This window comes from Dactylosporangium sp. CA-139066, assembly GCF_050936175.1.
GTDB lineage: Bacteria > Actinomycetota > Actinomycetes > Mycobacteriales > Micromonosporaceae > Dactylosporangium.
Genome location: NZ_JBNJNH010000001.1, coordinates 9,590,449 through 9,674,813, shown reverse-complemented (window position 1 = coordinate 9,674,813; position 84,365 = coordinate 9,590,449). Strand labels below are relative to the sequence as shown.

109 protein-coding genes, 1 tRNA gene and 1 riboswitch (1 of these 111 running past the window's edge) are annotated in these 84,365 nt (G+C 72.4%); of the genes, 32 read left to right on the top strand and 78 right to left on the bottom strand.

The window, feature by feature from the left end:
* Positions 1-119: 119 nt before the first annotated feature.
* From ACQEVU_RS44370 to ACQEVU_RS44115, 52 genes are all read right to left on the bottom strand, one after another.
* A complete protein-coding gene (locus ACQEVU_RS44370) occupies positions 120-305 on the bottom strand; it encodes a hypothetical protein (protein WP_433334722.1) in 186 nt (61 codons plus the stop codon).
* Positions 302-562 carry a hypothetical protein gene (locus ACQEVU_RS44365; RefSeq protein ID WP_433334720.1) on the bottom strand — a complete coding sequence of 87 codons (261 nt, stop codon included), beginning with the start codon at positions 560-562 and terminating at the stop codon, positions 302-304. The genes ACQEVU_RS44370 and ACQEVU_RS44365 overlap by 4 nt, the downstream gene beginning before the upstream one ends.
* Positions 549-740 (bottom strand): hypothetical protein, encoded by a 192-nt coding sequence (locus tag ACQEVU_RS44360; RefSeq protein ID WP_433334718.1) that lies wholly within the window; start codon positions 738-740, stop codon positions 549-551. Before ACQEVU_RS44360 ends, ACQEVU_RS44365 begins: the two co-directional genes overlap by 14 nt.
* Positions 737-946: a hypothetical protein gene (locus ACQEVU_RS44355; RefSeq protein WP_433334716.1), complete on the bottom strand. Its 210-nt coding sequence runs from the start codon at positions 944-946 to the stop codon at positions 737-739. Before ACQEVU_RS44355 ends, ACQEVU_RS44360 begins: the two co-directional genes overlap by 4 nt.
* Entirely contained in the window at positions 943-1,221 is a 279-nt protein-coding gene (locus ACQEVU_RS44350; RefSeq protein ID WP_433334714.1) for a hypothetical protein, read from the bottom strand. The genes ACQEVU_RS44355 and ACQEVU_RS44350 overlap by 4 nt, the downstream gene beginning before the upstream one ends.
* The gene (locus tag ACQEVU_RS44345; RefSeq protein WP_433334712.1) at positions 1,214-1,522 is read right to left on the bottom strand and encodes a hypothetical protein; all 309 of its coding nucleotides are present in this window, start codon (positions 1,520-1,522) and stop codon (positions 1,214-1,216) included. The genes ACQEVU_RS44350 and ACQEVU_RS44345 overlap by 8 nt, the downstream gene beginning before the upstream one ends.
* Positions 1,519-1,791, bottom strand: coding sequence for a hypothetical protein (locus tag ACQEVU_RS44340; protein ID WP_433334710.1), 273 nt, complete (start codon positions 1,789-1,791; stop codon positions 1,519-1,521). Before ACQEVU_RS44340 ends, ACQEVU_RS44345 begins: the two co-directional genes overlap by 4 nt.
* A gap of 244 nt (positions 1,792-2,035) precedes the next feature.
* Positions 2,036-2,602 (bottom strand): hypothetical protein, encoded by a 567-nt coding sequence (locus ACQEVU_RS44335; RefSeq protein ID WP_433334708.1) that lies wholly within the window; start codon positions 2,600-2,602, stop codon positions 2,036-2,038.
* A 203-nt stretch (positions 2,603-2,805) separates the two neighbouring features.
* Positions 2,806-3,183, bottom strand: coding sequence for a hypothetical protein (locus ACQEVU_RS44330; protein ID WP_433334706.1), 378 nt, complete (start codon positions 3,181-3,183; stop codon positions 2,806-2,808).
* On the bottom strand, positions 3,180-3,419 hold the full coding sequence (locus ACQEVU_RS44325) for a hypothetical protein (RefSeq protein WP_433334704.1): 240 nt from the start codon (positions 3,417-3,419) through the stop codon (positions 3,180-3,182). Before ACQEVU_RS44325 ends, ACQEVU_RS44330 begins: the two co-directional genes overlap by 4 nt.
* Before the next feature lie 39 nt (positions 3,420-3,458).
* Positions 3,459-3,803 (bottom strand): hypothetical protein, encoded by a 345-nt coding sequence (locus ACQEVU_RS44320; protein ID WP_433334702.1) that lies wholly within the window; start codon positions 3,801-3,803, stop codon positions 3,459-3,461.
* Entirely contained in the window at positions 3,800-4,150 is a 351-nt protein-coding gene (locus ACQEVU_RS44315; protein ID WP_433334700.1) for a hypothetical protein, read from the bottom strand. Before ACQEVU_RS44315 ends, ACQEVU_RS44320 begins: the two co-directional genes overlap by 4 nt.
* Before the next feature lie 401 nt (positions 4,151-4,551).
* Positions 4,552-6,198: a DUF3987 domain-containing protein gene (locus ACQEVU_RS44310; RefSeq protein WP_433334698.1), complete on the bottom strand. Its 1,647-nt coding sequence runs from the start codon at positions 6,196-6,198 to the stop codon at positions 4,552-4,554.
* Positions 6,195-7,298, bottom strand: coding sequence for a hypothetical protein (locus ACQEVU_RS44305; protein ID WP_433334696.1), 1,104 nt, complete (start codon positions 7,296-7,298; stop codon positions 6,195-6,197). Before ACQEVU_RS44305 ends, ACQEVU_RS44310 begins: the two co-directional genes overlap by 4 nt.
* A complete protein-coding gene (locus tag ACQEVU_RS44300) occupies positions 7,295-7,915 on the bottom strand; it encodes a hypothetical protein (protein WP_433334694.1) in 621 nt (206 codons plus the stop codon). The genes ACQEVU_RS44305 and ACQEVU_RS44300 overlap by 4 nt, the downstream gene beginning before the upstream one ends.
* Entirely contained in the window at positions 7,915-8,793 is an 879-nt protein-coding gene (locus tag ACQEVU_RS44295; RefSeq protein WP_433334692.1) for a DUF7221 family queuine tRNA-ribosyltransferase-like protein, read from the bottom strand. Before ACQEVU_RS44295 ends, ACQEVU_RS44300 begins: the two co-directional genes overlap by 1 nt.
* Positions 8,790-9,140, bottom strand: coding sequence for a hypothetical protein (locus tag ACQEVU_RS44290; RefSeq protein ID WP_433334690.1), 351 nt, complete (start codon positions 9,138-9,140; stop codon positions 8,790-8,792). The genes ACQEVU_RS44295 and ACQEVU_RS44290 overlap by 4 nt, the downstream gene beginning before the upstream one ends.
* Positions 9,140-9,727, bottom strand: coding sequence for an HNH endonuclease signature motif containing protein (locus ACQEVU_RS44285; RefSeq protein ID WP_433334688.1), 588 nt, complete (start codon positions 9,725-9,727; stop codon positions 9,140-9,142). The genes ACQEVU_RS44290 and ACQEVU_RS44285 overlap by 1 nt, the downstream gene beginning before the upstream one ends.
* Positions 9,724-9,912 carry a hypothetical protein gene (locus ACQEVU_RS44280; RefSeq protein WP_433334686.1) on the bottom strand — a complete coding sequence of 63 codons (189 nt, stop codon included), beginning with the start codon at positions 9,910-9,912 and terminating at the stop codon, positions 9,724-9,726. The genes ACQEVU_RS44285 and ACQEVU_RS44280 overlap by 4 nt, the downstream gene beginning before the upstream one ends.
* Positions 9,909-10,172 (bottom strand): hypothetical protein, encoded by a 264-nt coding sequence (locus ACQEVU_RS44275; RefSeq protein WP_433334684.1) that lies wholly within the window; start codon positions 10,170-10,172, stop codon positions 9,909-9,911. The genes ACQEVU_RS44280 and ACQEVU_RS44275 overlap by 4 nt, the downstream gene beginning before the upstream one ends.
* Positions 10,169-11,053 (bottom strand): hypothetical protein, encoded by an 885-nt coding sequence (locus ACQEVU_RS44270; RefSeq protein WP_433334682.1) that lies wholly within the window; start codon positions 11,051-11,053, stop codon positions 10,169-10,171. Before ACQEVU_RS44270 ends, ACQEVU_RS44275 begins: the two co-directional genes overlap by 4 nt.
* A 143-nt stretch (positions 11,054-11,196) precedes the next feature.
* Positions 11,197-11,397 (bottom strand): hypothetical protein, encoded by a 201-nt coding sequence (locus ACQEVU_RS44265; protein WP_433334680.1) that lies wholly within the window; start codon positions 11,395-11,397, stop codon positions 11,197-11,199.
* 256 nt (positions 11,398-11,653) lie between these two features.
* Entirely contained in the window at positions 11,654-11,914 is a 261-nt protein-coding gene (locus ACQEVU_RS44260; protein ID WP_433334678.1) for a hypothetical protein, read from the bottom strand.
* A complete protein-coding gene (locus tag ACQEVU_RS44255) occupies positions 11,914-12,150 on the bottom strand; it encodes a hypothetical protein (RefSeq protein WP_433334676.1) in 237 nt (78 codons plus the stop codon). The genes ACQEVU_RS44260 and ACQEVU_RS44255 overlap by 1 nt, the downstream gene beginning before the upstream one ends.
* On the bottom strand, positions 12,147-12,911 hold the full coding sequence (thyX, locus tag ACQEVU_RS44250; protein WP_433334674.1) for an FAD-dependent thymidylate synthase: 765 nt from the start codon (positions 12,909-12,911) through the stop codon (positions 12,147-12,149). Before thyX ends, ACQEVU_RS44255 begins: the two co-directional genes overlap by 4 nt.
* Positions 12,908-13,534: a dTMP kinase gene (tmk, locus tag ACQEVU_RS44245; RefSeq protein WP_433334673.1), complete on the bottom strand. Its 627-nt coding sequence runs from the start codon at positions 13,532-13,534 to the stop codon at positions 12,908-12,910. Before tmk ends, thyX begins: the two co-directional genes overlap by 4 nt.
* Positions 13,531-13,896, bottom strand: a complete 366-nt coding sequence (locus ACQEVU_RS44240; protein WP_433334671.1) for a WhiB family transcriptional regulator — start codon at positions 13,894-13,896, stop codon at positions 13,531-13,533. The genes tmk and ACQEVU_RS44240 overlap by 4 nt, the downstream gene beginning before the upstream one ends.
* Positions 13,893-14,327: a hypothetical protein gene (locus tag ACQEVU_RS44235; protein ID WP_433334669.1), complete on the bottom strand. Its 435-nt coding sequence runs from the start codon at positions 14,325-14,327 to the stop codon at positions 13,893-13,895. The genes ACQEVU_RS44240 and ACQEVU_RS44235 overlap by 4 nt, the downstream gene beginning before the upstream one ends.
* Positions 14,328-14,484: 157 nt before the next feature.
* Positions 14,485-14,628: a hypothetical protein gene (locus tag ACQEVU_RS44230; RefSeq protein ID WP_433334667.1), complete on the bottom strand. Its 144-nt coding sequence runs from the start codon at positions 14,626-14,628 to the stop codon at positions 14,485-14,487.
* A complete protein-coding gene (locus ACQEVU_RS44225) occupies positions 14,625-15,107 on the bottom strand; it encodes a YkgJ family cysteine cluster protein (RefSeq protein ID WP_433334665.1) in 483 nt (160 codons plus the stop codon). Before ACQEVU_RS44225 ends, ACQEVU_RS44230 begins: the two co-directional genes overlap by 4 nt.
* Complete coding sequence (locus ACQEVU_RS44220; RefSeq protein WP_433334663.1) at positions 15,104-15,487, bottom strand: hypothetical protein; 384 nt, start codon at positions 15,485-15,487, stop codon at positions 15,104-15,106. Before ACQEVU_RS44220 ends, ACQEVU_RS44225 begins: the two co-directional genes overlap by 4 nt.
* Positions 15,484-15,834 carry a hypothetical protein gene (locus tag ACQEVU_RS44215; protein WP_433334661.1) on the bottom strand — a complete coding sequence of 117 codons (351 nt, stop codon included), beginning with the start codon at positions 15,832-15,834 and terminating at the stop codon, positions 15,484-15,486. The genes ACQEVU_RS44220 and ACQEVU_RS44215 overlap by 4 nt, the downstream gene beginning before the upstream one ends.
* The gene (locus ACQEVU_RS44210) at positions 15,831-16,772 is read right to left on the bottom strand and encodes a DUF5131 family protein (RefSeq protein ID WP_433334659.1); all 942 of its coding nucleotides are present in this window, start codon (positions 16,770-16,772) and stop codon (positions 15,831-15,833) included. Before ACQEVU_RS44210 ends, ACQEVU_RS44215 begins: the two co-directional genes overlap by 4 nt.
* Before the next feature lie 172 nt (positions 16,773-16,944).
* Complete coding sequence (locus ACQEVU_RS44205; RefSeq protein WP_433334657.1) at positions 16,945-17,244, bottom strand: response regulator transcription factor; 300 nt, start codon at positions 17,242-17,244, stop codon at positions 16,945-16,947.
* A complete protein-coding gene (locus ACQEVU_RS44200) occupies positions 17,241-17,654 on the bottom strand; it encodes a hypothetical protein (protein ID WP_433334655.1) in 414 nt (137 codons plus the stop codon). The genes ACQEVU_RS44205 and ACQEVU_RS44200 overlap by 4 nt, the downstream gene beginning before the upstream one ends.
* An 11-nt stretch (positions 17,655-17,665) precedes the next feature.
* On the bottom strand, positions 17,666-17,872 hold the full coding sequence (locus ACQEVU_RS44195) for a hypothetical protein (protein WP_433334653.1): 207 nt from the start codon (positions 17,870-17,872) through the stop codon (positions 17,666-17,668).
* The gene (locus ACQEVU_RS44190; RefSeq protein WP_433334651.1) at positions 17,869-18,474 is read right to left on the bottom strand and encodes an Lsr2 family DNA-binding protein; all 606 of its coding nucleotides are present in this window, start codon (positions 18,472-18,474) and stop codon (positions 17,869-17,871) included. Before ACQEVU_RS44190 ends, ACQEVU_RS44195 begins: the two co-directional genes overlap by 4 nt.
* The gene (locus tag ACQEVU_RS44185) at positions 18,471-18,719 is read right to left on the bottom strand and encodes a hypothetical protein (RefSeq protein ID WP_433334649.1); all 249 of its coding nucleotides are present in this window, start codon (positions 18,717-18,719) and stop codon (positions 18,471-18,473) included. The genes ACQEVU_RS44190 and ACQEVU_RS44185 overlap by 4 nt, the downstream gene beginning before the upstream one ends.
* Entirely contained in the window at positions 18,716-19,642 is a 927-nt protein-coding gene (locus ACQEVU_RS44180; protein ID WP_433334647.1) for an exonuclease domain-containing protein, read from the bottom strand. Before ACQEVU_RS44180 ends, ACQEVU_RS44185 begins: the two co-directional genes overlap by 4 nt.
* The gene (locus ACQEVU_RS44175) at positions 19,639-20,034 is read right to left on the bottom strand and encodes a hypothetical protein (RefSeq protein WP_433334645.1); all 396 of its coding nucleotides are present in this window, start codon (positions 20,032-20,034) and stop codon (positions 19,639-19,641) included. Before ACQEVU_RS44175 ends, ACQEVU_RS44180 begins: the two co-directional genes overlap by 4 nt.
* Entirely contained in the window at positions 20,028-20,588 is a 561-nt protein-coding gene (locus ACQEVU_RS44170) for a hypothetical protein (protein ID WP_433334643.1), read from the bottom strand. Before ACQEVU_RS44170 ends, ACQEVU_RS44175 begins: the two co-directional genes overlap by 7 nt.
* Positions 20,585-21,535 carry a hypothetical protein gene (locus tag ACQEVU_RS44165; RefSeq protein ID WP_433334641.1) on the bottom strand — a complete coding sequence of 317 codons (951 nt, stop codon included), beginning with the start codon at positions 21,533-21,535 and terminating at the stop codon, positions 20,585-20,587. Before ACQEVU_RS44165 ends, ACQEVU_RS44170 begins: the two co-directional genes overlap by 4 nt.
* A gap of 26 nt (positions 21,536-21,561) precedes the next feature.
* Complete coding sequence (locus ACQEVU_RS44160; protein WP_433334639.1) at positions 21,562-22,446, bottom strand: PD-(D/E)XK nuclease-like domain-containing protein; 885 nt, start codon at positions 22,444-22,446, stop codon at positions 21,562-21,564.
* Positions 22,443-22,673: a hypothetical protein gene (locus ACQEVU_RS44155; protein ID WP_433334637.1), complete on the bottom strand. Its 231-nt coding sequence runs from the start codon at positions 22,671-22,673 to the stop codon at positions 22,443-22,445. Before ACQEVU_RS44155 ends, ACQEVU_RS44160 begins: the two co-directional genes overlap by 4 nt.
* The gene (locus ACQEVU_RS44150; protein ID WP_433334635.1) at positions 22,670-22,978 is read right to left on the bottom strand and encodes a hypothetical protein; all 309 of its coding nucleotides are present in this window, start codon (positions 22,976-22,978) and stop codon (positions 22,670-22,672) included. Before ACQEVU_RS44150 ends, ACQEVU_RS44155 begins: the two co-directional genes overlap by 4 nt.
* 5 nt (positions 22,979-22,983) lie before the next feature.
* Positions 22,984-23,361 carry a hypothetical protein gene (locus tag ACQEVU_RS44145; protein WP_433334633.1) on the bottom strand — a complete coding sequence of 126 codons (378 nt, stop codon included), beginning with the start codon at positions 23,359-23,361 and terminating at the stop codon, positions 22,984-22,986.
* Positions 23,361-23,501 (bottom strand): hypothetical protein, encoded by a 141-nt coding sequence (locus tag ACQEVU_RS44140; protein WP_433334631.1) that lies wholly within the window; start codon positions 23,499-23,501, stop codon positions 23,361-23,363. The genes ACQEVU_RS44145 and ACQEVU_RS44140 overlap by 1 nt, the downstream gene beginning before the upstream one ends.
* 110 nt (positions 23,502-23,611) lie before the next feature.
* Complete coding sequence (locus ACQEVU_RS44135; RefSeq protein ID WP_433334629.1) at positions 23,612-24,037, bottom strand: SsgA family sporulation/cell division regulator; 426 nt, start codon at positions 24,035-24,037, stop codon at positions 23,612-23,614.
* The gene (locus tag ACQEVU_RS44130; protein WP_433334627.1) at positions 24,034-24,264 is read right to left on the bottom strand and encodes a hypothetical protein; all 231 of its coding nucleotides are present in this window, start codon (positions 24,262-24,264) and stop codon (positions 24,034-24,036) included. The genes ACQEVU_RS44135 and ACQEVU_RS44130 overlap by 4 nt, the downstream gene beginning before the upstream one ends.
* Complete coding sequence (locus ACQEVU_RS44125; RefSeq protein ID WP_433334625.1) at positions 24,261-24,599, bottom strand: hypothetical protein; 339 nt, start codon at positions 24,597-24,599, stop codon at positions 24,261-24,263. Before ACQEVU_RS44125 ends, ACQEVU_RS44130 begins: the two co-directional genes overlap by 4 nt.
* A gap of 250 nt (positions 24,600-24,849) precedes the next feature.
* On the bottom strand, positions 24,850-24,993 hold the full coding sequence (locus tag ACQEVU_RS44120) for a hypothetical protein (RefSeq protein ID WP_433334624.1): 144 nt from the start codon (positions 24,991-24,993) through the stop codon (positions 24,850-24,852).
* On the bottom strand, positions 24,971-25,255 hold the full coding sequence (locus ACQEVU_RS44115) for a hypothetical protein (protein WP_433334622.1): 285 nt from the start codon (positions 25,253-25,255) through the stop codon (positions 24,971-24,973). Before ACQEVU_RS44115 ends, ACQEVU_RS44120 begins: the two co-directional genes overlap by 23 nt.
* Before the next feature lie 195 nt (positions 25,256-25,450).
* Here ACQEVU_RS44115 and ACQEVU_RS44110 point away from each other — a divergent pair, with 195 nt between their 5' ends.
* The 3 genes from ACQEVU_RS44110 (at position 25,451) to ACQEVU_RS44100 (ending at position 27,841) form a co-directional block, all read left to right on the top strand.
* Positions 25,451-25,897 (top strand): helix-turn-helix domain-containing protein, encoded by a 447-nt coding sequence (locus ACQEVU_RS44110; RefSeq protein WP_433334620.1) that lies wholly within the window; start codon positions 25,451-25,453, stop codon positions 25,895-25,897.
* A 148-nt stretch (positions 25,898-26,045) separates the two neighbouring features.
* Entirely contained in the window at positions 26,046-26,348 is a 303-nt protein-coding gene (locus ACQEVU_RS44105; protein ID WP_433334618.1) for a hypothetical protein, read from the top strand.
* Complete coding sequence (locus ACQEVU_RS44100) at positions 26,348-27,841, top strand: recombinase family protein (RefSeq protein ID WP_433334616.1); 1,494 nt, start codon at positions 26,348-26,350, stop codon at positions 27,839-27,841. The genes ACQEVU_RS44105 and ACQEVU_RS44100 overlap by 1 nt, the downstream gene beginning before the upstream one ends.
* A gap of 324 nt (positions 27,842-28,165) precedes the next feature.
* Here the strand turns inward: ACQEVU_RS44100 and ACQEVU_RS44095 are convergent, their stop codons facing one another.
* Positions 28,166-28,897 (bottom strand): hypothetical protein, encoded by a 732-nt coding sequence (locus ACQEVU_RS44095; protein ID WP_433334614.1) that lies wholly within the window; start codon positions 28,895-28,897, stop codon positions 28,166-28,168.
* 140 nt (positions 28,898-29,037) lie between these two features.
* On the opposite strand from ACQEVU_RS44095, the gene ACQEVU_RS44090 reads away from it, so the two are divergent.
* The 3 genes from ACQEVU_RS44090 (at position 29,038) to ACQEVU_RS44080 (ending at position 30,931) form a co-directional block, all read left to right on the top strand.
* Positions 29,038-29,110: transfer RNA gene (locus ACQEVU_RS44090), tRNA-Gly, on the top strand.
* A 27-nt stretch (positions 29,111-29,137) separates the two neighbouring features.
* Positions 29,138-30,118 (top strand): RNA polymerase subunit sigma-70, encoded by a 981-nt coding sequence (locus ACQEVU_RS44085; protein WP_433334612.1) that lies wholly within the window; start codon positions 29,138-29,140, stop codon positions 30,116-30,118.
* A gap of 63 nt (positions 30,119-30,181) precedes the next feature.
* On the top strand, positions 30,182-30,931 hold the full coding sequence (locus tag ACQEVU_RS44080; RefSeq protein WP_433334610.1) for an SDR family NAD(P)-dependent oxidoreductase: 750 nt from the start codon (positions 30,182-30,184) through the stop codon (positions 30,929-30,931).
* A 278-nt stretch (positions 30,932-31,209) separates the two neighbouring features.
* Here ACQEVU_RS44080 and ACQEVU_RS44075 read toward each other — a convergent pair whose 3' ends face one another.
* Positions 31,210-31,512 carry a DUF4287 domain-containing protein gene (locus tag ACQEVU_RS44075; RefSeq protein ID WP_433334608.1) on the bottom strand — a complete coding sequence of 101 codons (303 nt, stop codon included), beginning with the start codon at positions 31,510-31,512 and terminating at the stop codon, positions 31,210-31,212.
* A gap of 29 nt (positions 31,513-31,541) precedes the next feature.
* A complete protein-coding gene (locus ACQEVU_RS44070) occupies positions 31,542-32,861 on the bottom strand; it encodes a condensation domain-containing protein (RefSeq protein ID WP_433334606.1) in 1,320 nt (439 codons plus the stop codon).
* 128 nt (positions 32,862-32,989) lie between these two features.
* On the opposite strand from ACQEVU_RS44070, the gene ACQEVU_RS44065 reads away from it, so the two are divergent.
* Positions 32,990-33,247 (top strand): hypothetical protein, encoded by a 258-nt coding sequence (locus ACQEVU_RS44065; protein WP_433334604.1) that lies wholly within the window; start codon positions 32,990-32,992, stop codon positions 33,245-33,247.
* Here the strand turns inward: ACQEVU_RS44065 and ACQEVU_RS44060 are convergent.
* The 5 genes from ACQEVU_RS44060 to ACQEVU_RS44040 form a co-directional block, all read right to left on the bottom strand.
* A complete protein-coding gene (locus tag ACQEVU_RS44060; protein WP_433334602.1) occupies positions 33,240-33,893 on the bottom strand; it encodes a response regulator in 654 nt (217 codons plus the stop codon). The two genes, ACQEVU_RS44065 and ACQEVU_RS44060, sit on opposite strands and share 8 nt — an antisense overlap.
* Positions 33,890-34,942: a sensor histidine kinase gene (locus ACQEVU_RS44055; protein ID WP_433334600.1), complete on the bottom strand. Its 1,053-nt coding sequence runs from the start codon at positions 34,940-34,942 to the stop codon at positions 33,890-33,892. Before ACQEVU_RS44055 ends, ACQEVU_RS44060 begins: the two co-directional genes overlap by 4 nt.
* A 15-nt stretch (positions 34,943-34,957) precedes the next feature.
* The gene (locus tag ACQEVU_RS44050) at positions 34,958-35,413 is read right to left on the bottom strand and encodes a hypothetical protein (protein ID WP_433334598.1); all 456 of its coding nucleotides are present in this window, start codon (positions 35,411-35,413) and stop codon (positions 34,958-34,960) included.
* A gap of 256 nt (positions 35,414-35,669) precedes the next feature.
* Positions 35,670-36,218, bottom strand: a complete 549-nt coding sequence (locus ACQEVU_RS44045) for a hypothetical protein (RefSeq protein WP_433334596.1) — start codon at positions 36,216-36,218, stop codon at positions 35,670-35,672.
* 953 nt (positions 36,219-37,171) lie between these two features.
* Positions 37,172-38,140, bottom strand: a complete 969-nt coding sequence (locus ACQEVU_RS44040) for a cobalamin biosynthesis protein (protein ID WP_433334594.1) — start codon at positions 38,138-38,140, stop codon at positions 37,172-37,174.
* A gap of 121 nt (positions 38,141-38,261) precedes the next feature.
* On the opposite strand from ACQEVU_RS44040, the gene ACQEVU_RS44035 reads away from it, so the two are divergent.
* From ACQEVU_RS44035 to ACQEVU_RS44020, 4 genes are all read left to right on the top strand, one after another.
* Positions 38,262-39,809: a cobyric acid synthase gene (locus ACQEVU_RS44035; RefSeq protein WP_433334592.1), complete on the top strand. Its 1,548-nt coding sequence runs from the start codon at positions 38,262-38,264 to the stop codon at positions 39,807-39,809.
* Positions 39,810-39,848: 39 nt separating this feature from the next.
* Entirely contained in the window at positions 39,849-40,541 is a 693-nt protein-coding gene (locus ACQEVU_RS44030; protein WP_433334590.1) for a uridine kinase family protein, read from the top strand.
* Complete coding sequence (locus ACQEVU_RS44025; protein WP_433334588.1) at positions 40,538-41,623, top strand: M48 family metallopeptidase; 1,086 nt, start codon at positions 40,538-40,540, stop codon at positions 41,621-41,623. The genes ACQEVU_RS44030 and ACQEVU_RS44025 overlap by 4 nt, the downstream gene beginning before the upstream one ends.
* A gap of 611 nt (positions 41,624-42,234) precedes the next feature.
* The gene (locus ACQEVU_RS44020) at positions 42,235-43,590 is read left to right on the top strand and encodes a dipeptidase (RefSeq protein WP_433334586.1); all 1,356 of its coding nucleotides are present in this window, start codon (positions 42,235-42,237) and stop codon (positions 43,588-43,590) included.
* 360 nt (positions 43,591-43,950) lie between these two features.
* Here ACQEVU_RS44020 and ACQEVU_RS44015 read toward each other — a convergent pair whose 3' ends face one another.
* Genes ACQEVU_RS44015 through ACQEVU_RS44005 form a run of 3 tightly spaced genes read right to left on the bottom strand, consistent with a single transcriptional unit; the run spans position 43,951 to position 47,194 of the window.
* Positions 43,951-44,403, bottom strand: coding sequence for a response regulator (locus ACQEVU_RS44015; protein WP_433334584.1), 453 nt, complete (start codon positions 44,401-44,403; stop codon positions 43,951-43,953).
* Positions 44,400-45,968 carry a sensor histidine kinase gene (locus tag ACQEVU_RS44010; RefSeq protein ID WP_433334582.1) on the bottom strand — a complete coding sequence of 523 codons (1,569 nt, stop codon included), beginning with the start codon at positions 45,966-45,968 and terminating at the stop codon, positions 44,400-44,402. Before ACQEVU_RS44010 ends, ACQEVU_RS44015 begins: the two co-directional genes overlap by 4 nt.
* The gene (locus ACQEVU_RS44005; RefSeq protein ID WP_433334580.1) at positions 45,965-47,194 is read right to left on the bottom strand and encodes a PP2C family protein-serine/threonine phosphatase; all 1,230 of its coding nucleotides are present in this window, start codon (positions 47,192-47,194) and stop codon (positions 45,965-45,967) included. The genes ACQEVU_RS44010 and ACQEVU_RS44005 overlap by 4 nt, the downstream gene beginning before the upstream one ends.
* Before the next feature lie 191 nt (positions 47,195-47,385).
* Between ACQEVU_RS44005 and ACQEVU_RS44000 the strand changes: the two genes are divergently transcribed.
* The 3 genes from ACQEVU_RS44000 (at position 47,386) to ACQEVU_RS43990 (ending at position 50,129) form a co-directional block, all read left to right on the top strand.
* The gene (locus ACQEVU_RS44000) at positions 47,386-48,957 is read left to right on the top strand and encodes a Na+/H+ antiporter (RefSeq protein ID WP_433334578.1); all 1,572 of its coding nucleotides are present in this window, start codon (positions 47,386-47,388) and stop codon (positions 48,955-48,957) included.
* Positions 48,954-49,211 carry a UBP-type zinc finger domain-containing protein gene (locus ACQEVU_RS43995; protein WP_433334576.1) on the top strand — a complete coding sequence of 86 codons (258 nt, stop codon included), beginning with the start codon at positions 48,954-48,956 and terminating at the stop codon, positions 49,209-49,211. Before ACQEVU_RS44000 ends, ACQEVU_RS43995 begins: the two co-directional genes overlap by 4 nt.
* 159 nt (positions 49,212-49,370) lie before the next feature.
* Entirely contained in the window at positions 49,371-50,129 is a 759-nt protein-coding gene (locus tag ACQEVU_RS43990; protein WP_433334574.1) for a DedA family protein, read from the top strand.
* A 53-nt stretch (positions 50,130-50,182) separates the two neighbouring features.
* Here the strand turns inward: ACQEVU_RS43990 and ACQEVU_RS43985 are convergent, their stop codons facing one another.
* Entirely contained in the window at positions 50,183-50,461 is a 279-nt protein-coding gene (locus ACQEVU_RS43985; protein WP_433334572.1) for a YiaA/YiaB family inner membrane protein, read from the bottom strand.
* Between the two features lie 48 nt (positions 50,462-50,509).
* Positions 50,510-51,448, bottom strand: coding sequence for an AAA family ATPase (locus ACQEVU_RS43980; protein ID WP_433334570.1), 939 nt, complete (start codon positions 51,446-51,448; stop codon positions 50,510-50,512).
* 147 nt (positions 51,449-51,595) lie between these two features.
* Between ACQEVU_RS43980 and ACQEVU_RS43975 the strand changes: the two genes are divergently transcribed.
* The 10 genes from ACQEVU_RS43975 to ACQEVU_RS43930 all read left to right on the top strand — a co-directional run bounded on the left by ACQEVU_RS43975 (position 51,596) and on the right by ACQEVU_RS43930 (position 59,830).
* Complete coding sequence (locus tag ACQEVU_RS43975) at positions 51,596-51,898, top strand: urease subunit gamma (RefSeq protein WP_433334568.1); 303 nt, start codon at positions 51,596-51,598, stop codon at positions 51,896-51,898.
* The gene (locus ACQEVU_RS43970) at positions 51,895-52,188 is read left to right on the top strand and encodes an urease subunit beta (protein WP_433334566.1); all 294 of its coding nucleotides are present in this window, start codon (positions 51,895-51,897) and stop codon (positions 52,186-52,188) included. The genes ACQEVU_RS43975 and ACQEVU_RS43970 overlap by 4 nt, the downstream gene beginning before the upstream one ends.
* Positions 52,185-53,894 (top strand): urease subunit alpha, encoded by a 1,710-nt coding sequence (locus tag ACQEVU_RS43965; RefSeq protein WP_433334564.1) that lies wholly within the window; start codon positions 52,185-52,187, stop codon positions 53,892-53,894. Before ACQEVU_RS43970 ends, ACQEVU_RS43965 begins: the two co-directional genes overlap by 4 nt.
* Before the next feature lie 11 nt (positions 53,895-53,905).
* Positions 53,906-54,553: an urease accessory protein UreF gene (locus tag ACQEVU_RS43960; protein WP_433334562.1), complete on the top strand. Its 648-nt coding sequence runs from the start codon at positions 53,906-53,908 to the stop codon at positions 54,551-54,553.
* The gene (gene ureG, locus ACQEVU_RS43955; RefSeq protein ID WP_433334560.1) at positions 54,543-55,190 is read left to right on the top strand and encodes an urease accessory protein UreG; all 648 of its coding nucleotides are present in this window, start codon (positions 54,543-54,545) and stop codon (positions 55,188-55,190) included. The genes ACQEVU_RS43960 and ureG overlap by 11 nt, the downstream gene beginning before the upstream one ends.
* The gene (locus tag ACQEVU_RS43950) at positions 55,187-55,897 is read left to right on the top strand and encodes an urease accessory protein UreD (RefSeq protein WP_433334558.1); all 711 of its coding nucleotides are present in this window, start codon (positions 55,187-55,189) and stop codon (positions 55,895-55,897) included. The genes ureG and ACQEVU_RS43950 overlap by 4 nt, the downstream gene beginning before the upstream one ends.
* 55 nt (positions 55,898-55,952) lie before the next feature.
* A riboswitch (guanidine-I (ykkC/yxkD leader) is annotated at positions 55,953-56,062 on the top strand.
* A 57-nt stretch (positions 56,063-56,119) separates the two neighbouring features.
* Positions 56,120-57,232 carry an agmatinase family protein gene (locus tag ACQEVU_RS43945; RefSeq protein WP_433334556.1) on the top strand — a complete coding sequence of 371 codons (1,113 nt, stop codon included), beginning with the start codon at positions 56,120-56,122 and terminating at the stop codon, positions 57,230-57,232.
* Complete coding sequence (locus ACQEVU_RS43940) at positions 57,229-58,215, top strand: ABC transporter substrate-binding protein (protein ID WP_433334554.1); 987 nt, start codon at positions 57,229-57,231, stop codon at positions 58,213-58,215. The genes ACQEVU_RS43945 and ACQEVU_RS43940 overlap by 4 nt, the downstream gene beginning before the upstream one ends.
* On the top strand, positions 58,212-59,090 hold the full coding sequence (locus ACQEVU_RS43935) for an ABC transporter permease (RefSeq protein WP_433334552.1): 879 nt from the start codon (positions 58,212-58,214) through the stop codon (positions 59,088-59,090). Before ACQEVU_RS43940 ends, ACQEVU_RS43935 begins: the two co-directional genes overlap by 4 nt.
* Positions 59,081-59,830, top strand: a complete 750-nt coding sequence (locus tag ACQEVU_RS43930) for an ABC transporter ATP-binding protein (protein ID WP_433334550.1) — start codon at positions 59,081-59,083, stop codon at positions 59,828-59,830. The genes ACQEVU_RS43935 and ACQEVU_RS43930 overlap by 10 nt, the downstream gene beginning before the upstream one ends.
* Here ACQEVU_RS43930 and ACQEVU_RS43925 read toward each other — a convergent pair.
* Positions 59,823-60,359 carry a DUF4240 domain-containing protein gene (locus ACQEVU_RS43925; RefSeq protein ID WP_433334548.1) on the bottom strand — a complete coding sequence of 179 codons (537 nt, stop codon included), beginning with the start codon at positions 60,357-60,359 and terminating at the stop codon, positions 59,823-59,825. The genes ACQEVU_RS43930 and ACQEVU_RS43925 overlap by 8 nt on opposite strands.
* Positions 60,360-60,423: 64 nt before the next feature.
* On the opposite strand from ACQEVU_RS43925, the gene pepN reads away from it, so the two are divergent.
* Positions 60,424-62,832, top strand: a complete 2,409-nt coding sequence (pepN, locus tag ACQEVU_RS43920; RefSeq protein ID WP_433334546.1) for an aminopeptidase N — start codon at positions 60,424-60,426, stop codon at positions 62,830-62,832.
* A 69-nt stretch (positions 62,833-62,901) separates the two neighbouring features.
* On the opposite strand, the gene ACQEVU_RS43915 is transcribed toward pepN, so the two are convergent.
* Positions 62,902-63,087: a hypothetical protein gene (locus ACQEVU_RS43915; RefSeq protein ID WP_433334544.1), complete on the bottom strand. Its 186-nt coding sequence runs from the start codon at positions 63,085-63,087 to the stop codon at positions 62,902-62,904.
* 435 nt (positions 63,088-63,522) lie between these two features.
* Between ACQEVU_RS43915 and ACQEVU_RS43910 the strand changes: the two genes are divergently transcribed.
* Positions 63,523-66,639 carry a helix-turn-helix transcriptional regulator gene (locus tag ACQEVU_RS43910; protein ID WP_433334542.1) on the top strand — a complete coding sequence of 1,039 codons (3,117 nt, stop codon included), beginning with the start codon at positions 63,523-63,525 and terminating at the stop codon, positions 66,637-66,639.
* Between the two features lie 44 nt (positions 66,640-66,683).
* Here the strand turns inward: ACQEVU_RS43910 and ACQEVU_RS43905 are convergent, their stop codons facing one another.
* Together ACQEVU_RS43905 and ACQEVU_RS43900 are read right to left on the bottom strand one after the other, a co-directional pair.
* On the bottom strand, positions 66,684-67,346 hold the full coding sequence (locus tag ACQEVU_RS43905; RefSeq protein ID WP_433334540.1) for a response regulator: 663 nt from the start codon (positions 67,344-67,346) through the stop codon (positions 66,684-66,686).
* On the bottom strand, positions 67,318-68,673 hold the full coding sequence (locus ACQEVU_RS43900; RefSeq protein ID WP_433334538.1) for an MFS transporter: 1,356 nt from the start codon (positions 68,671-68,673) through the stop codon (positions 67,318-67,320). The genes ACQEVU_RS43905 and ACQEVU_RS43900 overlap by 29 nt, the downstream gene beginning before the upstream one ends.
* Before the next feature lie 133 nt (positions 68,674-68,806).
* Between ACQEVU_RS43900 and ACQEVU_RS43895 the strand changes: the two genes are divergently transcribed.
* Positions 68,807-70,171: an FAD-dependent monooxygenase gene (locus ACQEVU_RS43895; RefSeq protein ID WP_433334536.1), complete on the top strand. Its 1,365-nt coding sequence runs from the start codon at positions 68,807-68,809 to the stop codon at positions 70,169-70,171.
* A gap of 264 nt (positions 70,172-70,435) precedes the next feature.
* Here ACQEVU_RS43895 and ACQEVU_RS43890 read toward each other — a convergent pair whose 3' ends face one another.
* Complete coding sequence (locus ACQEVU_RS43890; protein ID WP_433334534.1) at positions 70,436-71,902, bottom strand: multicopper oxidase family protein; 1,467 nt, start codon at positions 71,900-71,902, stop codon at positions 70,436-70,438.
* Positions 71,903-72,045: 143 nt separating this feature from the next.
* Here ACQEVU_RS43890 and ACQEVU_RS43885 point away from each other — a divergent pair, with 143 nt between their 5' ends.
* Complete coding sequence (locus tag ACQEVU_RS43885; protein ID WP_433334532.1) at positions 72,046-72,711, top strand: permease prefix domain 1-containing protein; 666 nt, start codon at positions 72,046-72,048, stop codon at positions 72,709-72,711.
* Here the strand turns inward: ACQEVU_RS43885 and yidD are convergent.
* Both yidD and ACQEVU_RS43875 read right to left on the bottom strand, forming a co-directional pair.
* Entirely contained in the window at positions 72,708-73,118 is a 411-nt protein-coding gene (gene yidD / locus ACQEVU_RS43880) for a membrane protein insertion efficiency factor YidD (RefSeq protein ID WP_433334530.1), read from the bottom strand. The two genes, ACQEVU_RS43885 and yidD, sit on opposite strands and share 4 nt — an antisense overlap.
* 32 nt (positions 73,119-73,150) lie before the next feature.
* Positions 73,151-73,732: a TetR/AcrR family transcriptional regulator gene (locus tag ACQEVU_RS43875; protein ID WP_433334528.1), complete on the bottom strand. Its 582-nt coding sequence runs from the start codon at positions 73,730-73,732 to the stop codon at positions 73,151-73,153.
* A 122-nt stretch (positions 73,733-73,854) separates the two neighbouring features.
* Here ACQEVU_RS43875 and ACQEVU_RS43870 point away from each other — a divergent pair, with 122 nt between their 5' ends.
* Positions 73,855-75,282 carry an MFS transporter gene (locus tag ACQEVU_RS43870; protein WP_433334526.1) on the top strand — a complete coding sequence of 476 codons (1,428 nt, stop codon included), beginning with the start codon at positions 73,855-73,857 and terminating at the stop codon, positions 75,280-75,282.
* A 77-nt stretch (positions 75,283-75,359) separates the two neighbouring features.
* Here ACQEVU_RS43870 and ACQEVU_RS43865 read toward each other — a convergent pair whose 3' ends face one another.
* The 5 genes from ACQEVU_RS43865 to ACQEVU_RS43845 all read right to left on the bottom strand — a co-directional run bounded on the left by ACQEVU_RS43865 (position 75,360) and on the right by ACQEVU_RS43845 (position 81,558).
* Entirely contained in the window at positions 75,360-75,779 is a 420-nt protein-coding gene (locus ACQEVU_RS43865; RefSeq protein ID WP_433334524.1) for a hypothetical protein, read from the bottom strand.
* A gap of 108 nt (positions 75,780-75,887) precedes the next feature.
* Complete coding sequence (locus tag ACQEVU_RS43860) at positions 75,888-77,684, bottom strand: CHAT domain-containing protein (protein WP_433334522.1); 1,797 nt, start codon at positions 77,682-77,684, stop codon at positions 75,888-75,890.
* A 14-nt stretch (positions 77,685-77,698) separates the two neighbouring features.
* Positions 77,699-78,688 (bottom strand): adhesin, encoded by a 990-nt coding sequence (locus ACQEVU_RS43855; protein WP_433334520.1) that lies wholly within the window; start codon positions 78,686-78,688, stop codon positions 77,699-77,701.
* A 16-nt stretch (positions 78,689-78,704) separates the two neighbouring features.
* Positions 78,705-79,766 carry a hypothetical protein gene (locus ACQEVU_RS43850; protein ID WP_433334518.1) on the bottom strand — a complete coding sequence of 354 codons (1,062 nt, stop codon included), beginning with the start codon at positions 79,764-79,766 and terminating at the stop codon, positions 78,705-78,707.
* 706 nt (positions 79,767-80,472) lie between these two features.
* Positions 80,473-81,558 carry a glycosyltransferase gene (locus ACQEVU_RS43845; protein ID WP_433334516.1) on the bottom strand — a complete coding sequence of 362 codons (1,086 nt, stop codon included), beginning with the start codon at positions 81,556-81,558 and terminating at the stop codon, positions 80,473-80,475.
* A 99-nt stretch (positions 81,559-81,657) separates the two neighbouring features.
* Here ACQEVU_RS43845 and ACQEVU_RS43840 point away from each other — a divergent pair, with 99 nt between their 5' ends.
* From ACQEVU_RS43840 to ACQEVU_RS43830, 3 genes are all read left to right on the top strand, one after another.
* A complete protein-coding gene (locus ACQEVU_RS43840; protein WP_433334514.1) occupies positions 81,658-82,008 on the top strand; it encodes a YciI family protein in 351 nt (116 codons plus the stop codon).
* 21 nt (positions 82,009-82,029) lie between these two features.
* Positions 82,030-83,277 carry an RNA polymerase sigma factor gene (locus tag ACQEVU_RS43835; protein WP_433334512.1) on the top strand — a complete coding sequence of 416 codons (1,248 nt, stop codon included), beginning with the start codon at positions 82,030-82,032 and terminating at the stop codon, positions 83,275-83,277.
* A gap of 175 nt (positions 83,278-83,452) precedes the next feature.
* Positions 83,453-84,079, top strand: a complete 627-nt coding sequence (locus ACQEVU_RS43830; protein WP_433334510.1) for a hypothetical protein — start codon at positions 83,453-83,455, stop codon at positions 84,077-84,079.
* A 20-nt stretch (positions 84,080-84,099) separates the two neighbouring features.
* Here ACQEVU_RS43830 and ACQEVU_RS43825 read toward each other — a convergent pair whose 3' ends face one another.
* Positions 84,100-84,365, bottom strand: the 3' end of a protein-coding gene (locus tag ACQEVU_RS43825; protein ID WP_433334508.1) for an N-acetylglucosamine kinase. Its footprint extends 616 nt past the window's final position; 266 of the gene's 882 nt are visible here — the last part of the coding sequence; the start codon falls outside the window, past its right edge; it ends in the stop codon at positions 84,100-84,102.

Below are 84,365 nucleotides of genomic sequence, written 5' to 3'. Positions count from 1 at the left end.
CATCGCTGGGTCGACGGCCACGAACGGCCGTAGGTCCCGCCTGCCGGTCGACGGCGGGGGTGGGGGCGGCAGGACCGTCGCCGGCGGCGGGATTCGCGCCGCGCCGGCCTTGTCGATGCTCACAGCGCACTCGAAAAGGCCGAGACGGTCAGCAGCTCCCGCTCGGCGGGGTCGAATAGCCGCCTCATGACGCTGTCCAGCATCGACATGGTCTCCGGGTCGGGGTCGACCAGCGGCGTGTCGAGGCGGACGTAGGCGAGGTCGAGCATGCCGTCCTGGATCTCGCCGGCGGTGATGGTGGTCATCGGTCTCTCCTGTCGGTGCGGTGGACGATCCAGCCGCGCTCGGCGAGCGCGTCGCAGATGGCACGGGCGTCCCAGGCGTGGCCGGCCCGGTCAGCGGCGGCCACCTGCGGGTCGCCGGCGTAGTTCTCGTCGCCGCACGACTGCTCGTGCAGCACCCGGGCGATCAGGTGCTCGACGTCGGCGCGCGGCACCTCGCCCGGGCGGAGGTCGTCGGCGGCGGATCGGGGGCGGGGCACGAACGGCTCATCGCACGGCATCGGCGGCCTCCCGGCAGGTGTGGGCCCGGTGCTGCTCGCAGGCGTCATGGCCGCACGGGCAGACGAACCGGGCGCGGTCGTTGCGGAGACAGCCGCAGTTGAGCCGGGGAGGCTCCGGTTCGACGAGGTCGAAGAACTCGCCGAGCCAGCGGAGAGCGCGGCGCAGAATGGTGGTCATCGATGCCCCCTCGGCTCGATCCGGCGCGGGGCGCGCAGTGGGCGGGCGGGTCCGGACTGGCCCTTGACCGGCGCCCGGTGCGGCTTGGCGCCGAGGTCGGCACTGTGGTCGGTCGGGCAGCCGCCCGGCTCGTCGGCGAAGATCAGCCCGCAGCAGGCGAAGCCGTGCGACGTTCGGCCGCAGTGGCGGCACGGCTCGGCGTTCACCGGTCACCGCCGGATGCCTCGGAGGCCGGGTTCTCCCAGGTCGGCCGGGCATCCCCTTTGAGGGCGCCGTCGCCGCTGTCACCGCCCCCAAAGCCCGGGCCAAAGCCGGGCCGGGCTTCGACCTTCGGCGGCGGCCCGTCGACCGCCGCGAACACGCGGCGCAGGCCGGCCTCGAGCTGCGCGTCGGTCCACACGTCGGTGACGTTGACGCACTCGTCGTCGATCGGGTGCGGGTCCTGGCCGTACTGGCAGCGGACGATGCGGGGCTCAGTCACGGTCACCATCCCCGGTCGGCGGCCAGTGCCCCCAGATCTCGTACATCCGCTCGTCGCCGAGGGTGCAGCAGAGCTTGCCGACGCGCTGCATCTCGGCGTTGAGTCCGTCAGGGGTCTTCGCCGAGGCGACCTCCCGGAGAAAGACCGAGATCAGCTCCGTGGCGGCGCCGAGACCGTTCGCGCCGAGGATCGGGCAGGGCGCCCAGTGGCGAGCGCACCACTGGTCGTTGCCCTTGACGCCGGAGAGGGCGACCGGGAACTGGTCGAACCAGGCCGTCGGGCCGATGGGCTGCTCAGTCATGCCGCCTCGCCCTCGGCCGACCGGGTGCCCCACACCTCGTAGGCGCGGCCCGGGATCAGCACGAGGCCAACGTCAGCGGGCGGGTTGCAGCGTCCGCCACGCCGGTGCCGGTCGAAGGCCTCGACGCCGGTGCCCACGAAGTTGTGGCAGGTGCCGCAGTGCGTGGTGTTCGACCCGGACCAGCGGGTGCCGCAGCGGCACGAGTGCGGCAGGTCCTCGAATGCGCGGGTGCCGGCGGCGGTGAAGTTCGCGGGGGTCGTGGTCGTCATCGGGAGTCTCCTTCGGGCTGCGCGGGAATGGGGGTTGCTTGGCCGCGGACCACCGTGGCCGTTTCTCGCGTCCTGGCTCGGCGTGCGGGCCGGGAATCGCTATCTGAGGACCGGTGGTGGGCATGCCGCTGGGCCGGTTCGAGCGGGCGTGGCTTTGCGGGGTCCGTCAGCCGACCGCTTCGGCCCGAAAACGCGCCGGGCGTGGGTCGGGTCACCAAACGCGTCCCCGGGAGCGCTGAGGCCGTCACGCCGCCACCGTCCCGTCGACCGTCCGAGCCCCCGCGAAAGCTGCGATCCGCTCCACCGCGAGCGGACGGAACGAGGCGGCCAGCACACCCGCATCCGCCTCCGACAGACCCGCGAACCGGGCCGCCTCGGCCGCGCACGCCGCCATCAGCCCGTCGAGCAACGGACCGAGCTGCCCGGCAAGCCGGCCCGCCAGGTTCTGCGCCGCCGTCTCCAGGCCCACACGGATGATGTCCAGGCCCAGCTTCTCCGCCGCCGCCTGTGCCTTGTCGTACTGCTCCAAGATCGCGTTCGGCCCGGCTTTCGACTTCCGCTCGAACTCCGCCGCCGTCCCCGTGCGCAGCCGCTCCCCGTCCTCCCCATCCGGCGAGCGGCGGTCCGTCTCCGACTCGACACCCCAGAACAGCGCCTCCGCCGGCAGGGCGTTCACCAACTCGCGCAGGTGCGCCACCTCGCCCATCCGGAACGCGTACTGCTCCAGCAGCCCCTCCAGCGGGTGAATGTGCCGGGGCACCGAATAGCGGGCGGCCGTCGCGGCAAGCTCAGCGCGTTCGGCCGCGATCACGTGGGACGGAAGGTTCCCACCGTGGCGCTCGCAGGGTCCGCGACCCAGGTGTGACGTGCCCTGACCGGCCGTCCACGTACAGAAGCCCTCCTCGCGTTTCTTCTTCGCCCCGCACAGCGGACGCCCGTCCGGCCAGCGCCTCGACCGCTCTCCGACATACCGATCCCCACCTCCCTCGCGGATCGGACCGCCCCCCACCTCGCTCACGACGAAGCGCCCCCGAGGTCGAGCTGCCCGGCCCGCTCAGCCAGCCGCGCCCGCCGCAGGTCCTCGGCCTCCCGCAGCGACGCCGCGATCACCTCCGGCTTCAGCAGCCCCAGCTTCGCGACCAGCTCGGCGTTGCGCCGGCGCCGCTCCTCGGCCTGCTCGCGGGCGAGCCGGTCCACGTCCTCGGCCCGACGCCCCGGACAGGCGTCGGCGGGATGCGATTGCCGGATCGTCTTGTTGACGAGGTGCTGCGGGCACGCCTCACCGACCTTCAGCGCGGCCTGGTCGACAAGCCCGCACGGCGCCTTCGGGCACGGGCAGCCGTCCTCGATCTCAGTGCCGGACCATGCCCGGCCGATGTGCCAGGCGGTCATGACAGCTCCCGCAGGCCGTACGCCGGCTCGGTGAGGGCCGCCCGCTCGTCCTCGGTGCGCTGCCGGGCGGCGCGGTGCTCGGGTGCCTCGGCGTTCGCGCGCGCCGGCCACGTCTGGTGCTGGGCAGCGGCGTACTCGCGCTTGCAGTCGTCGGTGTGGGTCCAGGCAGCCCAGCCCATCGCTGGGCCGCAGCCGTGGCGTTCGCAGTCGGGGCGCGGGTCTCGAGGGTCGGGCATCGGTTCTCCTTCGGGTTTGTGGTGCCAGGGACGGGCGGGTCAGGCTGCTTCGCGCTGCTGCTGGACCTGGTGAAGCAGTTCGTTGATGTGAGCCCGGGCGTGGTCGTAGGCGTGGCTGCTGTCGAGCCACGAGGGAGTGGCTTGGAATTCGCGGGCGACGGTGGCCATGGCCCAGAGGCGGGTGCCAGCGGGTACGGCGCGGAGGCCGTTGCGGGGCGCCCGGCCGCGCTGGGGGCCGACGAGCCAGCCGATGAGGGGTTTCGCCATGACGTAGACGGTTTCGGCGTGGCATTCGTCGCTGTGACCGAGGAGCGCGACGGCAGCTTCCAGGACCGCGGTGAGCCGGGGCTCGGCGTTGGTGAATTCGTCCCAGGTCGGCATCATGCGGCACCCCTGGGGCGCTCAATCCAGTCTCGCGTCTTGGCCGCCTGGGCGGCGATCTCCTCTGTGGTTGGCCCCGGCTCGCCGGGGTACGTGATGTGCCAGAACGTGGAGTCGTTGTCGGCCGCCTCGATCTCGGCTTCGCTGAGGACTCCGGCAACGATCCGGCGGTATGGCCGGACGTCGGGATTGGCGAGGGCGTCGCCGTTGGAGTCGGTGTCGCATTCGTCGACGGTGAGCCAGCCGAGGACGGGCCGGGTGAAGTGTTCGCCGTTGGCTGTGACGTAGTGCGCTTCCATGCCTGTCGGGCATGGCTGGAAGGCGGCGATGACGTCGGTGGTGGTGCTCATCGGGGTTCTCCTCCGGGGCGGGGACTTTTCTCGCACTTTTCTCGCACTTTTCTCGCGGCGTGGAGATCGCGAAATCTGGCCTTTGACCTGCGGTTTTGCTGAGGGTCCGGACCTTCTATCGCTTTTCTCGCTTCTGCGCAGGGGTGAGAGTGTGGGTATGGATCATGGGGTGAGGCGTAGGGGGTGTGAGCTGGTAATATATATATCTATCTATATTAAAAACCACCTCTATTATCGCGAGGGCCTTGATCCACACCCGCACCCCTTCGTTAGCGCAAAAGCGAGAAAAGCGAGAAAAGTCGAGCGATCTTGCGTTTCCCCAGGTCGCAGCCTCGCGAAGGCCAAAACTTTTCTCGCAGCGACGGCGAGAAAAGTGCGAGAAAAGGTCCCCCGCCAGAGCCCTACGCGGCATCGTCATCGCCCGTCCTGGGCTTGACGCCACCCCGGCAGACCGCCCACCCCGGCCGTCCGCGCGTGGGCACCTGCTCCAGCGAGTAGTTGCCCGTCTCCATGAGCTCGCCGATCCACCGCGACATCGCAGCCTTCGACGCCTTGTTCATGAACACCCGCCTGTTGATCTCACTGCGCAGCGCGTAACCGAACTCGGCGTTGTCGACGTACTCCTTGATCCGGCCCGCCTCCTCCGACAGGCCCGACGCCTTTCCCGCCGCCAGGAAGTGCTCGATCGACCACTCGCCGATCGTGATCGCGTCCTCCATCACCTGCTCCGACAGTTCGTCGTCGGTCGACAGGCCGGCGGCCAGGTGCAGCAGCGCCGCCACCCGCATCACACGCGCCAGATGCTTCGACCCCCACGCCGCCGCAGCGAGCAGGTCACCGGACGCCGGGTGCAGCCGCCCCTCGAACTCGCGCTCGTACTCCCGGTGCCGCTTGAACGCCGCCCGGGTCAGGTCGATCGTCGGAGCGTCCTCAGTCGGGGTGTCGCCGATGACGTCGTACTCGACGATCGACGCGATCAGCCCCGACCACCAGTCGCGGCCCGACCGGTCCGGGCGCTCCGCCGGCAGGTCCTTGTAGTAGGTGGCCGGGCGTTCCTCACGCTGGCCGATCAGGTCGCCGGGGATCGACACCAGGAACCGGTTGATGACGCCCGCGTCGACCATCGCATGGTCGCGGAGCATGTCGGCGATGATTCCCGGCTGTGGGGCGATGACCAGCGACAGCGCGGCCCGGTCGATCGGCTCCGAGTTCCGGGTGATCCGGGCCGGGGCGTAGGAGCGGCAGTCGTAGCCAACGAGGACCAGACCCAGGTTGCCGGTCTTCCCGCCGTTGTACATGCCGCCCAACATGCGCAGGAACGTGCCCTCGTCATCGACGATCGCGCCGGCCCCGCCGTTGGCGGCGAGCTTCGCCGCCAACGCCTCGACGCTGATGTCACCGTCGAACATGATCTGCGGCGCGGGTGGCGGCTCGGTGCGCAGCTTCTCGGCCTCGGACTCCTTGGCCTTCGCCTGCGTCCGGAATGCCTCACGGGCCCCGGCCGCCGTCGGCGCGGTGGCGTTCGCCTGCCGGTACAGCTGCTCCGCCTCGTGTTCGAGTCCGGCGATCCGCTCACCGAGGCGCTGCTGGTGCCGCTCGGTGAGCAGTTTGAGCGCCTTCCGAGCGCCGCGGCGCAGCTCCTCGATGGTCGGCGACTTCCCGGCGCCGGACGGCAGTCCGCAGCAGGTGTACAGGTTGCACGGCTGGGTCCAGTCGAGGTCGCGCCGGACAATGATCCGGGGTCCGGCAACAGCGCCGAGCATCCCGAGCATGGTGAGCGCGACCAGGTCGACGGGGACCTGTTTGCGTACGGCGAGGTCGTGGCAGTAGGCCCGCATCGGCTCGGGGAGCGTCTGCGTCGGGAAGCGGCGCGCGTACCCGCGTCCGGCAACGAACGGGGTGGCGCCGAGTCCCATGACCGGCTCAGCCGGGAGCGTGGCCGGCGGGTTGACGCGGTCGGCGAGCCGCTCGGAGAGGTGGATGACGTTGCTGCCCCGGCCCTCCCACTCCGCTTCGTCGGCGTCCCAGAGTCCCTCGGTGTACGTCACGCCGCCTCCCGTCCGCCGTAGCCGAGCCGCCGGAGCTCGCGGGCGGCCTCGGCGAAGTGGTGAGCGCTGGTGCCCCCGAAGTTGAGCAGCGTGTAGGCGCCGAACTTCGTCATCGGCGTGTTCTGCGGAAACTCGGTGGCGTCGGTGAACACCCACAGCCGGTCCCGGGCGGGGTCGCGGCCGGTGGTAGCGGAGATGCCGCCGCGCCGGTCTTTGCCGGGCCGCACCCAGTAGCGGGCGTGGCCGTGTTCATAGGCGAACGTCCAGCCGTGGGGCTCGAGGATGTCGGCCCAGTCGACCTGCTGTTCGTAGTCGATGCCCGGGTTGCCGGTGCCGGCCGCCAGGGGGCGGCGCGGAACGGCCGGGGCCACCGGCGCGGCGGGAGCGATGGCGGGCCAGACGTCGGTGAGGTTGTCGGCGAGGTTCGCGAGGCTGTACCGGCGGCCGGTGTCCTCGACGATCCGGCAGGGCCGCTCGGTGCCGGTCTTGCGGTTGACGGTGCCGGGGACGCGCAGGATGCGGGACAGGTCCCCGACGTTGCCGTACGTGTACCCGTGCCGGGCGGATACGGCGGCGATGACCTGCTGCCACCGGTCGGTGAACGCGGCGGCCCGCTCGTGGTCGCGGATCGGCGCCGGCTCGGCGAGCAGCCACCAGGCGTACATGCCGCCGCCGGAGTGCACCCACAGGGACGGGGTGAGCAGCCCGCTGTCGTCGATGAGGTCGCGGACGGCTGCCTCGTCGGGCGGCAGGGGTTTGGTGGTCTTGTGGCCGGGCCCGGCGATGTCGAGGTCCGCGGCGACGCCTGGCAGGGCGGCCGAGTCGTGGTCGCTGCCGCGGCCTTTGCGGGGCGGGGCGACGAGCGTGGTGGTACGGGTGTAGATGCCGGCGGCGCCGGCCTGGTCGAGGCGGGTGATGCGGTCGGTGGCGCGGCCTGCCCAGCCGGGGTCGGCGGTGTCGTAGGTGCGGCCCCGGAACCGGTCGAGGTCGGAGCCGATCCACACCTGACCAGTGCTGCGTCCGTGGAGCGTGGTGAGCCAGTCGTGGACGGCTTGCTGGTCGTAGAGGCTGCAGATCTGGTCGGTGATGGTGGTGGTCACGGCGCACCTCCCGGCCAGCCGCAGTCGCAAGCGGCGCGTCCGTCCTTGCCGACGATGCGGTGCCAGCCATGGAACGGACACGGCTGGATCAGGTCGGTCCCGGGTGCGTGTTTGACGAGTCCCCACCCGTAGCTGCTGTAGCCGCGGCCGAGGGCGCGGATGGAGTCGTGGGCGCCGCAGGCGAGGCACCGGCCGACGCGGAGCCGCGCGTCGAGGGGCTCGACGAGGTTCTGCCGGTTGGAGCCGGGACAGGTCGACGGCGGCGCCTGCCAGCGGGGCGAGAAGACGAGCGGCGGGAGCCCGGCGGGAACATCGTCCTGGCCGGCGCCGAGTGCCCGTCCGACGCAGGTGCCGCAGACGGGCTCGCCGGGCGGCAGGTCGTCGACGAGCCACAGGGGTCCGCGGTCGTCGCTGGTCTGGGCGAACGGTCCGCACCAGTAGTTGTAGGTGGTCCACGGCCCGCGCCCATGACTGGCGGGGTTGTCGATGGCCGACCGGACGCGATGCCAGCGACTGTTGCCCCGGCCGCGGACGTACCGGGGTGCGGTCGTCAGAGCGGTCTGGCCGTACCAGTTGCCGCCGCTGGTGGTGACGGGGGGCAGGAGCGCGACGGGCATCAGGCGGCCCCCTCGAACAGGTCGAGCGCAAGCTGCCCGCCGGCGTCCTCGCCGATGTCGCCGAGCCGGCGGTACCAGTCGAGGGCGAACGTCAGGCAGTTGGCTTCGTTGATGTGGGTGGCGGACCCGCAGCGTGTCGGTGTGCGCCGCCCGTCGTAGGACCAGGCCATGGAGTCGGCGCTGGCGAGGTGATGCCCGTACCGGGCGAGCCCGGACGTCTTGACCCCGAACCCGTGCAGGGCCAGGCCGAGGTTCGACAGGGCGGCGAAGATGGCCTCGATCTCGCCGGTGGCCTGCCGCCGGCAGACGGACCCGACGCCGACGACGGGATAGTCCCGCAGGCGGATGCCGGCCGTCTCGTAGAGGTCGACGCAGCGCAGGTAGTCGTCGAGGGTCCAGCCCTGCAGGACGGGCATGAACGGGCAGAACTCGGGGTCGCGGGTGTGCGCAGCGTCGGGCCGGCCCCACAGTGCCTGCAGGTCGGCGTCTTCGGCGTCCCACCACAGGTCGCGGAGCAGCCTGAAGTTGGCGACGGTGCGCTGCTGGTGTTCGGCGACGGTGAGCCCGGTCTTGGCGAGCATGAACGGCTCGACCATCCAGTCCTGGGGGGCCGCCCACTCCAGCCGGCCGATCTCGCGGTCGTAGCGGCGTACGGCGGCCACGTACTCCTGCGGGGTGGTGCGCCATTCGCCGTACAGGGACAGTTCGGAGAACCCGCCGGAGTCGAGGGCCCAGCTGGTGCGGGCGCGGGGCAGCGCGGTACGCCCGGCGAGGCGCCGGTGGGAGATGAACAGCGGGATGGGCTGCCCGTCGCGGTCGCGGGGCGGGAGGGTCAGCCAGTGCGGCATGTGGACGCCGAGGTAGAAGGTGCCGTTCACGCGCCCACCACCGCCAGGTGCCGCACCGGCTTGCCCTGGACGCCGGCCAGCGTCCCGCCGCACCACGCCGCCCCGTCGGTGTCGATGCGGGCCGTTATGCGTCCGCAGCGCACGCACATGCGCACCCGATAGTCGCCCTGGTCGGGGCACTGCGGGCGCGAGCGTTCGGAGCAGACGGGCCCGTCGAGGCCGTGCCCGTGCCCGGCGGGCCGCAGCGGCTGGACCTCCGGCGGCGGGTTGTGGGCGCAGACCGGGCCGCCCGCGGTGAGACGCGACTCGGAGCCGTGGGGGCAGCGGCCGATGGTGCGCGGGTTGCGCAGCTGGACAGTGGTGGCTACCTGGGTCATCACGCCACCAGCCCGTCGAATAGGTCGAGCGCCTCTTGGCCGTCGGTCCGCGGCGGTGATGCGGATCGACGAGTCGTACGACGTCGCAGCGCGGGTGGAGGCGGGCCCACAGCGACGGCCTTGCGCACCCGTGCCCAGGTACCGAACGTCTGGACAAGGCCGTTGCAGTGCGGGCAGGGGAACGGCCTCGGTGGCGGTTTGGGGAGCCGATCGTGTTCCTGCTTCGCCAGTAGTTCGAGGTTCTCGATGCGATTGTCGGTCTTGATCTCGTTCTTGTGGTGGACGACCTCATCGGGAAGGAGAATCCGGCCGAGGTGCTCAGCCATCACGAGTCGGTGCTCGAGGAGATATCCCGTCTTCTGGGCCATCGGGTGATTCGGCATCCAGATCGCCACGTAGCCACGGGGGGTGATGTGCCGATAAGAGGTGGATTTGCGATTTCGGGCGACGTATCGGTTCGAGCACGTTTTTCCACAGAACCGGTTGCGCCGCTGCGCGAGCCGACGATCCTTCTCCGACTTGATGTGACTGAAGTCGAGCGGTTTGGAGCACTCTTCGCAGGCGCGGATCGCCACCGTAGTGGTCATGCGCTCACCCGCCCCACGAGGCGCAGGTGCTGCATGTCGGCCCGCTGCCGCCACACGTTCTCGGGCACGGACCCTTCGACGCCGCACGTGGCGCAGGCCTCCATGCGGGCCAGGTGTCGCAGGCGGGCGTCGGGACAGGGCATGAGGTCGTTCGCACCGAGGCGGGTGGTGCCGGGGGCGGTCATGCGGCGCCGCCGTGGCAGCAGGTGCAGCGCGCCGCGGTCCGTTCGGGCTGGCCAACGGGTGTGAGGTCCGACCAGTTCTCGACCGCGTCATGTCCGTCGTCGGTGCGCACGTAGAGGGCGTTGGTGCCGAACCCGCCGGTGACGGTGCCGACCCAGCCGGCGCGGCGCGGACCGGGCGGGTAACCCGGGTAGCCGTGCAGCTGGACGCGGTCACCGGCCTGGTATGGCGACTTGGGCGGCACGGGCGGGTAGGTAGTCATGCCGCCTGCTTCTGCGGCAGCCGCATCGAACGCATCGTCGATACGGAGCGGGGGCCGACGCCGAGCAGTCCTGCCAGCTCTTCGACGGGCCGGTCGTGCATGCGGCGTACGACTTCAAGCTTCTCCCGCCACGGAAGCTTGACATCGGCCCCGGCGGCGAACTGCTGGATGAGCCGGTTGTCGGCGGCCGGGTCGGAGTCGTCGACGGGCGGCAGGATGCACGGCAAGGCGTCGGGGTCATCGATGGTGTCGTCATCCCAGGCGAGCGGTGGCAGCCATCCGCGGCTCTTCGCGCGGGCACGGGCGGCGTCACCGGCGGGCCCGGCGACAGGCCGCATCGACTCGCGTTCGTACAGGGCGGCGACCGCTGCCGCGGTGCGGGCCAGCACCATGGCGGCGTACGGCTGCGAGCCGCGGCTGACGAGGTTGCAGAAGTTCTGCGCGGTCCAGCCGATTGCCTCGCCGACGGCGGAGACGGTCCAGCCGATCGCGCAGAGAGCCTGGGCGCGCCGGACAGTGCCTGATGCCTCGACGTGGGCGCTGGGGGCGTGGTCGAGGCCGACGGCGAGGATGCGTTCGGCGATGTCGTAGCGGGTCGTCTTCGGCGGCGGGGTGCCGCGCTCCTTCCGCCCGCGGAGCAGGGTCCGCAGGACGGAGCGGTTCACGCCGGACAATTCGGCGACCCGGCGCGCGCCGATGCCGGCCGCGGCGAGCGAGCGGAGGTGGACGCGGACGGGCTCGGCGTCGTGGCGCCAGGTGCCGGCGGTGATCCGCTTCTGCCGGTTGATGCGGTATTCGGAGACGGCGAATGCGCAGGTGTAGCAGCGGCAGCCTTCAAGCTTGTAGCGGGCGTAGCCGTGGGGTCGTTCGGTGATGGTCAAGGTGTGCTCCCGCTTTGCTCGGGGGCAACGTCCCTGACATCGATCAGAATCTTGGTATGATCGGCGGGAAGTTGCCGGTGAGGGTGTCTTCGGAGAGCCGACTCGTCACGAGAGTCGGCTTTCGCCCTTCCGGGCGCGGGAGTTCAGGCGGCGGCGAGCCGCGCTTCGAGCTCGGCGATGCGGGCTTCGAGCTCCGCGAATCGTTCGTGGGTTTTCTTGCGAGGCCGGGTCCTGTTGGCGGCGTTCGCGGCGGCGGTGTTTCGGCTGCGCTCCTCGGGGCTGGCGTCTGCCCAGCGCTTGAGCGCGATCGCGCGCATCGCCTCGGAGATGTTGCTGTCGGCCATGGCTACCCTTTCGGGGTCGGTCCACCGCCGGGCGCGCGTTGCCGCTATGTTGATACGGCGACGCGTGCCCTGACGGGTGGGTGTTGTGGACGGCCGGTTGGGGGTTGCTTACCAGGGCTGACCCCGCCGGCCGTTTCTATAGCTGCGGTCGTACCGGCTGCGGAATTTTCGTGCATTCCTTCCGCGAGCGGTACGTGCAGCGTACCTCATCCGTGAGCCTTTGTGGCACTTGAACATGTCGCGAAAGCTCACGTGGTCAGGTGCCGTCAGCGGCGGCTTCCTCCGGCGCGGCCGGCCGCCACGGCGCCAGCACCTCCCACCCGCCGTCCAGCAGCCACACCTCAGACCGTTCGGCGCGCCCGCCGTACTGGGCGGCCAGATGCCGGGCGTCGGCCTCGTTGACGCCCTTCACCGGGCCGTGGTCGGGCAGCACGGCCCGCCAGCGTGGCCGGACGTCGGCAAAGTAGCGGAGCTCGCCGAGGAGCACCTGCGTCGGATCGTTGAGGTCGATGTCCATCAGGCCGCCCCCACGCCGGGATGCCGCCGGCGCCACTCCCGCAGGCATGCTGTGGACAGTTCAGCGGCGCCCCGCGGGTCGGCGACCACCCGCGGGGCGAGGGGTTCGCCGGGGGTGGCGCGGACGACCCGCCGGATCGTGTCGGTGACGGCCGCCGCGAACACCCCTTCCGGCATCCGGTCGGCCTCGGCGACGATCGCCAGCCAGGTGGCGTGCGGGTCCTCGACGGCCGTCACGAGCGCTCCGCGTAAGGGCTGGCCGCAACTTCGGTGCCGTCGTCAAGCGTGGTGATGGTGTAGTCGGCGAAGACGTTCGGCGCAACCCGCTGCAGCGCACGCAGGGCGAGAATCGCAACCTCGCGGATCTCCACGTCGGCGTGGACGGTGGCGCGCAGGTCAATGAAGTGTCGCCACGCCCGGTAGTTCCCCGTCACGACGATCTTCGTCTCGGCCATGTTCGGCAGCACCGCCCGGGCCGCCTGTCGGGCCTGCTTGCGCCGGGATGTTCCCGCCGGCACGCCGCGATCGCCGAGCAGCTCTTCCGCGCGTTTCGTCATCTCCTCGTAGGCGTCCATCGCCTGTTCGGCTGCGACGGCCAGAATCTCGGCCGCGTGGGAATCGTCACCGAACAGGGGCGGCAGCACCATCGCGGTGTCAGCCGCGGGCACGTACCGCTGGGACAGCTGCGAGTACGAGAAGTGCCGGTGGCGTACGAGCTCGTGGGAGAACGACCGCGAGACGCCGGTGAACCGCATGGTCACGGTGCCGTGTTCGAGGACCGACAGATGCCCGACCTCGAGGATGTGCGCGAGGTAGCCGGCGTTCGTCGCTGTGGCCGGGTTCGGTTTCGACCAGGATTGGTAGCAGTCGCGGCCGGCGAACTCGGCGAGGGCTTCGCCGCCGCGGGCGTCGGTCCGCCAGCCGGTTTCCGCCTCGGCGACCTCGGCGTCGAACCAGGTGAACGCGAGTACCTTCACGGCGGGCTTGGCGGTCTTCACGCGCCCACCCCCACGCTGAGGAGCCCCCGGACGAACGATCCGATGGACCGGGCGATCTCGTCGACCGGCCGGGTCGCGTCGAGGACCAGATACCGTCCGGGCGCCTCGGCGACAAGCTCGAGGTATGCGCCGCGGACCCGCCGGTGGAAGTCGAGGTTCTCCTGCTCGAGCCGGTCGGTGGCACCGCGTCGGGCGGCCCGGGCAAGTCCGACGGCGGGATCGATGTCGAGGAGCACGGTGAGGTCGGGAACCAGCCCGCCGGCCGCCCACGCGGACACGGCGGCGATCCAGTCGCGGTCCATGCCCCGCCCGGCAGCCTGGTAGGCGATCGACGAGTCCGCCCAGCGGTCGGAGATGACGGTGCGGCCGGCGGCGAGGGCGGGCCGGACCACCTCGGCGACGTGCTGGGCCCGGTCCGCGGCGTACAGCAGCGCCTCGGCGCGGTCGTCGACGGTCCCGGGCTCGCCGTCCAGGACGAGCTGGCGCACCGTCTGCCCGAGCGCTGTGCCGCCGGGCTGGCGGGTGACGAGCACGTCGTGGTTGAGGGCGCGTTCGAGGAGCTTGATCTGGGTGCTCTTGCCCGCCCCCTCGCCGCCCTCGAACGCGATCAATATTCCGGTCATGCGGCGGCCAGCCTTTCTTGCCGTGCGGCGTGGTAGAGGGTCAGGTTGCGGCAGTTCTTGCCGCAGAACCGGGCCTTCGCCCGGTTGCGGGTGATGATCGGGTCGCCGCACCGTTCGCAGCTGTCGGCGGGCTGCCCGTCGCCGTCGTAGACGCGGCCGGCCCGGATGACCCCGACCGGCGGGCGGACGGCGGCGTCGGCGTCACATGCGGCCTTGACCGGGCAGCCGGCGCAGTAGCGGAGCGCGGCCCGGGCGCGCGCAACCCCGGCGGCGTTGTCGACGCCGGGGCTGTATGTGGGCGAGTCCCACATGGCCGGGTCGGTGCCGCGGCACACGGCGAGGAGCCGCCATTCCTGGCTCATGCTGCGGCCCGCCCAGCTTCGGCGCGCCGCGCGCGGTGGTAATAGACGGTGCTGACTGAGACGCCGGCGAGTGCTGCAACTTGCGGACCGGACAGGCCGGTGGTGTCGAGGACTGCGATCAGCTGCGCCGTCTGCGCAGTCTCGGCGACGATCGCCGGTGCTGGTCCGCCGGCCGCCATCCGGGCGGCGCGGCGCCGGGCGACGGTGCGTTGGGAGCAGCCGACGCGGCGGGCGATTTCGGCGCCGGCTAGGCCTTGCTGGTCGAGTTGGGCGATGGCGGCGTCGCGTTCGGCGGTGGTGAGTTTCAGGTGGTCGCCCCAGGTGGCGCGCAGGACGGCGACCTCGTCGAGGTCGCGGGTGCGGTACCAGCCGACTCCCTGAGCGGCGCGGACTTGGCGCCGTCGGGACGGGGTCTGGAAGGTGGTGGTCATCGCGTTGCTCCGGTGAGGCGCGCTTCGGCTTGGTGGAGTCGCCGACGGCAGCCGCCCCGGTCGGCGCACATCCAGATGGCGCGCCACGGGGCGGGCTGCTCGTCGGCGGGTGGGACGGTGAGGCGGAGTCCGCGGCTGGAGCCGCACCAGGCGCAGTTCACCGGACCGCCACGTGCTCGGGGCAGTCGTCGAGGGGGCAGCCGTGCAGGCAGGGGCCGCACGCCCGATCGACGCAGTGCTCGCCGGTGTCGTCGGTCTCGCACAGCTCGGGGTCGCAGACGCATTCGGGGCAGCGGGTCATGGCCGCACCTCGCTACGCACCTCGTTGAACTCGCGCCAGTTCGCGGCGTCCATCTGCTGACGGGCCCAGGCGTCCAGCGCCCCATTGGCGAGCCCGGCTCGAATCTCCGTTGCCCGGTCGTGCTCCCCGGCGGCTTCGTGGACGCGGGCGATGTAATCCAGCGCGACCGCCTCAGGCAGGTAGCCGCCTTCGGGGACACATCCGTACGAGCAGCGCATGGCCCGGGTAAGGCCCCACAACCTGCAGATCAAAGGCCTGACCTCATATGCCGAGCAGCGCTTGAAGATGGTCAGCGCCGGGCAGGGCATGACCGGGTCGCGCATTGTCCGGCGCGGGATCGTCACGCCGGCGACCTGGATAATCCGCCGCCGCTCGACGCCGGTCATGTCGATGTTCGTGCAGGAGTCGTGGCAGCGGCCCCGGCACTCGATCGCCGGCAGCTCGGCGTAGATGGCGTCGAGCGCCTCCTGGACGCTCACAACGCCACCCCCGCGGGCTGCTGGTCGGCGTCGAGGTACCGCCACTCGACCCGGGTCACGACCGTGCCGGGCGTGCACCGCATGTGCTCGCAGAAGAAGTCGACGAACGCGGCGCCCGTCATCTCCGGGAAGCCCTCCAGTGCCGTCTCGCCCGGGCTGATCGAGTCGAGCGGCTCCCGGCGGACGGCGACGACCTCGACCTCGGCGATCCGGACCAGCGGTTCCACGGTGCCGTCGGCGCGTTTGCGGCCCATCACCTTCCTGCAGAGCGTGAGCTTGGTGCCAGGCTTCAGGGTTGCCCAGCCGAGGCGCCGGGTCACGGTCTTGCGGCGGGCATGCACGGCGTCCTCGGTGAGGGCGACCGACATGAGGCGGCTCACGCTTCCACCACCATGACGGGGAACGCTCCGGATGTGGATTGGTCGACGCCCCATTCCATCCACCATGGCGTCCCGTCGGCCTCGTCGCAGCCTGCGCACCCGGTCGTCGGGGTGGCGGCGCAGTCGTGAGTCGGCGGGTCAGCGAGGACCGCCCACGTCGTGGAAATGTCGAATTGGCTGCGGCCCCAGATGTCGTGCCGGTGGAACGCGGACTGGGCGGCGCCTTCGTCGTGGTGGCCGAGGGCGACCATGCCGCCGTCGTCGCCGATGAACGAGACCTGGATGCCGTCGTAGTCGGTGAAGACGTCCGTCTCGCGGGCGGTCAGGACCGCGGGGAAGGTGCTCATGCCGCCACCGCCTCACGCGCCGGGAACTGCCGGATTCGTAGGTCGTCAGGCCAGAACGTCCAGTCGCCGCCCTTCTTGTCGGTCCGCGACACCAGCTGCCCGCCCCACGACGTGTCCGACGCCCAGACCGCGCCGAGCTGCTTGACGAACACGGCCGTGCCCGCCTCGCGGGCCATCGCGATCAGCTCCCGGAGCCAGCCGAGGTCGAGCGGGCGCGATCCGGATCCGGACTCGCCCCCGAGAATCAGCCAGTCGATGCCGGTCAGGTCCAGCGACGCCAGCGGGCCCAGCAGCGGTTCGGCGGAGATGAATCGGATGGCCGCCGGGGTGTTCCGCAGCGCGTCAGCGCGCCCGGTGTGCTTGTCCAGCTCGATGCTGGTGCCCAGCCAGACGTTCGGCAGCGGCCACGGCGCCGTGTGGTACGTCGACTTCACGCCCGGGATGTACGTCGGGCTGTGCGGGGTTGCGGCCCAGTCCATCGCGGACCGGAAGTGCACGCCCGGCGCGTGCCCCGCGCCGCAGTCGCACAGGTCGGTAAGGATGCGGGCCATCCGCTCGGGCCGCTTCGTCAGGATCTGGTAGGTGTGCTGCGGCGTGGCCGCCATGACCGCCCAGAACCGGGCCAGGAACTCGCGCGACACCCGGGCATGCCCAAGATCGGACATCGAATTCACAAACACGGTTCGCGGGTCCCGCCAACGCAGCGGCTCGGCAAGCACGTCCGGGTGTAGCGTCAGGCCGAATCCGGGGCCAGAGGTGCGCGGGTCGCCGTCGTTCTGGTACTTCGCCTGGCCCATACCCTTCAGGCGCTTCGCCATGGTCAGGGCGTAGCAGTTGTCACAGCCGGCGGAAATCCGGTCGCAGCCGGTCGTCGGGTTCAGTGTCGCCGCGATCGTGCCGGGCCGGTGCGTCCACTCGATGCTGGTGTTGGTCGCCATGTGCCATGCTCCTTGTCAAGGTCAGGTGGCCTCCGCGTGCGCCGCGATAGCTCGGCGGAGGCCATCGGCTTACGTCAGGCTGCTTCCTTGTCCTCGCGCGGCCGGACCGGCTGGATCGCGCCGACGCACCCGAGCAGATCGATGGTGGGGATCGTGAGCATGGTGGCTCCTCTCAGGAGTTGGTCTGGCGGCGGATCAGCGCCGCCCGGAGTTCGGCGCGGCGCGTGACGCCAAGGGCCCGGTACGCCTGCCGCAGCTGGGTTTTGACCGTGTTGACGGACACGTGCCGCTCCCGGGCGATCTGCGGGGCGGTGAGTCCGGCCGCGGCCATGTATGCGGCCCGCAGGACTCTCGGGGTGAGGCGGGGAGTGGCGGCGTCCACCCTGGCGAGCTGGTCGTGGAGTTTGCCGATCTCGTCGACCCGGCTGGCAATCGCGGCCCGGACCTCGGCGGCCGTCAGCAGCGCCGTCACGCCGCCGCCTCGACGGCCAACTGTGCCTCCTCGACGATTTCGTCAGGCGTCCACACAGTTGCCGGCGGCGTCTTCGTCGGCCGCTCCTTCGGGCCCGTCACCAGCCAGTACGCGACGCCCTGCCGACCTGGCCGGTACGCCAGGATCGGCAACGCCGAGACGCGTTCCGCGATCCGGAGGAACTCGTTCCACTCCGCGGGCCCGCATGCTCCGGCGCCGGACATCTTGCACTGGACGAACAGCACCTGCCCGGTCTTGATCGCAACCAGATCGGTGGCGCCAAGGCTGCCCGCAGCCCGTACGACGACATAGCCGTCTGCGGCGAGCTCGCGGGCAACCTTGCGTTCGAACGCGGAGCCGCGGGCCTTGTTGGTGCGGTTCTTCGACCGGTCGACGGTCTTCTCCAGCACGTCGGGCAACGTCACGACGCCTCCTGCTGGCGGACGACCGCGACGACCCGCGAGCCGCGCCTGGCTTCCAGCGCGACCCGGCGGGCGTCGTCGGCGGGTGAACGGTCGGCGCGGCGCAGCAGGTCGGCAAGCTCGGCCTCCAGCGCGGCGTCACGCAGCGCGGCGGCCCGGTCGAAGTCGCCGTCGTCGATCGCGGCGTGGTAGTCGGCGCGGCTCATGCCGCACCCCCAGCCGCCGCATAGGCGTCCCACACCCGCTGCGGCACCCGGCCCAGCGCCGGACAGTCGACGCCGTTCCGGGCCGCCCACGCCCGAGCGGCACGGGACTCCTCGCGGCTCCTGCCGGCCTTCACCGCGCTGCCCGGCTTCAGCGCGGCAAGCCTGCCGGTCGCATGGTCCAGTTCGGCGCGGAGTCGCTCGACGAGCGCCTCAGCCTCGGCGACCTGACGGTGTTGGGCGAGCTCGTCGGCGAGGGCCGACGCGATGGCCCTGATCCGGTCGGCGGTAGCCGCGAACGCGCCACCGGCCTCGTCGGCGTCGGCGAGCGTCGCAGCGATGTCGACCCGGGCGACCGGCGACGCCGGCTGGGGTGCGGCGGCGATGAAGTCGCCGTCACGGGTGGCGGGCTCTACGGCCGGGGCGGGCTGCGTCCGCAGCGCCTGCGCCGCCTCCCGCGCCCTGGCCTGGTCGTGGCCGACGCTCTCCAGGATCTCCTCGACTGCCGCCGCTGCGACGCCCGCTGACATGGCCGCCGGCCGGCCGCCGGAGGCGAAGTTGCGCAGCACCTTCGCCCGCACATGAGGTTGCACGGTGACGGTCATGCGACCTCACCCAGCAGGATCGCCCGCCGGTGGGCGTGCACGTCACCGTCGCGCTGCCACCACAGGTCGGCGACCGGCCCCGGCGGCACCAGAGCCAGCGCGGCGCCGAGCATCGTCCGGAGCTGATATTCGTCCAGCCCGTACAGCCAGACGTTCACCGCGGCCGGATCGGTGCGCAGCTGCGCGGCATGCCGCTTCACCGCGAAGATCGCGGCCGAGGCGATCTCGTCCCGCTCGTCCGTCATGCCGCCACCGCCAGCGGCCACTCGGTGCTGATCCCGGCCGCGTCGTGCTCCAGCTGGGCGGACTCGTCGAGGAGCACCCGCCGGCGCTCGTCGGCATCCAGTGCCTCATCGCCGGGCGGGTCGTCGCGTCCGGCCAGCTCGCGCTTCTCCGCGGCCTGTGACTGCCAGTGCACGGCCAGACCCTCGGCCTGCTCGGCCGCCCAGCCGACCTGCGCCTCGTGCAGTTCGCCGGGCGACATGGCGCCGACCGCCTCGAACCAGGCGGCGTCCTCGGGCCGGACCTTCTTCCAGGTCGCGGACCGGCACGTCTGCCGCTGCAGGAGTTGCGGGCGGGGCAACGCGCACCAACCGGCCATCTTCCAAAGGACCCGGGCGGTGATGACCGCGTCGTAAGCGGCTCCGTGGGCCTTGTCGTCTTCCCAGGCGACGCCGTAGATGTCGGCGAGAGTCTTCAGGACGCGGGGGCCCTGCTTCTCGGACACCCGTGAGCGGTACTTGATCAGGCGCTTGTCGAGGACGATCGGGTCGACCACGGGACGGACACTCCCGCCGAGACGGTCAGTCAGTGGCGGAATGCCGAGCCGGCGCGCCTCACGGTCGAGGACGGTCAGGTCGTAGCGGGCGTTCTGAACGACCAGCGCGGCGCCGGCGCGCATCGCCTCGGCGATCTCGGTCAGGTACAGGTCGAGCACCTCGGCGGACGGCTTGCCGTTCGCCTCGATGAATTCGTCGGTCAGGCCGTGGACCTCGGTCGACTCCGGCGGAATCGGCACACCCGGGTTGACGTACGCCTGCCGCAGGTCGAGCGGCTGGCCGGGTGTGACGTAGGCGGCGGCGATGTCGATGACGCGCGCCTCGTCCGGGTATTTCGACGTCGTTTCGGTGTCCAGCGAAATGAGCGGAGTCGTTGCGACCCACTTCATGAGCTGCTCCGATCGTTGTGCGCGTCCTCGCAGAACCAGCCGCAGTGGTAGCCGAAGCAGTAGCTGCATGAGTCGCCCGGGCAGTACTCGTTCATCGCGTGGGGCTCCTGGTGGTTGAAGCCGGACTCGTCGACCCCCCATGGACGGCCGGTCGACGGGTCGATGTCGTTGGCGACCTCCGCGCGTCCGACCTCGGTAAGGTCCCAAACCGCCGCCCCGGGCGGCCCGTCCTTGCGGACGAGCCAGCCACGGTCACGGCATGCGGCCACGGTGCGCCGCTGGATCGGCGGGTCGCCAGCGGCGGTGAGGAGATCGCCGAGACGCCACGGACCGTTCACGGTCAGCGCCGCCAGCAGCACCCGTCGCTGCGGCGGCGTCGGGTGCGTCACCACGGTGCCCACTCCGGGTCGACTGCGCGCTCTAGCGTGCCGTCCTGGCGCGTCATGTGCTCGTGGAAGTGGCCGCGGTCGCGGGTGATGTAGCCGCACCTGCCTTCCGGCCGGGTCAGGTGCTCGTCGAGGTTCGGGCAGCGGCCGACGCACACCTTCCACCGCATCTCGCATTCCTGCTGCCAGTCGGTCAGCCCGTCCGTCTCGTCGCGAGTCATGGAGCTGCCCTCGGCGTGCGGGAGCAGCCACGCCGCCCGGACGATCTGGCAGCCGGTGCACATGCAGCCGACCTCGCGCTCACCGTTCGGGCCGTCCTCGTACGCCCAGATCGCGTGCCCGGCAAGGATGTCGCGGGCCGCGTCGGCGGCCTCGCGCAGCTGGGCGCGCAACTCGGAGATCTCCTCCGATCGCTCCGCCTCCCGGCAGTCGCACGCCGGGCGGTGAACGGTGCAGCCCCGCCACCGCGGGTCGCACGTGTCCTTCGGCACGTCGTACGCCTGCTTCGTGCCGTCCTGGAACCGGATCGTCGGCAGCGGGCCGACCAGCTCGGTGGTCACTGCAGCTCACCCTCGATCGGGTCGTCGAGCTCCGCGCCGCCCATGTCGACCTCCGCCGCAGGCGCGGGCATCGCCAGCTGCTCGACCGCGTCGATGACGGCCTTCGCCTCGTCCTTCGTCAGGTCGCCCCGGGACGCGATCTGCCGGCCGATCACCGAAGCCACGAACTCGCGCTGAGCGGTCGGCGAGTTGATGCCCTTCTCCGCGAACAGGGCGAACACCTTGCCCTGCTGCGCCTTCGTCATCGGCTCCGCGTCGGCGGGCGGCGCCGACACCGGCTCGGCCCGCGTCGGCGCGGGCGGCTGGTCGTCGACCTCACCGAGGATCTCCGCCGCCGTCACCCGCGGCGGCACCGGAACATAGTCGGGGGCGTCGTAGTCCTGCGCCTCCTCTGCCGACGGCATGCCCATGATCGCGTCGCTGGCGGTGAGCTTGCAGACCTCCGACGTGGCCCGCGCAATCAGCATCGCCTTCGGCTGCGTACCCCAGTTCGGGTTCTTCTTCGGGAACCCCGCCTGCGTGGCCTGCTCGATCGTCCACTCCACGACGATCCAGGCGTCCGGGTCGTTCGCGTGCTCCTTGCGGCGGCCCTTCATCACCACCCGGGTGGCGCTGGCCTCCACCATGCGGATGTCGTGGCCGTGGCTCTGCACCACCGCGCGCAGCGTCTCCGCCGCCGGGCGGGGCGTGCCCTGAATGTCGTGGAAGGCGCGCAGCGACGCCATCGGGTCGATGCCGAGCTCGGCGCCGGCAAGCATCGCCGCCGCCATCTCCTCGGGCTTCCCGCGGTACTTGACGGGCACGAACGCGGTGTTCGCGAGCTTCCGGGACATCTGGTAGGCGGCGTCGGCGGCCTGCGCCCACTCGACAAGACGGCCGATCGTCGGGTCGTGCGACGGCATCGCCAGCTCGGCGGACGGGGTCTCGGTGCGGACAGCAAGGGTCATGGTGATCTCTTCTCTGCTGTGGCGGGTCAGGAGTTGTCGTGGGCGCGGACGGCCCACGTCGGGAGGCTGATTTCGGGGATTTCTTCGTCGCTGCCGGGAACCGTGAAGCCCGGCCAGTAGCCGACCTCGGAGCAGTCGCGGTAGATGCCGATGGCCCGGTCGGCGAGCTCGCGGCCGACACGCTGCGCTTCGGCGTCGAGCTGAACGACCGACACCAGGTACGGCGGCTCTTTCATCTGGACGATGAACACGAACAGCGGGTCGTCGGCGAGCCCGACGGCTTTGACGGCGTCGCGGTACCAGGCGTCCTGGACGTGGTAGCGGAAGTTGTCGACGGCCTTGCGGAAGTCCTCGGGGTTCGCCGACGTCGATGTCTTGTAGTCGGGGATGATGAACCGGCCCCGGCTGGCGTCGGGGAGCCAGTCGAGCCGTGCCCGGCGCCAGATTCCGGCGCCCTCGTCGAACCAGAAGATCGACTGTTCGGGTTTGCCGTGGTCCGGGTTCAGCAGCGCGGACGCGTACGGGTCGCGGCGCAGCGCGGCGGCCATCGCTTTGACCTGCTCCACCTCGCGGGCGAGCAGTGGCACCTTGCCGTCGGCGCGCGCCTCCGCGGCGGCTTCCTTCGCCGCCTTGGTCCGCCAGTCGTTCGCCTCCACCGCGACGATCTCGGCGCCGACACCGAGCGCGAACTTGTGCGCGGCGTGACCCAGGTCGTACTCGCGCTTCGTCTTCGGCGGGTTGTCCGCCGCGTACCGGAACAGGGCGGGGCACGACGGCGGGAGGAGGAGCTTCGCGCCCGACGCCGACAGCGAGCCGGCGGGGACCGGGTCGGCGAAGTATGAAACCTCGTCGAGGTCGTAGACGCCGGGCTGGTCGATGATGACGGCCCGCTCGGGCAGGACCGTGGTCACCGGGCCACGCTCCGCACCGGCACGGCGGTCACGGTCCAGCCGGGCCCGAGCTCGTGCCGCAGCTCGTCGGCGCGCAGCACCGCATCCAGGTACGGCCGGGCGTGTTCGGCGTGCGTCTCGCCGCAGGGGCCCGCGCCGACGACCAGATAGGTGTTGCGGGCGACCCCGGCGGCGACCTCGCGCATCGCCGCGTCGTAGTCCCGGCCCGGCATGGCCAGTGTCGTCATGCGACACCCCAAGCGTGCAGCGCGCGGATCTCCCCGACGCTGATCTCCTCGGTCTTCTCGATCCGCAGGTCGGGGCGGATGCCGGGCGGCCGAGCGTGCCTGCCAGGGTCGGGAGCGGCAACCGCGGTGTTTGTGTGCGCCGGCCACCAGTCGTCACCCTTGCCTGCGCGCGGGGCGGCGTGCCGCGGCTGGTAGCCGAGGTTCCCGACCGCAGCGTCTGCGTCGGCGGTGCGCTTCCGGGGACCCTTGATCAGGGCGAAGGTGGCCCCGGTGAACGCGAAAGCCAGCCTGGCAAGCGTCAGCATCCGAGTCACCGCGCACCTGCCTTCGACGGGCGGCGGTGCCGGCCCTTCGGCCGCACGATCCACACCCGGAGCCGGTCCGCGTCGTAGACGACGGTCGCGTCGGCCGACGTGGCGACGACCGGAATGTGCGGACCGCCGTCGCCGCCCGGGTCCTGGTCGGTGTCCGTGCCGAGGGCGTCGGCGATCGCCGCGTCGATGACCCGGCCGGCCCTTGACATGGCCAGCCACAGCTCCGACACGCCCATCGCCACCAGCACGGCGGCGCCGGCGGCGACGATCAGTGGCCCGTACGACGTCGGCGACACGAACCGGCCCGCGATCAGGTATGTGGCGGCACCGGCGGCCAGACCGACGATCAAAGAAACGACACGACGACGGCGCATCAGCGCCACCTCCAACCGAGGAGATCGACGGCCGCCTCCTGGACGGCCAGGACGACGACGAACACGACCGCGGCGACGACGGCGAGGAACAGCACCGTCCACGTCACCTCGAACAGCCACCAGGCCAGACCGAGGAGCACGCGGACGGCCGGACGGTCACGCCCCACACGGCGTCGCGCATCGACGGCGGCGGCACGGGACCGGAACCGGGCGGCTAACGGGGCGAGGTCGACGGTTGTCGCGTCAGCGGTCACCGCGACACCCCGAACAGGTCTGTCGCAGCAAGGTCCCAGTCCAGGTGCTCGAGCTCGCCACCCGCCGGGACCAGGCCGAACGCCTCGTTGAGGAACGCGTCGAGGGGCTGGCGGCGCACCATGAGCGTGCACACCTCGCCGCCAGGCGGGGCCAAGTCGAGCCGCACATGCCGGCCGCCGCTGCCCAGCGCCGGCCGGACCGTCACCCATCCCGGGTCGACGACCCTCCGGTTGCGCCCTACGTCGAGCGCGACCCGGGCGAACGTCCACACAATCCGGGCACCGACGGCGTCGATGCCGCAGTCGACGGTGACTGCGAACGGTCGCCGCGGGTCATAGATCCAGCGGAGCGGGATGACCCCGTCGGCGTGGCCGTGCATAACGACCCTGCCTTGGATGTGGTGGTCGGCGATCCGGTTCATGCGGCGATCTCCTGCAGGTCGGCGAGGGCTCGGGTGGCCGCGTCGGCGGCGAAGCGCAGGGCGTGGGCGACGGCCCGGCCGTGCGGGGTGCGGGCGGTCGCGGCAGCCCAGTCGGCGAGCTCGCGGCGGGCGTCAACAAACGCGGTCACGGCCTGCGGGTTGTCGGCGTGGTTCCGGCGGACGAACAGCAGCGCCTCGAGCGCGTCGCCGCGGGTCCGGGGGCTCACGCCGCCGCCAGCTCGTCGACGTCGACCGGCCGCTCACCGAGGGCGTCGCCGTACCCGGCGAACACCACCCGGTCCATGCGCATCCCGAGGGTCCGCGCCGAGTCGGCCCAGCGGACCGCGACCGCGAACACCTCGCCGGCGTCCGGGCCGAACACGAGCGAGAACGCCGAACCGTCGCCGAGCGACACCGCGCAGCCGAGCCAGCCGCCGCGGACCTGGCGCACCTTGACCGCCCAGCGGCCGGACGGCAGGCGGACGGCCTGGACCAGGTCGTTGGTGCGGTGGACGTAGGACGGGTTCACCTCGACGGTCGTCCGGGCGAGGACGGCGGTCATGCCGCATCACCACAGCCGCGGTGGTTGACGCGAGGGCAGGTCTCGAAGTGGCGGCGGCGGCCGAACGCCGTGTCGCGCCAGCTCCGGTTATAGGCGCGGAGGACGTCTTCCTCCGTGACGGCCGCGGTGGCGGTCGACGCCGTGTTGGCCGTACGATCTGGTCGAAGCATGAGCGTCGACCCCTTTCGCTTGGTTTGGTCGGGTTGGCGCAGGGCCTCGGCGGGTGCCACCGTCGGGGCCCCGTTTCGTCTCAGGCGGCCTTGACGTCCTGGCCGGCGCGTCGGGCCTTGCGGGCGGCGATGCTGCGGCGGACCTGGTCGATGGCGAGGGTCAGCGCCCGGGCGGCGGCTTTCCCGGCGGCGCTGTCCGGGTCAAGCGGCCTGACCGGCTCCACGGCTCACCCACCCCTCGGTGAAGTTGCGCTCGTACGGGATGTCGGGCCAGCGGTTGCGTACGGCGCAGATGAGCAGCGCGTGGACCGGGCCGCCCATCGCGGCGCGGTGCAGGGTGCCGACGCTGACGCCGAGGTCGTCGGCGCGGGCCTCGTAGGTGACGAGACCGGTGCCGGCGAACAGCCGATCGAGTGCACCGGGCCGCAACAGGACCGCGGGGCGGCGGTTGCGCTGCCGGAGCGTCTCCCTTTTCGTTCCTTCCATGGATGGAACAGTAGCTGATACTCGCCATCAGCGGAAGGATTCCGAAGACATTCCAGCGGGGGAACCATCTGGGCGATGTGGAGGTGGTACGTTCAGCCCATGTCAGTGATCGCCATGGATGGCAACGATCGCCGCACGCGGTCCATCCCGCGTCAACGGTCATTCCAGGGTTGGAATGGCGTAGCATCTGGGCGCGTGGACAGCACGCCCGGCAAGACGCCGACAGAGTTCGGGTTCGCACTCCTACGGGCCATGGCCGCCGCCGGGTACACCAAGCAGGCGCCGTTCGCGCGCGACGCCGGACTGGCCGGATCGACGCTCAACCGCCTCATCTACGGCGGCGTCGAACGGCCCACCTCCGAGACGCTGCTCCAGATCGCAAAGGCGCTCGTACCGGCCGACGCTGGAACGTCGGAGCAGGTGCGCGAGATGGTCAACGCCAAGCACGCCGAACTGCTCGTCGCCGCCGGCTATGCCGTCGGTGGCGCGGTGGCGCGAGTGCTCGACCCGCTCGCGACCGAGCTGGACGACCTGCTGGATGAGGGGTCGCATCTCAGTGATGACGATCGAACCTATATCCGGAACATGGTCGACAGGGTCATCGACCCGTATCGACGCAGGGCTCGGCGGCGCCCAAGCTGAGGTTCCAACTTTGGAATGAATCCTCGTTCATTCCCGTGCCGGAACCGGAAACACCCGCTACACCTGACATACGGATCATGCGCGTAGCCGGGGGTCAGCCGCCACGCACGCCGCCAGCAGCGGCGTGCCCTGACCCCAGGAGACCACCATGAACGCTGCACGCCCCCACGGCCGAAGCGCAGCCCTCATCACCGCCGTCATCATCACCGTCACCGCCGTCATCGCCACCGTCGACAACTGGCACGGCGCCCCCTCCACCCTCCGCGAACTCGCAGCCCACGCCTGGGTCGTCTACGCCCTCCTCGCCTGCACCGACCGGGTCATCGACGCCATCCGCGACCTCATCGACCGCGTCGAACGCCACGGCGACGAACGCCACGCCGAAGGCGTCCTCGAAGGCATCCACAACGCCACCCCACCCGCCACACCAACCCAATTGCGCAGGCGCTAATGCCCAGACGCCGCCCCAAAACCCAGCCGGCCACCACCTCCGCCACGCGTGTCGCCCTCTACGTGCGCGTGAGCTCCCTCATGGGACGCGAAGGCGACGGCTTCCACAGCCCCGAAGTCCAACTCGACGGCATGCGCGGACTCATCCACCGCGAAGGACTCCGCGAGACCGCCGTCATCGACGACGACATCGACGTCTCCGGTCAAACCTTCGACCGTCCCGGCATCCGCCGCATCCGGGACCTGGTTGAAGCCCGCGAAATCGACGTGGTTGCCGTCTTCATGCTCAACCGCGTCGGCCGCAACCTCGCCGAATCCCTCCTGTTCGTCCGCTGGCTGCGCGAACGCGGCGTCCGGATCATGTCCGCCTCGGAGAAGATCGACGACAGCCCCGAAGGCCAGTTCATGGTCGGCCTGTTCCTCAACATGGCCGAACTGCAGGGCAATCAGATCGGCCAGACCTGGGCACGGATCATCGAACGCCGCGCCCGGCTCGGCCTCGCCCACGGCAACGCAGCCCAGGGCTACCGCCGCACCGGCGACGGCCTCGAGATCGACCCGATCCTCGGCCCCGTCGTCACCGACATGTTCCGCGCCTACGCCGACGGCGAGCTCGTCGCCGACATCACCGACAAGCTCGCCGCCGCCCGCGGCCGGCCCGTCGCCAAGTCCCGGGTCAAGGTGATGCTCCGCAACCCGCTCTACGCCGGCCGGATCGTCGTCGAGTCCTCCACCGGCGGCACCATCGACGTCCCCGGCGTCCATCCGCCGCTCGTCGACGCCGAGACGTGGAACCGCGCCCAGCAGCGCATGGCCCGCGACGCCGTCACCCCGCCCCGGCACCTCGCACCCGCCTACAGCCTCACCGGGCTGCTGCTGTGCGCCCACTGCGACAAGCACCTGCAGGTGTGGCACTCGACCGAGCACGGCAAGGACAAGCCGACCCGGCGGATCGTGTGCAAGCACGGCAAGGAGGTGCAGACCTGCAAGGGGGTCGGGTCGCCGCTGTACGCGCCGATCGAGCAGCGGGTCCTGGACGAGGTCGTCGACTACGCCCGGCACCTGCCTGTCGATCAGGTCGCGTTGGCGCGGCGGCAGGCCACGGTCGACAGGGCTGCGGCGTCGCTGCCGTCGGTGGAGGCGGAACGGCTCCGTATCCGGGAGGCGATGGCGAAGCTCACGAAACGTTGGGCGCTGGGGAAGGTGCCGGATGCCGCGTACGAGACGAACATCGCCGACTTCGAGGCCGACCTGGGTCGCCTCGAGACTCGGGAGGCGCAGCTGCGGCAGGCTACGCGGATGCCGGCGCCGGCGAAGCTGCGGAAGGCGGTCGAGGAGATGTTGGAGCTGTGGCCGGACGCGAACGGCACGGAGCGGAACACCCTGCTGCGATCGGTTGTCAGCGATGTGACGGTCCGTAAGGCGGCGTACTGGCGGGAGCCTCCCGAGGCGCTGGTCACCAGGGTCAGGTTCCACTGGACGTACGACGAGTAGACCTGATCTGGGCTTTGACGTGCGGAAACAATCATTGTTGTTTGCGAATGCGGACGATGGTGACCATGGTCTCGAACACGGTCCTGCTCCCTCCACTGTTGCGTTCGGTCGAGGGCCAGCGTGCGTGAAACCGGCGGTCGCCGCTCGGGCCGGACCGCGAATCTGTGGATAACCCGGTGCTTGTGGACGGGGTCGCGCGCGGCCCGGTGATCTGCTACGCGCGAGCCCGTGGCCAGCGCCGATGCGACGGCCGCGCAAGGGCGTCGTTCCAAGACCAACTTGAAAAAAAAGACTACGTCCACTGTGGACCAGTAGGGGTGCGGGCTAGACCGACGCGGGGCGCGGGGTGCGCGAGGGCGCGCCCCGCAGGACGGCGACCGCGGCGAAGACGACGCCCCACGCCAGGCCGAGCGCGGCCCAGACCGCTGGGAGGCCCGCGGTCGTACCGGGCCAGGCGAAGCACACGAGCCCGAGGTACCCGGCCGCCACCGCGGCGCAGATCCCGATGAACCGGCGGCCCCGCGGCCACACGGCCGCCGTGGCGCTCAGCAGGACGAGCCCGAGCGCGAGGGCGCCCTGTACGGCGTAGTGGTCGATGCCGATGCTGACGTCGACGGGCTGTTCGCGGCGGTTGGCCGCGTACATCGCGTTGGCGTAGGCCAGCCACGGAGCCGCCGCGACGGCCAGGGCCGCCGACGGCCGATCCAGGCCGAAACCGCCGGCGGCGAGCGGCTCGCGGCCGGGCACGAACGCGACGAGCAGGGCCTCGACGGCCACGGCCAGCGCGACGAGCAGCAGCGGCCACTCCAGCGACGCGACGGCGGACACCGCCAGCGCCGCCGCGGTGACCAGGAGCTGCACGACGGCCGGCGCCGCCCGCCGCGGCCGCACGGCGACCCATACGAAGGGGGCGGCGACGAACACCGTGAACAGCAGACCCCAGCCGGCCTCCAGCGCCACCGCCCAGAACGGGTCCCACGTCACCGACAGGTCGATCAGGCCGAAGCCGGGGTACACCAGCCACGTCAGGGCGAAGACTCCCGCTGCGACCCGCACCGCCACACCCGAAATCCGAGCCACCGCACGACCTCCCGCGAAACATTCGCCACAGGTTGACGGACGAACCGAGCGCAGCGGGCCGATCTGCCGACAACCCGACACGCCCGGACGAGGGCGTTTGTAGACTCCGCACCGGCGGGGCCGTAGCGCAGAGGTTGTCGCGCCGTCTTGCCAAGACGGATGACGCCGGTTCGACTCCGGCCGGCCCCGCCCCCGGGAGCTTGGTTGGATGGGGGCATGGCGACGGGGGAAGCGGCGCTGGTCGCGGCGGCGCGGGCGGGGGACGCGGCGGCGTTCGCGGCGCTGGTCGACGGGTATCGGGCGGAGCTGCACCGGCACTGCTACCGGATGCTCGGGTCGGCGCACGACGCGGACGATGCCGTGCAGGAGGCGTTGCTGCGGGCCTGGAAGGCCGTAAGGCGGTTCGACGGGCGGCAGTCGGTGCGGCCGTGGCTGTACCGGATCGCGACCAACCGCTGCCTCACCATGATCGAGGCGCGCGGGCGGCGGGAGCTGCCCACCGATCTGTCGCCAGGGGCGGCGGCGACCGAGGACACGCTGTGGCTGGAGCCGTACCCGGACGTGCGGCTCGGGCCCGAGGCGGCGGCCGTCGAGCGGGAGAGCGTCGAGCTGGCGTTCGTTGCGGCGCTGCAGGAGCTGTCGGCGTTGCAGCGGGCGGTGCTCGTGCTGCGGGCGGTGCTGGAGTTTCCGGCGCGGGAGGTGGCCGAGCTGCTCGACACCTCCGTTGCCGCGGTCAACAGCGCGCTGCAGCGGGCGCGGGACGTGGTGGCGCGGCGCGGGCCGGCCCGGTCGCAGCGGGCCGAGCTGGCGGAGCTCGGTGGGGGCGTGCGGGTGCTGGCCGAGCGGTACGCCCGCGCGTGGGAGTCGGGCGACGTCGACGCGATCGTCGCGATGCTGGCCGACGACGTGCGGCTGGCCATGCCGCCCATGGCCGAGTGCTACGTCGGGCCGGCGGCCGTCGCCGCGGCGCTGGGCAGCGGGCCGATCCACCATCGGTGGCGGCTGCTGCCGACCATGGCGAACGGGCAGCTGGCGCTGGCCGGGTACCGGTGGGACGACGCGCGCGGGCTGTACGCCGGCGAAGGCCTCGACGTGCTGACGCTGCGGGACGGGCGGATCAGCGCAATCACGGCGTTCCTGGTCGACGATCTCGAGGCGTACGGGCTGCCGCGGACATTGCCCGGCGGGTCGCGATGAGTTCGGGGTGGGTGGCCGGGTTGTAGGGGTGACCGGAACCTACGAACACCCGGGAGGACCTTCGTGTTGCTCAGGAACAGAACGGCGATCGTGTACGGCGGCGGGGGCTCGGTCGGCGGGGCGATCGCGCGGGCCTTCGCCCGCGAGGGGGCCGTGGTGCACCTCGCCGGGCGTACCGCGGCCACGCTGCAGGCCGTCGCCGACGACATCTCGGCCGCGGGTGGATCGGCGCACGCCGCCGTGGTCGACGCCCTCGACGAGGACCAGGTGGAGGCGCACGCCACCGCCGTGGTCGAGGGCGACGGGCGGCTGGACATCTCGGTCAACGTCATCGCCGACCAGGACGTGCAGGGCACGCCGGTGGTGGACATGCCGGTCGCCGACTACCTGCGGCCGATCAAGGTCGCCGTGCGGTCGAAGTTCCTCACCGCGCGGGCCGCGGCGCGCCGGATGATGCCGCGGCGGGCCGGGGTGATCATGACGTTCGGGGGGCCGTTCGACTGGAAGGTGGCCGGGAAGTTCCACGTCGGCGGGATCGGGGCGACCTTCGACGCCGTCGAGGCCATGCGGCGGCAGCTCGCCTGCGAGCTCGGGCCGTACGGGATCCGGGTGCTCACGCTGCGCACCGGCGGGCTGCCCGAGACCGTGCCGGGCGCCGAGGAGCTGCGGTCCTGGCTGCGGGACCAGACCCTCACCGGGCGGGCGGCCACGCTCGAGGACGTCGGGAACCTCGCGGTGTTCGCCGCCTCGGACCTCGCCCGTACCGTCACGGGCGCCGCGCTCAACATGACCGCCGGTGCGGTGCTCGACTGACAACCGCCAGGGGAGGGTGACTACGCGCGGACGTGGCGTGGCCCGGGAGTCACGGGCCTCGACCACGGCGGACGTCGCGGTAGCGCGGCATATTTATGATCTCAACCATGCGTTTGTGGGTGTGGGCCCTGGACGCGGGGCTGGCGACCGACGCCGCGGGCCGGCCGCACGAGGGCGACCGGCCCGTCTGCCTGGTGGCGGGGGAGCGGGTCGAGCTCGGGGTGCTCGACACGGGGAGGGCGCGTGGGCGCCGCGGCTCGTGGTGTGGGTGCACTGCCTCAGCGGGTGACGGCCGCCGGGCGGGAGGCCTTGCCGTCCAGCCACAGCGTGTCGGAGTCGTCGCGGTGCGTGCCGGTGGTGCCGACGTGCTTCGTGGAGATCCGGGCGCCGCGCTTGATCACGTGCAGCAGCGCCATCGCGTGGCCGCGGCCGACGCCGTAGTCGTCGCGCAGCCAGTCGACGACCGGGGCGGCCTTCGTCGCGGGGCCCTCGAGGCCGCGCTCGGCGGCCAGGGCGAGCAGCTCGCGCGGGGTCTTGCCGGTCTTGGTCTCGAGGGCGTCGAGGTAGGCCTGGAACGACATCGTGGGTCTCCTTCGCAGCGGATGTGCCTTCACCCCTGCGTCGGATTGGCCACCCCGATTTCGACAGCGTTCTCGATTTCTTTTGCGAGTGCCTCGATCTCGGCCGGCGCGAGCCGGTGGGTGTCGGCGCAGATCGTCACCTCGACGGCGTCGGGTGCGGCGTCGAAGCTGATGTTGAGCACCGCGTCGAGGGCGTCGAGCCGGCGCGTCCAGCGCATGGTCGTCGGGGCGGCCGGCGTCCGCGCCGCCTCGCCGTCCGTGGCGCCCAGGACGCCCATCCGGTCGTTCACGATGATGTCGTACTCCAGGTCAGGCCGCTCCTGCCGGACCTTCTCGACCACCGCGTCGAGGCCGAGCGGGTCGTAGTAGCCGTGCATGAACGCGCTCGTCGCGGCGGTGAAGGCGCGCCGGACGGCCTCGTCGAAGTCGACGCCGGCCACGTCGATCGCGCACAGGGCCAGCTGCGCGAGCTGGCTGACGGAGTCGCCGCAGCCGGGGCGGAAGCGGTTGCTGACGACGAGCTGGGCGACACTGGGGTTGCGGCCGGTGCAGCGGAAGAGCGCCACCGCGTACGCGGCGAGCATGACGTAGCCCGGTCCGATCCCGGTGCGTTGCGCGATGCCGGGCAGCGCCCGGTGCAGCGCGGGGGAGCGCAGGACGAGCTCCCAGTACCGCGGGGTGCGCGGGTCGTCGGACGTGCCGAGGCGCCGCGGCGGGATGTTGCGCAGCACGTGCTCCCAGTGCCGCAGGGACTTCTCGCCGGCCCGCCGCCCGGAGGCGCTCGCCTGCTTCTCGGCCAGCTCGAACGGGGTGAGCGCGGCGACCGGCGCGGTGGCCTGGCCCGTCGCCTGGTCGAGGTTGGCCATGTCGCGCACGATCGCCTCGATGCCGAAGCCGTCGACGGCGAGGTGGCAGTACATCAGCACGACGTGGGTCACCGCGCCGCCGCCGCGCACGACGGCCATCCGCACCGGCCATTCCCGCTCGTAGTCGAACGGCGTCGCGGCCCACTCGGCGCGCAGCTCCTCGGCCGCCGCGGCCGGGTCGTCGGCGTCGACGAGCGTCAATTCCAGTTCGCCTTCCGCGTACAGCACCTGCTCGGCCTCCCCGTCCGGGCCGAACCGCAGGCGGGTGCGCAGCGATTGGTGGCGGCTGACGAGGTACCGCAGCAGGGTCTGCATTTCCTCGACGCTCGTGCCCGGCGGCATCGGCACCGCACCGCCGATGTTCATATTGATGCCGGTGCGGACCATCGTTTTCCAGATGCCCAGCTGGGCCCAGGTCATCGGCGCGGTCCCGGCGCCTTCGCCGGAGAACGGTACGGTGACACGACGCGTTTCGGTGCCCATCGGTGCTCCCTCCGATCGCCCCGTGGGCCAATTCTGGGCAGACATGGAGGAGAGTCAATCGGCTCTTCGGGGGGTTGCGAGAGCGCTCTCTCGATGCTGTGTCATTGCCGCACGATAGGGTCGGGCGCATGGACGAGCGCCGCCTCGAGGACACGCGCAATGCCATCGGCGTGCTGACGCTGCTGTTCCAGGCGCCGCACGACGCCGAGACGCGCAGCGGCTACCTGCAGCAGATGATCGGCGACGAGGACACCATCGCCGACGTGGGCCGCGCCTTCACCGGCATGACGAACCTGGCCGCGCTCATCCTGCTCGACCACGCCCGCACCACCGGCGAGCCGGCCACCGAAGTGCTGCGCCGCATCGCCGCCGTGCTCGCTACCTAGGCGGGTTGACGGTCAGGCCGGCGCGGATGGCGTACACGGCCAGCTGGGCCCGGTCGCGGGCGTTGAGCTTCAGCATGGCCCGCCCCACGTGCGTGCGGATCGTCGCCGGGCTGACCGCGAGGGCCGCGGCGATCTCGTCGTTGGAGCGCCCGGTCGCCACCCAGGCGGCCACCTCACGCTCGCGCTCGGTCAGCGCCCCGAGGTCGACCGGCGGCCCGCCCGTACCGCCGAAGCGCGCGATCACCCGCCGCGTCACCGACGGCGACAGCAGCGCCTCGCCCCCGGCCACGACCCGGACCGCCCGGATCAGCTCGGCCGGCTCGGCGTCCTTGAGCACGAACCCCGCCGCCCCCGCGTCCAGCGCCGCGAACACGTTCTCGTCGGTCTCGAACGTCGTCACCACCACGGCCCGCGTGCCGCGCAGCTGCGGATCGGCGGCGATCGCCCGCAGCGCGGCCAGCCCGTCCAGCCCCGGCATGCGCAGGTCGAGCAGCGCGACGTCGGGCCGCTCCCGCCGGATCAGCTCCAGCGCCGCCGCCCCGTCCGCGGCCTCCCCGGCCAGCTCGAGGTCGGGCTCGCGCTCGATGAGCATCCGCAGCCCGCTGCGGATCAGCGCCTCGTCGTCCACGACGACCACCCGGATCATCGGGGAATTCTCGCGCGGATCTCGAACCTCCGGCCCGCCGTGACCTCGAAGGTGCCGCCGGCCGTCTCGACGCGCTCGCGCATCCCCTCGATGCCGCGCCCCGGCTCGCCGAGCTGGGCGCGCCGCCGGTTGTCGTTGGCGATCCGCACCGTGACGTCGGCGTTCTCCTGGTGCACCTCGACGGTCGCGCCGCTCTCCCCGGCGTGGCGCAGGACGTTGGTGAGGGACTCGCGCACCACCTCGTACGCGATGCGCCGCTGCCCGTCGCTGGCCCCGGTGAGCTCGTCATGCTCGAGCCGCACCTCGACCCCGGCGGCCCGGACCTGCTCCACGAGCGAGGCGATGTCCGACGGCGAGTCGATGTTCTCGATCACCGCCCGCAGCTCGTCCAGCGCCGCGCGGCTCGTGTCCCGGATCGCCCGCAGCGCCTCCCGTGCCTGCTCGGGCCGCTCGTCCAGCACCACCAGCGCGACCCCGGCCTGCATCGCCACGACCGCGAACCCGTGCCCCGCGACGTCGTGCACCTCGCGCGAGACCCGGATCCGCTCCTCCAGCAGCGCCCGCCGGATCAGCTCGAGTTCCTTCTGCGCCTGGGCGTGCCGGCGCAGGTACAGCAGCGCGCCCAGCGACCAGGGCACCGCGAGCCAGCAGGCTCCCCACAGCAGTAGCCCCAGCGCCGGCAGGTTGAGGTGGCTCGTCATCCGCGGCAGCACCGCCGCCACCGAGACGGCCGCCGCCGCCCCCGCCGCGAGCGCCGAGTCCCGCAGCGGGCGGCGCCGCGCGTACTCGAACATCGCCCACACCACGGCCAGCAGGATGGGCCCGAAGGGGTACCCCACCAGCAGGTACACCGAGCTGAACCCCACGGCCCCCGCGAGCGCCGCCACGGGCTGCCGCCGCCGCCAGGCGAGCCCCAGCGCGGCGGCGGCCATCAGCGCGTATCCGACGAGGTCAGGCTCCCGCGGCGGCTGCTGCACCAGCCCGGCCCGCCATCCGCCGAGGACCACGACGACCGCGAATCCCAGGGCGAGCAGGACATCTCGGCGCACGCCTATATATTACGGTCACTTCCGGAAGTACCGGTTGGCCGCCGTCGTGAACATCAGCGCGACGGCCCCCCAGACGGCTAGGATGTGCCCGCCCCGCGCCGCGGCCGCCACCCACCACCAGCCATCAACCTCGGCAAATAGCGTCTTTATGGAATTGTTGTCATCGGCGAGCCACTCGATGGGCTCCATGACGAGCGACAGCGTCCCGAGGATCCCAAGCCCGAGGGCCAGCACGATCCGGGCCCACCTCGTGCCGCCGCGCATGAGGAACGCGAGCCCGAGCACCAGGGCGTACGCGAGGCAGCGCACGCCCACGCCGACCGCGACGTCACGGCCGCTCCCGGCTTCTCCGCCACCGACGACGGCGACGGTCTCGACCGCGCCCGCCGCCACCGCACCGACCCAGAGCCAGAACGACTGCGTTACGGAACTTGGGGCGGCGCTCTTCGCCATCAGATCGTTCGCTGCCATGCCCCGACTGTGCCGGTTTGCGGCTCATCGATCACTGCCGCTGTCCGCCGTATTCGCCCTGGGGCCAGCCCTACTCTCCCACCGTGCCGCTCGCCTGTGCTCTTCTGCCGGGCGCGGCTGCGCTCGTTGCGTTGGCCGCGGTGGTTTGTCTTATGCCCCGCTTCGGAGCTTGTGCCAGCCGCGCGGCACCGCGCCGACGCCCCGCCCTCGGTTGCTCGGGCGGTTGTTCTGGCGCGCGGCCGTTTGGGGCCGCGCGTCAGTACGCGGCCTGGGGCGTGCGGACCGGGCTGTCCACGAACGGCTCCCAGATGCCCCGCCGCCGGACCAGCAGCTTCCGCGACAGCAGGTACCGGTCCCCGGCGAAGAACACCCGATCGACGGCCCGCCGTACCTTCGCGAGCCCCGGCGGCGACTGCGACCCGGTCACGATGACGACGTCCCGCGCCGGCACCCCGACGACGAGCTCGCCGGGCACCGACCGTTCGAGCCCCGCCCACAGCCCTTCGGCGAGCAGCAGGGTGGAGGCGATACCTTCGAAGTTGAGCATGAGCGCCGGTGGCTGACCATGAACGCCAACGGCATCAAGTCGTGCATCGAGGTTGTGGGCGGCCTGTCGGCGCAGCATGCGGCGGGGAAGCTCCATGCGTTGCAGGTCGGCCCAGGTGACGAGCCGCTGACCGAACGGTGGTCCGTAGCTGTAGCCGACTCCCAGCCCACCCATGAACTCATCGAGCACCGGCGAGTGCACATCGTCGCGCCGAAACGCGCGAAGCGGTGCGAGGACGGGGAGGAGCACGAGCTGCACGAGTGCAAGGTAGAACCGTGACTGATGTGAGACAAGCTCTTGTTTTTGCGCCATCTGCTTGCTAGAAGACCCCGGTCGCCCATCGATGAATCGTCTTCGCTGGTCACCGACCGCGCACACGTTCTCGCCATCCGCTGCAATTGCTGCCTTGCCGGCCCACCGCGCGCGCTCTGGGCCCACCGTCTGCGCCTCGTTGGCCCGCCGCCCGGGCTGTGGGCGCACCGTCTGTGCCCGATTGGCCCGCGGCCGGGCCTTGGGCTCACCGTCTGGGCCTCGTCGGCCCGCCGTGCGGGCTGTGGGCGCACCGTGCGTGCCTCGTTCGGCCCGCTGTGCGGGCTTTGGGCGCACCGTGCGTGCCTCGTTCGGCCCGCCGTGCGGGCTTTGGGCGCACCGTGCGTGCCTCGTTCGGCCCGCCGTGCGGGCTTCCGGGCCCACGTCCATGCTCGCTGGCCCGCCGCCCGGGCCCTGGGCTCATCGTCTGGAGCCGCGTGTCTGGGGGTCTGCCGCCTCCGGGCCCGTCGCCTGTCGCTGTCGACCCGGCTCGGCGGCTCGATCTCGCCAAGCCGCTGCCTTCGGATGGCAGCACCGCCGGATGGACGGCGGCGCGGGCGTGCACGCGGCGGTGCGGTCCGGTACCGCCGCCGTCGGATGGACGCCGATGACGTCTGGACGGCGGCGAGCCGGGTGGCGGCGTGTGCCTTTGGGTGGCGGCGCCGTCGAATGGACGGTGGCGGGCGGACGGTGGCGCGGTCGGGTGGACAGCGGCGGAGTCGGGCGGCGGCTGGGTCGGGCGGCGGCTGGGTCGGGTGAATAGCGGCGGAGTCGGGCGGCGGCTGGGTCGGGCGGCGGCGGGCGGCCGGCGGCGGGCGGCCGGCGGCGGGCGGGCGGCGGCGGGCGTGCGGCGGCGGGCGTGCGGCGGCGGGGCGGCGCGGCGGCGTGGGTGGGCGGCTTGGTCAGGCTTTTCGGCGGCGTCGGCGGGCGAGGGTGAGCCGCGTCGCGGCGGCCAGGGCGACGGCGGCCGTTCCGACCGCGACCGCGAGGGTGGCGGCGCGGCGCACGTCCGCCGCGGTCGGCGGCGATCCGTCCCCCAGGTGCGGCCGCTCCTCGACCCGCGAGCCGTACACGTTGCGGCCCCCGAGACGAACGCCCAGCGCGCCGGCCGCGGCGGACTCGCACTGGCCCGAGTTGGGACTGGGGTGATGGGAGCCGTCGCGCAGCCAGGTGCGCAACGCGCGGGACGGGCTGCCGCCGACGATGGGGGCGGCGGCGACGGTGAGCGCGGCGGTGAGGCGTGACGGGGCCAGGTTGGCGGCGTCGTCGAGGCGGGCGCTCGCGGTGCCGAATCGCGCGTATCGGGCCGATCGGTGGCCGACCATGGCGTCGAGCGTGTTGATCGCGCGGTAGCCGACGATGCCGGGCACGCCGGCCACCGCCGCCCAGAACAGCGGGGCGACCACGGCGTCGGACGTGTTTTCGGCCAGGGACTCCACCGTCGCGCGGGCCAGCTCCGGTGCGTCCAGTGTGTCGGGGGCGCGGCCGCACAGATTTGGCAGCTGTTTCCGCGCCGCCGGCAGGTCGCCCGCCGCGAGGCGCTCGGCCATGACACGGCCCTCGCGGGCCAGGCTGGTGCCACCGAGCGCGGACCAGGTGGCGGCGGCCATGAGTGCGGTGCGGGCGATGGGGCGATCGCGGGTGAGACGGGCACCGACGACCGCCGCGGCCACGGGCGCGCCGACCGCGACCGCGGCGAAGCGAGCGCCCGCCCGGCGGTCGTCGGCGTAGAGGCGGTCCTCCAGCGCGCCGGCGAACCGGCCGAAGCCGGCGACCGGATGCCATCGGCGGGGGTCGCCGAAGACCGCGTCGAGCACCGCGCCCAGCACGATGCCGATAGCGTCCGCCCGGGTGCCAGCCAAGAATTTCATGCCGCGAACGTACCGGTGGGGTCTGACAGTTTTGGCGATGGGTCACGGGTGAGTCGCTCAGAGTGATGCTTCGATCACTGTTGGCGGTCGGGCGGATTTCTTGTCGTACCGCCGCGGCAAAATGGGCGGCGTGGAAGGCAAGGGTGGTCTGCTCGTCGCGGGAACGACGTCGGATGCGGGCAAGAGTCTGCTGACGGCGGGGATATGCCGGTGGCTGCATCGGCAGGGAGTCAACGTCGCGCCGTTCAAGGCGCAGAACATGTCCAACAACTCGGCCGTGGCGATCGAGCCCGACGGCACGGGTGGTGAGATCGGCCGGGCGCAGGCGCTCCAGGCGGTTGCGTGCGGGCTGGCGCCGAGCGTGCGGTTCAATCCGGTGCTGCTCAAGCCCGGCTCCGACCGGCGCAGCCAGGTCATCGTGCTCGGGCAGGCGGTCGGTCACATCGGCGCCGCCAACTATGCGGAGATCAAGGACCGGTTGCGCTCCACCGTGCTGGAGACCCTGGCCGACCTGCGGCGCCGCCACGACGTGGTGATCTGTGAGGGTGCGGGCAGTCCGACGGAGATCAACCTGCGGGCCATGGACCTGGCCAACATGGGGCTGGCGCGGGCCGCCGACCTGCCCGTGATCGTGGTGGGGGACATCGACCGCGGCGGGGTGTTCGCGGCGCTGTTCGGCACGGTGGCCCTGCTCGACGCCGAGGACCAGGCGTTGGTGAGCGGGTTCGTCATCAACAAGTTCCGGGGCGACGCGGGGCTGCTGCGGCCGGGGGTGGAGTCGCTGACCGAGTTGACCGGGCGGCCGACGTTCGGGGTGTTGCCTTGGTCGTATGACCTGTGGCTCGACGCGGAGGACTCGCTTGCCTATGACGGGCGGGTGCTCGGGCGGCCGGCGCCGGCGCGCGGCAGCCAGTGGTTGCGCGTTGCGGTGATCCGGCTGCCTCGGTTGTCGAACGCCACGGATGCCGAAGCGCTGGCGTGTGAGCCGGGGGTCCAGGTCCGGCTGACCGTCGAGCCGGCCGACATCGCCGACGTCGATCTCGTGGTGGTCCCCGGCAGTAAGTCCACTGTGGACGATCTGGCGTGGCTGCGCGAGCGGGGGCTTGCCGATGCGATCGTCCGGCACGCCAAGGCCGGGCGCCCGCTGCTCGGCATCTGTGGCGGGTTCCAGATGCTCGCGGAGCGCATCGACGACGAGGTGGAGAGCCGGCAGGGGACCGTTGCGGGGCTCGGGCTGCTGCCCGTCGACGTCGCGTTTGCCGAGCGCAAGACGTTGGCGCTGCCGAGCGGGACGGCGTTCGACGGGGTGGCCGTTACGGGGTACGAGATCCATCATGGGCAGGTCACCCGCGGCGTGGAACGGCCGTTCATCAGGCGGCCCGACGGGAGCGGGGAGGGGGCGGTCGCGGGCAACGTGTTCGGCACGCACTGGCACGGGGCCTTCGAGTCGGACGAGTTTCGGCGGGTGTTCCTGACCGAGGCGGCGCGGCTTGCCGGGCGGCACGGGTTCGAGGTCGCGCCGGACACCTCGTTCGCGGCACTGCGGGAGCGGACCGTGGACGTGCTGGGGGACCTGGTCGAGGAGCATTTGGACACCGGCGCGTTGTGGCGGTTGATCGAGGGTGGCGCGCCTCCCGGACTGCCGACCATCACCGTGGGGACGCGATGATCGGGTAATGGCGGGCCGGAGTCCGACGAGCGGCGATGTATGAGAACGGGGGAGACGGTGAAGGGGACGTATCGGGAGCTCGCGTCGACCGTGCTGGCGTCGCCGGCGCGGCTGGGGGCGGTACGGGTGGTCGGGGTCGACGGGCGAGCCGGGTCCGGGAAGACGACGTTCGCGGGGCGGCTCGCGGCCGAGCTGGGGAAGAGTCGGCGGGTGGCGGTGCTGCACACCGACGATTTCCTCGACGGGTGGGCCAAGCTGCTCGTCTGGCAGCCGCGGCTGCGGGAGTGGGTGCTGGAGCCGTTTCGGCGGGGGGAGGCGGGGGCGTACCGGCGATATGACTGGGAGCTCGAGCGGCTCCGCGACGAATGGACGACCATTGAGCCGCCCGAGGTCCTGGTGGTCGAGGGCGTGGGCAGCGCGTCAGCGGCGATGCGAGCCGACCTGACGCTCGGCGTGCTGGTGTACGCGCCGCGGGACCTGCGGCTGCGGCGCGGGCTGGAGCGTGACGGGGAGGCGCTGCGCCCGGAGTGGGAGCGCTGGATGGCGGGCGAGGACGGCCATTACGCCGAGGACGCGACCGCCGAGGCCGTCGACCTGCTGGTGGACGGCGCTCCGGCGGATGCACATGATCCGGAAATTGAGTACATCATCGGCACGACCGGGTGGACGGCCCGCGCAACACTGGGGGACGATCCGGAGAGCAGGCCGGACGGGGAGGGGTGGAGCGGATGAGCACCGACGAGGCGCAGAGCGGAAATCCTCCGGTACGACGGCGGGTGGTGCTGACCGGGATCAGTTCCCGGGCCTGGGAGCACCCGGCCGATCGGGGTGCGCTGGTCGCGCTGCGGGAGCTGCGCGGGTTTGACGACGTGCTCAAGTCGCTGCACGCGTTGTGGAACGAGCGGGCCTGGCGGCTGCAGTTCCTCGGCAACGCGATCCGGGTCGACCACCGGCAGTACCCGAGGGTGCACCGGCTGCTCGCCGAGGCCGGCGCGTCGCTCGACATGGCCGAGCTGCCGGAGCTGTTCGTGCAGCAGGACCGTTCGATCAACGGCATGTGCATCGGCATGTCGAAGCCGTTCATCGTCGTCAACTCCGGGGCCGTCGAGCTGCTCGACGACGAGGAGCTGCGCTGCATGCTGGGGCACGAGCTCGGGCATCTGATCAGCGGGCATGCGGTGTACCGGACGATGGTCATGATCCTCACGGACTGGGCGGTGCGGCTGGCCTGGCTGCCCGTCGGGTCGATGGTGCTGCGGGCGATCGTGGCGGCGCTGATGGAGTGGTGGCGCAAGGCGGAACTGTCCGCCGACCGCGCCGGGCTGCTGGCGTGCCAGGACCCGGCCGCCTCGCTGCGGCTGGCGATGAAGCTGGCCGGCGGCGGCGACCTGTCGGAGGTCGACACGACGGCGTTTCTGGAGCAGGCGGCCGAGTTCGACCGGGCCGGCGACCTGCGCGACAGCCTGATCAAGATTCGGATGGTGACGGCGCGCTCCCACCCGATGCCGGTGGCGCGGGCGGCCGAGGTGCGGGCCTGGATCGACAGCGGCGAGTATCAGCGGATTCTGTCCGGCGACTACCCGCGCCGGGACGACGACGGCAATGCGTCGGTCAGTGAGGAGATCAAGGCCGCGGCGGCGTCGTACCGCCAGGCGTTCAGCCGGTCGCAGGACCCGCTCGTGTCGCTGCTGCGCAAGCTCGGCGACGGCGCCGCGGACCTGGGCGGTTGGGTCGGCGCCGGTGCGGGCCGCATGCGCGGCTGGATGCGTGGCAACGATTCTGACGGGGCGGACGGCCAGACGGCGGCGAGCTAGGCGACGAGAGGCCGCGCGGAGGCGGACGGCCAGAAGGCGGCGAGTTGGGCGACGGGAGGCCGTGCGGAGGCGGACGGCCTGACGTCGGCGAGCTGGGCGACGGGAGGCCGCGCGGAGGCGGACGGCCTGACGGCGGCGAGTTGGGCGGCGGGAGGCCGCGCGGAGGCGGACGGCCTGACGGCGGCGAGCTGGGCGACGGGGAGCCGCGCGGAGGCGGGGGGCTGGCGCCGCGGGCGGTCCGGGGTCTGCCGGCCGCATAGATCGCGGCGGCCGCGGAGACCAGGTTGGGCTTGCGGGCTGCCACCGCCAGCCACGGAAGGGGGGCCCGCCGACGACGAGCAGCGGCCGGCGGGCCGGCGGGAATGCCTCCGCACGGTCAACGAGCGGAACGCCGCGAACCCCACGGGCCGTGGCTTGCTGAGCGGACGTATCGCGAGGGCTGCGAACGGGCGGGCAAGGGCGGGCCCGCGTGCCGTCGAAGGTGGAAGTTCGCGAGTGGCTGGTTGAGAGCAACGCGACGTCCTGGGTGTCGCAGCGGGGCGTTGCTTGAATGGGGGGCGGGAAAGGGAGCGGAACGAACGATCGGACTTCGTGCGCAGTAAGTTCTGCGTATGACAGTGCGAACCGAGGAAGAACTCCGTGCCGCGATCCGGCGGGAGATGCCGGGTGTACGCGCCGATCTTGAGCGTCTTGTCCGGATTCCGGGCATTGCGTTTGCCGGGTTTGATCACAGCCACGTGGAGCGGTCGGCCGAGGCGGTTGCCGAGCTGCTGCGCGGGGTTGGGCTGCCCGACGTGCGGATCGTGCGCAAGGGCGGACAGCCCGCGGTGATCGGGCGTCGGCCCGCGCCTCCCGGTGCGCCGACCGTGCTGTTGTACGCGCATCACGACGTTCAGCCCGTCGGGGACCTCTCGCAGTGGGTCAGCGATCCGTTCGAGCCCGTCGAGCGGGACGGGCGGCTGTACGGGCGCGGGGTTGCCGACGACAAAGCCGGCGTCATGGCGCACGTCGCGGCCCTGCGGGCCTTCGGGGACGACCTGCCCGTCGGGGTGGTCGTGTTCGTCGAGGGCGAGGAGGAGTACGGGTCGGAGTCGCTCGAGGATCTGCTGCGTGAGTATCGCGACGACCTCGCGGCCGACGTCATCGTGATTGCCGACTCCGGCAACTGGGACATCGGGCAGCCGGCGCTGACGACCGGGCTGCGCGGGATCGTCAACGGGTTCGTCGAGGTGCGGGTGTTGGAGAACGCCGTGCACAGCGGGATGTTCGGCGGGGCGGTCCCCGACGCGCTCATGACGCTGTCGCGGCTCATCGCCAGCCTGCACGACGACGACGGGGACGTGGCCGTCGAAGGGCTGCTGCGCACGCCCTCGGCGCCGCTGGACTACCCCGAGGAGCGCTTCCGCGAGGAGGCGGGAATGCTCGACGGCGTGCAGTTCATCGGCAGCGGGCGGCTCGTCGAGCGGCTCTGGACGCGGCCGGCGATCTCGATTCTCGGCATCGACGCGCCGGGGACCGCGGGGGCGCCCAACGCGCTCGTGCCGGTGGCCAAGGCCAAGTTCAGCGTGCGGATCGCGCCGGGGGACTCGGCGCAGCGGGTGTACGACGCGATCACCGAGCATCTGCGCCGGCACGCGCCCTGGGGGGCCCGCGTCACCGTCGAGCTCGAGCAGCTCGGCGAGCCGTGCGTCATCGACGCGAGCGGGCCGGCGTTCGACGCGGCGCGGCAGGCGTTTGCCGATGCGTGGGACGGGGCGGAGCCGGTGGACATGGGGATCGGGGGCTCGATTCCCTTCATCGCCACGTTCCAGGACCTGTTCCCGAAGGCGGCGATCCTGGTCACCGGGGTCGAGGATCCCGACACGCGCGCGCACGGGCCGAACGAGAGCCTGCACCTGGCCGAGTTCGAGCGCGTGTGCACCGCCGAGGCGCTGCTGCTGTCGAAGGTGTCCCGCCTGACCGCGTAATCGGGACCGATCCCAGAAAATGATGATAAGTCGGATAAATCCGGGCATCTCCGATGCCCGGATTTATCCGTTATGGGCCTGTCGAGAACGCGGGCCAAAGCCGCCGAAAGGGCAGCTAAGGCCAGTAAGGAAGCACAGACAAGGGCGCGGCTAAAGGCTGCTGACGGACCAGGCAAGAGGGGGGCCGGGGACGCGGCGGAGGGCCCGCGCGTGACACGGCTGAAGGCGGCCGGGGACAGGCAACAGCGGCCGAATGCGCCGAGGGCGTGCGCGGTCGGCCCGCGTTGAGGAAATGCCTGCCGCCACGTGGCGGTGGAAAAGGCAGCGACCGAGAACCGGTTGGTCGCCAGGGAGTACAGCTCAGCTGCGGGGCGGGAGCTTCACGACGCTGACGAAGAACTCGTCGATCTGGCGGACGACCGCGATGAAGCTGTCGAAATCCACCGGCTTCGTCACGTAGGCGTTCGCGTGCAAAGAGTAGCTGCGCAGGATGTCCTCGTCGGCCTGGGAGGTGGTCAGCACCACGACCGGGATTCGGCGCAGGTCCTGGTCCTCCTTGATGACCTGCAGCACCTCGCGGCCGTCGACCCGCGGCAGGTTCAGGTCGAGCAGGATCAGGTCGGGGCGGGTGGCGTCGGCGAAGCGGCCCTCCCGGCGCAGGTACGCAAGCGCCTCCTCGCCGTCCTGGACGACGTTGAGCTTGTTGCGGACCTTGTGCTCCTCGAACGCCTCCTGGGTCATCAGGACGTCGCCCGGGTCGTCCTCGACCAGCAGCACCTCGATGGGCAGGGAGGATTCGACGGGGGCGGTCATTCTGCGGACTCCTCGACAATAACCGGCGTGGGCGCCGGGAGGGTGAACCGGAACAGCGTACCTTCGCGGTGCGACGGGTCTATCCAGATCCGCCCACCGTGATATTCGACGATCTTCTTGGCGATGGCGAGGCCGATGCCCGTTCCCGGGTACGTCTCCTTGGCGTGCAGGCGCTGGAAGATCACGAAGACCTTGTCGGCGAACTCGGGCTCGATGCCGATGCCGTTGTCCTCGACGCTGACCTCGAACTCGCCCTCGTCGGTCAGGTGGCTGTCGATGATGATGCGCGGCGGCACGTCGGGGCGGCGGAACTTGATGGCGTTGCCGATGAGGTTGGAGAACAGGGCGCCCAGCAGGGGTTCCTCGCCGTGCACGACCGGCAGGTCGGTGAAGACGATCTCGGCCTGGGTGGCCTCGCGCTGGGCGTCGAACTGCGCGGCGGCGTCGAGGACGACCTTGTTCAGGTCGACGTCGGTGAAGCCGTTGGTCAGCCGGCCGATGCGGGAGAACGCGAGCAGGTCGTTGATGAGCCGCTGCATCCGCTGGGCCCCGTCGACGGCGAAGCCGATGTACTGGTCGGCGCGCTCGTCGAGCTGGCCCGAGTACCGCCGCTGCAGCAGCTGGCAGAAGCTCGCCACCTTGCGGAGGGGCTCCTGCAGGTCGTGGCTGGCCACGTACGCGAACTGCTCGAGGTCCCGGTTGGAGCGCGTCAGCTCGGCGGCCTGCTGCTCGAGCATCCGGTTGGCCTCCTCGACCAGCCGGCGGGCCTCCTGCACGTCGTTGAGGTCGGCGTTGATCCGCCGGCGCATGGTGTCGACGTCGCTCGCCAGCGCGCTGAGCTCGGGCGGGCCGGAGCTGCGGATTTCGTACCCGTAATCGCCGCCGGCCACCCGCCGCACCTCGGCCGCGAGGCCCGTGACGGGGCGGGTCACGAGGCGGCGCAGCAGCAGGGCCAGCAGGACACCGGCGGTGACCACGACCACGGCGGCGAAGATCAGCAGCAGGATGAGCACCGTGCTGGTCTCGCGCACCTGGGCGGCGACCTCGTCGCGGCGCACGGTCAGCCGCTGCGAGAGCTCGGCGATGCGGCCGGCGGCGGCGTTGTACACGGCGCGTGACTGGTCGGTCGGCGCCGCGCGATCCGGGTTGACGCCGTCGGTGCGGGTGGCCTGGATGAGGGGCTCGGTGATCTGGCTGCGGTACGCCGCGGTGGCCGCCGCCACCTGGTGCACCGCGTCGACGAGCGCGGGCTCGCCGGCCACCAGGCGCTCGGTCTCGCCGAGGATCTGGCTCTCCTGCGCCTGGGCGTCGCGGTAGCTGTCGAGGTCGGAGTCCTTGCCGGTGAGCGCGAACGTGCGCACGCCGGACTGCTGGCGCAGCAGCTGGGAGTACAGGCGCTCGGCGTTGTCCCGGGCGGGCGTGAGCCGCTCCATGACCTCGGTCGTCTCGCTGCGGTTGGCCGCGGCCGTCGCCGTCGCGCTGACCGCGATGATGCCGAGCAGTCCGGCGACGATCGCGCACAGCGCGGCGATGCGCCGCCACAGCGACCAGGACGACGGGGTCATTTGGCTCCCAAATCCGGGGTCGGGGTCAGCAGCAGCACCGCGATGTCGTCGGGCACCGGGCCGCCGTTGTGGGCCTCGGCCTGCTGGGCCAGCCAGCCGGGCAGGTTGGGGGCGGCGACCCGGTCCGGGTCCTCCAGCACCCGGCACAGGCCCTCGACGCCCAGCCGGTCGCCCGGCGCCGCGTCGGGGCCGGCGGCGCCCTCGATGAGGCCGTCGGTGTACAGCAGCAGCGCCCACCCACCGGCCGGCTCCAGCGCCACCTCGGTCGCCGGCCGGGGCATGCCCGGCACGACGCCGAGCACCAGGCCGGGCTCTACGTCGCAGGGTGCGGCCCGGCCGCCGGAGAGCAGGATCGGCGGCGGGTGCCCGGCGACCCGGATGCGCGCGATGCCGGCGGCCAGGTCGACGGTGGCCACGGCGACGGTCGCGAAGAGCTCGTCGGTGCGCCGCTCGGCGACCAGGACCTGCTCGAGGGAGTCCAGGATGTGCTCCTCCGGCACGCCGGCGAGCACGAGCGCCCGCCACGCGACGCGCAGCGCCACGCCCAGTGGCGCCTCGTCCACGCCGTGGCCGCACACGTCGCCGATGAGCAGGTGCAGGCGGGTGCCGCCGTCGACGCCGATCGCGTCGAAGAAGTCGCCGCCCAGCAGGGCGCGGTCGCGGCCGGGGCGGTAGATGTTGTACAGCTCGGCGGCCACGTTGCGCATCAGCGGCTGTGGGAGCAGGCCGCGCTCGAGGCGGGCCGACTCGGCCTGGCGCAGCTCGGACTCGCGCAGCAGGCGGGCCTGCTCGTCGGCGCGGCGGCGCTCGACCGCGTAGCGCACCGCGCGCGACAGCCCGGCCCCGTCCACGGCGCCCTTGACCAGGTAGTCCTGGGCGCCCTCGGCGACCGCGGCGATGCCCAGGTGCTCGTCCTCGAGGCCGGTGAGCACGCAGACCGCGGCGCCGGCCGCGTGCTGCAGCACCTGGCGCAGCCCGTCGAGGCCGCTCGCGTCCGGCAGCCCGAGGTCGAGCAGGACGCACTGCACCTCCCGGAAGCGGGGGAGTGCCTCGCGCATGGTCTGGGCGATCTCCACGTCGAACGGCGCGTCGGCCTCCGCGAGCAGCTCGCGGACCAGGAACGCGTCGCCCGGGTCGTCCTCGACCAGCAGCACGCGGATCCGCTCGCCGGGGAACGGACCGATCCGCCGGTTCCGGAGATCAACCGTCGTGCTGACACTCGCCATGCTCAGACCCGTCTCCGGGGCACAGATACTTGTCGCGCGGCACACATGAGGACGATCCTCCCCTACGTGACGGCTGGGCGCATGTGCGGTTGCAGTGTCTCAGGCCCGGCGGTGCATGTGCACATGGCCATCACCCGGCCGCGTGCCATCGATCAAGCACCCGGCCGCACGCCATGGATAAGCTTTCGCGCGTGCACGGGCTGGAGAACGTCGTCGGACTGATCGCGGTCGTGGTCGCCACCTCGGTGGTCGCCCGCCGCATCGGCGTGTTGTCGCCGATCCTGCTGGTCGTCGTCGGCATCGTCATATCCTTCGTCCCGGGCCTGCTGGAGATCGAGCTCGACCCCGAGGTGGTGCTGCTCGGCATCCTGCCGCCGATCCTGTACGTCGCGGCGCTGGAGACCTCCGTGCCCGCGTTCAAGTTCAACCTCCGGCCGATCCTGCTCCTGGCGGTCGGGCTGGTGTTGTTCACCACGGCCGCGGTGGGGTTCACGCTGCACATGCTGCTTCCGGCGGTACCGCTGGCCGCCTGCTTCGCCCTGGGTGCCGTCGTCGCCCCGCCCGACGCGGTGGCGGCCACGGCGGTGGCGCGGCGCATCGGGCTGCCGCGGCGGGTCGTCACCGTGCTGGAGGGCGAGAGCCTCATCAACGACGCGAGCGCCCTGGTGACGCTGCGGGTCGCGGTGGCCGCGGCGGTCGGGCAGGCGGTCGACGGCTGGTCGATCACGCAGCAGGCGTCGGTGGCGGTCATCGGCGGCGTCGCGTTCGGCGTGATCGGCGGGCTGGTCATCGGCTTCGTGCACAAGCGGATCAAGAATCCGCTCATCGACAACGCCGTGTCGCTGCTCACACCCTGGGTCGTGTTCCTGCCGGCCGAGCGGGTGCACGCCTCCGGCGTCGTCGCGGTCGTGGTCTGCGGGCTGTCGCTGGGCCACCGGATGCCCACGCTGATGTCCGCCGCGTCCCGGCTGCAGATGGACGCCTTCTGGCGGATGGTGAAGTTCCTGCTCGAGGGCGTCGTCTTCCTGCTCGTCGGGCTGCAGCTGCGCACGCTCGTCGCGCACGTCGAGCGCTCCTTCGCCTTCACCATGGGCGCGCTGGTCGCCGTGGTCGGCGTGGTGATCCTGGCCCGGATCGCGTGGCTGTTCCCCACGACGTACATGACCCGGGTCATCCCGCGGGTGCGCCGCCGCGACCCGGCCCCGCCACTGGCCGCCCCGGCGGTGATCTCGTGGGCCGGCATGCGCGGGGCGGTCACCCTCGCCGCGGCGCTCTCGCTGCCCGAGCGCCTGGCCGACGACGCGTCCTACCCGCGTGGCCTCTTCGTGATCCTGGCCTTCGGCGTCATCGTGGCCACCTTGGTACTGCAGGGAGCCACCCTCCCCACCGTCGCGCGCTGGCTGAAGGTCCCGCCGGACGACGAGAAGGAGGACGCGCTCGCCGAGGCGGCGGTGCAGCACGAGGCTTCCCGAGCCGGCAAGGACCGCCTGGAGGAGGTGGCCGACGACGCGCCCGACGGCGTGGTCGAGCGGCTGCGGCAGGTGGCCCTGAGCCGCTCCAACCTGGCCTGGGAGCGCCTGGGCCGCGCCGACCGGGAGACGCCGTCCGCCGCGTACGCCCGGCTGCGGCGCGAGATGCTGATCGCCGAGCGCGAGGTGTTCCGCAAGGCGCGAGACACCGGGCGCATCCCGGAGGAGACGCTGCGCCAGGCGCAGCGCGACATGGACCTGGAAGAGTCACTGCTCGAGCGGGGGGATCTGTGAGCTGCGTGCATCTGGAGGCGGCGGAGAAGGTCGAGCCGCCGGAGGTGGAGGGCTGCCCGGAGTGCGTCGCGGGCGGGTTCACCGACTGGGTACACCTGCGCCAGTGCCTGGCGTGCGGCCATGTGGCCTGCTGTGACTCCTCGCCGCGCCGCCACGCCACCCAGCACTTCCTGTTGACCCACCATCCGGTGATGCAGTCCATCGAGCCGGGGGAGTTCTGGCGCTGGTGTTTCGTACACGAAACGGTGGGCTGAGCGGCTCCCAGCCGGAAATCGTCGTGTTCTCAGCGAGTTCAAAGGAGACGCGGGACACAATCGTTCGAAGTTGGGCATGCAGCCGGGTGCGACCGTGTTGCCATGGTCAACGGGGGATCCTCACAGCGGGGTAAGGGGACGGGCCATGACGAGTCCGAGATGGTGAGTGCCGTACTGGACCTCGTGTCCACGCCGGGCGTGCTCTACGCCACGGTCCTCGTCCTGCTCACCGTTGACGCGTTCGTTCCCGTAGTACCGGCCCAGGCCCTCATGATCGGCGGGGGCATCCTGTCGACGTCCGGCCACGCGGAGCTGCTGCTGCTCGTGCTCGCCGGCGCCCTCGGCGTCATCGCCGGTGACCTGCTCGCGTTCCTCCTGGGCCGCCGGCTCGCGCGCCGGGGCGGCCTCGGCCGGGCGCTGCCGCGGCGGGCGCAGAAGGTCGCGGCGAAGCTCAACTTGGCGATGCAGAAGCACATCTTCCTGGCCGTGCTGTTCTGCCGGTTCGTGCCGGCCGGGCGCATGATCACCGCCGTCTACGCCGGCCGCAACGGGGTCTCGACCCGCCGCTTCGCCACCTACGACGTGGTCGCGGCGGTCCTGTGGGCCTCCTACGGCGCGCTGCTGGGGCACTTCGGCGGGGAGGCGATCGCCGACTCGTCGTGGCTGCCGCTGGCCCTCGTCGCCGCCGGTGCGCTGCTGTTCGTGGCCGGCGCGCCGCTGCTCGGGATCGTGAGCAGGGCCCGGCGCCGCGCCGCCGCGGAGGGGCGCCCGGTCCGGATTTGCCGCCGCACCGCCATGGAGACCCTCGCCGCCGCGGAGCCCCTGGCCGCCATCGAGGTCATGGTCGCGGCCGAGGCCGTGGCCGCCGCCGAGCACGTCGTCGTGCAGATCAACGGCCTGGAGAGCGCCACCAGCTAGCCTCAGCCGGCCGGGCCCGGCCGGCTCCTCAGCCGGGCGGGGCTTAGCCGGCGTCAGCCGGACGGGGCGCGGAAGGGGTCGTGCTCGGTCAGGATGCGGTCGAGCCGCGCCTGGTCCACGCGCTGGACGACGGAGGCCGTCTCCTGCTGGTCGCGGATGACCTTTGCCAGCGTGAACGCCGACGTGACGGTGTACAGCAGGCCCAGGCCCAGAAACGCGCGCATCCACGCGTTCACGGGCAGATAGGCGATGCCGACCCCCATGCCGGTCAGCGCGATGCCGAACGACAGGGCCGACTGGACGAAGAAGGCGAACGTGGTCTTCGTGTTCATGCCGCCAGTGTCGGCCCGGCCGAGGTCAGACCGCCTGAGTACGCGTACTCACTGCTGGCCGGCGTGCACCTCAGACGGGCTGTGCAGCTCGGTCTTGTGCACCCGCTCCCACGCCTCGATCACCTCGGGCGTCACGTGCACCCGGAAGTAGTCGTTGGCGCTGAGCCGGTTGGTGACCGGCTCCTCACTCTCCGCGAGCAGCAGCCCGGGGACGAGGTGCAGGCCGTTCTGCACCGCGGCGCTGAGCCGCCGGTGCCCGTCGATCACGTAGTAGTCCGGCCCGCTGTGCCCGATGGTGAGCGGCTCGAGGTCCTCGGGCTGGGCGCCGGCGAGCTCCTGGGCGAGCGTCTCGTCGGCGAAGTCGATGACCCGGGTCGGGTAGATGCGCATCGGGTCGAGCAGCAGCAGCGGCGTCCGCTCGCGCAGGATCTCGGTGCCGAGCCGGCCCTCGAACGCGGCCTGCACGGCCGAGACGACCTCGTCCGGGGTGGCCCGGGTGCTGTCGGCGACCAGGTCGTAGTTGCGCAGCTTGTACTTGTCCGCGCCGTAGCGGGTCAGGAACCGCATCCGCTCGCTCTCGCTGCGGCTGTGCAGGTTCTTCTTCGCCTCCTCCAGCGAGGCGTAGTTCTCCACCTCGCTGTGCGGGCGGGCCAGCACGCGGCGGGCCGCCTCGTTGGGCTCGGTGATGAGGTGGACCTTGAACGCCTCGTGGAAGAAGAACCAGGCGAGGCGGCTGTCGACGATGAGCTGCTCGCCGGAGCGCGCGATCTCGCTCTGCAGGTTGTCCACCGCGCTGTCGATCGCGTCGTCGAGCTCCGCGTGCAGGTTGAGCTGCAGGGCGGTCATGCCACGGCGCTGGGCCATCTCCCGGTACATGTCGCCGACGCTGATGCGGCGCAGCCCGAGCCGGCTCGCGAGCTCGACGGAGACCGTCGACTTGCCGCTGCCGAGGTCCCCGTTGATGACGACGGACCGGTGATTGCTCATGCGCAACTCTCCTGGTAGTGGGCGTCCGGAGCCTAACACGCGCCCGTTGCGGAGCCATTTTGGCCAGGATGGCCGCCCCGCAAGGTAATCGGGGTGAAACATCGGGGTGGAAGCATCCGCAGGCACCGCCCCCCGATGAGGTGACCCTTGTTTCTTACCCGCCACGAGCAGGAGCGCCTGCTGATCCACGTCGCCGCCGACGTGGCGCAACGCCGCCGGGACCGCGGGCTGCGGCTCAACCACCCCGAAGCCGTCGCGATCATCACCGCCTTCCTGCTGGAGGGCGCCCGCGACGGGCGCAGCGTGGTCGAGCTGATGGAGGCCGGCCGGCACGTGCTCGGCCGCGACGACGTCCTCGAGGGCGTCCCCGAGATGCTGACGGAGGTGCAGGTGGAGGCGACATTCCCGGACGGCACCAAGCTCGTGACCGTCCACCACCCGATCCCATGATCCCCGGCGAGATCGTCCCGGGCGAGGGGCCGGTCGTGATCAACGCGGGGCGCCCTGAGCTGGTGCTGAGCGTCACCAATACGGGTGACCGCCCGGTCCAGGTCGGCTCCCATTACCACTTCGCCGACGCCAACGACGCCCTGGACTTCGATCGGGCCGCGGCCCGGGGACACCGGTTGGGGGTGCCCGCGGGCACGTCCGTCCGGTTCGAGCCCGGGGTGGCCCGCGAGGTGACGCTGGTGCCGCTCGCCGGGCGCCGGATCGTACCGGGACTGCGAGGTGACCGATGAGCGAGATCGAGCGGCGGCGGTACGCCGCCCTTTACGGCCCCACCGCCGGTGACCTCGTGCGGCTGGCCGACACCGACCTGTTCATCCGCGTGGAGGAGGACCACTGCGCCGGCGGCGACGAGGCCGTCTTCGGCGGCGGCAAGGTCATCCGCGAGTCGATGGGCCAGTCCCGGGCGACCCGCGCGGAGGGCACCCCCGACACCGTCATCACCGGCGCGGTCATCCTCGACCACTGGGGCGTCGTGAAGGCCGACATCGGCATCCGCGACGGGCGCATCGCCGGCATCGGCCGGGCCGGCAATCCGGACATCATGGACGGCGTCGACCCGGCGCTGGTCATCGGCCCGTCGACGGAGATCATCGCCGGCAACGGCCGGATACTCACCGCCGGCGCCATCGACTGCCACGTGCACCTCATCGCCCCGCTGATCCTGGAGGAGGCGCTCTCCAGCGGCATTACCACGATCGTCGGCGGCGGCACCGGCCCCGCCGAGGGCAGCAAGGCGACCACGGTCACGCCCGGCGTCTGGCACCTGGCCCGCATGCTCGAGGCGCTCGACCCGTGGCCGGTCAACGTGCTGCTGCTCGGCAAGGGCAACACCGTCTCCGAGGAGGCGATGTGGGAGCAGCTGCGCGCCGGCGCCGGGGGCTTCAAGCTGCACGAGGACTGGGGCACCACCCCGGCGGCGATCGACGCCTGCCTGCGGGTCGCCGACGCCTCCGGCGTGCAGGTGAACATCCACACCGACACGCTCAACGAGGCCGGGTTCGTCGAGGAGACCCTGCGCGCCATCGCCGGGCGGTCCATCCACGCGTACCACACCGAGGGGGCCGGCGGCGGGCACGCGCCCGACATCATCACGGTCGCCTCGCACCCCAACGTGCTGCCGTCCTCGACGAACCCGACCCGGCCGTACACCCGCAACACCCTGGCCGAGCACCTCGACATGCTCATCGTCTGCCACCACCTCAACCCGAGCGTGCCCGAGGACCTGGCGTTCGCGGAGAGCCGGATCCGGCCCTCGACCATGGCCGCCGAGGACCTCCTGCACGACCTGGGCGCGATCTCGATCATCGGCTCGGACTCCCAGGCGATGGGCCGGGTCGGCGAGGTCGTGCTGCGCACCTGGCAGACCGCGCACGTCATGAAGCGGCGGCGGGGCGCGCTGGCGGGCGACGGGCCGGCGGACAATGAGCGCGCCAAGCGGTACGTCGCGAAGTACACCATCTGCCCGGCCGTCGCCGCCGGCATCGACCACGAGGTCGGCTCCGTCGCCGTCGGCAAGCTCGCCGACCTGGTCCTGTGGGACCCGGCGTTCTTCGGGGTCCGCCCGCACGTGGTGATCAAGGGCGGCGCGATCGCGTGGGGCGCGATGGGCGACGCGAACGCCTCCATCCCGACCCCGCAACCGATCCTGTCCCGGCCGATGTTCGGCGCCTACGGGGCGGCCGCCCCGGCCACCAGCCTCGCCTTCGTCGCCCCGGCGGCGATCGAGGACGGCCTGGCCGACCGGCTCGGCCTGCGCCGGCGCCTGGCCCCGGTCGCCGACACCCGCGCCCGCGGCAAGGCCGACCTGCCGGGCAACGACGCCCTGCCGCGCATCGAGGTCGACCCCGACACGTTCACCGTCCGCATCGACGGTGAGGTGGTCGAGCCCGACCCGGTCACCGAGCTGCCGATGGCCCAGCGGTACTTCCTGTTCTGACAAGCGGATTCATGATGGCGCTGTTCACCCAACTCCTGCTGCTGGCCGACGGCCGGTTCCCCTCCGGCGGCCATGCGCACTCCGGCGGGCTGGAGGCGGCGATCGTGCGGGGCCGGGTCACCGACCTCGACGACCTCCGCGCGTTCCTGCGCGGCCGGCTGCGCACTGCCGGCCTGGTCGCGGCGGCGTTCGCGGCCGCCGCCTGCGCCCGGCCGGACGCCGCCGAGGAGCTGGAGGAGGAGCTCGAGGCCCGCACCCCCTCGCCGGCGCTGCGCCTCGCCGCGCGCCGGCAGGGCCGCTCGATGGGCCGCGCCACCGCCGTCGTCTGGCCCGGCGCGCCCGTCGCCCGGGTCTCGCAGCCCGTCGCGCTCGGCATCGCCGCCGCGGCGGCCGGGCTGACCCCGCCGGAGGCGGCGCACATCGCCGTCTACCACGCGATCTCCGGCCCGGCGAGCGCCGCGGTCCGCCTGCTCGGCCTCGACCCGTACGCGGTGCACGCCCTGCTCGCCGAGCTCGGCGAGGAGTGCGACGCGGTGGCCCGCGAGGCCGCGCGCTGCGCGGACGGGCCCGCGGCCGACCTGCCGGCGGCATCGGCCCCGCTGCTCGACGTCTCCGCCGAGGACCACGCCACATGGGAGGTAAGGCTCTTTGCAAGCTGAACACACGCACGACGACCCGCACGACGCGCTGCCGCACACCCACCGGGCCGTGCGCATCGGCATCGGGGGCCCGGTCGGCTCCGGCAAGACCGCGCTCGTCGCGGCGCTGTGCCGGGCCATGTCGGGCGACCTTCGCGTCGCGGTGGTGACCAACGACATCTACACCACCGAGGACGCCGACTTCCTGCTGCGCAACGGCGTCCTGCCGGCCGAGCGCATCCGCGCGGTCGAGACCGGCTGCTGCCCGCACACCGCCATCCGCGACGACATCTCGGCCAACCTCGACGCGATCGAGGAGCTCGAGGAGAGCCTCGGGCCGCTCGACGTGATCCTGGTCGAGAGCGGCGGCGACAACCTCACCGCGACGTTCAGCCGGGGCCTGGTCGACCGGCAGATCTTCGTGGTCGACGTGGCCGGCGGCGACAAGGTGCCGCGCAAGGGGGGCCCCGGCGTCACCTCGGCCGACCTGCTCGTCATCAACAAGACCGACCTGGCCCCCCTCGTGGGCGCGGACCTCGGGGTGATGGAGCGCGACGCGGCCGCCCGCCGCGGCGACCTGCCCACCGTGTTCCTCTCGCTCGTCGAGGACCGGGCCGCGAAGCCGGTCCAGGAGTGGATCCGCGGCCTCGTCGCATGAGGGCGTCGGCGCGGATCGTCGCCGAGCGCGAGAGCGCCCGGACGGTGTTGCGCGTCCTGAAGGGCGAGGCCCCGCTCCTGCCGCGCCGTACGGGCCCCAACGAGGTCCACATCGTCGGCGGCGCGGCGGGCCCGCTCGGCGGCGACGACCTGAGCCTCGAGGTCGAGGTCGGGCCGGGCGCCGAGCTGTGGCTGCGCACGGTCGCGGCGAGCGTCGCGCTGCCCGGGCGCGACGGCGCCGAGTCGTGCCTGTCGGTCCACGCGACGGTCGGGGAGGGCGGGTTCCTGGCGTTCCTGCCCGAACCGATCGTCGCGGCCGCGCGCTGCCGCCACCACAACGTGTCGGTCGTGTCGGTGGCCGGGGACGCCCGCCTGTTGTGGCGCGAGGAGGCGGTCTTCGGCCGCCACGGCGAGCCTTCGGGCGACCTGCGCCTGTCCACGACCATCAGGCGCAATGCCCGGCCCTGGTACCGCAGCGACGTCGCGATCGGCCCCTCGCACCCCGACGGGCCGGCGATCCTGGACGGCGCCCGCGTGCTGAGCACGCTGATCACCACAACGGACATTACCGAAATATCCGAAAAATCGTCAAAGGCCGACGCGGCCGTCATGGCGCTCGCCCGCGGGGGAGTCGTGGTCACCGTGGTCGGGGACGATCTCACCGCCGCCCGGCGGATCACCGGGAGGCTGGTTACACCGGCGCAATAGACGAGCAAAGCGGGAGTAACGGCCGGGGCGTGTACTCACGAACGACTCACCGATGGTGAGGCGCGCCTAGGGTTCCGCGGCCCTCCACACAGGACTGCCGGCTGGTCCGAGAGGCGCAGGCGCCCCGCTGCGGGCGTTCCACGGCGGGACAAAAGCCCGGGAGACAGCCGACGCGTCCGGCTGCTCCGTGGCCGGACAGCCACACCCGGAGGGTCTGTCCGAATGGGTCTCTTCCACAACCACTACGGGCCCGAGGCCCGCTACGCCGTCGAGCGCGAGGCCGAGCTGCCCACCACCAAATGGGAGGAGGAGGTCGCGCGCGGGCTCGAGCTCGGGCTGCCGGGCGCCGACTCCATCGTCGACAAGCGCATCCCGACGTTCTCCCGCGGCGAGCTGCCCCACTTCGCCGGCATCAACACCTTCCTGAAGGCGCCGTACCTCGAGGACGTGCGCCGCTGCGGCGAGTACGACGTCGCCGTCCTCGGCGCCCCGTTCGACGGCGGCACCACGTACCGCTCCGGCACCCGCTTCGGGCCGCAGGGCATCCGCAAGATCTCGGCGCTCTACGGGCCGTACAGCTTCGAGCTCGGCGTGGACCTGCGCGAGTCGATCACCATCGCCGACCTCGGCGACGTGTTCACCATCCCGGCCAACATCGAGAAGACGTTCGACCAGATCTCCAAGGCGGTCGCGCACGTCTACGAGTCCGGCGCGTTCCCGGTCGTGCTCGGCGGCGACCACTCCATCGGCTACCCCACCGTGCGCGGCGTCGCCCAGCACATGACGGGCAACCTCGGCATCATCCACTTCGACCGGCACGTCGACACCCAGGAGACGGACCTCGACGAGCGGATGCACACCACGCCGTGGTTCCACGCCACGGACATCCCCAACGTGCCCCCGAAGAATCTCGTCCAGATCGGCATCGGCGGCTGGCAGGCGCCGCGCCCGGGCGTCAAGGTCGGCCGCGAGCGGGGCACCACCATCATGACCGTCACCGACTGCGTCGAGATGGGCATCGAGGCCGCGGCCGAGCGGGCCCTGGAGGTCGCGTGGGACGGCGCCGACGCGGTGTGGCTGTCCTTCGACGTCGACTGCCTCGACGCCGCCTTCGTGCCGGGCACCGGCTGGCCCGAGCCGGGCGGGTTCCTGCCCCGCGAGGTCCTCAAGTTCATCCAGCTCATCGCGGAGAAGCCGCTCGCCGGCATCGAGGTCGTGGAGTGCTCGCCGCCGTACGACAACGCCGAGATCACCGCCCTCATCGCCACCCGCGTCATCTGCGACACCCTCGGGTGCCTCGTGCGCGCCGGTCACCTTCCTAGGAGAGCGTCATGAAGCGTCGTTCCCTGCTGTTCGGCGCGGCCGCGGCCGCGTTCCTGGCCGCCTGCTCGGAGTCCTCCGACGCGAAGCCGGCGTCCGGGAGCATCACGCTGGGCTTCAGCGCCTGGCCGGGCTGGTTCCCGTGGCAGGTGGCCCAGGAGAAGGGGCTGTTCGCCAAGAACAACGTCGCGGTCGAGTTGAAGTACTTCGACAGCTACACCGACAGCCTCAACGCCCTGGCCACCGGCAACCTGACGGCGAACAGCCAGACCCTCAACGACACGCTCTCGTCGGTCTCCGGCGGCGCGAAGCAGACGATCGTGCTGCTCAACGACAACTCCACCGGCAACGACCAGATCATCGCCGCGCCGGGCATCGCCACCGTGGCCGATCTCAAGGGCAGGAAGGTCGCCGCCGAGCAGGGCACCGTCGACCACTATCTGCTGCTGCTCGCCCTGGAGAAGGCCGGGCTCACCGAGAAGGACGTGACCTTTACGCCGCTGCTGACCGACGCCGCGGCCGCCGCGTTCGTGGCCGGGCAGGTCGACGCGGTCGGCGTCTTCGCCCCGTTCACCACCACGGCGCTGGGCCGCGCCGGCAGCAAGGCGGTCGCCACGTCGAAGGACTTCCCGGGCGCGATCCCCGACACGCTGTCGTTCCAGTCGCAGTACGTCGCCGACCACCCCGATCAGGTGCAGGCCGTCGTGCAGACCTGGTTCGACACCGTGGCGTGGATCAAGGCGAACCCGGCCGAGGCGGTGAGCATCATGGCGAAGAAGGGCGGGGTGTCGGACGCGGACTACAGGACGTACGACGCCGGCACCACGATCTTCACCAGGGAGCAGAACCTCGCCGCGTTCGAGCCCGGCTCCGACGCGACCCACCTGGACTTCCAGGCGAAGAAGATCGCCGGCTTCCTGGTCAGCACGAAGCTGGTCGACGCCGCGCCGCCGCTGGACGGGCTGTTCGAGCCCAAGTTCGTGAAGGCCGTGCGGTGACCGCGGCGACGGCGGCCGGACCGAAGCCTTCCGGGGCGCAGCCGTCGGTCCGGGCGTCATGGCGGCCGCTGCCGCGGCGGCGCACCGTGCGCCCGCCCCGCGCCGTGTTCGCCATCCGGGCCCCGCTGCCGCCGGCCGCCCGGACCGCGCTCGTCGCGCTGTCGGTGCTGCTGCCGCTGGCCGTCTGGCTCGGTCTCGGCGCCGCCGGCGTGGTCGACCCGCGCTACCTCCCCCCGCCGGACAAGGTCTGGCACGCGGGGCTCGACCTGGCGGCGAGCGGGCAGCTGTGGACCGACCTGTGGGCCACGCTGCAGCGCATCCTCTACGGCTTCGGGCTCGCGGTGCTCGTGTCGGTGCCGCTGGGCATCGCCATGGGCAGCTTCAGCGCGGCGAACGCCCTGCTGGAGCCGCTGAGCGGGCTGCTGCGGTACCTGCCGGCGGCCGCGTTCACCCCGCTGCTGCTGATCTGGCTGGGCATCGGCGAGAACCCGAAGATCGCGCTGATCTTCCTGGGCACGGTCTTCTTCAACATGCTGATGACCGCGGATGTCGTACGCCTGGTGCCGCGCGACTTCATCGACGTGGCCTACACCCTCGGCGCGCGCCGGGGCGAGGTGCTGCGCAAGGTCATCGTGCCGCACTCGCTGCCGGGGCTGCTCGACGCAGTACGGGTGAACTTCGCCGCGGCCTGGAACCTCGTCGTCGTCGCCGAGCTCGTCAACAGCGAGACCGGGCTCGGCAAGCGGATCCTGCTGGCCCAGCGGTTCACGCAGACGGACAAGATCTTCGCCATCCTCGTCGTCATCGCCGTCGTCGGGGTGGCGACTGACGTGCTGCTGCGGCTGGCGCGCAACCGGATCGGACGGTGGGTGTAGTGCTGGCGCTGGCCGGGGTCGGGCGCACCTGGGGTACCACGGCGGCCCTGGAAAATGTCTCTCTGGAGATCGCCGCCGGGCAGTTCGTCTGCGTGGTCGGCGCCAGCGGCTCGGGCAAGTCGACGCTGCTGTCGATCGTCGCCGGGCTGCTCGCGCCCACCTCGGGCGCGGTCACCCTCGCGGGGGAGCCGGTCACCGGGCCGGGCCCCGAGCGCGGCCTGGTCTGCCAGTCCGGCGCCGTCTACCCGTGGCGGACGGTCGAGCAGAACATCGGCTTCGGCCTCGAGCTGCTCGGCCTGCCGCGGGCCGAGCGGCGGGCGCGGGTGGACTGGTACCTCGCCGAGACCGGCCTGGCCCCGCTGCGCGCGTCGCTGCCCAGGCAGCTCTCGGGCGGGCAGCGCCAGCGGGTCGCGATCGCGCGGGCCCTGGCCTGCGAGCCGCGGGTGCTGCTGCTCGACGAGCCGTTCGGCGCGCTGGACGTGCAGACGAAGGAGGACATGCAGGTGTTCCTCCGCGGCGTGTGGCGCGACACGGGCACGACGGTGCTCATGGTCACCCACGACGTCGAGGAGGCCGTGTTCCTCGGCCAGCGGGTGGTCGTGCTGGCCAGCCACCCGGGCCGGGTCGCCGCGGACGTGCCGGTCCCGTTGCCGGAGGACCGCGACCGGCTGGTCAAGCGCACGGCGCCGTTCCAGCGGCTGCGGGCCGAGGTCGAGGACCTGATCCGCGCCGCTACCTGAGGAACAGCGCCGCGATCTTCGGCAGGTGCTTGCGGACGGCCTGGTCGTCCTCGTCGTCCCAGTCGTCCTCGACCAGCGGGGCGACCTGGCCGGTCCGCGCGCGCAGCAGCATCGGATAGTCGTCGGCCTCGCCGTACAGGTCCTCGGCGAGGTCCTCGACCTCCCGCGGCGCGAGCTCGTGAGCGGCCAGCTCGCCCGCCGCCACGGCCCGGATCACCGGGTCGTCGGCGAGGTCGTCCGGTGCGGCGACCGCCCGCTCGTAGACGTCGCGGCCCCGCGCGATCAGCCCGTCGACGAACGCGTCGGCGTAGCGGGCGACCACGCGCCCCACCGCCCACATCGCCGAGGAGTTGGCGCGCGCCTGCAGCTCCGTGCGGCGCGCGTCGAAGTCGAGCAGCTCGCTCTTGTCGAGCGCGCCGAGCCGCATGCGCAGCGCCCCGGTGAACCGCTCCGCGAAGCCGGGCGAGACACGATCCCCGGCCTCGGCCCGCGCCCCGTCGATGATCGACCAGAAAGTATCGCTGTCCACGGCAAGGAAGTCTGTCACCCCGCCGCACCCTCCGGCCAACCTTCGCCGGGGTAGCGTTCCGATCATGCCGAGTTTGACCCGTATCGAGGCGGTGCTTCGGGCACAGGCGCTACGTGTGCGCTCCTACGCCGTTGAGCTGGATCTGACCGGGGACGACGAGTTCGTCTCCCGGACCGTGGTCGAGTTCGCCAGCACCGAACCCGTCTCGTTCATCGAGGTCAAGGGCGCCACGACGGTGCGGGCCGCCCTCAACGGGGCCCCGGTCGCCGCGCCGGCCGGCAACCGGCTGGTCCTGGACGGCCTGGCCGCCGAGAACCGGCTGGAGGTCGAGTTCGCGGCGCCGTACTCCCGCAACGGCGAGGGCCTGCACCGGTTCACCGATCCGGAGGACGGCGAGGTCTACCTCTACGGCCAGGCCCCGCTCGATGACGCCCAGCGCATGTTCGCCTGCTTCGACCAGCCCGACCTCAAGGCGCCGATCACGCTCACCGTGCTGGCCCCGCCGAAGTGGCTCGTGCGCGCCAACGCCCCGGTGGCCTCCGCGGCGGACGGCCGCTGGACGTTCGAGCCCACGCCGCCCCTGGCGCCGTACCTGTTCAGCCTCCTCGCCGGCCCCTGGCACCGGCTCGAGGCCGAGCACGACGGCATCCCGCTCGGCCTGCTGTGCCGCCGCAGCCTCGCCGAGAGCCTCGATGCCGACGCCGAGGAGCTCTTCGAGGCCACCGCGGCCGGCTTCGACCGCTACCACGAGCTGTTCGGCATGCGCTATCCGTTCGGCAAGTACGACCAGGCGTTCGTCCCCGAGTTCTCCGGCGGCGCCGTGGAGAACCCCGGCCTGGTCAACTACCGCGAGGAGTTCCTCTTCCGGGCCCGGGTCACCGGCGCCGAGCGCCACCGCCGGTTCGTCGTGATGCTGCACGAGATGGCACACATGTGGTTCGGCAACCTCGCCACGCTGCGCTGGTGGGACGACGTGTGGCTCAACGAGGCGTTCGCGGAGTACATGGGCTGGCGCGTCGCCGCCGAGACCGGCCGCCACCCGACCGCGGCGGCCGACTTCGCGATCTGGCGCGAGCGCTGGGGCCACCTCGCCGACGAGCGCCCCTCCACCCATCCCGTCGCGCCCGACGGCGTCGCCGACACCGCGGTGGCGGTGCAGAACTTCGACGGCATCTCGTACGCCAAGGGCGCCGCCGCCCTGCGCCAGCTCTCCGTCCACCTCGGCGACGACGTGTTCCTCGCCGGTCTGCGCGAGTACTTCCGGCGGTACCGCTTCGGCAATGCGGCGCTCACGGACTTCCTGGCCGTCATCGGCGACGCCGCCGGCCGCGACCTGACCGGCTGGGCCGAGCTGTGGCTGCGCAGCAGCGGCGCCAACACCCTGCGCCCCGTGCCGTCCCGCGGCGACGGCCTGATGATCGAGCAGACCGGCCGGCCGCTGCGCCCCCATCGGCTGACGGCCTCCGCCTACGCTTCCGACGGTTCGGTACTGCGGGTGCCGTTCGACATCGACGGCCCGCAGACGACGATCCCGGGCCTGTCGGCCGCTCCCGCCGGCACGGTGCTGCTGCTGAACGACGGCGACGAGACGTACGCGAAGATCCGCTTCGACCCCTTCAGCCGCGCCGCCCTCCCCGCCGTCCTGCCCGACCTCGACGACCCGCTGGCCCGCGCGGTGGTGTGGAGCGGGGTCATGGATGCCGTACGCGACCGGGAGATCCCCCCGTCGGAGTTCCTGGCCCTGCTGGTGGCCGCGCTGCCCACCGAGCGCGAGGAGGCGGTCTTCGACGAGGTCCTGGCCTTCGCCCGCGACGGCCTGGCCCGCCGCGGCCTGGTCCCGTTCACCCCCTTGGCCGAGGTGTGCGCGCACGCCCTGGCCGCCGCCGCCCCCGGCACCGGCCGCCAGCTGGCCGCCGCCCGCGCCCTGGTCAGCGTCGCCGACGCCCCCGGCGTGCCGCTGCTGGCCGGATGGCTCGACGGCAGCCAGACCCCCGACGGGCTGGTCGTCGACGCGGACCTGCGCTGGGCGCTGCTGCGCCGGATGGCCGCACTGGGCGCGGCCGGGGAGGCGGAGATCGCCGCGGAGGAGCGCCGCGACCCCAGCGCGAAGGGCCTCGAGGCGGCCGCCGCCTGCCGGGCCGCGCTGCCCACCCCGGAGGCCAAGTCCGCCGCCTGGACCACCCTCGTCCACGACCCGAACCCGCGCCTGGCCATGGCCAACGCCGGCGCCTTCTGGCAGCCGGGCCAGGAGGCGCTCACGGACCCGTTCGTCGAGCGCTACTTCACCGACGCCGCCGCGATGCTGGAGGGCCGGTACTCGCTGGCCGGGCTGAATGTGGTGCGGTGGAGCTTTCCGCAGTACAGCGCCCGCGCCCTGCCGCTGGCCGAGGCCCTGCTGTCGACCCCGGACCTGGACCCCCGCCTGCGCCGCGAGGTGGCCGACGGCGCCGACGAGCTACGCCGCTGGGGCTGACCCGCGACACGCCCGGCCGGCGAGGGGTGCCTCGCCGGCCGTGGTTCCGTTCGATATCGAGCCGCGGCGTCAGTCCCCGCGCCGCCCGAGGCTGAGAATTCCCAGCAGCAGGGCGGCCATCGCCATGACGACCGCCAGCGCCCAGAGCGACTGGCCGAGGATCACGACCGTGACGCAGACGCCGAGGATGACCAGCACGAGCACGATCCGCCACGGCGGGATGTTCGGCCCTCCGGTCGGCGGCCGGCCGGGCATTGGTGGCTCGGAAGGCTCTTCGGGCTCGGGAGGCTTGGGCGGGTCGGAAGATCCGGGTAAGGTTTGGGACACGGTCGTTCCCTTTCTTGTGTGGCCATGAGCTGGGGGATTGATCATGCTGAAAACGGGTTGGGTTGCCGCTGCAACGGCGCCCAACCCTCAGCTAGCGGCCGCAAACTCCGGCCGCCATGCGCTGTCGATCTCGAGCAAGGGGTGCACGGCGCTGCAATCGGGCCTTGTGAGGATCAGCCCATTTGAGTGCCGCGAGGGCCGGGGTGCACCCACCCCGGCATGGTTGGACTCCTGGCAACCCGAGACGATCATGGCTGCCCGTTGCGGCAACCACCGGATCCGCAATGGGCTTGAGAGTGGCCATTTCGCTCGGCATCGCAACCTCCTGGCGGTACCCCAACTCGAGGCACGTCTGCGGTTCGGGTGTCACCCTCCCCGGTCCCGCCACCTCCCACTATTCTGTTTTGCAGATGTGTACGTAGGAGGTACTTATGGGCAAGGTACCCGAGTACGTATGCTGCGGCAAGGTACGTATGCCGGAAGGACGCATGGACGACATCACGGCGGAGCCGGGATCATCGGGTGGACCGCTCGCCCGGGAGTCGATGCCTCGTGCGTGCTAACAGAGAGCCGGCGTTCGTCGGCCGTGGCGATGAACTGGATCGGTTGCGGCGCAGGCTCACCGACGTCCGCGACGGCGAGGCGCGCACGGTGCTGGTCAGCGGCGAGGCCGGGGTCGGCAAGAGCCGGCTGCTGCGGGAGTTCAGCGCGATCGCGCGGACGGCGGGGGCGCATGTGCTGCATGGCTCGTGCGACGAGTCGCTCGGCGAGTCGGTGCCGTACGTGGCGCTGACCGAGGCCCTCGAAGGCTTCGGGAGTGAGCACGGCGACGCCGCCGGCGAGCTCGGCGGGCCTTCGTACGCGATGCTGGCCGGGCTGTTCGACGGTACCGGCCGGCCGGCCCCGCTCAGCACGCAGCATCAGGTTTTCCTCGCGGTGCGCCGGATGCTCGATCGCATCGGCGAACGGGCGCCGGCGGTGCTGATCCTGGAGGACCTGCACTGGGCCGACCCGTCCACCGTCGGCCTGGTCGGCGCACTCGCCCGGGCCCAGCCCGAGGGCCGCCGGGTGCTGCTGGTGTGCAGCCACCGGCCCATCGCCGCCATGCTCGATACACCACTGTGGAGGCTGCTGGGCAACGCCGACTTCCTGCGCCGGGTCGAGCAGTTCCTGCTGCCGGTGTTCACCAAGGCCGAGCTGCGCCGGTTCATGAGCGAAGTCGTCGGTGGCCCAGTGCTGCCGGAGCTCGTCGAGCGCTGCTTTGCCTGGTCGGAGGGCATCGCCTTCCACGCCGAACTGCTCACGGCTTCTCACGCCCTGGAGGAGCCGGCCAATGCGCTGCCGCAGGAGGTCACCGGCGCCATGATGGCGCAGCTGGCGCAGATCTCTCCGGCAACGCGCAAGATGCTGTGGGTGGCCGCAGTGGCCGGCCGCCGGATGAGCCACGGGCTGCTGCGCACAGTCAGCGGGCTGCCCGCCGCGGAACTCGACGAAGCGCTGCAGGAGTCTCTCGAGCAGCGGATTCTCGTTGAGGACCGGACCAGTGGGGTGTACGCGTTCCGGCATGCGCTGCTGCGTGAGGCGGTGTATCGCAGCCGTGCTACGGGCAGCACGCAGGAACTGCACGCCCAGATCGCCGAGTCGCTCGCGGCCGATCCTCGGCTCAGTCTCGGCCACGAGCGCACCATCGACGCCGAGCAGGCTTACCACTGGGACCGGGCGGGACGGTGGCCCGAGGCCCTGGCCGCGGCGGTGCGGGCCGGGCGGGCCGCCGAGCAGACTCTCGCCTTTCCGTCCGCGGAGCTGCAGTTCGCCCGGGCCCTGCAGCTGTGGGACGACGTTGCCGATGCCGAGCAGCGCACCGGCCTGTCCCGGGTGCGGGTCCTGACCGCCGCCGCGAATGCCGCCCGTTGGTCCGGCCACATCGCCAAGGCGGTTGAGCACGCACAGGCGGCGATCGCGCTGGTCGACCCGGCCGTCGATCCCGACCTTGCCGGGCTGCTCCACGAGCGGCTCGCCAACCACCTGTGGGAGGTCGGCCGGAGCGCCGAGTCCCAGCTCGCGTACGACCAGGCGGCCCGGCTGCTCGAGGACCGGCCCCCGTCGGCGGTGAAGGCGCGCGTGCTCGCCGCGTTGGCGCTGCGCGACCTGCGTGCCGGCCACCATGCCGCCGGCTTCGGCAAGGCCGAGGAGGCCCTCGCGATGGCCAGGGCGGTGGGCGCGCGCGCCGAGGAAGGCCGCGCGCTCAACGTCAGCGGGCTCGCCCTGGGCATCGGCGACGATCCCGAGGCCGGCGTCGCCCGGCTGGAAGCGGCGATCGACATCGCGCGGCAGGTGCACAACCTTGAGGACTTGTTCCGCGCATACAGCAATCTCGGCCTTGTCCTCGAGCACGCCGGCCGGCTGGATGAGGCGGCTGACACCAACCGCAAGGGCCTTGCCGAGGCCCGCCAGCTCGACCTGCAGGATAGCCGGCAGGCCGCGGTCCTGGCCAACAACGCCAGCACCGCGCTGGCGATGCTCGGCCGCTGGGACGAGGCCGAGGCCGTCATCGACGAGACGGCCCTGAGCAGGCCTGTCGGCGAGAGCCTGTACCCACGACTGACCCTCGCCGAGATCCAGATCGCCCGGGGTCGTTTCATGCAGGCCCGGGATCTGCTCGACTCCGTGGCCGCATTGGCGCAGGGCACCAACGACGTGCGCTTCCAAGGTCCGTTGCACGCGTACCAGGCCGAGCTGGCGCTATGGCAGGACCGGCCGGCTGCCGCGATCCGGCATGTGCGCGACGGCATCGAGCACGTCCGCGGCGGTGAGAACGCGGTGGAGCAGCTCCGGCTCCTGGCGCTCGGCCTGCGCGCCGCGGCCGACCAGGCTGCGGCCGACGCCGCAGAGGCCGCCGCCTCGGCGGCGACCGGCGACCGGCTCATGCTGCTGGTCGAATCGGCGGTCGACGCCGCGGAGACCGCCGAGATCGAACAGCTGGTCCGGCTGTACACCGTTGAGCGGAACCGGATCCGTGGTGAGGACACGGCAGCGCAGTGGAAGCAGGTTGTGCAGGGCTGGGTCGACCTCGGGCGCCGCTACCCGGCGGCATATGCCCGCTGGCGCGAGGCCGAGGCCGCATACCGGAGCGGGGACGGGCCCGGCGCGCGGGAGGCCGCGCGGGCCGCGCACACCACCGCATGCCACCTCGGCGCCGAGCCGCTCCGCCGGCGCGTCGAGGCGCTCGCCGAGCGGGCCGGCTTCGAGCTGGCGACCGCGCCCGAGCCGGAGATACCGCCGTTCGACCTGACGACGGCCGAGTACACCGTCTTCAAGATGATCAAGCAGGGCCTGGAGCCGAAGGTCATCGCCCAGCGGCGCAATGTGTCGGTGCGTACCGTCGAGACGCAGCTCCAGCGCATCTACAGGAAGACGGGCGTGCACAACCGGCTCGAACTGATCGCGATGGCCGATCGGGACGGCAACCGCGGCATCTGAGTACGCGTACGTACGCTTACCACTCGTACGTATGCGGCCTGACGTTACGTACCAGGGCGGATCCGGTTGGTTTCGTAGGCCCACATGGCGATCTCCACGCGGTTGCGGACGCCCAGTTTCAGCATCAGCGCCGTCACGTGGGTCTTCACCGTGCTCAGCGTGATGAACAGCTCGTCGGCGATCTCGTTGTTCGTGCGGCCCCGTGCGACCCGGGCCAGCACCTGCTCCTCGCGGTCCGTCAACGCCTCCACCGGCTGGCGCGGCGGGGCCTTCGGGCCGGCGTCGGCGAAGGCGCGCAGCAGGCGGGTCGTGACGCTCGGGGCGATCAGCGCGTCGCCGTTCGCCGCGGCGTGGACCGCCTGAGCGAGCAGGGCGGGGCCGGCGTCCTTCAGCAGGAAACCGCGGGCGCCGGCGCGCAGGGCCGCGTAGACGTACTCGTCCAGGTCGAAGGTCGTGATCACCACGACGGCGATCGGGTCCTCGACCGCGGGGCCCGCGAGCTGCCGGGTCGCCTCCAGGCCGTCCATCGACGGCATGCGGACGTCCAGGAGGCACACGTCGGGGCGCAGCCGGCGGGCCAGTTCGACCGCGCGGCGGCCGTCGGCGGCCTCGGCCACCACCTCGATGTCCGGCTGGGCGTTGAGGATCATCGTCAGGCCCGTACGGACGATTTCCTGATCATCCGCGACCAGCACCCGCACGCTCACGCGCCAACTCTAAGGCTCCGGCGCCGGCGTATGTGCGGCCGGCGACGGCGAATCCGGCCACCGCGGGGAGCAGCGCGACCGCGAACGCGGCGACGTAGGCGATCGGGCCGCGGTCGACCAGCGCGGCGAACAGGGAGCCGCCGAGCGCCAGCGCCGTGGTGGTGAGCAGCGCGTCCGCCACCGACAGGGCCGAGCTGTTGGCCCCCTGCTCGGACGGGGCGGAGTAGCCCAGGACCAGCGCCGCGGCGGCGGGGGACGTCAGGCCCATGCCGAAGCCGCCGAGGCACCAGCCCACGACGACGACGGGTATCGGTACCGACGCGAAACCCAGCGACATCGCGGACAGCACGCCCAGGGCGATGCCGGCCGAGCCGAGGCGCAGCCGGGTCGCGTCGGGCAGCCGCTGGGCCGGCCGGGCCTGGACCCACGATCCGGCCGACCAGAACAGGGCCCCGACCGTCACGGTGAGGCCGGCCAGCGCGGGGCTCAGGCCGCGCTCGCGGGTCAGCAGGAGCGGGATGAAGACATCGGTCTGCACGAACGCGGCGCCGGCCAGGCCGCGCAGCAGCACGACCGCCGGCAGGCCGCGGGCCGCGGCGAACGTGCCGGGCGGGAGCAGGCGCGCGCCGCAGAACAGCGCGACGACGAGGCCGACCGCGAGCACGGCGAGGCCGAGCGGCGACGGGTCCTGGCCGCCGACGTAGAGCAGCCCGGCGCCGAGCGCCGCGGCGACGGGCCAGTGCATCCGGACGGATGGCGAAGTGTCCGAAAAGGACGTGAGCCCGCGCAGGCGCGGCCAGATCAGCAGCATTGCCGGCACCGAGGCGAAAACCACAAGCAGAAAGACCCAACGCCAGCCGATGTACTGCACGATGGCCCCGGCCACCGCCGGACCCACGATCGCCGGCAGGACCCACGCGGCGGACAGGGCCGAGAACACGCGCGGATGTTCGGCGGCCGGGTAGGCCCGCCCGACGACCACGAACAGCGCGACGTTCACCAGGCCGCCGCCGAAGCCCTGCACCAGGCGGCCCAGGACCAGGACCCACATGTACGGCGCCAGGCCCGCCACCACCAGGCCCAGGCAGAACAGCACCACGCCCACGAAGGTCGGCCGGGCCGGTCCGGAGCGGTCGCTCCACGAGCCGCCGAGCACCATGCCGACCACGCTGGTGGCCAGGGCGCCCCCGAAGGCGAAGCCGTAGAGCGCCACCCCGTCGAGGGCGCGGGCGACGGCCGGCATGGCCGCGGTCACCGCCACCGCCTCGAAGGCGACCAGCGTGACCAGGGTCACCATGCCGACGGTGAGCGCGCGTCTGTTCTCCACGCCCCGAAACTTCGCACCTCAACACGGCTTCAGGTCAAGCCGGTTGTGATTTCACCACGTGTTGACATCGATCTCGGCGGCGGTCAACAATTGTTTGCCAACACTTGTTGACCAACGGCCCGATGGAGGAGCCATGAAGACCGTCATCGCCGGGGCCGGACCCACGGGCCTGTTGCTCGCCGGGGACCTCGCCCACGCCGGCGTCGACGTCACGGTGCTCGAGCGCCGCGACGGCGAGTCCAACCTCACCCGCGCGTTCGCCGTGCACGCCCGGACGCTCGAGCAGTTCGACGCGCGGGGCATCGCCGAGGAGGTCATCGCGACCGGCACGCCGGTGTCCCACCTGCGGCTGTTCAACCGGATCGCGCTCGACCTGGGCGGGCTGCCTTCGCGGTACCCGTTCGTGCTCATCACCCCGCAGTACAACGTCGAGCGCGTGCTCGAGGAGCGCGCACTCAAGGCCGGCGCGCGGATCGTGCGCGGGGCCGCCGTCAGCGGGATCGAGCAGGACGCCGACGGGGTCGACGTGCACACCGAGGACGTCCCGGCCTACCGCGCGGACTACGTCGTCGGCGCCGACGGGGCGCACAGCGGCGTCCGCCGGGCGCTCGGGCTCGAGTTCCCCGGGCAGGCCGTCGTCCGCTCGCTGATGCTCGCCGACGTGCGCCTGTCCGATCCGCCGCCGGACGCGATCACGGTCACCGCGGTCGGCTCCGCGTTCGCGTTCGTGGCGCCGTTCGGCGACGGGTGGTACCGCGTCTTCGCCTGGAACCGCGCGAACCAGGTGCCGGACAGCACCCCGCTCGCGCTCGACGAGGTGCGCGACACCGTGCGCCAGGCGTTCGGCACCGACTTCGGCATGGGCGAGTGCCGGTGGCTGTCGCGGTTCCACAGCGACGAGCGCCAGGTCGAGCGGTACCGCACCGGCCGCGTCTTCCTCGCCGGCGACGCCGCCCACGTGCACTCCCCGGCCGGCGGGCAGGGCATGAACACCGGCCTGCAGGACGCGGCCAACCTGTCCTGGAAGCTCGCCGCGACCGCGGGGGGCTGGGCGCCGGACGGGCTGCTCGACAGCTACCAGGAAGAGCGGCACGCCGTCGGCCGGCTCGTGCTGCGCACCAGCGGCGGCATCATCCGCCTGGCCCTGCTGCAGTCGCGGGCCGCGCGGCTGGGGCGCGACGCGCTCGCCGGGCTGGCGCTGCACGTCCCGGCGGTCATGCGCAAGGCCACCGGCACGGTGTCCGGCATCGCCATCGACTACCCGCACGCGCCGCGGCAGGAGGACATCGACCTGGGCCCCACCCGGCTGTACGAGCTGCTGCGGGTCGGCCGCCACGTGCTGCTCGGGCCGTCGCGGCCGGAGGGGTACGACGGCCGGATCACCCATGCCCGCTACGACCGCTACGTCCTGGTCCGGCCGGACGGCCACACCGCCTGGACGGGCACCGAGGGAGACCTGCCGGTTGCACTCCGCGCGCATGTCGGCTCGCCTGGGTGACGAACGACACGTCGCTGTTACCGGCCCTTGACATGGGAGCGTTGATCGATGTGTAGTGCCCGTCACAGAGCGGTTCTCGTTGACAGGCGCCCCCTTCGGTGACGCACACGGGGAACGACGGAACGCTTGGCGAGACGTGCCGGGCCCCGCGCCGCCACGGGGGGCCCGGCACCCTCGGGCCGCCGCCTCCGCTTCGCTCCGGCGACGGCCCGAGGCGAGGCTGTGCTTATTGGTTCGCGGCCCCTCCGCTTCGCTCCGGACCGCTCACGCGTGCGCCAGCTGCGGCTGCTGGCCCCGCTCGACGACCACGAACTGGCCCATCATGCCCTCGTCCTCGTGCTTGAGGACGTGGCAGTGGAACATGTACGCCGTCGCCGGGTCGGCGTAGTCGGCGAACCGGGCGATGATGCGGTACGTCTCGCCCTCGGCCAGGAACAGCGTGTCCTTCCAGCCCGACAGCTCCGGCGGCGGCGCCTTGCCGTCGACCGCCAGCACCTGGAACTGCACGTCGTGGATGTGGAAGCTGTGCGGGGTGTCGTGGCCGTTGCGCACGTTCCAGACCTCGACCGTGTCCTTGACGACCACGGCGTCGACCCGGCCCATGTCCATCTTGCGGTCGTTGATCTGGCGGCCCTGGAAGGTGAACGACCGGGTCTGGGCGGCCTGGGCCGGGTCCAGCCGGGGCGTGTCGACCAGGGTCTCCGGCAGGGTCGCCGGGGTCAGCGACGCCGCCGCGCGCAGCTGCAGGATGTCGAAGGAGTCCCGGCCGCCCTGCAGCTTGCTGCCGAGGTCCGAGCCGAGCGACGGGCCGCTGCGCAGCGTCACCCGCTCGCCCGGCTTGAGCGCCACCACGATCTCGGCCCGCTCGCCGACCGAGAGCCGCACGTGGTCGGTCATGTACGGCCGGTCAAGCAGTCCGCCGTCGGTGCCGACGAGGGCGAACGGCCGGCCGTCGCCGAGGCGGAAGCTGTAGATGCGCGCCGTGGACGCGTTGAGCAGGCGCAGGCGGACCAGCTCCGAGTGCACGTCGACGTACGGGCCGGGGGTGCCGTTGACCAGGATCTGGTCGCCGAGCACGCCGATGTCGCTGCCGAAGCGGCCGGACATGCTCAGCTGGTCGCCGCTGAAGTCCTTGTCCTGCACCATCACCGGGAGGTCGTCCACGCCGTAGTCGTGCGGCAGCGCCGCCTGTGCCGGCTCGTCGTCGTCGACGATGAACATCCCGGCCAGGCCGCGGTACACCTGCTTCTCGGTCGTCTCGCTCGGATGCGGGTGGTACCACAGCGTGGCCGCCGGCTGGTCCACCGTCCACGCGGCCTGAAACGCGCCGCCGGCCGGGATCGGGTGGTGCGGGCCGCCGTCGACCTTCGCCGGCAGGTGCATCCCGTGCCAGTGCACGGTCGTCGGCTCCGGCAGGGTGTTACGCACGTTCACCACGACCGGCTCGCCGCGCTTGGCGCGCAGGGTCGGGCCGAGGTAGGCCCCGTTGTACCCCCACGTGCGCGTCGCCCCGTGCCCGAGGTCGCTCTCGCCCGCCTGGGCGCGCAGCTCGAACACCCGCCGCCCCTGCGCGTCGACGGTGGACGGGGCCAGCGGCGGCACCTTGAGCGCCCGGTTGAAGTCGACGTGCTCGTCCAGCGGCGGCCGGGCGAGGAACCAGACGATCGCGGCGACCCCGCCCCCGCAGCACAGCAGCAGCAGACCCAGGCCACCGACCAGCCATTTCCGCACCGGACTTCCCTCCTACATGTAGCTCGGCTACATGTAGGCTCCCTTGTGCCGGCGGCGGCCCGCCAGACCCGAGCCGGGAAGCGGGGGAAACCTCAGGGTCTACCCGGACTGCGCGCCGCCGCGATCCTCGGCATGCTGTTCGGGTGGCTACCGCTGGACCCATCGACGCCTACGTCACCGCGCTGAGCCGGGCCCTGCGCGGCCCCCGCGCGGCGAAGGCGGACCTGGTCGCCGAGGCGCGTGACGGCCTGGCCGACGCCGCCGCCCACTACGAGGAGGACGGCCTGGACCGGGCCGCGGCCGAGCGGGCCGCGGTCGAGGAGTTCGGGGCGGTGGCCGACCTTGCCCCGGAGTACCAGCGCGAACTGGCCCTGGCCCAGGGCCGGCGCACGGCGATCCTCATCGGCGCCGGGGTCGCCGCCCAGTCCATCGCCTCCGAGCTCGCCTGGCGCAGCGCCGCGACGGGCTGGACGTGGGAGCCCGGCCGGGCCTACGCGGTGCTGGCCAACCTCGTCGACTACACCGCCTACGCGGTGGTGGCCGGCGCCCTGCTCGCCGTGCTGGCGTGCGGGATCGGCACCCGCTACGTGAACGTGGGCCGCTCGTTCGTGCGCGGGACCGGCATCGCGGCGTTCGCCGTCGTCGCCTTCTTCGCCGCCGGCGGCATCCTGCTGACGCTGTTCAGCCCATTCGGGCACCAGCACAGCGGCTCGACCTCGCTGCTGTCCGCGGCCGCGCACCTGGTGACGTACACCGTGCCGCTCTGGATGGCCTATTCCGGCCTGCGCTGCGTCCGCGCGGCCGCCTAGGGCACGGGATCGGCGGTCCCGCGCGGGGTGGACGGGTTGCAGCGGCGGATGCGGGCCGCGGTCAGCCGCGAGCCCTCGACCAGCCCGTAGCGGGCCACCGCCTGCAGGCCGTAGTTGCTGCACGTCGGCACCTGGCGGCAGCGGGTCGGCAGGTGCGGGGAGAGCCAGCGCTGGTACCCCCGGATCGCCGCCATGCCCGCCCGGCCCGGCCCGGAGGCGTCGCGCCGCGGCGGGCGCGACGGCGCCGAGACGGCCATCAGCGACAGCAGCGAGCCGAGCATGAACGGGCTGCAGTCGCAGTCACAGAAGTCGAGGTCGCAGTCCGGGGTGCAGTCGCAGTCGCGGTTCCGGCGGCGCCGCTGCTCCCGCCGCATGCGCCAGGCCGCCCAGTAGTCCCCGAATCGCATGGCGGCGATTGTGGGCGGCGCCACCGCGGTGATCAAGCCTTGGTCGTGGTTCTGACGCCGTCCATGAGCAGCCGCACGAGGCGGTCGGCCCGCGCGTCGCCGTCGGCGCCCGGCTCGATGATGACCATGGCGGCGCCGTGGCCGATGCGCATGAAGTCCGTGCCGTCGATGTCGGTGCGGGCCACGCCCGCCTCCTGGGCGCGGGCCAGCAGCACCTGCGCGGACCAGCGCATCATGCCGCTCACCTCGACCATGAGCTCGGCCTCCTTGTCGTACACCGCCTTGAGGGTCTCCGACAGGCCCCGGTAGCGGCGCAGGTGCTCGATCAGCGCGCGCAGCCAGGCCTCCAGCGCCCGGTCCGGGTCGGGCTCCTCCGTCAGCAGCCGGGCCGCCTCGTCGCGCAGGAGCGCCACCCGCTCGTGGAACACCGCCTCCAGCAGGTGCTGGCGGGTCGGGAAGTGGCGGTACAGCGTGCCGGGGCCCACGCCCGCCCGCTTGGCGATGTCGTCGAGCGACGCGTCCGCGCCCCGCTCGGCGATGGCCTCGGCCGCGGCGACGAGGAGCCGGTCGTAGTTGCGGCGGGCGTCGGCGCGCTGCGGTTTGGCGATGGGCATGCGTCCCCCTTGTAAACCGGAGACAGTCTCCGTATTGTTCGAGACAACGGAACCGGAGACAGTCTCCTAATTTCCCAGGTTAGTTCCGCCTGCCCATGATTGCCCAGGGAGGCCGCTCGACCATGCCCAGGCACCGCCTCGCCCTCGCCGTGATCGTCTCCTGCCAGCTGCTGCTCGGCATCGACGCCACCATCGTCAACGTGGCGCTGCCGCGCGTCGCCGCGGCCCTGCGGTTCGCCCCGGCCGACCTGGCCTGGGTCCTCAACGCGTACACCCTCGCCTTCGCCGGCCTGCTCCTGCTCGGCGGCCGCCTCGGCGACGTCCTCGGCCGGCGGCGCATGTTCCTCGCCGGCGTGCTCGTCTTCACGGCCGCCTCCCTCGCCGCCGCGCTGGCCGACCGCCCGGGCTGGCTCCTGGCCGCCCGGGCCGTGCAGGGCGTCGGCGCCGCGCTCGCCTCGCCCAGCACCCTCGCTCTCATCGCCGGCACGTTCCCGGAGGGCCCGGAGCGCAACCGCGCGCTCGGCGTCTCCTCGGCGGTGATCAGCGGCGGCGCGTCGCTCGGCCTCGTGCTCGGCGGCGTGGTCACCGCGGCCGTGAGCTGGCGCTGGGTGTTCCTGGTCAACGTGCCGATCGGGATCGCCGTCGCCGCCCTGGCGCGGCGGCACCTGCCCGAGACCGAGCGGCACGCGGGCCGCTTCGACGTCCTCGGCGCGCTGACCGGCACGGCCGGCATGGTCGGCATCGTGTACGCGCTGATCCGGGCCGCGTCCGCGGGCTGGGGCGACGCCCGGGTGCTCGCCGGCCTCGCCCTCGGCGCGGTCGCGCTGGCCGCGTTCGTCGCCGTCGAGGCGCGCACCGCGGCGCCGATCGTGCCGCTGGGCCTCTTCCGGGACCCCCGCCGCGCCGCCGGGTACGCCTCGCTGCTGCTCGTCGGCCCCAGCCTCATCGGCCCGTTCTTCTTCCTGACCACGTACCTGCAGCAGGTCCGCGGCTGGGGCCCGGTGGCGACCGGCCTCGCGTTCCTGCCGATGACCGGCGGCCTGTTCGCCGCGGCCCGCATCGTGCCCCGCCTGCTGGCCCGCTTCGGCCACCGCCCGGTGATCGGGTTCGCGCTCGCCGCCGACGTGCTCGCCGTGCTGCTGCTGTCGCGGGTCGGCGCGGGCAGCTCCTATCTGCTGGTCATCGGGCCGCTGGCGCTCGTAGGGTTCGGCGGGGGTTGCGCGTTCGTCCCGATGTACACCCTCATCCTGTCCCGCGTCGGCGGCCACCACGCCGGCGCCGCGTCCGGGGTCCTGCAGACCATGCAGTGGCTGGGCAGCTCGTTCGGCCTCGCGGTGATGGTCGCGGCGGCCGGATCCGCGGGTCTCGGCCGCGGCTTCGTCGCGGCCGCGACACTTGCCGCCGCCGCGTTGGTACTGCAAATGCTCGTCCTTCGCCCCAACAAGAAAACGCACCCGGATGGCCGACTTCGTGCGGGCGGCCGGGAACGTCCGGACGGTCCCGGACACCCGCACGAAGTCGAACAACCGAGTGCGTCGCTTGGTGGCTGAATGGTCGTGGTCTGGGCCCGGCCGGCGGGGCTGATTCCGCCGGCCGCCCGAAGCCACACCATGATCGGAAGCGCTGGTTACTTGGAGGCGATCTCCGCCTCGCCGCCGTGGTACTGCGTGCCCTCGGCGAACGCGGCGTCGAAGCGCTGCTGCAGCGCGTCGAGCTCCGAGAAGTCGGCCTGGTGGGCGTGCTCGCTGCCCTCGGCCGCGAAGACGTGGTCGTCCTCGCTGGCGTTGTGGCTGTAGTTGGTGTAGTCGTCCGACTCGTAGTGCACGGCCGGGCCCTGGTCGAACTCGGTGTGGTGACCCTGCGAGAAGTCGGTCGAGGTGTCGGCGTGGTGGTCGTTCTCGTACACGCCGTACTGGTTGCCGTAGTCCGACTCCGAGCCGTGGGCCTGGTGCAGCTGGTCGAGACCCGCGTGCTCCTGCCCGGCCTCGTAGTGGCCGTAGTCGACGTCGTGGCCGCCGTCGTACGAGCCGGTGTCGATGTCGCTCATGGTGCGCTCCTTGGGAGTGTGGTGTGGGCCTTGCTGATGCAGCAAACGTTAGGCCCGCCGGCGCCCCGTCGAATCCCGGAAACGTGCCACCACACAGGGCGCTCGCCGTCACACCCTCGGCCCGACGTGCTCCTCGCCGCGGCGTAGCAGGATGGCGTCGAAGGTCAGGCCCTTCAGCGCGGCGGTCCCCTTGCCCTCGTCGAAAGCGTCGGGGACGTCCAGGCCGGCGCCGAGGGCGTCGTAGAAGCCGCGGGTGAACTCGATCGCGGCCGGGTCCGACAGCGGGCCGTCGGCCGCGATCGTGAACTCCGTGCCGATCGCGCTGATGCGGCCGAGCGACAGGGAGTAGCACGCGTTGAGCACCGCGACCCGGATCTTCCGGCGGGCGAAGAGCTCGGCCAGGGCGTCCGAGGACGGCGTGAAGCGGTGGCCGGCGTCGTCCTCGAAGACCAGGCCCTGGTGGGTGCCGTGGCCGGAGAAGTGGACGATGTCGAACGGGTCGCGCAGCAGGGCGCGGCGCAGGTCGTCGACCGTGGCGGCGTTGAGGGTCTCGATCGCGATGCGGTCGCGCTCCGCGGACATCCGGATCGACTGGCGCAGCGTGCGGTCCTCCTCGGCCGTGCGCAGCGGCTCGCTGCCGCGGGGGTTGGCGCACACGAGCAGGATCCGCAGCGCGGGCGCCTGCCCGGCGGCGTCGGTCGGGCCCGGCACGGTACTGCGGTTCACGATCGTCGCGTGGTCGCCGGTGTTGGTGATGTAGTCGCCGGCCACGTGCGTGGTCACCGACACGAACACCCGGCGGCCGCCGGCGGGCGGCGCGGGCGGCAGCCGCCAGCCCGAGGCCGCCTCGCGGGCGTCCACGGTCTCGGCGAGCAGCCGCAGGCCGGGCGGCACCGGGATGGGCAGGCGGCCGAGGTAGCGGCGGTCCCAGCGGGCGTGCTCCAGCGTCGTCACGTTGCGCCATGCGGTGGACAGCTCGTCGGGCTCGGGCGCGACGAGCACGTGCGTGACCTCGCGGTCGTCGCGCGGGGCGCAGATCGTCGCGGCCACCTGCTCGACCAGTGCCGGCGGCAGCGGCGCGGGGGACGCGAGCGTGATCCGGGTCCGGAAGACGCCGGACTGGTAGTGCCGCCAGGCGTCATCGAAGAGCCGGGCCGCGTACACGGCGAACGGGTCGGCGGCCAGCTCGTAGCTCCGGCCGCTCAGCTGGCCCTGCACGGTGCGGCCCGGGGTGGCGAGCCGGCCGTACTTCGCGGCGAGCTCGGCCAGCAGGCCGACGAACGGCGCCGCCGGCGCGAAGGGCTCCAGCCCGACGCTCAGCATGAACGGCTGCGGCAGGTCGGCCACCGCCTGCCACAGCGGCCCCCAGTTGGCCGCACCGGCGGCGAAGCGCGGCACGGCGAGGTAGTACGCGACGCCCGCGTCCGGCCGGGACGGCACTCCCAGCCGGACCTGCTTGCGCACCTCGACGACGCCCGACGGGTGCGCCGGGAACGGGTTGAGCAGCCGCTGTACCGCATCCGGCGCCTCAACCGGCGCGGCCCGCACGTGCGGCGGCAGCATCCCGAGCCGGTCGCGCAGCCGCAGCGCGGCGGCGGTCGCGGCGCCGGACGTGGGCGCGACGACGCGGCCGAGCAGGACACACCGCACGCCCTCGCCCGGCTGGTGCAGGTAGCGCAGCTCCAGCCGGGCGCCGCCGGCCGGGTCCCACTGTCCGGCCAGCCAGCCCGCGTCGGCCAGCGCCGCCTCGGCCCGCCGCTGCGCGTCCGAGCCCTCGCCGGACACCCGCCCGGCGACCGGCTCCACCTGCAGGGCGACCCACGCCGAGACGCCGTCCGGCCCGGCAGCGCTCAACACTGCGGTGCCGGACGGCCTCGGCGACACGTCCCGGTCGGGACCGTCCATCCAGGTCATGCTCGTCAGCTCGTGGTGGGACCGGCCGGCCAGCTGGTCGTCGGGCCCGGCGGCGCGCTCACGGGCGGCGCGCTGACGGGCTGGCCCGTGGGCGGGTAGAAGTACTGGCTCGTGGGCGGGCCCACCGGCTGCGCGGGCGGGCCGGGAACGAACGTGGTGACCGGCGCCGAGCCGGCACCGGACTCGATCGGGATCTCGTAGCCGAACGTCGCGGCGATCGGCACGTTGATGCCCTCGACCGCCGCGTCCACGCCCTCGCGCACGGCCGAGTGCACGGCCTCGCGCATGGCCCGCACGCGCTCGGTGCGCAGCATCTGGTTGATGATGCCGGTGCGGCCGAGCATGCTGCCGAACAGGTCCTTGATGAACTGGCCGACGAGCGCGACGCCGCGGCGGCTGCGCCACATGGTCCAACCGACGTACAGCGAGGTGCCGAAGGCGAACACCGAGACGTACGCGACGTACGAGCGCTCCGTGATGACGAGCCGGTTGTTCACGGCCTCGGGCATCACGTCGCTGCGGATCCGTCGGGGCGTGACACCGACCGGGATCCGGCGGCGGGCCAGCGACTGGAAGATCGCCGCGTACGACGAGTCGGCCGCGGCCGCCTTGCCCTCCAGCAGCGTCCTCCATTCGGCGACCGGCTCCTGCAGCTTCGTCAGGAGCAGCACGACCCAGAACACGACGAACGACAGGAACCAGCCGACCTCGACCAGCGTGCCGCTGCCCGAGAGGCCGGAGGTGTCGCCGGTCCTGGAGGCCGTCTGCGCGCCGCCGAGCAGGCTGACGAACGCGAGCAGGGTGAAGAACAGCCATACGGTGCCGGCCGCGAGCGCGGCGTACAGCCACAGCCGGAACAGCGTCCTGAAGGGCACCGACTCGTCGAGCGCGAGCTCCATGCCTCCGAACCGCAGCGACTGCGTGCGGTACGCGATGTCCTCACCGGACGGTCCGGCCGCAGCCCACCGGCCACCCAGTGCATCTGTGCTGGTCAAGACTCCTCCTACGTCACTAGTAGCCGAGCGTGATCTGGATGGCGCCGTCGTTGCCGATGCCGGCGTAGCCCCGGACGCTGACCGACGAGGAGCCGGTCGAGCTCTGCTGGACGCCGGTGTAGTCGGTGTAGCTGATCGTGTAGGTCGCCGAGCCCGGCGTACCGGTGGCGAACTGCACCTGGTTCCGCCCCGAGTCCGCCTGCGAAAGCTGGACCTGCGGGTACGTCGTGATCTTCCAGCTCGTCGTCTGCGAGTACGACATGTACGGCGCCTGCAGCGGGCACCGATAGCGGTATGAGCCCGTCGGGTTCACGCAGGCGGCGTCGAGGTACTGCTGGACGGCCGCCTGCACGGCCTGCGGCGCGCCCGGGGCGACCGCGGGCGAGCCGAACCTGATGTCGGCCGTGACGCTCCGGTTGCCGCTCTGGTACGTCGCCGCCTGCGTGCCGCCCGCGAACAGCGCGTTGCCGGCGGTCGTCGCCTCGTACGCCCCCGGGAACACGGGCGTGCCCCGGGCCAGCGTCCCCGGGTCCACGGTGATCCCGTTCACCGTCGCCGCCATCCCGTAGGGCGCCTCCACGGTCAGGTAGAGGAACGGCTGCTCCAGCCGGTACGGCGTCTGCTCGTCCCCGGTCGCCCGGACCGCGAGCACCTGGCTGACCGACTGCCCGCCGATCCGGTACGTGACCGCCACCGCCGTGTACTCGCCGCCGCTCGTCGCGGCCTGCGACTCGGTGACGGCGGCATCGGTCGGCCGGTTCCCGGCTCCGGCCAGCGCGGCCGGCACGAGCAGCGGCGCCGCGTCCGGCGTGATGACCCCGCCTTGGTCGTCGACGAGCGCGAGCGCGGCGGCCGTGTCGCCCGATCGGAGGTGGTCGAAGTAGTCCCGCACGGCCCCGGCCGGGCTCGGCGGGTCCGGGCGCAGCACCAGGAACGCCGCCACCGCGAGCACCACGACCGCGGCGGAGCCGCCGATCGCCAGCCAGGCCCGGCGGCTCAGCTGCGGCCCGGAGGAGATCCGCGCCGGCTCGAACCGGTGGACGGGCCCACCGACGGCGACGGGGCGCGCAGCGGCCACGGGTGGTGGTGGCGGCGGCCCGGACGGCGAGCCACAGTAAAGACAACCGCCGGCCGTGCCGGGCCCGGCCTGGCCGCACCGCCGGCACAACGTCGTCGACTCGATCATCGGCCCACCGCTCCTTCCGCCGTCGCTTGCCGCCCCTTTCTGACGGACAGGTGCCGGAGGGTGGTCTCATCGTCGCGTTGAGCGATATCGCAAGATCGAGTTTTTTCGCGTCATGTAGCGTTGGTTGAGAGGAGCGCGCCGGACCGGAGTGTTCTGCGGACCGTCGCGACGCGAGTTCGGGCATGGCCGCAGCGGCCGTTGTGTGGGAGGCGGAATGCCCGCGCGGAAGCCGAAGTGCCCCCGGGCGCGACCGCGTTGGAACGCGGCCGGGCATCCGGACCAGGTCCGGCTTTGCGCGTACGTCGACGCGCTCCGGCCGGTGAGCGGCGCCGCCGCCGGGCCGGTTGCGCTGGATTTCGTCGCGCGGCTGCCCGGGGCTCGGTGCCGCGAACGTGGCCGCGACGTTCGGGCGCACTCGCCGCGGCGCCGGCTCGACGATCGTGGCCGGCCGCCCGCGCCGGGTCGACCGGCACGGCCGTTGGCCGAGCCGTCAGGGGCCTGCAGCTGAAGGTCCGCACGACCGCCTCGTCCGACTCCGCCATGTGGAAGCGCGGATCGCCGACAGCGTGGACCCGATTCTGCCGGGGGCGTGGCCGAGCTATCGCAGGGTCTCCAGCAGCGGGAGGACGTCCTCCGGGGCCGGCATGGCGGTGGCTTCCGCGCGCAGCGCCGCGGCCGCCGCGCCGTACGAGGCCTCGGTCAGGACCGCCTGCACGGCGTCGGCGGCGTCCGACGGCGTGCTGTCCACGGCGTCCAGCACGACCCCGGCGCCGAGGTCCGCGCAGCGCTCCGCGTTCGCGGGCTGGTCGGCGCCCATCGGGATCAGGACCATCGGCAGGCCGTGGGCCAGCGAGCCGACCACCGTGCCCGAGCCGGCGTGTGAGATCACCGCGGAGCAGCGCGGCAGCAGTTCGGCCTGCGGGATGTAGCGCTCGACCCGGACGTTGGGCGGCTGCTCGCCCAGCTCCGTCGGGTCGATGCCGCCGCCGACCGTGACGACCAGCTCGACGGGCAGGTCGCGCACGCCCGACAGGACGCGGGCGAAGAGGTCGCCGGACTCCGTGTTGAAGATGGTGCCGAGCGTGAAGTACACCGTCGGGGGCGTGGTGGGGGACGGGACGGCCGGCGGGAACGGGCGCATCGGGGTCGTGCCGGGGCGGGCGTGGAACGACGGCGGCACGGGCGAGATGACCAGGTGGCGCTCGAGCATCGCCAGCGTGGGGTCGGGGGGCAGGCCGTGCTCGGCGCGCGCGGCGTCCAGCAGGTCGGACAGGCCTTCGGGGCGGCCGAACGTGCCCGCGGCGAGGACCACGACCGAGGCGTGCGGGATGCCCAGGGACTCCGCGGCGATCATGCTGCCGAAGTCGGCCTCGTCGCACACGATGACGTCCGGGCGCCATCGCTCGGCGACCCGGCGGGTGGTGGCGGCGCGCTCGCGGGCGATCCAGCCGCCGAAGCCGTCGCGGAACTCGCGCTCCTCGCGGGCGCGGTCCAGGCGGGCCAGGGGGCGGCGGGCGTCGTCCGGCACGTCGGCGCCGGCGGGGAAGCCCTCCAGGTCCTTCGGCAGGACGGCTGGGCGGCCGGTCACCGCCACGGCGTGGCTGGCGCAGCGGGCGGCGTACGCCAGCGGGAGCAGGGGCTGGAGGTGGCCGTTGCCGCCGGCGAAGGCGAAGAGCATGCGCATGGTAGAGAAAGTCTCCAAACTTTTTTCGGGGGTGCTGTCGAAGAACCGGGGCGGTCTTCGACGCGTTGGTGAAGGCACCCTACTGAGGAGGAACCGACGATGCGGTACATGCTGATGCACAAGCTCGACGACTCGAACCCGGCGCTGTGGCAGCCGACGCCCGAGTTCATGGCGCGGATGGGCGCGTTCATGGAGGAGGTCAGCAAGACCGGCGTCCTGCTGGCGGCCGAGGGGCTCATGCCGAGCTCGGCGGGGGCGGCGATCGTGCGGGTGACGGACGGTCAGACCACCGTCACCGACGGCCCGTTCGCGGAGGCCAAGGAGGTCGTCGGCGGCTTCGGGATCCTGCAGGTGCGCGACCACGCCGAGGCGGTCGAGTGGGCGCAGCGCTTCGCCGCGTTGTTCGACAACGTCGAGGTCGAGGTGCGGCGGGTCTCCGAGTACGAGTAGATCGCCCGTTATGTTGGGCGCGTGGGTACAGGTACCGACGCGAAAACAGCGATCGAAGCGGTCTGGCGGATCGAGGCGGCGCGGGTCATCGCCGGCGTCGCCCGGCTCGTCGGCGACGTCGGGCTCGCCGAGGAGCTGGCGCAGGACGCCCTCGTCGCGGCGCTCGAGCAGTGGCCGGGCGAGGGGGTGCCGCGCAATCCCGGTGCGTGGCTCATGACCGCGGCGAAGCGGCGCGGGATCGACGCCATCCGGCGCCAGCAGGTGCTGCAGAAGCACCTGCCGGCGCTGGCCGGGGAGGAGCACACGGACGATTCGGCATTCGATGCGGTACTCGAGCAGGAGCCCATCGAGGACGACCTCCTGCGCCTGATCTTCACGGCGTGCCACCCGGTGCTCAAGCCCGAGGCCCGGGTGGCGCTCACGCTGCGGATGCTCGGCGGGCTGTCGACCGACGAGATCGCACGGGCCTTCCTGGTGCCGGACGCGACGGTCGGGCAGCGCATCAGCCGGGCCAAGAAGGCCCTCGCCGACGCGAAGGTGCCCTTCGAGCTGCCGACCGGCGCGGACCGGGCGGCCCGGCTGACGTCGGTGCTGGAGGTCATCTATCTGATCTTCAACGAGGGGTACTCCGCGACCGCCGGCGACGACTGGATGCGCCCGGCCCTGTGCGAGGAGGCGATGCGACTCGGCCGAGTGCTGGCCGGGCTGATGCCGGGCGAGGCCGAGGTCCACGGGCTGGTCGCGCTGCTGGAGATCCAGGCGTCGCGCGCGGCGGCGCGCACCGGGCCGGACGGCGCGCCGGTGACGCTGCTGGAGCAGGACCGCCGCCGGTGGGACCGGCTGCTCATCGGCCGGGGCCTGGCCGCGCTGGCCCGGGCCGAGGAGCTCGGCGGCGGCACGTACACGCTGCAGGCCGCGATCGCCGCCTGCCACGCGCGGGCGCGCACCGCCGAGGAGACCGACTGGGCGGCGATCGCCGGGCTCTACGCGCGGCTGGCGAGCCTGGCACCGTCGCCGATCGTCGAGCTCAACCGGGCGGTGGCGGTGTCACGGGCGGACGGGCCGGCGGCCGGGCTCGCGGTGCTGGATCCGCTCCTCGAGGAGGCGTCGCTTCGGGGGTACCACCTGCTGCCCTCGGTCCGCGGCGACTTCCTGTTCCGGCTCGGCCGCCTGGACGAGGCCCGGGCGGAGTTCGAGCGCGCGGCCGGCATGACCCGCAACGAGGCCGAGCGGGCGCTGCTGCGCTCCCGGGCGGCGGCCTGCGCGTGACCACGCTCACCGTCATCGTCGGGCTGGAGCCGGCCGGCATCTCCATGTTCGCCACGTCCGGCGCGCTCATGGCCATCCACAAGCGCTTGGATCACGCCCCGGGCCTGGCAGCGCCGGGGCCGAGACGACAGCCGCAGCTAACCCGGCGGCCACGTCCGCGGACTAGGTTCGCGCGATGGACGCGGTCGACGGGTACTGCGAACGCCTCGGGCCGGGCCTGTGGGCCGAGCCGCTGAACGCGGTCTCCAACCTGGCCTTCCTCATCGCCTCGGCGCTGCTGCTCGTCCGGTTCCGGCGCGACGGGCCGCGGGCGCTGCCGATCCTGCTCGGCGTCGTCGGGCTGTGCAGCCTGTCCTTCCACACGTTCGCCGACGGGGTGACGGCGGCGCTGGACTCGCTGTCGATCCTGGTGTTCGTGCTCGTCGCCATCGTGCTGCTGGTCCGGCACGGGTTCGGGGTGCCGGCGTCGCCGGCCTGGCTGGCCGTGCCGGCGTTCATCGTGGCGTCCGGCGCCGTGGACGCGGCGCTGCTGCTCGCCGGCCCGCGGTACACCCTCGGCGGTTATCTTCCGGCCGGACTGGCGCTGGCCGTCTTCGCGGTCGCGCTGCGGTCGCGGCGCCTGCTCCTGGCGACCGGCGTCTTTGCGGTGTCGCTCACGCTGCGCACGCTCGACGAGCCGCTGTGCGGATCGCTGCCGATCGGCACCCACTGGCTGTGGCACTGCCTCAACGCGGTCGTGCTCTACCTCGTCGCGCTCGACATCGCCGACCGGGTGACCGGCCGGACCCCGCGGCCCGCCTAGAAGCCCGAGGCCGGCGTCGCTCATTGGCTTCTTCTCAGCGCGAGCCGGGCGGCCCCGAGCGCGGGGTCGCCCGCTGTGCCGATGGTGGCGCCGCGGCCCTCCAGCGTGGCCTGGACGGCCCGGCGGACCGGGGTGTCCGCGCTCAGCAGCCCGCCGGCCAGCACCACGGGCGCGTCCGGGGCCTCGAGCTCGTCCAGGGTGGCGACCAGGCGCGCGGCGCCGTCGGCCACGATCGCGGCCGCGTCCGGGTCGCCGGCGTCGGCCAGCTCGCAGACCAGCGGGGCCA

Coding starts and splice junctions, on each gene's coding strand:
- ACQEVU_RS44370 (WP_433334722.1), bottom strand. CDS start 305: ATGACCACCATCACCGCCGGCGAGATCCAGGACGGCATGCTCGACCTC.
- ACQEVU_RS44365 (WP_433334720.1), bottom strand. CDS start 562: ATGCCGTGCGATGAGCCGTTCGTGCCCCGCCCCCGATCCGCCGCCGAC.
- ACQEVU_RS44360 (WP_433334718.1), bottom strand. CDS start 740: ATGACCACCATTCTGCGCCGCGCTCTCCGCTGGCTCGGCGAGTTCTTC.
- ACQEVU_RS44345 (WP_433334712.1), bottom strand. CDS start 1,522: ATGACTGAGCAGCCCATCGGCCCGACGGCCTGGTTCGACCAGTTCCCG.
- ACQEVU_RS44340 (WP_433334710.1), bottom strand. CDS start 1,791: ATGACGACCACGACCCCCGCGAACTTCACCGCCGCCGGCACCCGCGCA.
- ACQEVU_RS44330 (WP_433334706.1), bottom strand. CDS start 3,183: ATGACCGCCTGGCACATCGGCCGGGCATGGTCCGGCACTGAGATCGAG.
- ACQEVU_RS44325 (WP_433334704.1), bottom strand. CDS start 3,419: ATGCCCGACCCTCGAGACCCGCGCCCCGACTGCGAACGCCACGGCTGC.
- ACQEVU_RS44320 (WP_433334702.1), bottom strand. CDS start 3,803: ATGATGCCGACCTGGGACGAATTCACCAACGCCGAGCCCCGGCTCACC.
- ACQEVU_RS44315 (WP_433334700.1), bottom strand. CDS start 4,150: ATGAGCACCACCACCGACGTCATCGCCGCCTTCCAGCCATGCCCGACA.
- ACQEVU_RS44300 (WP_433334694.1), bottom strand. CDS start 7,915: ATGCCCGTCGCGCTCCTGCCCCCCGTCACCACCAGCGGCGGCAACTGG.
- ACQEVU_RS44290 (WP_433334690.1), bottom strand. CDS start 9,140: ATGACCCAGGTAGCCACCACTGTCCAGCTGCGCAACCCGCGCACCATC.
- ACQEVU_RS44285 (WP_433334688.1), bottom strand. CDS start 9,727: ATGACCACTACGGTGGCGATCCGCGCCTGCGAAGAGTGCTCCAAACCG.
- ACQEVU_RS44280 (WP_433334686.1), bottom strand. CDS start 9,912: ATGACCGCCCCCGGCACCACCCGCCTCGGTGCGAACGACCTCATGCCC.
- ACQEVU_RS44275 (WP_433334684.1), bottom strand. CDS start 10,172: ATGACTACCTACCCGCCCGTGCCGCCCAAGTCGCCATACCAGGCCGGT.
- ACQEVU_RS44265 (WP_433334680.1), bottom strand. CDS start 11,397: ATGGCCGACAGCAACATCTCCGAGGCGATGCGCGCGATCGCGCTCAAG.
- ACQEVU_RS44260 (WP_433334678.1), bottom strand. CDS start 11,914: ATGGACATCGACCTCAACGATCCGACGCAGGTGCTCCTCGGCGAGCTC.
- tmk (WP_433334673.1), bottom strand. CDS start 13,534: ATGACCGGAATATTGATCGCGTTCGAGGGCGGCGAGGGGGCGGGCAAG.
- ACQEVU_RS44240 (WP_433334671.1), bottom strand. CDS start 13,896: ATGAGCCAGGAATGGCGGCTCCTCGCCGTGTGCCGCGGCACCGACCCG.
- ACQEVU_RS44235 (WP_433334669.1), bottom strand. CDS start 14,327: ATGACCACCACCTTCCAGACCCCGTCCCGACGGCGCCAAGTCCGCGCC.
- ACQEVU_RS44230 (WP_433334667.1), bottom strand. CDS start 14,628: ATGACCCGCTGCCCCGAATGCGTCTGCGACCCCGAGCTGTGCGAGACC.
- ACQEVU_RS44215 (WP_433334661.1), bottom strand. CDS start 15,834: ATGAGCACCTTCCCCGCGGTCCTGACCGCCCGCGAGACGGACGTCTTC.
- ACQEVU_RS44210 (WP_433334659.1), bottom strand. CDS start 16,772: ATGGCGACCAACACCAGCATCGAGTGGACGCACCGGCCCGGCACGATC.
- ACQEVU_RS44195 (WP_433334653.1), bottom strand. CDS start 17,872: ATGAGCCGCGCCGACTACCACGCCGCGATCGACGACGGCGACTTCGAC.
- ACQEVU_RS44190 (WP_433334651.1), bottom strand. CDS start 18,474: ATGACCGTCACCGTGCAACCTCATGTGCGGGCGAAGGTGCTGCGCAAC.
- ACQEVU_RS44185 (WP_433334649.1), bottom strand. CDS start 18,719: ATGACGGACGAGCGGGACGAGATCGCCTCGGCCGCGATCTTCGCGGTG.
- ACQEVU_RS44180 (WP_433334647.1), bottom strand. CDS start 19,642: ATGAAGTGGGTCGCAACGACTCCGCTCATTTCGCTGGACACCGAAACG.
- ACQEVU_RS44165 (WP_433334641.1), bottom strand. CDS start 21,535: ATGACCCTTGCTGTCCGCACCGAGACCCCGTCCGCCGAGCTGGCGATG.
- ACQEVU_RS44155 (WP_433334637.1), bottom strand. CDS start 22,673: ATGACGACACTGGCCATGCCGGGCCGGGACTACGACGCGGCGATGCGC.
- ACQEVU_RS44150 (WP_433334635.1), bottom strand. CDS start 22,978: ATGCTGACGCTTGCCAGGCTGGCTTTCGCGTTCACCGGGGCCACCTTC.
- ACQEVU_RS44145 (WP_433334633.1), bottom strand. CDS start 23,361: ATGCGCCGTCGTCGTGTCGTTTCTTTGATCGTCGGTCTGGCCGCCGGT.
- ACQEVU_RS44135 (WP_433334629.1), bottom strand. CDS start 24,037: ATGAACCGGATCGCCGACCACCACATCCAAGGCAGGGTCGTTATGCAC.
- ACQEVU_RS44125 (WP_433334625.1), bottom strand. CDS start 24,599: ATGACCGCCGTCCTCGCCCGGACGACCGTCGAGGTGAACCCGTCCTAC.
- ACQEVU_RS44115 (WP_433334622.1), bottom strand. CDS start 25,255: ATGGAAGGAACGAAAAGGGAGACGCTCCGGCAGCGCAACCGCCGCCCC.
- ACQEVU_RS44105 (WP_433334618.1), top strand. CDS start 26,046: ATGAACGCTGCACGCCCCCACGGCCGAAGCGCAGCCCTCATCACCGCC.
- ACQEVU_RS44100 (WP_433334616.1), top strand. CDS start 26,348: ATGCCCAGACGCCGCCCCAAAACCCAGCCGGCCACCACCTCCGCCACG.
- ACQEVU_RS44085 (WP_433334612.1), top strand. CDS start 29,138: ATGGCGACGGGGGAAGCGGCGCTGGTCGCGGCGGCGCGGGCGGGGGAC.
- ACQEVU_RS44075 (WP_433334608.1), bottom strand. CDS start 31,512: ATGTCGTTCCAGGCCTACCTCGACGCCCTCGAGACCAAGACCGGCAAG.
- ACQEVU_RS44070 (WP_433334606.1), bottom strand. CDS start 32,861: ATGGGCACCGAAACGCGTCGTGTCACCGTACCGTTCTCCGGCGAAGGC.
- ACQEVU_RS44065 (WP_433334604.1), top strand. CDS start 32,990: ATGGACGAGCGCCGCCTCGAGGACACGCGCAATGCCATCGGCGTGCTG.
- ACQEVU_RS44060 (WP_433334602.1), bottom strand. CDS start 33,893: ATGATCCGGGTGGTCGTCGTGGACGACGAGGCGCTGATCCGCAGCGGG.
- ACQEVU_RS44050 (WP_433334598.1), bottom strand. CDS start 35,413: ATGGCAGCGAACGATCTGATGGCGAAGAGCGCCGCCCCAAGTTCCGTA.
- ACQEVU_RS44040 (WP_433334594.1), bottom strand. CDS start 38,140: ATGAAATTCTTGGCTGGCACCCGGGCGGACGCTATCGGCATCGTGCTG.
- ACQEVU_RS44035 (WP_433334592.1), top strand. CDS start 38,262: ATGGGCGGCGTGGAAGGCAAGGGTGGTCTGCTCGTCGCGGGAACGACG.
- ACQEVU_RS44030 (WP_433334590.1), top strand. CDS start 39,849: ATGAGAACGGGGGAGACGGTGAAGGGGACGTATCGGGAGCTCGCGTCG.
- ACQEVU_RS44025 (WP_433334588.1), top strand. CDS start 40,538: ATGAGCACCGACGAGGCGCAGAGCGGAAATCCTCCGGTACGACGGCGG.
- ACQEVU_RS44020 (WP_433334586.1), top strand. CDS start 42,235: ATGACAGTGCGAACCGAGGAAGAACTCCGTGCCGCGATCCGGCGGGAG.
- ACQEVU_RS44015 (WP_433334584.1), bottom strand. CDS start 44,403: ATGACCGCCCCCGTCGAATCCTCCCTGCCCATCGAGGTGCTGCTGGTC.
- ACQEVU_RS44010 (WP_433334582.1), bottom strand. CDS start 45,968: ATGACCCCGTCGTCCTGGTCGCTGTGGCGGCGCATCGCCGCGCTGTGC.
- ACQEVU_RS44005 (WP_433334580.1), bottom strand. CDS start 47,194: ATGGCGAGTGTCAGCACGACGGTTGATCTCCGGAACCGGCGGATCGGT.
- ACQEVU_RS43990 (WP_433334574.1), top strand. CDS start 49,371: ATGGTGAGTGCCGTACTGGACCTCGTGTCCACGCCGGGCGTGCTCTAC.
- ACQEVU_RS43985 (WP_433334572.1), bottom strand. CDS start 50,461: ATGAACACGAAGACCACGTTCGCCTTCTTCGTCCAGTCGGCCCTGTCG.
- ACQEVU_RS43980 (WP_433334570.1), bottom strand. CDS start 51,448: ATGAGCAATCACCGGTCCGTCGTCATCAACGGGGACCTCGGCAGCGGC.
- ACQEVU_RS43970 (WP_433334566.1), top strand. CDS start 51,895: ATGATCCCCGGCGAGATCGTCCCGGGCGAGGGGCCGGTCGTGATCAAC.
- ACQEVU_RS43965 (WP_433334564.1), top strand. CDS start 52,185: ATGAGCGAGATCGAGCGGCGGCGGTACGCCGCCCTTTACGGCCCCACC.
- ACQEVU_RS43960 (WP_433334562.1), top strand. CDS start 53,906: ATGATGGCGCTGTTCACCCAACTCCTGCTGCTGGCCGACGGCCGGTTC.
- ACQEVU_RS43950 (WP_433334558.1), top strand. CDS start 55,187: ATGAGGGCGTCGGCGCGGATCGTCGCCGAGCGCGAGAGCGCCCGGACG.
- ACQEVU_RS43945 (WP_433334556.1), top strand. CDS start 56,120: ATGGGTCTCTTCCACAACCACTACGGGCCCGAGGCCCGCTACGCCGTC.
- ACQEVU_RS43940 (WP_433334554.1), top strand. CDS start 57,229: ATGAAGCGTCGTTCCCTGCTGTTCGGCGCGGCCGCGGCCGCGTTCCTG.
- pepN (WP_433334546.1), top strand. CDS start 60,424: ATGCCGAGTTTGACCCGTATCGAGGCGGTGCTTCGGGCACAGGCGCTA.
- ACQEVU_RS43915 (WP_433334544.1), bottom strand. CDS start 63,087: ATGCCCGGCCGGCCGCCGACCGGAGGGCCGAACATCCCGCCGTGGCGG.
- ACQEVU_RS43895 (WP_433334536.1), top strand. CDS start 68,807: ATGAAGACCGTCATCGCCGGGGCCGGACCCACGGGCCTGTTGCTCGCC.
- yidD (WP_433334530.1), bottom strand. CDS start 73,118: ATGCGATTCGGGGACTACTGGGCGGCCTGGCGCATGCGGCGGGAGCAG.
- ACQEVU_RS43875 (WP_433334528.1), bottom strand. CDS start 73,732: ATGCCCATCGCCAAACCGCAGCGCGCCGACGCCCGCCGCAACTACGAC.
- ACQEVU_RS43870 (WP_433334526.1), top strand. CDS start 73,855: ATGCCCAGGCACCGCCTCGCCCTCGCCGTGATCGTCTCCTGCCAGCTG.
- ACQEVU_RS43865 (WP_433334524.1), bottom strand. CDS start 75,779: ATGAGCGACATCGACACCGGCTCGTACGACGGCGGCCACGACGTCGAC.
- ACQEVU_RS43860 (WP_433334522.1), bottom strand. CDS start 77,684: ATGGACGGTCCCGACCGGGACGTGTCGCCGAGGCCGTCCGGCACCGCA.
- ACQEVU_RS43845 (WP_433334516.1), bottom strand. CDS start 81,558: ATGCGCATGCTCTTCGCCTTCGCCGGCGGCAACGGCCACCTCCAGCCC.
- ACQEVU_RS43840 (WP_433334514.1), top strand. CDS start 81,658: ATGCGGTACATGCTGATGCACAAGCTCGACGACTCGAACCCGGCGCTG.
- ACQEVU_RS43830 (WP_433334510.1), top strand. CDS start 83,453: ATGGACGCGGTCGACGGGTACTGCGAACGCCTCGGGCCGGGCCTGTGG.